Annotated in this window: 106 protein-coding genes and 2 tRNA genes (1 of these 108 cut by a window edge); 35 read left to right on the top strand and 73 right to left on the bottom strand. The window is 64.8% G+C overall.

What is annotated here, in order from left to right:
* Positions 1-1,370, top strand: the 3' portion of a protein-coding gene (locus C4S71_RS00540; RefSeq protein WP_160113337.1) for a sensor domain-containing diguanylate cyclase. 121 nt of this gene lie to the left of the window's left edge; 1,370 of the gene's 1,491 nt are visible here — the last part of the coding sequence; its start codon lies beyond the left edge, outside the window; it ends in the stop codon at positions 1,368-1,370.
* 98 nt (positions 1,371-1,468) lie between these two features.
* Here C4S71_RS00540 and trhP read toward each other — a convergent pair whose 3' ends face one another.
* Positions 1,469-2,884, bottom strand: coding sequence for a prephenate-dependent tRNA uridine(34) hydroxylase TrhP (gene trhP, locus C4S71_RS00535; RefSeq protein ID WP_103967839.1), 1,416 nt, complete (start codon positions 2,882-2,884; stop codon positions 1,469-1,471).
* 208 nt (positions 2,885-3,092) lie between these two features.
* On the opposite strand from trhP, the gene queC reads away from it, so the two are divergent.
* Genes queC through C4S71_RS00515 form a run of 4 tightly spaced genes read left to right on the top strand, consistent with a single transcriptional unit; the run spans position 3,093 to position 5,594 of the window.
* Positions 3,093-3,803, top strand: a complete 711-nt coding sequence (queC, locus tag C4S71_RS00530; RefSeq protein WP_103967838.1) for a 7-cyano-7-deazaguanine synthase QueC — start codon at positions 3,093-3,095, stop codon at positions 3,801-3,803.
* Positions 3,803-4,447, top strand: a complete 645-nt coding sequence (queE, locus tag C4S71_RS00525) for a 7-carboxy-7-deazaguanine synthase (protein WP_103967837.1) — start codon at positions 3,803-3,805, stop codon at positions 4,445-4,447. The genes queC and queE overlap by 1 nt, the downstream gene beginning before the upstream one ends.
* Positions 4,447-5,304 carry a 6-carboxytetrahydropterin synthase gene (locus tag C4S71_RS00520; protein WP_103967836.1) on the top strand — a complete coding sequence of 286 codons (858 nt, stop codon included), beginning with the start codon at positions 4,447-4,449 and terminating at the stop codon, positions 5,302-5,304. The genes queE and C4S71_RS00520 overlap by 1 nt, the downstream gene beginning before the upstream one ends.
* On the top strand, positions 5,301-5,594 hold the full coding sequence (locus C4S71_RS00515) for a YkgJ family cysteine cluster protein (RefSeq protein ID WP_103967835.1): 294 nt from the start codon (positions 5,301-5,303) through the stop codon (positions 5,592-5,594). The genes C4S71_RS00520 and C4S71_RS00515 overlap by 4 nt, the downstream gene beginning before the upstream one ends.
* Here C4S71_RS00515 and C4S71_RS00510 read toward each other — a convergent pair.
* The 3 genes from C4S71_RS00510 to C4S71_RS00500 are packed head-to-tail and all read right to left on the bottom strand — an operon-like array spanning position 5,591 to position 10,672.
* Positions 5,591-9,526 carry an ATP-binding protein gene (locus tag C4S71_RS00510; RefSeq protein WP_103967834.1) on the bottom strand — a complete coding sequence of 1,312 codons (3,936 nt, stop codon included), beginning with the start codon at positions 9,524-9,526 and terminating at the stop codon, positions 5,591-5,593. The genes C4S71_RS00515 and C4S71_RS00510 overlap by 4 nt on opposite strands.
* Positions 9,527-9,556: 30 nt before the next feature.
* Entirely contained in the window at positions 9,557-10,189 is a 633-nt protein-coding gene (locus C4S71_RS00505) for a MiaE family protein (RefSeq protein WP_086509648.1), read from the bottom strand.
* A 3-nt stretch (positions 10,190-10,192) separates the two neighbouring features.
* On the bottom strand, positions 10,193-10,672 hold the full coding sequence (locus C4S71_RS00500; RefSeq protein ID WP_086509647.1) for a DUF1289 domain-containing protein: 480 nt from the start codon (positions 10,670-10,672) through the stop codon (positions 10,193-10,195).
* A gap of 251 nt (positions 10,673-10,923) precedes the next feature.
* On the opposite strand from C4S71_RS00500, the gene acnB reads away from it, so the two are divergent.
* The 4 genes from acnB (at position 10,924) to C4S71_RS00480 (ending at position 16,994) form a co-directional block, all read left to right on the top strand.
* Complete coding sequence (acnB, locus tag C4S71_RS00495) at positions 10,924-13,527, top strand: bifunctional aconitate hydratase 2/2-methylisocitrate dehydratase (RefSeq protein ID WP_103967833.1); 2,604 nt, start codon at positions 10,924-10,926, stop codon at positions 13,525-13,527.
* Between the two features lie 277 nt (positions 13,528-13,804).
* Positions 13,805-14,416 (top strand): porin family protein, encoded by a 612-nt coding sequence (locus C4S71_RS00490; protein WP_086509645.1) that lies wholly within the window; start codon positions 13,805-13,807, stop codon positions 14,414-14,416.
* Between the two features lie 129 nt (positions 14,417-14,545).
* The gene (gene rraA, locus C4S71_RS00485) at positions 14,546-15,034 is read left to right on the top strand and encodes a ribonuclease E activity regulator RraA (RefSeq protein WP_086509644.1); all 489 of its coding nucleotides are present in this window, start codon (positions 14,546-14,548) and stop codon (positions 15,032-15,034) included.
* 88 nt (positions 15,035-15,122) lie between these two features.
* Positions 15,123-16,994, top strand: coding sequence for a glycerophosphodiester phosphodiesterase family protein (locus C4S71_RS00480; RefSeq protein ID WP_103967832.1), 1,872 nt, complete (start codon positions 15,123-15,125; stop codon positions 16,992-16,994).
* Positions 16,995-17,037: 43 nt separating this feature from the next.
* Here the strand turns inward: C4S71_RS00480 and ggt are convergent, their stop codons facing one another.
* A complete protein-coding gene (gene ggt, locus C4S71_RS00475) occupies positions 17,038-18,867 on the bottom strand; it encodes a gamma-glutamyltransferase (protein WP_103967831.1) in 1,830 nt (609 codons plus the stop codon).
* A 106-nt stretch (positions 18,868-18,973) separates the two neighbouring features.
* Positions 18,974-21,346, bottom strand: coding sequence for a phosphoenolpyruvate synthase (gene ppsA, locus C4S71_RS00470; RefSeq protein ID WP_103967830.1), 2,373 nt, complete (start codon positions 21,344-21,346; stop codon positions 18,974-18,976).
* Between the two features lie 259 nt (positions 21,347-21,605).
* Between ppsA and ppsR the strand changes: the two genes are divergently transcribed.
* Entirely contained in the window at positions 21,606-22,439 is an 834-nt protein-coding gene (gene ppsR, locus C4S71_RS00465; protein ID WP_010628352.1) for a posphoenolpyruvate synthetase regulatory kinase/phosphorylase PpsR, read from the top strand.
* 13 nt (positions 22,440-22,452) lie between these two features.
* Entirely contained in the window at positions 22,453-23,235 is a 783-nt protein-coding gene (locus C4S71_RS00460; RefSeq protein WP_103967829.1) for a DUF3750 domain-containing protein, read from the top strand.
* Positions 23,236-23,244: 9 nt separating this feature from the next.
* Here the strand turns inward: C4S71_RS00460 and C4S71_RS00455 are convergent, their stop codons facing one another.
* The 6 genes from C4S71_RS00455 to C4S71_RS00430 all read right to left on the bottom strand — a co-directional run bounded on the left by C4S71_RS00455 (position 23,245) and on the right by C4S71_RS00430 (position 30,549).
* Positions 23,245-24,450, bottom strand: coding sequence for a CaiB/BaiF CoA transferase family protein (locus tag C4S71_RS00455; RefSeq protein WP_103967828.1), 1,206 nt, complete (start codon positions 24,448-24,450; stop codon positions 23,245-23,247).
* A 23-nt stretch (positions 24,451-24,473) separates the two neighbouring features.
* Positions 24,474-25,655 carry an acyl-CoA dehydrogenase gene (locus tag C4S71_RS00450; protein ID WP_103967827.1) on the bottom strand — a complete coding sequence of 394 codons (1,182 nt, stop codon included), beginning with the start codon at positions 25,653-25,655 and terminating at the stop codon, positions 24,474-24,476.
* Positions 25,656-25,740: 85 nt separating this feature from the next.
* The gene (locus C4S71_RS00445) at positions 25,741-27,153 is read right to left on the bottom strand and encodes an MATE family efflux transporter (protein ID WP_235014111.1); all 1,413 of its coding nucleotides are present in this window, start codon (positions 27,151-27,153) and stop codon (positions 25,741-25,743) included.
* Between the two features lie 99 nt (positions 27,154-27,252).
* A complete protein-coding gene (gene mmsB, locus C4S71_RS00440; protein WP_086509634.1) occupies positions 27,253-28,149 on the bottom strand; it encodes a 3-hydroxyisobutyrate dehydrogenase in 897 nt (298 codons plus the stop codon).
* A gap of 59 nt (positions 28,150-28,208) precedes the next feature.
* Positions 28,209-29,363 carry an enoyl-CoA hydratase/isomerase family protein gene (locus C4S71_RS00435; protein ID WP_103967825.1) on the bottom strand — a complete coding sequence of 385 codons (1,155 nt, stop codon included), beginning with the start codon at positions 29,361-29,363 and terminating at the stop codon, positions 28,209-28,211.
* 16 nt (positions 29,364-29,379) lie between these two features.
* Positions 29,380-30,549: an acyl-CoA dehydrogenase family protein gene (locus C4S71_RS00430; RefSeq protein ID WP_010628345.1), complete on the bottom strand. Its 1,170-nt coding sequence runs from the start codon at positions 30,547-30,549 to the stop codon at positions 29,380-29,382.
* 220 nt (positions 30,550-30,769) lie between these two features.
* Between C4S71_RS00430 and C4S71_RS00425 the strand changes: the two genes are divergently transcribed.
* Complete coding sequence (locus C4S71_RS00425; protein WP_010628344.1) at positions 30,770-31,210, top strand: MerR family transcriptional regulator; 441 nt, start codon at positions 30,770-30,772, stop codon at positions 31,208-31,210.
* A gap of 113 nt (positions 31,211-31,323) precedes the next feature.
* Positions 31,324-33,027 carry an AMP-binding protein gene (locus tag C4S71_RS00420; RefSeq protein WP_103967824.1) on the top strand — a complete coding sequence of 568 codons (1,704 nt, stop codon included), beginning with the start codon at positions 31,324-31,326 and terminating at the stop codon, positions 33,025-33,027.
* Positions 33,028-33,107: 80 nt separating this feature from the next.
* Here the strand turns inward: C4S71_RS00420 and gcvA are convergent, their stop codons facing one another.
* Positions 33,108-33,995, bottom strand: coding sequence for a transcriptional regulator GcvA (gene gcvA / locus C4S71_RS00415; RefSeq protein WP_086509631.1), 888 nt, complete (start codon positions 33,993-33,995; stop codon positions 33,108-33,110).
* Between the two features lie 121 nt (positions 33,996-34,116).
* On the opposite strand from gcvA, the gene amaB reads away from it, so the two are divergent.
* Positions 34,117-35,610 (top strand): L-piperidine-6-carboxylate dehydrogenase, encoded by a 1,494-nt coding sequence (gene amaB / locus C4S71_RS00410; protein ID WP_103967823.1) that lies wholly within the window; start codon positions 34,117-34,119, stop codon positions 35,608-35,610.
* A gap of 73 nt (positions 35,611-35,683) precedes the next feature.
* Positions 35,684-36,964 carry an L-pipecolate oxidase gene (gene amaA / locus C4S71_RS00405; protein WP_103967822.1) on the top strand — a complete coding sequence of 427 codons (1,281 nt, stop codon included), beginning with the start codon at positions 35,684-35,686 and terminating at the stop codon, positions 36,962-36,964.
* A gap of 5 nt (positions 36,965-36,969) precedes the next feature.
* Here the strand turns inward: amaA and C4S71_RS00400 are convergent, their stop codons facing one another.
* Complete coding sequence (locus C4S71_RS00400; protein ID WP_086509628.1) at positions 36,970-37,458, bottom strand: Lrp/AsnC family transcriptional regulator; 489 nt, start codon at positions 37,456-37,458, stop codon at positions 36,970-36,972.
* Positions 37,459-37,757: 299 nt separating this feature from the next.
* Here C4S71_RS00400 and nhaC point away from each other — a divergent pair, with 299 nt between their 5' ends.
* Positions 37,758-39,281, top strand: coding sequence for a Na+/H+ antiporter NhaC (nhaC, locus tag C4S71_RS00395; protein WP_086509627.1), 1,524 nt, complete (start codon positions 37,758-37,760; stop codon positions 39,279-39,281).
* Between the two features lie 66 nt (positions 39,282-39,347).
* On the opposite strand, the gene C4S71_RS00390 is transcribed toward nhaC, so the two are convergent.
* On the bottom strand, positions 39,348-40,268 hold the full coding sequence (locus C4S71_RS00390) for a LysR family transcriptional regulator (protein ID WP_086509626.1): 921 nt from the start codon (positions 40,266-40,268) through the stop codon (positions 39,348-39,350).
* Between the two features lie 171 nt (positions 40,269-40,439).
* On the opposite strand from C4S71_RS00390, the gene aptA reads away from it, so the two are divergent.
* Positions 40,440-41,780, top strand: coding sequence for an omega-aminotransferase AptA (aptA, locus tag C4S71_RS00385; RefSeq protein ID WP_103967821.1), 1,341 nt, complete (start codon positions 40,440-40,442; stop codon positions 41,778-41,780).
* A gap of 108 nt (positions 41,781-41,888) precedes the next feature.
* On the opposite strand, the gene C4S71_RS00380 is transcribed toward aptA, so the two are convergent.
* The 4 genes from C4S71_RS00380 to C4S71_RS00365 form a co-directional block, all read right to left on the bottom strand.
* Entirely contained in the window at positions 41,889-42,467 is a 579-nt protein-coding gene (locus tag C4S71_RS00380) for a hypoxanthine-guanine phosphoribosyltransferase (protein ID WP_086509624.1), read from the bottom strand.
* 40 nt (positions 42,468-42,507) lie between these two features.
* On the bottom strand, positions 42,508-43,521 hold the full coding sequence (gene nagZ / locus C4S71_RS00375) for a beta-N-acetylhexosaminidase (RefSeq protein ID WP_103967820.1): 1,014 nt from the start codon (positions 43,519-43,521) through the stop codon (positions 42,508-42,510).
* 101 nt (positions 43,522-43,622) lie between these two features.
* Positions 43,623-44,141 carry a L,D-transpeptidase gene (locus tag C4S71_RS00370; protein WP_086509622.1) on the bottom strand — a complete coding sequence of 173 codons (519 nt, stop codon included), beginning with the start codon at positions 44,139-44,141 and terminating at the stop codon, positions 43,623-43,625.
* Position 44,142: 1 nt separating this feature from the next.
* Positions 44,143-44,811, bottom strand: a complete 669-nt coding sequence (locus C4S71_RS00365) for a TetR/AcrR family transcriptional regulator (protein WP_103967819.1) — start codon at positions 44,809-44,811, stop codon at positions 44,143-44,145.
* 196 nt (positions 44,812-45,007) lie between these two features.
* On the opposite strand from C4S71_RS00365, the gene lexA reads away from it, so the two are divergent.
* Together lexA and dinB are read left to right on the top strand one after the other, a co-directional pair.
* Complete coding sequence (gene lexA / locus C4S71_RS00360) at positions 45,008-45,655, top strand: transcriptional repressor LexA (RefSeq protein WP_086509620.1); 648 nt, start codon at positions 45,008-45,010, stop codon at positions 45,653-45,655.
* A 142-nt stretch (positions 45,656-45,797) separates the two neighbouring features.
* Entirely contained in the window at positions 45,798-46,847 is a 1,050-nt protein-coding gene (gene dinB, locus C4S71_RS00355) for a DNA polymerase IV (RefSeq protein WP_086509619.1), read from the top strand.
* A 32-nt stretch (positions 46,848-46,879) separates the two neighbouring features.
* On the opposite strand, the gene C4S71_RS00350 is transcribed toward dinB, so the two are convergent.
* The gene (locus tag C4S71_RS00350; RefSeq protein WP_086509618.1) at positions 46,880-47,551 is read right to left on the bottom strand and encodes an energy-coupling factor ABC transporter permease; all 672 of its coding nucleotides are present in this window, start codon (positions 47,549-47,551) and stop codon (positions 46,880-46,882) included.
* A 19-nt stretch (positions 47,552-47,570) separates the two neighbouring features.
* Positions 47,571-48,425 (bottom strand): formyltetrahydrofolate deformylase, encoded by an 855-nt coding sequence (purU, locus tag C4S71_RS00345; protein ID WP_103968078.1) that lies wholly within the window; start codon positions 48,423-48,425, stop codon positions 47,571-47,573.
* A 241-nt stretch (positions 48,426-48,666) separates the two neighbouring features.
* Here purU and C4S71_RS00340 point away from each other — a divergent pair, with 241 nt between their 5' ends.
* Positions 48,667-50,250 (top strand): ribonuclease J, encoded by a 1,584-nt coding sequence (locus tag C4S71_RS00340; RefSeq protein ID WP_103967818.1) that lies wholly within the window; start codon positions 48,667-48,669, stop codon positions 50,248-50,250.
* 128 nt (positions 50,251-50,378) lie between these two features.
* Here C4S71_RS00340 and C4S71_RS00335 read toward each other — a convergent pair whose 3' ends face one another.
* From C4S71_RS00335 to mobA, 6 genes are all read right to left on the bottom strand, one after another.
* Positions 50,379-50,669: an H-NS family histone-like protein gene (locus C4S71_RS00335; RefSeq protein WP_086509616.1), complete on the bottom strand. Its 291-nt coding sequence runs from the start codon at positions 50,667-50,669 to the stop codon at positions 50,379-50,381.
* A gap of 153 nt (positions 50,670-50,822) precedes the next feature.
* Complete coding sequence (moaA, locus tag C4S71_RS00330) at positions 50,823-51,815, bottom strand: GTP 3',8-cyclase MoaA (protein WP_086509615.1); 993 nt, start codon at positions 51,813-51,815, stop codon at positions 50,823-50,825.
* A gap of 4 nt (positions 51,816-51,819) precedes the next feature.
* Positions 51,820-52,287 carry a molybdopterin synthase catalytic subunit MoaE gene (moaE, locus tag C4S71_RS00325; protein WP_103967817.1) on the bottom strand — a complete coding sequence of 156 codons (468 nt, stop codon included), beginning with the start codon at positions 52,285-52,287 and terminating at the stop codon, positions 51,820-51,822.
* Between the two features lie 4 nt (positions 52,288-52,291).
* The gene (gene moaC, locus C4S71_RS00320; RefSeq protein WP_103967816.1) at positions 52,292-53,101 is read right to left on the bottom strand and encodes a cyclic pyranopterin monophosphate synthase MoaC; all 810 of its coding nucleotides are present in this window, start codon (positions 53,099-53,101) and stop codon (positions 52,292-52,294) included.
* Positions 53,102-53,146: 45 nt separating this feature from the next.
* Positions 53,147-53,728, bottom strand: coding sequence for a molybdopterin-guanine dinucleotide biosynthesis protein B (mobB, locus tag C4S71_RS00315; protein WP_086509639.1), 582 nt, complete (start codon positions 53,726-53,728; stop codon positions 53,147-53,149).
* Positions 53,729-53,733: 5 nt separating this feature from the next.
* Positions 53,734-54,357 (bottom strand): molybdenum cofactor guanylyltransferase MobA, encoded by a 624-nt coding sequence (mobA, locus tag C4S71_RS00310; protein ID WP_103967815.1) that lies wholly within the window; start codon positions 54,355-54,357, stop codon positions 53,734-53,736.
* Between the two features lie 139 nt (positions 54,358-54,496).
* Here mobA and C4S71_RS00305 point away from each other — a divergent pair, with 139 nt between their 5' ends.
* Positions 54,497-55,078 (top strand): cupin domain-containing protein, encoded by a 582-nt coding sequence (locus tag C4S71_RS00305; RefSeq protein WP_103967814.1) that lies wholly within the window; start codon positions 54,497-54,499, stop codon positions 55,076-55,078.
* A gap of 3 nt (positions 55,079-55,081) precedes the next feature.
* Here C4S71_RS00305 and C4S71_RS00300 read toward each other — a convergent pair whose 3' ends face one another.
* The 7 genes from C4S71_RS00300 to C4S71_RS00270 all read right to left on the bottom strand — a co-directional run bounded on the left by C4S71_RS00300 (position 55,082) and on the right by C4S71_RS00270 (position 61,074).
* The gene (locus tag C4S71_RS00300; protein WP_103967813.1) at positions 55,082-56,323 is read right to left on the bottom strand and encodes a uracil-xanthine permease family protein; all 1,242 of its coding nucleotides are present in this window, start codon (positions 56,321-56,323) and stop codon (positions 55,082-55,084) included.
* Positions 56,324-56,441: 118 nt separating this feature from the next.
* A complete protein-coding gene (gene upp, locus C4S71_RS00295) occupies positions 56,442-57,071 on the bottom strand; it encodes a uracil phosphoribosyltransferase (protein WP_010628316.1) in 630 nt (209 codons plus the stop codon).
* Between the two features lie 111 nt (positions 57,072-57,182).
* Positions 57,183-57,866 carry a uracil-DNA glycosylase gene (ung, locus tag C4S71_RS00290; RefSeq protein ID WP_103967812.1) on the bottom strand — a complete coding sequence of 228 codons (684 nt, stop codon included), beginning with the start codon at positions 57,864-57,866 and terminating at the stop codon, positions 57,183-57,185.
* Between the two features lie 21 nt (positions 57,867-57,887).
* Positions 57,888-58,367, bottom strand: coding sequence for a xanthine phosphoribosyltransferase (gene gpt / locus C4S71_RS00285; protein ID WP_086509608.1), 480 nt, complete (start codon positions 58,365-58,367; stop codon positions 57,888-57,890).
* A gap of 4 nt (positions 58,368-58,371) precedes the next feature.
* The gene (locus C4S71_RS00280; RefSeq protein WP_086509607.1) at positions 58,372-58,917 is read right to left on the bottom strand and encodes an adenine phosphoribosyltransferase; all 546 of its coding nucleotides are present in this window, start codon (positions 58,915-58,917) and stop codon (positions 58,372-58,374) included.
* 22 nt (positions 58,918-58,939) lie between these two features.
* A complete protein-coding gene (locus C4S71_RS00275; RefSeq protein ID WP_086509638.1) occupies positions 58,940-60,232 on the bottom strand; it encodes an NCS2 family permease in 1,293 nt (430 codons plus the stop codon).
* A 212-nt stretch (positions 60,233-60,444) separates the two neighbouring features.
* Positions 60,445-61,074: a riboflavin synthase subunit alpha gene (locus C4S71_RS00270; RefSeq protein WP_086509606.1), complete on the bottom strand. Its 630-nt coding sequence runs from the start codon at positions 61,072-61,074 to the stop codon at positions 60,445-60,447.
* A 443-nt stretch (positions 61,075-61,517) separates the two neighbouring features.
* On the opposite strand from C4S71_RS00270, the gene C4S71_RS00265 reads away from it, so the two are divergent.
* The 3 genes from C4S71_RS00265 to C4S71_RS00255 are packed head-to-tail and all read left to right on the top strand — an operon-like array spanning position 61,518 to position 64,084.
* Positions 61,518-62,609, top strand: a complete 1,092-nt coding sequence (locus C4S71_RS00265) for a methionine ABC transporter ATP-binding protein (RefSeq protein ID WP_103967811.1) — start codon at positions 61,518-61,520, stop codon at positions 62,607-62,609.
* Positions 62,590-63,243, top strand: a complete 654-nt coding sequence (locus tag C4S71_RS00260) for a methionine ABC transporter permease (protein WP_086509601.1) — start codon at positions 62,590-62,592, stop codon at positions 63,241-63,243. Before C4S71_RS00265 ends, C4S71_RS00260 begins: the two co-directional genes overlap by 20 nt.
* Before the next feature lie 25 nt (positions 63,244-63,268).
* Positions 63,269-64,084: a MetQ/NlpA family ABC transporter substrate-binding protein gene (locus tag C4S71_RS00255; protein ID WP_103967810.1), complete on the top strand. Its 816-nt coding sequence runs from the start codon at positions 63,269-63,271 to the stop codon at positions 64,082-64,084.
* Positions 64,085-64,159: 75 nt separating this feature from the next.
* On the opposite strand, the gene C4S71_RS00250 is transcribed toward C4S71_RS00255, so the two are convergent.
* The gene (locus tag C4S71_RS00250) at positions 64,160-64,459 is read right to left on the bottom strand and encodes an MTH1187 family thiamine-binding protein (protein ID WP_103967809.1); all 300 of its coding nucleotides are present in this window, start codon (positions 64,457-64,459) and stop codon (positions 64,160-64,162) included.
* Positions 64,460-64,589: 130 nt separating this feature from the next.
* Here C4S71_RS00250 and C4S71_RS00245 point away from each other — a divergent pair, with 130 nt between their 5' ends.
* Positions 64,590-65,084, top strand: a complete 495-nt coding sequence (locus tag C4S71_RS00245) for a GAF domain-containing protein (RefSeq protein WP_103968077.1) — start codon at positions 64,590-64,592, stop codon at positions 65,082-65,084.
* Between the two features lie 65 nt (positions 65,085-65,149).
* Here C4S71_RS00245 and C4S71_RS00240 read toward each other — a convergent pair.
* The 3 genes from C4S71_RS00240 to glpK all read right to left on the bottom strand — a co-directional run bounded on the left by C4S71_RS00240 (position 65,150) and on the right by glpK (position 66,952).
* A tRNA-Val gene (locus C4S71_RS00240) sits at positions 65,150-65,226 on the bottom strand.
* A 56-nt stretch (positions 65,227-65,282) separates the two neighbouring features.
* Positions 65,283-65,359 (bottom strand) — tRNA-Val (locus C4S71_RS00235).
* A 111-nt stretch (positions 65,360-65,470) separates the two neighbouring features.
* Complete coding sequence (glpK, locus tag C4S71_RS00230; protein ID WP_103967808.1) at positions 65,471-66,952, bottom strand: glycerol kinase GlpK; 1,482 nt, start codon at positions 66,950-66,952, stop codon at positions 65,471-65,473.
* Positions 66,953-67,101: 149 nt separating this feature from the next.
* Between glpK and C4S71_RS00225 the strand changes: the two genes are divergently transcribed.
* Together C4S71_RS00225 and glpD are read left to right on the top strand one after the other, a co-directional pair.
* Positions 67,102-67,860: a DeoR/GlpR family transcriptional regulator gene (locus C4S71_RS00225; RefSeq protein WP_086509597.1), complete on the top strand. Its 759-nt coding sequence runs from the start codon at positions 67,102-67,104 to the stop codon at positions 67,858-67,860.
* 167 nt (positions 67,861-68,027) lie between these two features.
* Complete coding sequence (gene glpD / locus C4S71_RS00220) at positions 68,028-69,530, top strand: glycerol-3-phosphate dehydrogenase (protein WP_103967807.1); 1,503 nt, start codon at positions 68,028-68,030, stop codon at positions 69,528-69,530.
* A gap of 6 nt (positions 69,531-69,536) precedes the next feature.
* Here glpD and C4S71_RS00215 read toward each other — a convergent pair whose 3' ends face one another.
* Positions 69,537-70,916, bottom strand: a complete 1,380-nt coding sequence (locus C4S71_RS00215) for a class II fumarate hydratase (protein WP_086509595.1) — start codon at positions 70,914-70,916, stop codon at positions 69,537-69,539.
* Positions 70,917-71,184: 268 nt separating this feature from the next.
* Here C4S71_RS00215 and C4S71_RS00210 point away from each other — a divergent pair, with 268 nt between their 5' ends.
* Positions 71,185-71,676: a hypothetical protein gene (locus C4S71_RS00210; RefSeq protein ID WP_086509594.1), complete on the top strand. Its 492-nt coding sequence runs from the start codon at positions 71,185-71,187 to the stop codon at positions 71,674-71,676.
* A gap of 11 nt (positions 71,677-71,687) precedes the next feature.
* On the opposite strand, the gene C4S71_RS00205 is transcribed toward C4S71_RS00210, so the two are convergent.
* Positions 71,688-72,503, bottom strand: coding sequence for a helix-turn-helix domain-containing protein (locus C4S71_RS00205; protein WP_103967806.1), 816 nt, complete (start codon positions 72,501-72,503; stop codon positions 71,688-71,690).
* Between the two features lie 169 nt (positions 72,504-72,672).
* Here C4S71_RS00205 and C4S71_RS00200 point away from each other — a divergent pair, with 169 nt between their 5' ends.
* The 3 genes from C4S71_RS00200 (at position 72,673) to C4S71_RS00190 (ending at position 74,925) form a co-directional block, all read left to right on the top strand.
* Positions 72,673-73,677 carry a sensor domain-containing diguanylate cyclase gene (locus C4S71_RS00200; RefSeq protein WP_160113336.1) on the top strand — a complete coding sequence of 335 codons (1,005 nt, stop codon included), beginning with the start codon at positions 72,673-72,675 and terminating at the stop codon, positions 73,675-73,677.
* Positions 73,678-73,820: 143 nt separating this feature from the next.
* Positions 73,821-74,192 (top strand): phasin family protein, encoded by a 372-nt coding sequence (locus C4S71_RS00195; RefSeq protein ID WP_086509591.1) that lies wholly within the window; start codon positions 73,821-73,823, stop codon positions 74,190-74,192.
* Between the two features lie 178 nt (positions 74,193-74,370).
* Positions 74,371-74,925 (top strand): carboxypeptidase-like regulatory domain-containing protein, encoded by a 555-nt coding sequence (locus tag C4S71_RS00190; RefSeq protein ID WP_103967804.1) that lies wholly within the window; start codon positions 74,371-74,373, stop codon positions 74,923-74,925.
* A 9-nt stretch (positions 74,926-74,934) separates the two neighbouring features.
* Here the strand turns inward: C4S71_RS00190 and hda are convergent, their stop codons facing one another.
* Together hda and C4S71_RS00180 are read right to left on the bottom strand one after the other, a co-directional pair.
* Positions 74,935-75,636, bottom strand: a complete 702-nt coding sequence (gene hda, locus C4S71_RS00185; RefSeq protein ID WP_103967803.1) for a DnaA regulatory inactivator Hda — start codon at positions 75,634-75,636, stop codon at positions 74,935-74,937.
* A complete protein-coding gene (locus C4S71_RS00180) occupies positions 75,633-76,709 on the bottom strand; it encodes an AI-2E family transporter (RefSeq protein WP_103967802.1) in 1,077 nt (358 codons plus the stop codon). Before C4S71_RS00180 ends, hda begins: the two co-directional genes overlap by 4 nt.
* 166 nt (positions 76,710-76,875) lie before the next feature.
* Here C4S71_RS00180 and purM point away from each other — a divergent pair, with 166 nt between their 5' ends.
* Complete coding sequence (purM, locus tag C4S71_RS00175) at positions 76,876-77,952, top strand: phosphoribosylformylglycinamidine cyclo-ligase (protein WP_103967801.1); 1,077 nt, start codon at positions 76,876-76,878, stop codon at positions 77,950-77,952.
* The gene (gene purN, locus C4S71_RS00170; RefSeq protein WP_103967800.1) at positions 77,949-78,677 is read left to right on the top strand and encodes a phosphoribosylglycinamide formyltransferase; all 729 of its coding nucleotides are present in this window, start codon (positions 77,949-77,951) and stop codon (positions 78,675-78,677) included. Before purM ends, purN begins: the two co-directional genes overlap by 4 nt.
* A 166-nt stretch (positions 78,678-78,843) precedes the next feature.
* Here the strand turns inward: purN and dcd are convergent, their stop codons facing one another.
* The 4 genes from dcd to C4S71_RS00150 all read right to left on the bottom strand — a co-directional run bounded on the left by dcd (position 78,844) and on the right by C4S71_RS00150 (position 82,402).
* Entirely contained in the window at positions 78,844-79,410 is a 567-nt protein-coding gene (gene dcd, locus C4S71_RS00165; RefSeq protein WP_010628292.1) for a dCTP deaminase, read from the bottom strand.
* Positions 79,411-79,537: 127 nt separating this feature from the next.
* Positions 79,538-80,368, bottom strand: coding sequence for an iron-sulfur cluster carrier protein ApbC (gene apbC, locus C4S71_RS00160; RefSeq protein ID WP_103967799.1), 831 nt, complete (start codon positions 80,366-80,368; stop codon positions 79,538-79,540).
* Between the two features lie 142 nt (positions 80,369-80,510).
* Positions 80,511-81,608 (bottom strand): coiled-coil domain-containing protein, encoded by a 1,098-nt coding sequence (locus C4S71_RS00155; protein WP_103967798.1) that lies wholly within the window; start codon positions 81,606-81,608, stop codon positions 80,511-80,513.
* Positions 81,609-81,760: 152 nt separating this feature from the next.
* Positions 81,761-82,402, bottom strand: coding sequence for a hypothetical protein (locus C4S71_RS00150; RefSeq protein WP_103967797.1), 642 nt, complete (start codon positions 82,400-82,402; stop codon positions 81,761-81,763).
* Positions 82,403-82,466: 64 nt separating this feature from the next.
* On the opposite strand from C4S71_RS00150, the gene C4S71_RS00145 reads away from it, so the two are divergent.
* Both C4S71_RS00145 and C4S71_RS00140 read left to right on the top strand, forming a co-directional pair.
* The gene (locus C4S71_RS00145) at positions 82,467-83,525 is read left to right on the top strand and encodes a serine hydrolase domain-containing protein (RefSeq protein ID WP_234249928.1); all 1,059 of its coding nucleotides are present in this window, start codon (positions 82,467-82,469) and stop codon (positions 83,523-83,525) included.
* 293 nt (positions 83,526-83,818) lie between these two features.
* Positions 83,819-84,742 carry a YihY/virulence factor BrkB family protein gene (locus C4S71_RS00140; RefSeq protein ID WP_086509582.1) on the top strand — a complete coding sequence of 308 codons (924 nt, stop codon included), beginning with the start codon at positions 83,819-83,821 and terminating at the stop codon, positions 84,740-84,742.
* A gap of 4 nt (positions 84,743-84,746) precedes the next feature.
* On the opposite strand, the gene C4S71_RS00135 is transcribed toward C4S71_RS00140, so the two are convergent.
* The 27 genes from C4S71_RS00135 to C4S71_RS00005 all read right to left on the bottom strand — a co-directional run.
* Entirely contained in the window at positions 84,747-86,147 is a 1,401-nt protein-coding gene (locus tag C4S71_RS00135) for a glycosyltransferase family 2 protein (RefSeq protein WP_103967796.1), read from the bottom strand.
* Positions 86,148-86,157: 10 nt separating this feature from the next.
* Entirely contained in the window at positions 86,158-87,288 is a 1,131-nt protein-coding gene (locus C4S71_RS00130) for a HEAT repeat domain-containing protein (RefSeq protein ID WP_103967795.1), read from the bottom strand.
* Positions 87,278-88,066 (bottom strand): YaiO family outer membrane beta-barrel protein, encoded by a 789-nt coding sequence (locus tag C4S71_RS00125; RefSeq protein WP_103967794.1) that lies wholly within the window; start codon positions 88,064-88,066, stop codon positions 87,278-87,280. The genes C4S71_RS00130 and C4S71_RS00125 overlap by 11 nt, the downstream gene beginning before the upstream one ends.
* Positions 88,066-88,455, bottom strand: coding sequence for a response regulator (locus C4S71_RS00120; RefSeq protein ID WP_103967793.1), 390 nt, complete (start codon positions 88,453-88,455; stop codon positions 88,066-88,068). Before C4S71_RS00120 ends, C4S71_RS00125 begins: the two co-directional genes overlap by 1 nt.
* Positions 88,456-88,457: 2 nt before the next feature.
* Positions 88,458-90,524, bottom strand: coding sequence for a sensor histidine kinase (locus C4S71_RS00115; RefSeq protein WP_160113335.1), 2,067 nt, complete (start codon positions 90,522-90,524; stop codon positions 88,458-88,460).
* Between the two features lie 5 nt (positions 90,525-90,529).
* A complete protein-coding gene (locus tag C4S71_RS00110; RefSeq protein WP_103967791.1) occupies positions 90,530-90,754 on the bottom strand; it encodes a LapA family protein in 225 nt (74 codons plus the stop codon).
* A 122-nt stretch (positions 90,755-90,876) separates the two neighbouring features.
* Positions 90,877-91,479 (bottom strand): HupE/UreJ family protein, encoded by a 603-nt coding sequence (locus tag C4S71_RS00105; protein ID WP_103967790.1) that lies wholly within the window; start codon positions 91,477-91,479, stop codon positions 90,877-90,879.
* A gap of 37 nt (positions 91,480-91,516) precedes the next feature.
* Positions 91,517-92,155 (bottom strand): urease accessory protein UreG, encoded by a 639-nt coding sequence (gene ureG / locus C4S71_RS00100; RefSeq protein ID WP_086509579.1) that lies wholly within the window; start codon positions 92,153-92,155, stop codon positions 91,517-91,519.
* 249 nt (positions 92,156-92,404) lie between these two features.
* Positions 92,405-93,139: an urease accessory protein UreF gene (locus C4S71_RS00095; RefSeq protein WP_103967789.1), complete on the bottom strand. Its 735-nt coding sequence runs from the start codon at positions 93,137-93,139 to the stop codon at positions 92,405-92,407.
* Positions 93,117-93,656 carry an urease accessory protein UreE gene (gene ureE / locus C4S71_RS00090; protein WP_103967788.1) on the bottom strand — a complete coding sequence of 180 codons (540 nt, stop codon included), beginning with the start codon at positions 93,654-93,656 and terminating at the stop codon, positions 93,117-93,119. Before ureE ends, C4S71_RS00095 begins: the two co-directional genes overlap by 23 nt.
* 249 nt (positions 93,657-93,905) lie before the next feature.
* Positions 93,906-95,621 carry an urease subunit alpha gene (ureC, locus tag C4S71_RS00085; RefSeq protein ID WP_103967787.1) on the bottom strand — a complete coding sequence of 572 codons (1,716 nt, stop codon included), beginning with the start codon at positions 95,619-95,621 and terminating at the stop codon, positions 93,906-93,908.
* Positions 95,618-95,986 (bottom strand): urease subunit beta, encoded by a 369-nt coding sequence (locus tag C4S71_RS00080; protein WP_103967786.1) that lies wholly within the window; start codon positions 95,984-95,986, stop codon positions 95,618-95,620. The genes ureC and C4S71_RS00080 overlap by 4 nt, the downstream gene beginning before the upstream one ends.
* 10 nt (positions 95,987-95,996) lie before the next feature.
* Positions 95,997-96,299 carry an urease subunit gamma gene (locus C4S71_RS00075; protein WP_103967785.1) on the bottom strand — a complete coding sequence of 101 codons (303 nt, stop codon included), beginning with the start codon at positions 96,297-96,299 and terminating at the stop codon, positions 95,997-95,999.
* A gap of 17 nt (positions 96,300-96,316) precedes the next feature.
* Entirely contained in the window at positions 96,317-97,210 is an 894-nt protein-coding gene (locus C4S71_RS00070; protein ID WP_086509573.1) for an urease accessory protein UreD, read from the bottom strand.
* 225 nt (positions 97,211-97,435) lie between these two features.
* The gene (gene urtE, locus C4S71_RS00065) at positions 97,436-98,134 is read right to left on the bottom strand and encodes an urea ABC transporter ATP-binding subunit UrtE (RefSeq protein ID WP_086509572.1); all 699 of its coding nucleotides are present in this window, start codon (positions 98,132-98,134) and stop codon (positions 97,436-97,438) included.
* A complete protein-coding gene (gene urtD / locus C4S71_RS00060) occupies positions 98,134-98,973 on the bottom strand; it encodes an urea ABC transporter ATP-binding protein UrtD (protein ID WP_103967784.1) in 840 nt (279 codons plus the stop codon). The genes urtE and urtD overlap by 1 nt, the downstream gene beginning before the upstream one ends.
* Positions 98,970-100,112 (bottom strand): urea ABC transporter permease subunit UrtC, encoded by a 1,143-nt coding sequence (urtC, locus tag C4S71_RS00055; RefSeq protein ID WP_103967783.1) that lies wholly within the window; start codon positions 100,110-100,112, stop codon positions 98,970-98,972. The genes urtD and urtC overlap by 4 nt, the downstream gene beginning before the upstream one ends.
* A 3-nt stretch (positions 100,113-100,115) precedes the next feature.
* A complete protein-coding gene (gene urtB, locus C4S71_RS00050) occupies positions 100,116-101,690 on the bottom strand; it encodes an urea ABC transporter permease subunit UrtB (protein ID WP_103968075.1) in 1,575 nt (524 codons plus the stop codon).
* Positions 101,691-101,892: 202 nt separating this feature from the next.
* Positions 101,893-103,182, bottom strand: a complete 1,290-nt coding sequence (gene urtA, locus C4S71_RS00045; RefSeq protein ID WP_371832013.1) for an urea ABC transporter substrate-binding protein — start codon at positions 103,180-103,182, stop codon at positions 101,893-101,895.
* A 397-nt stretch (positions 103,183-103,579) separates the two neighbouring features.
* Positions 103,580-105,070, bottom strand: a complete 1,491-nt coding sequence (locus tag C4S71_RS00040) for a tripartite tricarboxylate transporter permease (RefSeq protein ID WP_086509569.1) — start codon at positions 105,068-105,070, stop codon at positions 103,580-103,582.
* Positions 105,071-105,089: 19 nt separating this feature from the next.
* Positions 105,090-105,572: a tripartite tricarboxylate transporter TctB family protein gene (locus C4S71_RS00035; RefSeq protein ID WP_086509568.1), complete on the bottom strand. Its 483-nt coding sequence runs from the start codon at positions 105,570-105,572 to the stop codon at positions 105,090-105,092.
* Between the two features lie 121 nt (positions 105,573-105,693).
* The gene (locus tag C4S71_RS00030; protein WP_086509567.1) at positions 105,694-106,695 is read right to left on the bottom strand and encodes a Bug family tripartite tricarboxylate transporter substrate binding protein; all 1,002 of its coding nucleotides are present in this window, start codon (positions 106,693-106,695) and stop codon (positions 105,694-105,696) included.
* Between the two features lie 164 nt (positions 106,696-106,859).
* A complete protein-coding gene (locus C4S71_RS00025; RefSeq protein WP_086509566.1) occupies positions 106,860-107,606 on the bottom strand; it encodes a response regulator in 747 nt (248 codons plus the stop codon).
* A gap of 23 nt (positions 107,607-107,629) precedes the next feature.
* Positions 107,630-109,327 carry an ATP-binding protein gene (locus C4S71_RS00020; RefSeq protein ID WP_086509565.1) on the bottom strand — a complete coding sequence of 566 codons (1,698 nt, stop codon included), beginning with the start codon at positions 109,325-109,327 and terminating at the stop codon, positions 107,630-107,632.
* A 75-nt stretch (positions 109,328-109,402) separates the two neighbouring features.
* On the bottom strand, positions 109,403-109,792 hold the full coding sequence (locus C4S71_RS00015) for a septal ring lytic transglycosylase RlpA family protein (protein WP_086509564.1): 390 nt from the start codon (positions 109,790-109,792) through the stop codon (positions 109,403-109,405).
* A gap of 73 nt (positions 109,793-109,865) precedes the next feature.
* Positions 109,866-111,326, bottom strand: a complete 1,461-nt coding sequence (locus C4S71_RS00010; RefSeq protein ID WP_103967782.1) for a sodium-dependent transporter — start codon at positions 111,324-111,326, stop codon at positions 109,866-109,868.
* Between the two features lie 190 nt (positions 111,327-111,516).
* Positions 111,517-111,796: group II intron maturase-specific domain-containing protein (locus C4S71_RS00005; RefSeq protein WP_304481819.1), on the bottom strand; the 280-nt coding region annotated here is incomplete at its 5' end.

The raw sequence follows: 111,796 nt of genomic DNA, 5'->3' as shown, positions 1-111,796 counted from the left end.
GAGTCATCGAGCAGGATCCGGCGCTGACTCTGCGGCTGCTGTCCATGGCCAACAGCGCCTTCTACTCGCGCGGCGGCAATCCGGTCTCCAACTGTCTCGACGCCGTTTCGCGCATCGGTCTGGACGCCACCCTGTCGATCGCGCTGAGCTTCGGCCTGCCCAGGCACAGAAGCGCCACCGAGCTGGATCACGAATACCTGTGTCAGCGCGCCATCATTGCAGCCACTGCCGCCCAGGAGCTGGCCGAACACCTGTGCCCCCACGAGGCACCGCAACTGTTCACCACGGCACTGCTGCAGGATATCGGCATCCTCGCTTTCGCCGCTCTGGATGGCGAGGCCTACACCGCCCACATTCCCGATCTGCGCCAGCATCAGCGTCTGGCCGAGGTCGAGCTGGAGCGCTACGGCTGCGATCACGCTCTGGTCGGCGCCTGGCTTGCCGCCAGTTGGGGCGTGCCGGGAACGATCGCCAAAGGCCTCATCGACAGCCACGGCCCGCTGGTCGATGGCGATGCGCGCAAGCTCTGCCTGCGGCTCTCCTGTCGCATTGCCGACTGCTGGCTCGCCGCCGATTCCGCCTCTGCCTTCAGCGCCCTGTTGCGCCAGCTCGCCTCGCTCGCCTCGCTGGACATCGTCATGCTGATGACGGTGATGCAGGAGCTGCAGCACCGCCTGCCTTCGCTGGCACGGTTGTTCGAGATCACCTGCCCGCCGGCCATCGACAGCACGCATCTGCTGGCCGAGGCCAAGGAGCTGCTGTTCGAGCAGAACCTGCGCATGACCATTCGCCTGGCCGAGCAGCAGCGCGAGCTGGAGGCGCTGCATGCCAGCCACGTGGTGCTGGACGAGCAGCACCGCACCGATCATCTCACGCAGCTGGCCAACCGCCCGTGGCTGGAGAAACGCCTCGAGCAGCATTTCGAGCTGGCCAAGCACGCTCATCAGCCGCTCTCGGTGATGTTCATCGACCTGGACCACTTCAAGCGCATCAACGACCGCTTCGGGCATCGCTTCGGCGACGAAGTGCTGATCCACTTCGCCGCGGCGTTGAGCAACATGGTGCGCGAGAGCGATGTCGCCGGGCGTTACGGCGGCGAGGAGTTCCTGGTGATCATGCCCAATACGCGCCGGCAGCAGGCCGGGATACTGGCCGAGCGCATTCGCGAATACCTGGCCAGTCAGCCGTTGACCCAGGCCGAGGGCGAGCCGCTGCACGTCACCGCCTCGATCGGCATCGTCGACCTGGAAGACGGCGAGTTCGAAAGTGCCGCCGCTCTCGTCGATGCCGCCGATCAGGCCATGTACGGGGTCAAGCATGACGGCCGTGACGGTGTGGGTCACTACGAGGAGCCGGAGCCCGACACCTGAGTGACCGACACTCGCCTGGCAGGCTCGATGCTTGCGACATGCGATACGAAGAGGGCGGCCATCGGGCCGCCCTCTTCCGTCTACGGGGAGATCCGCAGCTACCCTTTCAGGTCACGCATCAGCAGCGCGAACTCGATGCGCTCCGGCGCGATGGCCTCGCCCGGAACGGGAATGCGCACCACATGGCCCGAACCGGGGGCAGCCTGGACCGATTCGCCATGCTTGTTCTCGATGTGCTCGAGAACGAAGCGACGGTTGCCACCAGGCAGCATCAGCTCCATGCCGTCGCCCACCTCGAAGCGGTTCTTTACCTCGACCTCCAGCAGGCCACGATCCGGATCGTAGCCGGTCACCTCGCCGACGAACTGCTGGTGCACCCCGACCGAGTTGCCACGCTCGTAGTTCTGGTACTCGTCGTGGACATGGCGGCGATAGAACCCTTCGGTGTAACCGCGGTTGGCCAGATTGTCGAGCTCGTCCATCAGGCGCATGTCGAAGGGCCGGCCGGCCACGGCGTCGTCGATGGCACGGCGGTAGACCTGAGCGGTGCGCGCCACGTAGTAGTGCGACTTGGTGCGGCCCTCGATCTTCAGCGAGGTGACGCCCATCTCGGTGAGCCTGGGCACGTGCTGCACCGCGCGCAGGTCCTTCGAGTTCATGATGTAGGTGCCGTGCTCGTCCTCGAAGATCGGCATCAGCTCGCCGGGGCGAGTGGCGTCCTCGATCAGGGCCGAAAGCTCGTCCTGGCCTTCCACACCGCCGGCCGTGGCCGTGCTGTAGTTGGCGCTGCCGCTGCCCGAAGCGATCAACCCGCCCTGGCCGGGGGTCCACACGCCGCTTGCCGCATGGGCCGCCGCGGAGTTGGCCGGTACCAGATCGCCGGTCTCGTCCTGGGCCGCGGCCACGGTGTTGTACTTCCAGCGGCAGGCATTGGTGCAGGTGCCCTGGTTGGGATCGCGATGATTGAAGTAACCGGAAAGCAGGCAGCGCCCCGAATAGGCGATGCACAGCGCACCGTGGACGAAGGTCTCGATCTCCAGCTCCGGGCACTCGGCACGGATCTCGGCGATCTCCTCCAGCGAGAGTTCGCGCGACAGGATGATGCGGCTGATACCCTGCTTGTACCAGAACTTGGCTGCCGCCCAGTTGACCACGTTGGACTGCACCGAAAGGTGGATCACCTGCTCCGGCCAGCGCTCGCGGATCATCATGATCAGCCCCGGGTCGGACATGATCAGCGCATCGGGGCCGGCTTCGATCACCGGCTCCATGTCACGCAGGTAGGTCTTCAGCTTGCTGTTGTGCGGCGCGATGTTGGAGGCCACGTAGAACTGCTTGCCCCGCTCGTGGGCGTAGGCGATCCCGCGATGCAGGTTCTCGAGCTTGAAATCGTTGTTGCGCACGCGCAGCGAGTAGCGCGGCTGGCCGGCATAGACGGCATCGGCGCCATAGGCAAAGGCATAGCGCATGTTCTTGAACGTCCCCGCCGGGGAGAGCAGTTCGGGAGCTTTCATTGGAGTCACCGTTTTCAGGACGATGCAGCCCCGTACGATTTTCGCTGTCGGCGAAACACAGGGCTGAGACAGAGGGGCAGGAAGTCTAGCAAGTGGGTGGGGCTCTGGCCAGCGTTCGCTCCAACCGGTAGACTGACCCGCGCCGGACCGGATCCCGGTGCCCTGCCGCAGGCGGGGAGCGACAAATTCTCCGATACAGAGCCTTACCATGACCCAAGCGACCCCACGCGCCACCGTCGTGATCTACTCCGGCGGCATGGACTCCTATACCGTACTCCACCGTGCCCTGCGCGAAGGCCTGAACGTCACGGCCCTCTCCTTCGACTATGGCCAGCGCCACGGCCGTGAGCTGGAGGTGGCGGCACGCGTCTGTGCCGAGCTTGGCGTACCGCATCAGGTGGTCGACATTCGCGCCATTCACGGCCTGATCGACAACTCGGCGTTGACCGATGCCAGCCGCGACATGCCCGAGGGCGACTACGGCGAGGAGAATCTCGCCGCCACGGTGGTGCCCAACCGCAACATGATCCTGCTCTCGCTGGCCATCGCCAAGGCGGTCAACGTTGGCGCCGAGCGTGTCGACTATGGCGCCCACGGTGGCGATCACGTGCTCTATCCCGACTGTCGGCCCGCGTTCGTCGAAGCCATGAACGCGGTGGCCGCTATCGCCAATTTCTCGCCGGTCGAGATCCATGCGCCCTACCTGCGCGCCAGCAAGGCGGAGATCCTGGCCGACGGCCTGGCCATGGGCCTCGACTACGCCAAGACCTGGACCTGCTACCGCGGCGAAGCCCTGGCCTGCGGGCGCTGCGGCAGCTGCCGAGAACGTCTGGCGGCCTTTGCCGCCAATGGCCAGACGGACCCGCTCGAGTATGCTGTCGATGCGCCACGACCCGACCTTGCCAGGGGAGGCGTCTGATGTATCACGTCAAGGAGGCGTTCTATTCGCTGCAGGGGGAAGGCGCGCGGGCCGGACGTGCCAGCGTGTTCTGCCGCTTCAGCGGCTGCAACCTGTGGTCGGGACGCGAGCAGGACCGGTCGAGCGCGGCGTGCAGTTTCTGCGATACCGACTTCGTCGGCACCGACGGCCAGAACGGCGGACGCTTCGCCAGCGCCGAGGCCCTGGCCGACCATTTGGCGGCGCTCTGGCCCGACACGGCCGGCGTGGCGACCCCCTATGTGGTCTTCACCGGCGGCGAGCCGCTGCTGCAGCTCGATGCCGCCTTGATCGCCGCCATGCATGCCCACGGCTTCGAGGTCGCGGTCGAGACCAACGGCACCCTGCCCGCCCCGGCAGGCATCGACTGGCTGTGCGTGAGTCCCAAGGGCACCACGCCCCTGGCGCTCACGGCAGGCGACGAGCTCAAGCTGGTCTACCCCCAACCGGAGGCACCGCCCGAACGTTTTGCCGAGCTCGCATTCCGGTACCACTTCCTGCAGCCCATGGACACTACGGCGCTGTCTGCCAACGAAGAGCATGTGAGCGCCACCGTGGCCTACTGCCTGGCCCACCCGCTGTGGCGACTGTCGCTGCAGACACACAAGATCACGGGGATCGACTGATGACGCTGTTCGTCAACCGCCTGACTCAACTCGACTCTTCGCTGTGGTGCCCGCAGCGGGGCCTGATCGGCGTCAGCTGGTTCGTCGATGCGGAGCTCGACGGCGAACTCGGCGAAGACGGCATGCTGTTCGACTTCGGTCACGTCAAGCCGTGGATCAAGTCGCGTCTGGATGCCAGCGCCGACCATACGCTGCTGGTGCCGACCCGCGCCCCCGGCGTCGAGGTCAGCGAGTGCAGCGAAGGCATCTGCGTACGCGCCTCGCTACCCTACGCCATGGAGGTTCGCGCGCCGCGCCAGGCTTTCACCCTGCTGCCCTGGCAGCAGGTCGACCCCGAGCGGCTTGCCGATCACCTTGCCCGTGAGCTGATGAAGCGTCCGCCGCCGCGGGTCAGCGCCATCCGCCTGCGGCTGCGTCCGGAGGCGATCGAAGGCGCCGCCTATACGTACAGCCACGGCCTCAGGCACCACAGCGGCAACTGTCAGCGTATCGCCCACGGCCATCGTTCACGCCTGCACATCTGGCAACGCGGCCAGCGCTGCCCGGCGCTGGAGGCACACTGGGCAGAGCGTCTGAACGACTGCTACCTGGTGGACAAGGCCGATATCGTCGCTCACCCCGAACCGGAGCTCCGCCGCAGCCTGACCAGCCGCTACCGTGCCGAACAGGGCCGTTTCCAGCTGCGCCTGCCGCTGGAGCGCTGCTTCGTGCTAGACGTGCCCACCACCATCGAACACATCGCCGTCTGGCTGGCACGACAGATCGCCGCGGAAACGGGAATCACCACCCGGGTACAGGCCTTCGAGGGGATCGACAAGGGTGCGATAGCCGAGGCCAAGCCCGAGGCCAAGCCGTGAGCCAAAGCAGCGAAGCCCCGGCGGCAAGCCGGGAGTCGGGGTGCCGCCCCGGCTGTGGCGCCTGCTGCATCGCGCCTTCGATCAGCTCGCCGATACCCGGCATGCCCCACGGCAAACCGGCCCAGGTACGCTGCATTCAGCTCGACGACGACAACCTGTGCCGCCTGTTCGGCGACCCGCGCCGCCCCCGGGTATGCGAGAGCTTCGCCTTCGACCGCGAGCTGTGTGGCGAGAACCGCACTCAAGCGTTGCAGCGCATCGCCCTGCTGGAGTGCGGCACCACCGCCTAACCGTTACCCGCGACCACCCGGTCCTTGACGCCACTCACTTGGGGCAGTGGGCGGTCGAGCAAGGTACGCCAGCGAATCAGTACCGGCGCATCGCTGTGACTCACGCTGTCCAGCAGCGAGCGGAACTGCTCGCGCATTGCCTCGTCACGGCAGTCGATGAACGACAGCCACGCTTCCAGCGCACACAGCTCCTGGTGGCGATTTTCATGCTGGCGGGCGTACTCGAGCGCCTGCTCGACCAGCAGCTTCACCTCTTCCTTGGGTCGACCCAACCGGTCGCGCACATGGGCGAGCTGGACCGCCAGCTCGGAAACGAACAGCGTGCTGCGCTCGCGGGCGATCATCAGGCACTGATCGAGATAATCTTCGGCGCGGCTGAGCTCATCGAGCGCCAGGCAGGCATCGCTGTACCACAGATTGGGGCGGTGATAACGGTCGCGACCGGTGATCTCGCCCAGCTCCTCCTGCGCCAGTTCCATCATGGTCAAGCCGTCGCGATCGCCCGACAGCGCCCGGCGCCAGCCGAGGATGCCCTGGGCCGACACCTGCCACAGGTGCAGATCGGGCGTCTCGGTCAGGGCTACGGCCTGCTCGGCGCGGCGAGCCGCCAGATGCACGTGACCGAGCTGGCGGTAGAGCGCCGCAGCGAACAGCAGCGCCATAGCCAGCGAGCCGGGATGCCCGATGCGCTCGGCCAGGCGGATCGCCGCTTCGACCTGCTGCTCGGCCCGGCGGTAGTCGCCGCGCAGACAGATGGCCCAGCCCTGGAAACAGGCAGCGGCCACCTGGGGGTGTTCGGAGAACGGCAGCCACTCGATCATCATCGGCTGCTCGAGCGGGGCGATCTCGTCGAGATGCTCGAAGGCCTGACGCACGCGCCCTGCCCAATACTCGCAGTTGGCCCGGGCATAATCGGCCAGGCGCCGGTAGCGCGGGTCCTCCAGGCGTCCGGCAATGGTCGCCAGGCTGGCCGCCAGGGAGAAGGCGTCGGCATGGGCGTGGCGCTGACTGCAGCCCACCCACAGCCCCCACTTGACCAGGAAGGCCTGCTCCAGATCCTCGGCGTCCTCGGCGTGGCAGCCCTCATGCTGCACCAGTAGCTCACGGGCACGCACGAAACTTTCATGGGCGGTCGGCGAGCCGTGGCCCTCCAGGGCAAAGGCGGCCTGCCCGCGCACGGTCAACAGGCTGATCTCGCGCTCGGCCTGGTTCTCCACGTGACGCAGGCTGGCCAGGCCGAAATCGGCCATCTTCAGCGCGGTGCGGTTGGCGCTGACCTTGAGCGCTTCGCGCGCCGCCAGTTCAAAGTAGCGCGCACCGCGGGCGTAGTGGCCGCTGCGGCGCAGGTGGGTGGCGAAATCGCCCGGGTGGCGACCGATCCACATCGGGAAGCGTTCCTCGATGAGGCTGACCACCTGACGATGGATACGCACCCGCACGTCACGCGGACAGGAGAGGTAGGCGGCTTCCTGCAGCAGCTGGTGGCTGAACTGGTATTCGCGACCGCCGCCCTCGCCGCCCGCCGGCTCGATGATCTCCAGCCGACGCATCTGCTCCAGGGCACGGTTGAGCTGGGTCATGTCCCAGCCGCTGCATTCAGCGAGGAAATCGAGCCGGAAACGACGCCCCAGTACCGCGGCGACGTGCGCCACCTCGCGGTCGCCGTCGAGCTGGTCGATACGCCCGGCGAGCAGCCCAAGCAGGCCGCGCGGCAGCTCGTCGAGATGCACCATGCGCCCCTCGCGGCGATCCATCTCCAGGCGCCGGCAGATCTCCTGCATGTAGAGCGGCACGCCGTCGCAGCGCTCGATGATCTGTCCGCGCAGGCGCGGGCTGAGGTGCAGCCGGTAGCGCCGGGCCAGCTGCGACAGCAGCCGCGACGACTGCATGGCGTCGAGATGTCCCAGGGTGATCTGCTGGTCCCAGTGCAGCCGGGTCGGCAGCGCCTCGCGGCCATGATGGCTGGCCACCAGCAGGAAAGCGCAGTTGATCGGCAGACGTGCCTGCAACCCTGCCAGGACACGGAAGGAGGGCTCGTCGAGCCACTGCAGGTCGTCGACCATCAACACCTGGGTACGCTCGATGGCCTGCCGCTCGATGACCCGGCACAGCAGGGCCACCACCAGGTCCGCTGCCTCGCCGCTCTTGGCCAGCTGCGCCACCTCGGGCGATTCGCGTACGCCCAGCGCTTCCTCGAGCAGACCCAACTGCTCGGCGCTCAACGACAAGTCGACCTTAGCGACCAGGGCTTCGAGTGACGGCTCGTCGAGCTTGCCGTCGAGGTGCCAGCGCAGCAGCGTGCGTGCCACGCCGTAGGGCTCCAGCACGGAAAGCCGCGTGGTGGGCTGCCAGCAGATGGCGGCATCGCGGCTCAGCTCGAGCTGGCGGAAGCCGACCATCAGGGCCGACTTGCCCATGCCGGAGGCGCCGCGTACCAGCACGCTCTGGCGCAGACCGATGCCGGCCCGGGCCAGGGCGTCGCGCAGTACGCGCAGCGACGACTCGCGCCCCACCAGGCTGGGCGGCATGGCATCACGGCCGCCCTCGTTATGACCCAGCACCAGCGCCCGCAGGCGCACGCGGCCGTCGCTCGCCACCAGCCGCGAAGAGAGACGCGGCTGCAGGTCCAGCGCAGGCGGCATGTGCTGACTGGCCTCCTGGGAGATCACCAGTTCGCTGCCCTCGGCGGCGCTCATCAGCTCCAGCGAGCCCTGAGTCACCTGCCCCAGCGGATCGACCAGCTGGCGCTCGGGCAGGTAGACCACGCGCCCGCTATTGAGGCCGGCGGCAAGCTCGATGCGCGGCGGCTCGTCCTCGCCGCTCCAGTGCCGGCTCACCTCGTCGGGCAGCACACGACGGCAGTGTTCGTAGAGCGCCACCAGCTCGGCAAGCTGATGGGCCGGGCCATGGGTGCCGAAACAGGCCAGCCCCAGCCCGCCGGTAGCCCCGGGCAGCCAGAAACCGCCCAGATGGTGGCACTGTTGCTCCAGCCAGCGCATGAGCTCGATCTGCAGCGCCAGGCAGGCGCGCGTCTCGTCACGGGCGGAGAACTCGCCCTTCACCCGCAGCCGGATGGCCATCACCGACAGCTGGCGCTGTTCGATCTCGTCTTCCCGCAGCGGAGAACTGCCGTGGGCCAGGGTGCGCGAGAAGGCCCCCTGGGGTGAGAGGCTCTTCAGGTCGGGCGTGCCGTCCGACCAGTAACGCGCCAGCTGCAGAAAATTGGGTTCGGGCTGCTGACCGGAGAGCGCCAACAGTTGCAGGTAGGCGTTGTACTGCTCATGGGCGGCGGCCAGTTGGCCCTGCTCAGCAAGCTGGCGTACCAGCCGCTCATGGAAGGGGCCGTAGCCGGAGAAGCGGCTGACGAGGGTCTGCAGCAGGGTGTCGGGCACTTCGTCGTGGCGCTCGAGCACGCCTTCGGCGAAGCGAATCACGCGCTGGCGCCACTCGTTGCGCAACTGCACCAACCAGCGTTGGAACTCGGTGCAGGCCGGCAGCTGCAGCTCCTCCACCAGATCGCCGCGGTAGCGGCGCAGCAAGCATTGGAGCGTATCCACGTCCTGCTCGCCCTCCAGCAGTTGCTGTAGCTCGTGCAGATCGAAGCGCCAGCTGTCCGGCCGCCGGAAGGCGATGGTCTGGCGCGACACGACCAGCACGCGCTCCGCTTCCTCGCCCAGGGATTGCCGCAGGCAGTGGAGTGCGTGACGCAGGTTGGTACGACCGGATGAGAGCCCCTGGTCGGGCCACAGCAGTTCGGCCAGACTGGCCCGGTTGACCGGCTGATGATGGAGCAGAAGATAGACCAGCAGCGCCTTGACCTTGTCGTAGCTGAACTGGGTCAGTACGTCATCACCCAGTGCCAGCGAGAACTGGCCGAACAACGCCAGGTGATCACACTCACTGTTCTGCACGATATCTGAAGCGTCCTGCATGACGGAACCCTGCATGGCAAAGTGGCGGCGTCAGGCCGGCACGCCACTATGGAAACGAAACGCCGTGTCCGGCGTGACTATTAGTTGTGCTTCGCATTCGGCAAAGAAATCCACCCGCTTGTCAATGGGATCTTTCGCAAGATGCCGGGCCAGCATCAGATAATCCTCGAAATGCCGGCCCTCGGACTTGACCAGCGAGCGATAGAATCGGGCCAGCTCGGCGTCGAGATGGGGTATCAGCCTGGCGAAACGTTCGCAGCTTCGCGCCTCGATGAATGCCCCGATGATAAGGATATCGACAAGTCGCTCCGGTTCTTGAGGGCGAACGTGGCGACGCAGCCCTTCGGCGTAGCGTGAAGCGCTCAAATGTCGGTATTCGATGCCACGCGCTTCCATCAGCTTGACCACTTGCTCGAAGTGCAGCAGCTCCTCGCGGGCGAGCTGGGACATCTTGGTCAGCAAGAGAGGATGATCGACATAGCGGTAGAGCAGGCTCATCGCCGTGGAAGCGGCCTTCTTCTCGCACTGGGCATGGTCGATGAGCAGCAGGTCGGGGTTCTTGAGCGCCCAGTCGACCCACGCATCGGGCGTGGGGCAGGCGAGAAAGGCAAGCAGGCTCGGCGGCAGCTCGACGTCATGGGACGCTTCGAGGGTCTCGGACATGGTTCAGGCTCGGTATTCCAGGTCGTGCGAATCTGGGTCGGGAGTCGGCGCACGGTTTGCGGCCTCACGCTCGCCGGCGGCCTCGAGCAGGCGCTCGCCCAGGCGGGCATACAGCTCCGCCGCGCTGAGTTCGGCGCCCCCCTCCAGAGGCCTCAGGCCGTAGCGCGACAGATCGCGGATACGATCGCGGCCGACCCGCAACAGTTCCACCGCCCGCGATAGGGGCGGCTGCTCCGGGCGGAAGCGAATGCGGTAGCGGCGCAGCTGCGCTTCCAGCAGGGCCTCGTCCTCGATCTGCAGGAAGCACCCGGCCACCCGCTCGCGCAGGGTATCCAGTTGCGCCATGCGCTGGCTGCGCTGCTCGGCCGTGAGGGCCATCCATTCGCCGATCTCGCTATCCGTTCGCTGACAGCCTCGACATATCGGGTCGCCCAGCGTCGTCGAGCAGAGCCCCACACAAGGCGAGGCGATACGCGCGCACATCACCGCTCTCCCATCGTTGAACGGCCCCATGGTAACGCGCCCCGTCGCGCGTGGCACGTTGTAGTTCGACAACATCGCGGCGACCAAAGTCTAGCGCCCGGCTCAGCGGGCCAACTTAACATTGTCGACAGTTTCCCGTAGAATCGCGGCACCCAGTGACTACGGTTGTTTCCCCGCCAAGGCAGGCATTTCGTCGAGGGTCATCGACGTATCGACCAGCCTTGGGCAACACACCAGATGAGGGCCCCAACGTGCTTGAAGCCTATCGCCAACATGTCGAAGAACGCGCCGCCGAGGGCGTCCCGCCGAAGCCCCTGAATGCCGAACAGGCCGCTGCGCTGGTCGAGCTGCTGAAGAACCCGCCGGCTGGCGAAGAGGAGTTCGTCCTCGACCTGCTGACCAACCGCATTCCGCCGGGCGTCGACGAGGCCGCCTACGTCAAGGCCGGTTTCCTGACCGCCATCACCAAGGGCGAGGCGCAGTCTCCGCTGGTCGACAAGGTTCATGCCGTCAAGCTGCTGGGCACCATGCAGGGCGGCTACAACATCGCCACCCTGGTCGAGCTGCTGGACGATGCCGAGCTCGCCAAGGAGGCCGGCGAACAGCTCAAGCACACCCTGCTGATGTTCGATGCCTTCCACGACGTGGAAGAGCGCGCCAAGGCCGGCAACGCGGTGGCCAAGGACGTCATGCAGTCCTGGGCCGAGGCCGAGTGGTTCCTGTCTAAGCCGGCACTGGCCGAGAAGATCACCCTCACCGTGTTCAAGGTGCCGGGCGAGACCAACACCGACGACCTCTCCCCCGCGCCGGACGCCTGGTCGCGCCCCGACATTCCGCTGCACGCCAACGCCATGCTCAAGAACGAGCGCGAAGGCATCGTGCCTGAAGTGCCCGGCACCACCGGCCCGCTCAAGCAGATCGAAGAGGTCAAGGCCAAGGGCTACCCGGTCGCCTACGTGGGCGACGTGGTCGGCACCGGCTCCTCGCGCAAGTCGGCCACCAACTCCGTGCTGTGGTTCTTCGGCGACGACATCCCCAACGTGCCCAACAAGCGCGCCGGCGGTTTCTGCTTCGGCGGCAAGATCGCCCCGATCTTCTTCAACACCATGGAAGACGCCGGTGCCCTGCCCGTCGAGATGGATGTCTCCAAGCTCGAGATGGGCGACGTGATCGACGTCTACCCCTATGAAGGCAAGGTGTGCAAGCACGGCACCGACGAGGTGCTGACCACCTTCGAACTCAAGACCCAGGTGATCCTCGACGAGGTGCGCGCCGGCGGCCGTATCCCGCTGATCATCGGTCGTGGCCTGACCGGCAAGGCACGCGAGTCGCTGGGCATGGCGCCTTCCGACGTGTTCCGTCTGCCCGAGCAGCCCAAGGACACCGGCAAGGGCTTCACCCTGGCCCAGAAGATGGTCGGCAAGGCCTGCGGCATGGCGGGCGTACGCCCGGGCATGTACTGCGAGCCGAAGATGACCACCGTGGGCTCCCAGGACACCACCGGCCCGATGACCCGCGACGAGCTCAAGGACCTCGCCTGCCTCGGCTTCCAGGCCGATCTGGTGATGCAGTCGTTCTGCCACACCGCGGCCTACCCGAAGCCGGTCGACGTGGAAACCCACCACACCCTGCCCGACTTCATCATGAACCGCGGCGGCGTCTCGCTGCGTCCGGGCGACGGCATCATCCACAGCTGGCTGAACCGCATGCTGCTGCCCGACACCGTCGGCACCGGCGGCGACTCCCACACCCGTTTCCCGCTGGGCATCTCGTTCCCGGCCGGCTCGGGCCTGGTCGCCTTCGCCGCCGCCACCGGCGTGATGCCGCTGGACATGCCGGAATCGGTGCTGGTGCGCTTCAAGGGCAAGCGTCAGCCTGGCGTCACCCTGCGTGACCTGGTCCACGCCATCCCCTACTACGCCATCAAGCAGGGGCTGCTGACCGTGGCCAAGGCGGGCAAGAAGAACGCCTTCTCCGGCCGCGTGCTGGAAATCGAAGGTCTCGAGGACCTTACCGTCGAGCAGGCCTTCGAGCTCTCCGACGCCTCCGCCGAGCGCAGCGCCGCCGGCTGTACCATCACCCTGGGTGAAGCGAGCGTCACCGAGTACCTGAAGTCCAACATCACCTTGCTCAAGTGGATGATCGCCAACGGCTATGGCGACAAGCGCACCATCGAGCGCCGCATCCTGGCCATGGAAGAGTGGCTGGCCAACCCCAGCCTGATGCGCGCCGACAAGGATGCCGAGTACGCCGAGGTCATCGAGATCGACCTCGACGAGCTCAAGGAGCCGGTTCTCTGCGCGCCGAACGACCCCGACGATGCCCGCCTGCTCTCCGAAGTGGCCGGCGAGAAGATCGACGAGGTGTTCATCGGCTCGTGCATGACCAACATCGGCCACTTCCGCGCCGCGGGCAAGCTGCTCGAGAAGCAGCCGGCCGGCAGCCTGAAGACCCGCCTGTGGCTGGCGCCGCCGACCAAGATGGACCAGCACCAGCTCACCGAAGAGGGCTACTACGGCATCTACGGCCGTGCCGGTGCGCGCATGGAAATGCCGGGCTGCTCGCTGTGCATGGGCAACCAGGCGCGTGTCGCCGCCAAGAGCACCGTGGTCTCGACCTCTACCCGTAACTTCCCCAACCGTCTGGGCGACGGCGCCAACGTCTACCTGGCGTCGGCGGAACTGGCGGCGGTGGCCGCGGTGGAAGGTCGCCTGCCCAGCGTCGAAGAATACCAGCGTTACATGGGAGAATTCGACGCCATGGCCGGCGAGATCTATCGTTACATGAACTTCCATGAGATCGAGGAGTATCAGAACGCCGCTTCCAACGTGATTCCGGTCGCTCAGGAAGCCTGATACCTTCGGGTTCTGATAGAATCAGGTTCGACTCCGATGCTCGCAACATCGATGGCATCTGAAAGCCGATGCCGGAGCCGATGAACGAAGCGCCCTCTCACGAGGGCGCTTTTTTATTTGCGTCGGTTCGCTACGTTTCTTTACCCGCACTGCCTTGAGCGACGCTATCGGCGTGTCTAATTTTAATAGGTCTATGTGCGGATCTGTCGGCCAGGAAGTCGGCTCGCACATAAAGAACGAGGGATGGACACCAAAAGGGACATTCAAGGAGTAGAACATGTCGAACAGAACGCTCCTCTGCATATCATTGACGGCTGCGACGCTGGTCGTCGCCAACGGGACTCAGGCACAGACTTATCACGAGCCGCATCAGCAGTATGCCTACCTGGGGCTGGGCACCGGTTTCAGCTCGCTGGAAAACGACCGCGACGAAGTCGACAACTTCATCGAAAGCGGTGGCCGCAACTTCAGCATCGACGACGACGACAACGTGTGGAAGGTCTTCGCCGGCTATCAATTCAACCGTTACCTGGCGGTCGAGGCCTTCTATGCCGACTTGGGTCGCGTGCGCTTGCGCGGCACCGACGGTGCCAGCACCGATCTGGAATCTACGGCCTATGGTGCCAGCGTGGTGGGCCAGCTCCCCGTCACCCACTGGTTCACTCCCTTCGCCAAGATCGGCGCCGCCAGCTGGGAAACCGAGGTGCGCGGCAATCTGGGCGATGCCGAGCTGAACCTGCAGGACAACGACGGCTTCGATCCGGTCTATGGCCTGGGCGCCCAGTTCAACTTCAACCCCGTCCTGATCCGGGCCGAGTACGAACGCTACGACCTCGACAGCGACTACACCATCGATACCTTCACTGCCTCAGTGGGCTTTCGCTTCTAGCCCGTCACGCCTCACGCTACCGACGCCGGGCACTACCGGCGTCGGCCGTCTTGCGACGAATCGATGAAGGCTGAGCAACGGGCGTTATGGCATCATCCCGTGACACATCACTCAGGCAAGGAGCCCTCGATGAGCGCCATCATCACGCCCGATATCTGCGATGCCCATCCGGAAGTCCAGGTACTCGACCCCATCTTCGTCAGCTACGGTGGCCGCGAGGCCTTCTGCGGTCCGATTCGTACGGTCAAATGCTTCGAAGACAACTCGCTGGTCAAGCAGGCGGTGAGCGAACCCGGCGAAGGCGCCGTGCTGGTGGTCGACGCCGGTGGCTCGCATCGCTGCGCCATGCTGGGCGACATGCTGGCCGAACAGGCCGTGGACAACGGCTGGTCCGGTGTCGTGATGTACGGCTGCGTGCGCGATGTCGACGTGCTCGCCGAGACGGACCTGGGCGTGCATGCCCTGGGCGCCCATCCGCGCAAGAGCGAGAAGCGCGGCGAGGGCAGCCGCGACGTTGCAGTCACCTTTGCCGGCGTCACCCTGCGCCCCGGGCAGTGGCTGTACGCCGACAACAACGGCATCGTGGTCGCCGAGGAGCGGCTGCCGCTGGAGAGCTGAGTCTCACGTCGTGGCACACGGGCTTGCCCTGCCGGCAACCTCGATGCCACGCTATGGGCATGAGTCTTGAGCGGGAGCAGGAGAGCGGATGAAGTCACTCGGCGTGGATGTGCTGCGCAGCCTGCGAGAGCACCTGCGACCGCTGGTGGCGTATCATCTCTTCTTCACCCTGCTGGCCTCGAGCCTGCTGCTGCCGACGGTAGCATGGACGCTGACGGGCCTGCTCGGCCGCTTCGACCGACCGGTGATCACCAATGCCGGGCTGCTGGATCTGTTGCTCAGCCCGGCCGGCATGCTGTGGCTGCTGGCGGCCATCGGCCTGACCTTCCTGATCCTCTACCTGCAGCAGGCCGGCATGATCCTGGTGGCGGTCAAGCGCCGCGACAATCACTTCCGGCTCGCTTTCATCGCGCTGTGGCAGACGCTACGCCGCCTGCCCACCCTCGCCGGCCTGGTGGTGCTGCAGGTCGGTGCTCACCTGCTGTTGCTGCTGCCCGTGGCCCTGCTGCTGGGCTGGCTCTACGACGTCATCATAGGGGGCCTCGATCCCTATTACGTGCTGCGCATGCGTCCTCCGGCCTACTGGACGTATCTCAGCGTGGCGGTTCCCCTGGGGAGCGGTTGGGCGGTGATCGCGGCATCGCTCTACGTGCGCTGGATACTCGCGCTGCCAGTCGCCGTACTGGAAGGCCTTTCGCCACTGGCGGCACTCAGGCGCAGCCGCGATCTGACCCGCGGCCATCGGGCCGAGGTGGCCTTCGTCGTCATATCCGTCCTGCTCATCATCGTGGCCCTGCCCTTCGTCGCCACTACCCTCTTCGACCGGGTCTTCACCCCGATGCTGTGGTGGTTGCCCGAGCGCAACGCGGTGCTCATCCCCGCCATGCTGACCTACGTGACCGGCTACGTGCTGGTGACGCTGGCCATCACTTTTCTGGGTATCGCCGCCAATGCGCTGCTGTCGGCCTGCCTTTACCTGCGTCTCGCGCATCGTGAGCCGCGCCCCGCCCCGCCGCCGCCCGATGCCCATCCCGGACGCCTGGCCTGGGGTGTGGAAGCGGGCGTGCTGGTGTTCGCCCTGTTTCAAGCCTGGTGGATCGTCAACAGCTTCGAGCTGCGTGACGATGTCACCGTCATCGCCCATCGCGGCAGCTCGATGGCGGCCCCGGAAAACACCCTCGCCGCCATCGAACGCGCCGTAGAGGACCGCTCCCACTACGTGGAGATCGACGTGAGGCTCAGCGCCGACGGCGAGGTGGTGCTCTATCACGATCGCAGCCTGCAGCGCCTCACCGGTGACCCGCGCAACGTGCGCGACCTCACCCTCGAAGAGCTGCGTCAGTTCGATGTCGGCAGCTGGTTCGGCGACGCCTTCGTCGGCGAGCGTATCCCCACCCTGGACGAAGCCTTCGCCGCGGTACGCGGTCGCAGCGCCCTGATGATCGACATGAAGCCCGATCCGGGTTTGGAAGAAGCGCTGGTGGAAGCCGTGATCGACTCGTTGCACCGGGAGAACGAGACCCGGCGTGAGTGTCTGGCCCGGGCCAGCGCGGCCGAAGCCGCCCGCTGCGGCACGCCGGATGCCGCGGAAGAGACACGCCTGGCGGTAATGTCCAGCGGCGTTCTGGAGATGGTAAAGGAGCGGGAGCCGGAGCTACGCGTGACGTTGCTGGCTCAATTGGTGATGCCGGGAACGCTGGACCGTCGCAGCTTCGATGCTCTGGGCCTGCGCCACAACAGGATCACACCCAACGAGATCCGCCTGGCGCGAGAACTCGGCTACGAAGTGCATGCCTGGACCGTCAACGACCGGGCCAGGATGTCGCAGATGATCGATCTCGGTGTCGACGCCATCATCACCGACTACCCGGATCGGCTCGTGGAGCTCGTGGACGACCGTCGCGAGCTCGGCGACGGCGCCATACTGCTGGTCAAGCTGCGCAACTGGCTGCGGCGCTGAGGGCAGGCGCCCGCGGTGTACGGACGCCTGCTCCGTAGCGGCCTCAGTCGCCCATCACCACGCCTTCACGGCGCGGGTCGGCCCCGCCGAAGTAACCGTCTTCGGTACGCTGAATGGCCTGCAGGCCGCTGACCAGCTCGCGCTCGCTGGCCTCATGGCCAAGCTCGTTGAGCGCTTCGAGCACCTCGGCGGGGAAGCGGCCCTCTTCGAGGTAGGCCGGCCCACCGAGCGTGATGGCATGGGGCAGGTTGAGCGCCTCCTGGGCATCGAGCCCCCAGTCGAGCATGGCCACTAGCGCCTTGGCCGTGTAGTGAATGATGGCGGCACCGCCGGGCGAGCCCAGGCTCGCCACCAGCTCGTCGGTTTCGCGGTCGAACACCAGCGTGGGGCTCATGCTGGAGCGCGGCCGCTTACCGGGCTCGACCCGGTTGGCGATGGGCGTGCCATCGGCCCCCAGCGGACGAAACGAGAAGTCGGTCAGTTCGTTGTTGAGCAGGTAGCCACCCGGCAGGCCGGTGCCGCCGTCCGCCAGAATGCGCGAGCCGAAGGCGGCCTCGATGGTGGTTGTCATGGCCAGGGCGTTGCCCTCTTCGTCGATGATGCTGATGTGGCTGGTGCCGTACTCCGGCTGAGGGAGCTGCATGGACCAGGCCATTTCCACCTCGCCCGGGTTGCCGGCTTCGGCGCCGTCGGGGCCCACGCTGCGCTCGCCGATCAGCTCGGCACGTTCTGCCAGGTACTCCTCATCCAGCATGCTGTTCCAGTCGCCCCCGGGCGGGTTGACGAAATCCGGGTCGGCGATGAACTTGCCGCGATCGGCGAAGGCCAGTCGCGAGGCCTCGAGAAAGCGATGCAGCCACTCGGTGCTGGGACGATCCTCCTCCATCGGCTCCTCGATGTCGGGCAACTGCTCCATGACGCCCAGGATCTGCATGATGGTCAGGTGGCCGGACGAGGGCGGCGGGAAGCCGCACACCCGATAGGCCTGCCAATCGGTGCACAGCGGCTCGCGCTCCTTGGCCACGTAGGTGGCCATGTCCTCCAGGCTGATCGCACCGGGGCGGCCGGGGTGTCCCTGAACCCGCGACACCAGGTCTTCGGCAATCGGGCCGGTATGCAGCGCCTTGCTGCCCTCCTCGGCGATCTTGCGCAGGATTTCCGCCAGGGCGGGGTTCTGCAGGCGGTGCCCCTGAGGCAAGGGCTCGCCCTCTTCGGTGTAATAGAAAGTGCCGCCGAGAGCGTCGTCGCGCAGCCGCTCCTCCGCGGCCAGGCTGGTATGCAGTCGGGGGCTGACCTCGAAGCCCTCCTCGGCCAGGGTGATGGCCGGGGCAAGCAGCTCCGCCCAGGGCAGCTTGCCATGGCGTTCGTGAGCCATTTCGAGCATGCGCACGGTGCCCGGCACGCCGACCGATAGCCCGCTGGCCGCCGCCTCCATGAACTCCAGCGGCTCACCTTCGCCATTCAGGAACAGCGATTCGCTGGCCGCTCGCGGGGCCGTCTCGCGACCGTCGTAGGCTTTCACTTCGCTGCCGTCGTAGTGCATCAGGAAGGCGCCGCCGCCGATGCCGCTCGACTGCGGTTCCACCAGAGTCAGCACCATCTGCACGGCGATGGCGGCATCCACTGCCGAGCCCCCTGCCCTGAGTACCTGATAGCCGGCATCGGTGGCCAGAGGATTGGCTGCCGCCACGGCAAAACGCTCGGTGGCCCAGCCGGGCTTCTCGCTGTAGCCGGACGCCGACTCCGGTGCGATGGCGGGTGCCTCGTACTGAAATGCTGTCTCGGCGGATGCCAGCAACGGCAGACCCAACGCGCAGGATGAAACGACGCAGGCCAGCCAGCGTCGGGGGAAGAAGGCAGAGCGCATGTCCATGAAAAAAGCCCCTCGGTAACTCCATGTAAGAGGAGTAAGCATAGGCGAAAAAAGACCCGATTGAGAGTGCTCAATCGGGTCAGTTTGTAACCTAATTTCGCTTTGCCTAGGCCAGGGTTTCTCCTGCCAGCATGAACCAGGTTTCCAGCACCGCATCGGGGTTGAGAGACACGGAATCGATGCCCTGCTCCATCAGCCATTTGGCCAGATCGGGGTGGTCGGAGGGGCCCTGGCCGCAGATGCCGACGTACTTGCCCTGGGCCTTGCAGGCCTGGATGGCCATGGCCAGCAGCCGCTTGACCGCCGGGTTTCGCTCGTCGAACAGGTGGGCCACGATACCGGAATCGCGATCCAGGCCGAGGGTGAGCTGAGTCAGGTCGTTGGAGCCGATCGAGAAGCCGTCGAAGTGCTCGAGGAACTCCTCGGCCAGCAGGGCGTTAGCTGGCAGCTCACACATCATGATCACCTTGAGCCCGTTCTCGCCACGCTTGAGCCCATTGGCCGCCATCAGCTCGACGACCTCACGCGCCTCTTCAGTGGTGCGCACAAAGGGCACCATGATCTCGATGTTGTCGAGCCCCATCTCGTCGCGTACGCGCTTGAGGGCTTTGCACTCGAGCTCGAAGCAGGGACGGAAGGCATCGGAAACGTAGCGCGAGGCGCCGCGGAAACCGAGCATGGGGTTTTCTTCGCCCGGCTCGTAGAGCTTGCCGCCGATCAGGTTCTCGTACTCGTTCGACTTGAAGTCGGAAAGCCGCACGATCACCCGCTGCGGATGGAACGCCGCCGCCAGGGTCGAGATGCCTTCCACCAGCTTGTCGACGTAGAAGTCCACGGGGCTGGCATAACCGGCGGTACGCAGGTTGATGGTCTGCTGCAGCTCCAGCGGCAGGGTGTCGTATTCGAGCAGCGCCTTGGGGTGCACGCCGATCATGCGATTGATGATGAACTCCAGGCGCGCCAGGCCGACACCGGCATGGGGAAGGCTGGCGAAGCTGAAGGCGCGGTCCGGGTTACCCACGTTCATCATGATCTTGAACGGGATCTCGGGCATCGCGTCGACGCTGGTGACGCGGCGGTCGTAGTCCAGCAGGCCTTCGTAAACGTGGCCGGTATCGCCCTCGGCGCAGGAAACCGTGACGTCGCGGCCATCCTCGAGCACCTCGGTGGCGTCGCCACAGCCGACCACGGCAGGAATACCGAGCTCACGGGCGATGATCGCCGCGTGGCAGGTACGGCCGCCGCGATTGGTGACGATGGCCGAGGCGCGCTTCATGATCGGCTCCCAGTCGGGATCGGTCATGTCGGTGACCAGCACGTCGCCGGCGTTGACCTTGTCCATCTCCTCCGGGGTGAACACGATCTTGACCGTGCCACGGCCGATGCGCTGGCCGATGGCACGACCGCTGACCAGGGTGCGCCCCTTCTCCTTGAGGTGGAAGCGCTCGAGCTTTCCGCCCTCCTGCTGGGAGACCACGGTTTCAGGACGCGCCTGGACGATGTAGAGCTCACCGTCATCGCCGTCCAGCGCCCACTCGATGTCCATCGGACGCTGGTAATGCTCCTCGATGGTGACCGCCTGACGCGCCAGGGCCATGACCTGCTCGTCACTGATACAGAAGCGGGCACGGTCCTTGAGCGGCACGTCGACGGTGGAAACCGACTTGCCGGCGCTGGCGTCTTCGCCGTAGACCATCTTGATCAGCTTGGAGCCGAGGTTACGGCGCAGCACCGCGGGGCGTCCGGCCGCCAGCGTGGGCTTGTGCACGTAGAACTCGTCGGGGTTGACCGAGCCCTGCACCACCGTCTCGCCCAGGCCCCAGGAGGCGGTGACGAACACCGCGTCGCGATAACCGGATTCGGTATCGAGGGTGAACATGACGCCGGAAGCGCCAGTCTCGGAGCGCACCATCTTCTGGATACCGGCCGACAGCGCCACGTTCTCGTGGGCATAGCCGCGATGCACGCGGTAGGAGATGGCACGGTCGTTGAACAGCGAGGCGAACACCTCGTGCACGGCGCGCTTGACGTTGTCGAAGCCTTCGATGTTGAGGAAGGTTTCCTGCTGGCCGGCGAAGGAGGCGTCGGGCAGGTCTTCGGCGGTGGCCGAGCTGCGCACCGCCACCTTGAGATTGGGGTGCTGGCTGGCCAGCTTGTCGTAGGCCGTGCGCAGATGCGTCTCGAAGGTGGGCGGCAGCGGGGTGTCGATCACCCACTGGCGGATCTCGGCGCCGACCCGGGCCAGCTCGTTGACGTCGTCGACGTCGAGCCGCGCCAGAGCCTTGTTGATGCGCTCATTGAGCCCTTCGTGAGCAAGGAATTCGCGATAGGCGTGTGCCGTGGTGGCAAAGCCCCCAGGGACGGTGACGCCGGCCCCCGACAGGTTCGAGATCATCTCGCCCAGCGAGGCGTTCTTGCCGCCTACGCGTTCGACGTCGTCCATGCCGAGCTGATCGAACCACAGGATGTAATCTTCCACGTAACCCCCTTGAATCTTCGTTGCCAAGGCTTTCGCACCCGCTGTTCAGGCGAAAAGCGCAATGCTGCCCACCTTAAACGCAAGCGGCCATATTCGCCATTGGTCTAACATCGAAGTCACTGGAGGTTTTTTACAACAACGGCTCGATTTGACCGATTCCTGTAGTCAAGCCGCACTCTGGGGCGCGAAGCGGTACCTTGCCGCCACGCTCGGTAGCCCGGACAATGGAGTTCCCTACACAACGAATAGCGCCGACGACATGCCTCGCACCGCCTTCTTCATTTCCGACGGCACCGGCATCACCGCCGAGAGCCTGGGCCGCAGCCTGCTGGCACAGTTCGAGAACGTCGAGCTGCGCATGCTGACCAAGCCCTATATCGACTCCCTCGACAAGGCACGCACCCTGGTCGACATCATCGAAGCCACGGCGGTACGCGACGGTGAGGAGCCGATCATCATCGACACCATCGTCGACGAGTCGATTCGCGAGGTGATTCGCCGCGCTCCGGGCTTCAAGGTGGATATCTTCTCGACCTTCCTCAAACCGCTGGAACAGGAGCTCGGCACCCATTCGAGCTACACCGTGGGGCGCACCCACTCCATCGGCAAGGACGAAGTCTACATGGACCGCATCCACTCGGTTCACTTCGCCCTGGACAACGACGACGGCGCCCGCACCCACCAGTACGACCAGGCCGACGTGATCCTGGTCGGCGTGTCGCGCTGCGGCAAGACGCCAACCTCGCTCTACCTGGCACTGCAGTTCGGCATTCGTGCCGCCAACTATCCCCTCACCGAGGACGACCAGGACGAGGACGGCAACCTCAAACTGCCTCCCGCCCTCGCCAAGCACCGCCACAAGCTGTTCGGGCTGACCATCGACCCGCGCCGACTGGCTGCCATTCGTCATGAGCGCCGGCCCAACAGCCGCTACAGCTCGCTGGACCAGTGCGTACAGGAAGTGGAGCAGGCGGAAGGGCTCTACCGCCAGATGCACATTCCCTTCATCGACACCACACGCTTCTCGGTGGAGGAGATTTCCACCCGCATGATCGCCGAGACGGGACTCACTCGGCGCTTCTCGCCGCGCTGAGACCCAACTCACCATGCGCAAGCTGTCTCTGGGGCTGCTGCTCCTGACGTTGCTGCTGATCGGTGGGCCACTCTACATGTGGCAGTTCGGTGGTATCGATACCCGCGGTGACTGGCGCAGCGCCGACCGCACCATCGCAGGACTGGCCCCAGTACCAAGCGAGACCCCCGCTGCCGTGGTGCAGGTCTACTCGGCTCGCGCCTTCAACTGGCGCGGCATCTTTGCCGTGCACGCCTGGGTGGCTACCAAGCCGGCGAACGCCGACAGCTATACCCTGCACCAGGTGACCGGCTGGGGCCGCCCCGCCCTCACCTCGCGCGCCGGCACGCCCGACCGTGCCTGGTTCGGCAGCGCACCGACGCTGCACGCCACCCTGTGCGGCAGCGAAGCCGAAAGCGCCATCGCGCGGATCGAGGCGCTGCTGCCCGAGTACCCCTATCGCGAGCACTATCGCGCCTGGCCGGGACCCAACAGCAATACCTTCGTGGCCTGGCTGATTCGCGAAGTGCCGGAGCTGGATGTGGCGCTGCCCTCCAGCGCGATCGGCAAGGACTACCTGGGTGGGAGCGTACTGGCAGCCACCCCCAGCGGTACCGGCGTGCAACTGTCGCTGGCCGGCATGCTCGGCGCCGCGGCAGGGCTGAGAGAGGGGCTTGAACTCAACATCGGCGGGCTGGTGCTCGGCATCGATCCGGCAGCGCTCGGCGTCAAGCTGCCCGGCGTCGGCACCCTGGGATTGCGAGACGGCGGCCGGTCGCGGGGAGAGTGTCCACCACTGCCGACCGTCGCCAGCTGACTCAGCCGATCAGCGCACGATGCCTTCGCGGCGCAAACGGGCGATGTCGTCCTCGGTCAGGCCCATCTCGGCGAGTATCGCGTCGCTGTCCTGGCCCAGCCGGGGCGGCGCCACCTCGCTCAGTGCGGGCTCGCTGTCGAAGCGCAGCGGACAGGCCACCTGGGGCACCTCGAGCTCGCCGCGCGCGAGGGTACGCTGCATGCCGCGGTGCTTCACCTGGGGATCGTCGAACACCTCACTGATGGTGTTGATGGGCCCGGCGGGGATGCCCCGCGCCTCCAGCTCGGCCAGCCATTCATCGCGACCACGAGTCAGGAAGATCGACTGGATCAACGGCACCAGCACCTCACGGTTGCCCACTCGGGCGGCATTGGTGGCATAGGCCGGGTCCTGGGCCCACTCAGGATGGCCCAGCAGTTCGGCAAGACGCGAGAACTGGGCGTCGTTGCCCACGGTGAGCACCAGATGCCCGTCGGCACAGGCAAAGGCCTGATAAGGCACGATGTTGGGGTGGGCGTTGCCGTGACGCTCGGGCGAGACCCCACTGACCAGGGCATTGAGCGCCTGGTTGGCGAGCGTGGCCACCTGCACGTCGAGCAGCGCCACGTCCACGTGCCGCCCCTGGCCGGTGCGCTCGCGCTCGTGCAGCGCGGAAAGCACGCCAATGGTGGCGTAGAGCCCGGTCATCACGTCGGTGATGGCCACGCCGGTCTTCATCGGCATGCCGTCCGGCTCGCCGCCGATGCTCATCAACCCGCCCATGGCCTGGATCATGAAGTCGTAGCCGGCGCGGTGCGCATAGGGGCCATCCTGGCCGAAGCCGGTGATGGAGCAGCCGATCAGGCGTGGATTGAGCGCCTTGAGGCTGGCGTAGTCGAGGCCGTACTTGGCCAGGCCGCCGACCTTGAAGTTCTCGAGCATGACGTCGGCGCCGGCGGCGAGCTGGCGGATCAGCGCCTGCCCCCGCTCACTGGCGACGTCCACCGCCAGCGACTGCTTGCCGCGATTGGCGCACAGGAAATAGGCCGCCACCCGCTCGGCCTCGTCATCCTCGGCCAGCCACGGCGGCCCCCAGCCGCGGGTGTCGTCGCCGCGCTCGGGATGCTCGATCTTGATCACCCGCGCCCCGAGATCGGCGAGCAGCTGACCGGCCCAGGGGCCGGCCAGTACCCGCGACATGTCGAGCACCGTGATGCCTTCCAGCGGTCGACTCATGCTTGCACTCCCTTGGCCCCAGCTCAATTGGCGAAGGCTTGAATGCCGGTCTGAGCGCGACCCAGTATCAGCGCGTGCACGTCGTGAGTGCCCTCGTAGGTGTTGACCGCCTCGAGGTTCATCATGTGGCGAATCACGTGATATTCGTCGGCGATGCCGTTGCCTCCGTGCATGTCGCGCGCCACCCGGGCGATGTCCAGCGCCTTGCCGCAGTTGTTGCGCTTGATCAGCGAGATCGCTTCAGGCACCAGTTGGCCTGCGTCGATCATGCGGCCGACCCGCAGCGCCGCCTGCAGGCCCAGGGCGATCTCGGTCTGCATGTCGGCGAGCTTCTTCTGGATCAACTGATTGGCGGCCAGCGGCCGGCCGAACTGCTTGCGATCCAGAGTGTACTGACGAGCGGCGTGCCAGCATGCCTCGGCGGCACCCATGCTGCCCCAGGCGATGCCGAAGCGGGCGCGGTTCAGGCACGAGAATGGCCCCTTGAGGCCGGTCACGCCCGGCAGGCGCTGCTCGTCGGAGACTTCCACGTCCTGCATGGCGATCTGGCCGGTGATGGAGGCGCGCAGGCTGAACTTGCCCTCGATCTTGGGCGCCGAGAGCCCCTTCATGCCCTTCTCGAGGATGAAGCCGTTGATCACGCCCTCTTCGTCACGCGCCCACACCACGAACACGTCGGCGATGGGCGAGTTGGTGATCCAGGTCTTGGTGCCGTTGAGGCGCCAGCCGTTCTCGGTGCGGGTGGCACGGGTGGACATGCCGCCCGGGTCAGAGCCATGGTCGGGCTCGGTAAGACCGAAGCAGCCGACCCACTCGCCGGTGGCCAGCTTGGGCAGGTACTTCTCGCGCTGGGCTTCACTGCCGAAGGCGTGAATGGGGTACATCACCAGGCTCGACTGCACGCTCATGGCGCTGCGGTAGCCGGAGTCGACGCGCTCCACTTCACGGGCGATCAGGCCGTAGCTGACGTAGTTCATGCCGGCACAGCCGTAGCCGTCGATGGTGGCGCCGAGCAGGCCAAGCTCACCCATCTCGTTCATGATCTCGCGGTCGAAGCGCTCGTGGCGGTTGGCCTCGAGCACCCGCGGCATCAGCTTGTCCTGGCAGTAGTCGTGGGCGGTCTGATGCACCATGCGCTCGTCTTCGTCGAGCTGATCGATCAGGCGGAACGGGTCTTCCCAGGTCATGGGGGTAATGTTGCTCATGGCGGCTCTCCTGGAGAAATATCTACATTTTCATCGAATGTAGAGCAAAACAGCCGGAAAGCCAAGTCCCTTTTCGCTCGATTCCTTACACTTTTGGCCGCACTGAACCGGCCTCGTGTGCCTCCATGGACAAGCCGTCGAGGCGCCGACGCAGCGCACCCCAGGCCACCAGGCCCACCGCCACATTGGCCAGGAAGAGCCCGATGAAGATGCCCTCGACGCCACCCAGCACGCCACCCAGCCACGCCAGCGGCACCGTCAGCAGGAACAGTCGAACCACCGAGAGACGCATGGCGCGAGCCGGCTCGTGCAGCGCATTGAACGATGACACCGCCAGGATCACGACGCCCTGGGCGCCCAGCCCCAGCGGCACCCACCACAGAAAGCTGCGCAGCACCTCGCTCATCTCGCCGCCCGGGGTATAGCTGGCGACGAGCCAGGGAGCCAGCAGCTGCAGTAGCAGCCAGATACCGAACTGCCACACCAGCACGAAGACGAAGCAGCCGAAGATGGCCCGCCGTACGCGCTCGTGCTGCCCTGCCCCGGCGTTCTGGCTGACCAGCGGCGGCAGCGTCATCGACAGCGCCAGTACGCCGATCTGAGCGATGGCCTCGATGCGCGTGCCCACGCCGTAGCCCGCTACCGCATGGTGGCCGTGCCCGGCGACGATGCGGGTCACCAGCGCCAGGGCCAACGGCGTGAACACGCTGGTGATCGCCGCCGGTACGGCAATGCGGCCCAGCTCGCGCCACGACGCCAGCAGCCCGCTCGGTGTGAGATGGCGCAGGTCGAGGCACTCGCGCAGCTCGCGCTGCCAGAACAGCGCCGCGGTCATGGCGCTCCAGCTCAGCACCGTGGCCAAGGCCGCGCCCTGCACGCCGAGCGCCGGCAGCGGCCCCACGCCGAAGATCAGCAGCCAGTCGAGCAGGCCGTTGAGCAGTGCCGCCAGCGCCATCATCAGCCCGGGGATCAGGGTGTTGCCCTGGGCTCGCAGCACGCTGTTGAGCACCCGCGGCACGATCAGCGCCGCCGCGCCCAGGTACCAGATGCCCATGTAGTCATGGATGTGCGGCATGAGAGTGGCGTCTGCCCCCAGCAGCCGGAACAGCGGCTCCAGCGTGGCCAGGCCGAGCAGGCTCAACACTACGCCGACCGCCAGCGCCAGCAGCGCGGCATCGGTGGCCCTGCGCCGCACCGTGTCGTGATCGCCCCGTCCCAGCAGGCGCGCCACCACCGCCGAGGTACCGATGCCCAGGCCGATGGCGAGGCTGATCACTGCGAACACCACCGGAAAGGTGAACGACACCGCCGCCAGCGGCTCCGCTCCCAGCCGCGCGATGAACCAGGTGTCCACCAGGTTGAAGCTCATCATGGCAAGCATGCCGCCCACCACGGGCAGACACTTGCGCAGCAGGGTCAGGGCAATGGGACCTTCGAGCAGCTCACGGCGCATGGGGCGGCGTTCGCCGGAGCCGGAACGTGGGGAAGTGGATGTCATGAAGCCTCGGAAACCAGAAGCGGGCACAAGATTGTGCCCGCTTCCAGGGTAAGTGCCAAAACGGATTCGACTCTATTCGCTAGCCCCTATCGCTAGCCCCTATTCGCCCGCGCGGTAAAGCTTCTGGATACTGGAGAAGTCGAGGCCGCCGTTGCCCTGGGCCGCATGCAGCGCGAACAGGTTGCGTGCCTGGGAGCCCATCGGCACCGTAGCCTTGCAGCCCAGCGCCAGCTCCCACGCCAGCCCGAGATCCTTGGCCATCAGGTCGGTGAGGAAGCCGCCCTGGTAGTCGCGAGAGGCGGCGGAGCCTTGCATCACCCCGGGCCATGGGTTGTAGACGTTGAGCGCCCAGTTGCCGCCGCTGCTCTGCTTCATGATCTCCGAGAGCACTGCCGGGTCGAGGCCGTTCTTGACCCCCAGCGCCAGCGCTTCGGCGGTGCCGCTCATGAGAATGCCGAGCAGCATGTTGTTGCAGATCTTGGCGACCTGACCGGCCCCCACCTCGCCGGCATGGAAGATGTTCTTGCCCATCGCTTCCAGCACCGGCCTGGCCTGCTCGAAGCCGGCCTCGCTGCCACCGACGATGAAGGTCAGAGTGCCGGCCTGGGCGCCACCGACACCGCCGGAAACCGGCGCATCGAGGTAGGTCAGGCCACGCTGCTCGGCGCCCGCACCCACCGCGCGGGCGTCTTCCGGCGAGATGGTGGAGGCGTCGATGATCAGCGGCTTGCCCTCCAGGGCATCGAACAGTCCCGGGGAGTCGTCACGGCCGAGATAGAGACGACGCACGTGCTGGCCGGCCGGCAGCATGGAGATGACGACCTCGGCGCCGCTGGCCGCACTCTGTGCGCTGGCGCAGGCACGCGCCCCGGCGCTCTCAAGGTGCTTCATGGCGGCCTCGACGAGATCGAAGACACTGACCTCATGGCCGGCCTTGACCAGGTTATGGGCCATCGGGGCACCCATGTTGCCCAGGCCGATGAAGGCGATTTTCATGCGAGCTGCTCCTGATTGTCGTTATGGCGTTATGTCATGGTCGGGAATGCGGATATCGTTCAGCGTACCCGCTCGCCGCAGTCGAGATCGCGCAGCGGATGCTCCTCCGCGCTCCACAACGGCTCGAGCAGCGCCTGAAGGTCCGCTTCGGGCACGTCGTCGACGCTAGCGTGCTGCCACTTGGGATTCCTGTCCTTGTCGATCAACAGCGCGCGAACCCCCTCGGCGACGTCTCCACGACGACAGCACTGCACCGAGAGGTTCAGCTCGTCGCGGAAGGCGTCGGCCAGGCTGGTATGCCTGTGGCGTTCCAGCATGCGCCACACCAGGTGAGCGCTCAGCGGGCTACCCGCTTCGAGGCGCTTGCGGTTGGCCGCCAGCCAGGCGTCGTCACGGGCGTCCGCGAGGATGCGACGCACGGCCGCTGGCGCATCGATCTGGGCCGTCAATGCCTGAACGTGATCGAGCAGCGGCCACACCTGAGCGGCAGGTGCCTGCCGGCGCGCCTCGAACTCGTCGAGCACACTCTGCACGCCGGCCTGCAGGTCGCGCCGGCTGCGCGTGCCGTAGTCGGCCGCCCCCAGCGCCTCGAGCAATTCGCTACGCCGCTCCCGCGGCACGAAGTGATCGGCCAGGCCCAGGTCGAGCGCATCGCGGGCGTTGAGCTGAGCGCCGGTAAGGCCGAGATAGGCCCCCACGCCCGGCGGCATGCGGTTGAGAAACCAGCTTGCGCCGATGTCCGGGTAGAGGCCGATGGTGATCTCGGGCATGGCGATCAGCGTGGTCTCGGTCACCAGACGACGAGAAGCGCCGGCCATGAGACCCAGGCCGCCGCCCATGACGATGCCGTCGCCCCACACCAGGATCGGCTTGGGGTAGCGATGGATGCGGTAGTCGAGGCGATATTCCGTGGTGAAGTAGGTTTCGGCAAAGAGGCTGTCGCGGCCGGCACCGCGATTTTCCCCCTCTTCGGTCATCGAGCGGTACAGCGCCACCACGTCGCCACCGGCACAGAACGCCTTCTCGCCGCTGCCCTCGAGCCATACCGCCACGATGCTGCGATCCACCGCCCAGGCCTGCAGCTTGGCATCCAGCTGGCGGGCCATATCCAGCGACAGGGCATTGAGCGACTTCGGTGCATTGAGGGTAGCGATGCCGACTCTCCCTCCATCCCGGGTCGGCAGTTCATCGAAGATGACCGCAAGGTCCGTCATGCCTGCTTTCTCCTTGTCATTGCTGAAGCGCTTCGATCGTGCCGTCCGTCAGCAGACGACGGGCCACGATGACACGCATGATCTCGTTGGTACCCTCGAGGATCTGATGCACGCGGGTGTCGCGCACCATGCGCTCCAGGGGGAACTCTCTCAGGTAACCATATCCGCCATGCAGCTGCAGCGCTTCGTTGCAGACGTTGAAGCCCATGTCGGTGGCAAAGCGCTTGGCCATGGCGCAGTATGCGGTGGCCTCCGGATCGCCCTGATCGAGCCGCCAGGCGGCATGTCGCACCATCAACCGGGCCGCCGTCAGCTCGGTGGCCATGTCGGCCAGCTTGAACTGTAGCGCCTGGAAGTGGGCCAGCTCGCGGCCGAACTGCTTGCGCTCCTGCAGGTAGTTGCGCGCCAGGGTCAAGGCGTGCTGCGCGGCCCCCAGCGAACAGCTGGCAATATTGAGCCGACCGCCGTCAAGCCCCTTCATGGCCAACTTGAAGCCCTGGCCTTCCTCGCCCAGCAGGTTGCCGACCGGCACGCGCACGCCGTCGAAGCTGATCAGCCGGGTGGGCTGGCTCTTCCAGCCCATCTTCTCTTCGTTCTTGCCGTATTCGATACCCGCAGCGTCCGCCGGCACCAGAATCGCCGACACGCCACCGGCACCGCTGTCGGGCGCGCCCGTGCGCGCCATGACCACCAGCATGTCGTTGGCGCCGGCGCCGGAGATGAACATCTTGGAGCCGGAGATCACATACTCATCGCCCTCGCGCACGGCCTTGGTACGCAGGCTGGCGGCATCCGACCCGGAACCCGGCTCGGTCAGGCAGTAGCAACCCAGGCACTCGCCGCTGATCAGGCGCTCGACCCAGGTTTCCCGAAGTTCGTCGCTGCCCCAGCTGGCCACCATCCAGGCCACCATGTTGTGAATGGTAAGATAGGCGGTGGTGGCGATGCAGCCCTGGGAGAGCTGCTCGAAGATCAGCGAGGCATCCAGGCGCGACAAACCAAGCCCGCCGCGCTCTTCGGGGATGTAGATGCCGAGGAAACCCGCCTCGCCGGCCCGGCGTATGACGTCGACAGGAAAATGCGAGGTAGCGTCCCATTCGGCGGCGTGGTCGGCCAGCTCTGCCTGCGAAAAATCGGCGGCGGCCTGGACCAGCGCCCTCTGATCGTCGGTTAGGGAGAATTCCATTGCGGTTCCTCAAGATATTTGGCGTAGCGCACTTCCAGCAGCAGCTGGCTTGCACGGCCTTCAAGGCCGAGCTTATGCCAACCAACCTAGCACTTGCTAGGTTTTATCGCATACATCCCTTGGTCGACAACCACTTTACGTTAACGTCAACGTCGTCTAGTGTTGCGGTTATGTGGAGGGACACTGCAAGACGGCCCGCCCAACTCATAGGAAAACAACGATGAACATATCCAAAGCGGAAGTCAGTTCCCCGGCCAACGGCAGCCTGACGCGACAGCGTCGTACCTATTCCATCGGCGAGCTGGCCCGGATGTTCGAGGTGACGCCGCGCACCATCCGTTTCTATGAGCAGGAAGGGTTGCTGGCGCCGGAGCGTCGCGGCCAGACCCGTATCTACCACGAGAAGGACCGCGTTCGTCTCAAGCTCACCCTACGCGGCAAGCGCCTGGGCTTCTCGCTGGCCGAGATTCGTGAAGTCATCGAGATGTACGACGCCATGCCCGACGGCAACGCCAGGCAGCTCAAGCGGCTGCTGGAGATCCTCGCCGACAAGCGCAGCAACATGGAGCGCCAGCTCGAGGACATCCGCCTGATGCAGCGTGAACTCGACGACGTCGAGATGCGGGCCAGGGAAGTGCTGGAACGCCTCGACCAGAGCTAGCACGCCCGACTGCCCTCTTGCGCCCAAGCCACGTCGAATTCAGGGCGGGCTGACATGTCAGTACCCGCCCATCGTCAACCGACTCCAACTGCCACAACAAGACGGGTAACACGATGACACGCCAAGCACTTCAACAACGCGCCTCGAACAGCTACGTCAGCGGCATCAGCGATACCCCGCTGAAAGGCGAGACCATTGGCGACTGCTTCGACGCAACGGTGGCACGCTTCCCCGACGGCGAGGCCCTGCTGAGCCTGCATCAGGGGCTGCGCTACACCTGGAAGGAGCTGCAGCAGGCGGTGAATCAGGCGGCACGAGCCATGCTCGCGCTGGGCGTGAAGAAAGGCGACCGGGTCGGCATCTGGTCTCCCAACTGTGCCGAGTGGACCATCACCCAGTTCGCCACGGCCAAGATCGGCGCCATTCTGGTCAACATCAACCCCAGCTACCGTACCCATGAGCTCGAATACGCACTCAAGCAGTCCGGCACCTCGACGCTGATCCTGCAGGGCAAGTTCAAGACCTCCGACTACGTGGCCACGCTGGCAGAGCTGGCACCGGAGTTGCGCGAAGGTGCTCCGTCCACCTTCTCGGCCGCCAAGCTGCCCGAACTCAAACGCGTGGTGTGTCTCGACGCCGACCGCGCCCTGACCGGCATGTTCAGCTGGCAGAGCATGCTGGCCCACGCCGACGAGGTCTCCGAGGAGCACCTGGCCGAGATCCAGGCCACGCTGCAGTTCGACGAGCCGATCAACATCCAGTACACCTCGGGCACCACCGGCGCACCCAAGGGCGCCACCCTCTCCCACCACAACATCCTCAACAACGGCTTTTTCGTCGCTCGTACCATGGACTTCTCCGAGAAGGACCGCCTGGTGATCCCGGTACCGCTCTATCACTGCTTCGGCATGGTGATGGGCAACCTGGGCTGTGTGACCCACGGCGCCACCATGATCTATCCGGGCGATGGCTTCGACCCGGAGGCCACGCTCAAGGCGGTATCCGACGAGAAGGCCACGGCACTCTACGGCGTGCCGACCATGTTCATTGCCGAGCTGGAGCACCCCGACTTCGCCCAGTACGACCTCTCCACCCTGCGCACCGGCATCATGGCGGGCTCGATCTGCCCCATCGAGGTGATGCGCAAGGTCATCGACAAGATGCACATGGAAGACGTCACCATCTGCTACGGCATGACCGAAACCAGCCCGGTCAGCACCCAGACCAAGACCGACGCCCCGCTGGAGAAGCGCGTGACCACGGTGGGCACCATCCATCCCCACCTGGAGGTCAAGCTGGTCAGCCCCGAAACCGGCGCGGTGGTGCCGCGCGGCGAGACCGGCGAGCTGTGTACCCGCGGCTACAGCGTGATGCTGGGTTACTGGAACAACGAGGAGGCCACCGCCAAGTCCATCGACAGCGCCGGCTGGATGCACACCGGTGACCTGGCGACCATGGACGAGGAGGGCTACATCGCCATCGTCGGTCGCATCAAGGACATGATCATCCGCGGCGGCGAGAACATCTACCCGCGCGAGATCGAGGACTTCCTCTACACCCACCCGGCCATCTCCGACGTACAGGTGATCGGCGTGCCAGACGAGAAGTACGGCGAGGAGGTGATGGCCTGGGTCAAGCTCGCGGAAGGCCGGAAGCTCAACGCCGACGAGCTCAAGGAGTTCTGCAAGGGCAAGATCGCCCACTACAAGATCCCGCGCTACGTGAAGTTCGTCGACGAGTTCCCGATGACCGTCACCGGCAAGATCCAGAAGTTCAAGATGCGCGAGGAAGCCACCCACGAGCTGGGCCTGGCCTGATCCTCAGCAAAGCCGTAATGTGGCGACCATAGCACCCCTGCCCCGGCAGGGGTGCTTGCGTTGGTACCGCAGATGCCGTTTCAGTCGATGCGCTCGCGTATCCAGTCGATGAAGGCGCGCACCTTGTAGAGCTCGGCCATGTGCTCCGGGTAAGCCATGTAATAGGCATCCCGGCTCTTCAGGCTGAACGGCCAGGGCACCACCAGCTTGCCCTCGTCGATCTCCTCGTCGACCAGGAAGCGCGGCACCAGCGCCACGCCGCAGCCGGCCTGCGCCGCCCGCAGCGCCATGTAGAAGGTGTCGAAACGCGGCCCATGGTAGCTGTGCTCGGTGTACTGGCCCTGGGCATCGAACCAGTCGTGCCACGCCTCGGGCCGGGTGGCGCTCTGCAGCAGCACCAGCCGGGTCAGCGCCAGCGGCTCCTCCACCTTCATGCCTGCCAGCGCCTGGGGCGAGCAGACCGGCACCATCTCCTCCTCGAGCAACTTGATGCACTCGGCCTTGGGCCAGGCCCCGTGGCCGAAGAAGAACGCCACCTCCACCCGCTCCTGCTGCATGTCGAACGGCTCGACACGGTTGCTGATGTTGAGGTTGATGTTGGGATGGCGAAAGCGGAACCCGTTGAGCCGCGGGATCAGCCAGCGCGCGCCGAAGGTAGGCAGGGTAGCCACGTTGAGCACGTCCGCCTCTCCGCCGTAGGACTGCATGTAGCGCGTCGACATCTCCACCTGGGCCAGAATCTTGCGAGCCTCGCCCAAGTAGATCGCCCCCTCGGGGGTAAGGTGCAGGCGCCGACGGATGCGCCGGAACAACGGGTGCTCCAGGATCGACTCCAGCTGTGCGACCTGCTTGCTCACGGCGCTCTGGGTCAGGCTCAGCTCGTCCGCCGCGCGGGTGAAGCTCAGATGGCGGGCCGCCGCCTCGAAGCACTGCAGCCCGGCCAGGGAAGGAAGGTGCCGACGACTCATTCAGCCCGCCTGGTATGAAATTAAGGAATGATGTGTGTCGTAATCGTCGCTTGTTGCCGCTCGACAGCTGTAGCAATACTGGGTGCCATGACATTCTCGCATGATAACGATAGGAGAAAGAATGATCGACTCCCTGATGCAGCGCCTCGGCGTGGCGCTCGAGCAGTACCGGAACGGCGATATCGCGGTCGTCACCCCCATCGACGGTAGCGAGATCGGTCGGGTTCGAACGGCCACCCCGGCAGAGGTCGACACGGCCATCGCCAACGCGCAACGCGCTTTCGAAGCCTGGCGCCAGGTACCCGCCCCGCGTCGCGGCGAACTGGTGCGCCTGTTCGGCGATCAGCTGCGCCGCCACAAGGAGGACCTGAGCGCAGTGGTCACCTGGGAGTGCGGCAAGATCCTCCAGGAAGGGCTCGGTGAAGTGCAGGAGATGATCGACATCTGCGATCTCGCCGTTGGCCAGTCCCGTCAGCTCTATGGCCTGACCATCGCCTCCGAGCGCCCCGGGCACCACATGCGCGAGAGCTGGCACCCGCTCGGCCCGGTCGGATTGATCACCGCCTTCAATTTTCCCGTCGCCCCCTGGGCCTGGAATGCGGCACTGGCCCTGGTGTGCGGCGACAGCCTGCTGTGGAAGCCCTCCGAGAAGACCCCTCTCACCGCCCTGGCCTGTCAGGCATTGCTCGAGCGCGCCATGGCCGAGTTCGGCGATGACGCGCCCCAGCACCTCAGCCAAGTGATCATCGGCGAGCGTGCCGCGGGCGAGCAGTTGACCGACGACCCCAGGGTTCCGCTGATCAGCGCCACCGGCAGCACGCGCATGGGCCGCGAAGTGGGTCCGCGGGTGGCCGCTCGCTTCGGTCGCAGCATCCTCGAACTGGGAGGCAACAATGCCATGATCCTGACGCCCAGCGCCGATCTGGACATGGCCGTGCGCGCCATCCTCTTCTCGGCGGTGGGCACCGCCGGCCAGCGCTGCACCACGCTGCGCCGTCTGATCGTGCATCGCTCCATCCAGGCAGAGGTCGTCGCCCGGCTCAAGCAGAGCTATGCCGGCATCAGCATCGGCGACCCGCTTGCCGGCAACCTGATCGGCCCGCTGATCGACCGCCAGGCCTTCGACACCATGCAGACGGTGCTGACCCAGGCCCGCGAGCAGGGTGCCGAGGTATTCGGCGGCCAGCGCCAGCTCGCCGAACGCTATCCCGAGGGCTACTACGTGGCACCGGCCATCGTCGAGATCGCAGGTCAGAACGACCTGGTACGCCACGAAACCTTCGCGCCGATCCTCTACGTGATCGGCTACGGGACCCTCGACGAGGCCATCGCGCTCAACAACGACGTGCCCCAGGGCCTCTCCTCCTGCATCTTCACCACCGACGTGCGCGAGGCGGAAACCTTCGTCTCCGCGGTGGGCAGCGACTGCGGTATCGCCAACGTCAACATCGGCCCCAGCGGCGCCGAGATCGGCGGTGCCTTCGGCGGCGAGAAGGAGACCGGCGGCGGTCGCGAATCGGGCTCCGACGTATGGAAGAGCTACATGCGCCGCCAGACCAACACCGTCAACTACTCCAGAGAGCTGCCGCTCGCCCAGGGCATCAAGTTCGACTGATCGGCAGGGCACCCTCGGCCTCGGCGCAGCGGTTTGCCGAGGCCTTCCCCACCCTCCACGTACGGGAGGCACAATGAAGGAACGCTGTCTCTGGCACGACACCTCTCCGGAGCCGCCCCTGGCGCTGACCATGCTGCAGGGCGAACACCGCACCGATGTGCTGGTGATCGGTGGTGGAATCACCGGTCTCAGCACTGCTCTGCACCTGGCCGAGGCTGGCGTCGACGTGACCCTGATCGAAGCGGGCGACGTTCCCAGCGGCGCGTCGGGACGCAACGTCGGGCTCGTCAATGCGGGGATGTGGATACCGCCGGATGATATCCGTGAGGTGCTGGGCGAGGAGATCGGCGAGCGCGCCAACACGATTCTCGGCGGTGCGCCTGCGGTCGTCTTCTCGCTGATCGAGCGGCACGGCATCGCCTGCCAGGCGACCCGTACCGGCACCCTTCACCTGGCACACAACGGTAAAGGCGAGCAGGAACTGGCGCGGCGAGCGGAGCAGTTGCAACGACGCGGTGCCCCCGTGGAACTGCTCGAGGCAGCGGCCTGCCAGGAACACCTGGGCACCCGGCGCATCCACCGCGCCCTGCTCGACCACCGTGCCGGCACCCTGAACCCCAGCGCCTACACCCGCGGCCTGGCACGTGCCGCCAAGGCGGCCGGCGCACGCCTGCACACCCATAGCGCCGCCACCGGCGTCGCACGGGCGGGAGACGGCTGGCGGGTCACCACCGCTCACGGCAGCGTCCAGGCCCAGCGCCTGGTGCTTGCCACCAATGCCTACACCGAGGATCGCTGGAACGAGGTCCGCCGCCATTTCTTCGTCGGCCACTTCTACCAAGTCGCCTCCCGGCCGCTATCCGGCGAGGCTGCCGATGAAATCCTGCCGGGGCATCAGGGCGCCTGGGATACCCGCATGGTGCTGAGCAGCATCCGCCGCGATGCAGAAGGCCGGCTGATTCTCGGAAGCCTCGGCAAGGGAGAAGGCAAGCCCGCCGCCTTCCTGCGCTGCTGGGCCAACCGCATCCAGCGTCACTATTTTCCCCAGTTGGGCAGCGTCGAGTGGGAATGCAGTTGGACGGGACGCATCGGCTTCACGCCCGATCACACGCTGCGTCTCTTCGAACTCGCCCCGGGCGTGCTGGGCGTTTCGGGCTACAACGGTCGCGGCATCACCACCGGCACCGTAGTGGGCAAGGGGTTTGCCCGATACCTGATCAGCGGCGAAGACGACGCCCTGCCCCTGCCGATTCGCACACCCCGGCCGATACGGGCCAGAGCGTTACGCAGCTCCGGCTACGAAAGCGGCTTCACGCTCTACCACACGGGGCAATGCCTGAGAGTGCTGAGTTGAGAAGCTTACGGCTGGAAGTAGTTATCGATGGGAACCGGCACCGTCACTTCGTCTTTCACCAGCTCCATCACCACGAAGGAGTGCGTTTGATGGACATTCGGCAACCGACCGATCTGCTGGACCAGCACGGCCCGGTAATGGGAGATATCGTGAGTTCTCACCTTGAGCATGTAGTCGAAGTTTCCCGCCACCATGTAGCAGCCCTGCACTTCGGGGATGAGACGCACGGCCTCGTTGAAACGATCCAGGGCGTCTTCGCTGGTCTTTTCCATCGTCACCAGTACTACCAGCACGTGGCCCGCCCCCAGTTGCTCAGGATCGAGGTCGGCACGGTAACCACGAATGATACCGGCCTGCTCGAGCCGGCGTACCCGCTGAGCGCAAGGCGTCTTGGTCAGATTGACCCGGCTGGCGAGTTCCACGATGGAAAGACGCCCGTTCTCCTGCAGCTGGTTCAGGATACGGCGATCTATGCGGTCCAGTTTGTTAGCCATATTGCCTACCAATATTTATTTTTAAGGACAAAGGTAAAACAATTTAGCGTTATTTGGAGCCAATTCCTATCAAGATTGGCCAACAATTAGGCCTGAAGGACGGTACTCATGACAACAAGCGACAACGACCCGAGGAGGTGAGCCCAAGACGACTCCAGGAGCGAACCCAGTGATCGGCCCTGCCGCCTGCCCATGGCGATGAGGGTTGGGAAGCTGCGTAATGCTTATCGATTAAGTCGTGCTTATCGATAAATAAGCAAACCAAGAACAACGCACATTTGTCCCAAGGTAAAGTTAATATGAAAAGTTCAACGCCTATCCAGTATCAGCAGCCAAGTCTGCCGCTGGCGCTGACTCCCGTCGTCCTGACACTGCTGGTATTGGCAGTGCAGCTGTTCTATTTCGGCGACTTCACGCCCCATATTCCCCTGGCGATCGGCCTGGCCATCACGGCGCTGGTGGGGGTCAAGCTCGGCTTCCGCTGGAAGCAGATCGAGGAGGGAATCTTCCACGTCATACACGTGTCGCTGCCCTCCGTCTCGGTACTGATCTGCGTCGGCATGATCATCGGCGTATGGATCGCCAGCGGCACGGTGCCAACCCTGATCTACTACGGCCTGACGATCCTCTCGCCGACCATCTTCCTGGCCGCGGCCATGCTGCTATGCTCGATCGTGTCGCTGGCGCTGGGTACCTCCTGGGGCACCGTCGGCACGGTGGGCCTGGCCCTGATGGGCATCGGCGCCGGCTTCGACATCCCGATGTACTGGACCGCCGGCGCGGTAGTCTCCGGCGCATTCTTCGGCGACAAGGTCTCGCCGCTGTCGGACACCACCAATCTCGCCCCGGCGGTCACCGGTACGGACGTCTTCTCCCACATCAAGAACATGATGCCGACCACCATTCCGGCAATGCTGATCGCCTTCGCCATCTATCTCGGTGCCGGTTTCGCCCTGATCGACGACAACTCCGCCTCCTTCGAGCGGATCGAGGCCATTACATCGGCACTGCAGGCGAACTTCACCATCTCCGCCTGGCTGCTGCTGCCGGCGGTACTGGTCATCGTGCTCGCGGTCAAGCGCATGCCACCCATCCCGTCGCTGTTCGCTGGCGCCCTGGCCGGTGCGGTCACTGCGATGCTCGTGCAGGGAGTCGGTGTGCATGACGTGCTGACCTATGCCAACAGCGGTTACTCGATCGATACCGGCATCGCCGCCATGGACAGCCTGCTCAACCGCGGCGGCATCCAGTCGATGATGTGGACCATCTCGCTGGTGCTCATCGCGCTGGGCTTCGGCGGCGCGCTGGAGAAGACCGGCTGCCTGGAGGCGATCATCCGCGCCATCATGACCAAGGTGCGTAGCTTCGCCGGACTGCAGACCTCGGCCGTGCTGACCTCGGTTTCCACCAACCTGGTCGCCGGCGACCCCTACCTCTCGATCGCCCTGCCCGGCCGCATGTATGCCCCCACCTATCGCGGCATGGGCTATTCGACCCTGAACCTGTCGCGCGCCATCGAGGAAGGCGGCACGCTCATTTCGCCCCTGATTCCATGGAATGCCGGCGGCGCCTTCGTGATCAGCGCCCTGGCACTCGGCATTGCCGACGGCAACGTCGAGAACCTGCTGTACATCCCGCTGGCCTTCGCCTGCTGGCTCTCTCCCGTCATCGGCCTGATCTACGCCCAGACCGGGATGTTCTCACCGCGCGCCAGCGTAGAAGAGCGCCAGCTGTGGGAGGAACAGGGCGAGGCCATCGCCACCGATCTCGGCGCCGCTGGCGAGGCTTCCGTAAGCGCCACCCCGGCGACGCGAACCGGCTGACCCCGCTGCTCTGATCCCAGGCAGGTCACATCACCCCCCCAGCAGGCTTGGCCTGCTGGGGGGGGTTCATTCGCCGATCATGCGCTGCAGCTCTTCGAGATAGGTCTCCAGCACCGGGTTGGGCGGAGCCCCCTTGCGGGTAATGGCGCTGTAGTGGGTGAGGTAGTGCCAGCGTTCCGGATTCAGCGCGCGCATCCGGCCGCCGGCCACCCAACGCTCGGCGTAGTGGGTCGGCAGGTAGCCGATATAACGGTCGGAGAGAATCAGAAAGGCGATACCCTCCCGGTCGGTTGCCGAGGCCGAAGCCCTGAGCGGTTCATGCAGCGCCTTGACTTCCGGCGTCTGGGCGTAGGCCGGCACCACCGCGTCGCACTCGCCGAGATGCTGCTCGGTCACCTCATCCACCTCGAACAGAGGATGGCCCGAGGCGCAGTACAGCTGCGAGGTTTCTGCATAGAGCAAGAGGTAGTGCAAGCCGGGAAGAGTCTTCAGCGCCGGTATCACACCGGTATGCAGGCGACCGTCGAGCACCGCCAGCTCGATCTCGTTGGGCGGAATCATCCGAATGTTGATGCGCACTTCCGGCCCACGCTCCTTGAGTGCGCTCAGAGCGTTGGTGATATGCATCTGCGGCATGGTCACCAGATTGTCGGTAATACCGATGTTCAGCTCGCCCTTGAGCCAGGCATGCAGGCCGTTGACCCGGGTGCGGAACCCTTCCACGGCGGCCAGCAGTTGCAGGGTCGCCTGGTAGACTTCCGCGCCGTCGTCGGTCAGCGCGAAACCGCTGCGACCGCGCTGACACAGGCGTAGCCCGAGGCGCGTCTCGAGATCGTTCATTGCCATGCTGATGGCAGCACGGCTGATGTTCAGCTCCACCTCGGCAGCGGAGAAACCGCCGCACTCGACCACCTTGCGATAGATCTTCAGCAGGCGTAGATCGGCATCGCCGGGCTGGGCCGAAAGGGCTTCCTTACGGCGCGACATGGCCTGATCCCTCGTTCAAGACTCTCGGCTACGAGGATATGCCCACTCATGCATAAAGTTAAGCCATGGCTTACGTGAACTTAAAAATATCTGGATTTAACTTATCTTCATCTCGACCTAGCCTGCAACTGAAAGGCCGACGACCACGGCCATGCCAACAGAGGTGCTCAGATGTCAGTTCATCAATCGCTGCACGGCGGCCTGAGCCAGGAGCAACTGGACGCCTACTGGATGCCCTATACCGGCAATCGCCAGTTCAAGCGCGATCCACGCATCATCGTGGGCGCCGAGGGCAGCTACTTCACCGACGCCGACGGCCGGCGCATTTTCGACGGCCTCTCGGGACTGTGGACCTGCGGTGCCGGCCACTGCCGCCCGGAGATCACCGAGGCCGTGACGCGCCAGCTCCAGCAGCTGGATTATTCACCGGCGTTCCAGTTCGGCCATCCCAAGGCCTTCGAGCTGGCCCACCGGATTCGCGGACTGATGCCCCAGGGGCTCGATCACGTGTTCTACACCGGCTCCGGCTCGGAGAGTGCCGACACGGCGCTGAAGATCGCCCGCGCCTACTGGCGCAAGAAGGGCAAGCCGACCAAGACCAAGCTGATCGGCCGCGCCAAGGGCTATCACGGGGTCAACTTCGGCGGCATCAGTCTGGGCGGCATCGGCGCCAACCGTGTGCTGTTCGGCCAGGGTATCGACGCCGACCACCTGCCCCATACCCTGCTTGCCGAGAACGCCTTCACCAAGGGCATGCCCGAGCGCGGCGCCGAGAAGGCCGAGGAACTGCTGGAGCTGATCGCCTTGCACGACGCCTCGAACATCGCCGCGGTGATCGTCGAGCCGCTGGCCGGCTCGGCCGGGGTGATTCCGCCGCCCAAGGGCTACCTGCAGCGGCTGCGCGAGATATGCGATCAGCACGACATCCTGCTGATCTTCGACGAGGTCATCACCGGCTTCGGCCGCATGGGTTCCATGACCGGCGCCGAGGAGTTCGGCGTGGTGCCGGATATCCTCAACGTGGCCAAGCAGTTGACCAATGGCGCGGTGCCCATGGGCGCGGTGATCGTGCAGGGCGAGATCTATCACACCTTCATGGAGCACGGCGGCCCGGACTACATGCTCGAACTGCCCCACGGCTACACCTACTCCGGCCACCCGGTGGCCTGTGCCGCGGCGCTGGCCGCACTCGACGTGCTCGAGAACGACCGCCTGATCCAACGCGTGCGCGAGATGAGCCCGGTCTTCGAGGAGGCCCTGCATGGGCTCAAGGGTACCCGCTATATCAGCGACATCCGCAACTACGGCCTTGCCGGGGCGCTGCAGATCGAGCCCTATCCCGGCGAGCCGGCCCGCCGCCCCTTCGAGATCGCCATGAAGTGCTGGAACAAGGGCTTCTACGTGCGCTACGGCGGCGACACCATCCAGCTCGGCCTGCCCTTCATCGTCGAGCGCGACGAGATCGACCGCCTGGTCAACGCGCTGGGCGAGGCCATCGGCGAACTGGACTGAACGCCGCGTTGAGCGAAAAGCAAAGCAACGAGCCAGGCGTTAACCGCCTGGCTCGTTCAGTCGTAGCAACCCATTCCGTTAGTGCAAGGCTGCACGAATCGAGAGCTCTTAGAGACCTTTGGGCGCAAAGATCCCCGGCGCATTGCGCCAATAGCCCTTGTAATCCATGCCGAAGCCGAATACGTAGCGATCGACCACTTCGAGGCTGCAGTAGTCGGCCTTGAGGCCCGGCACTGCCTTGCGGTCGTGACGCTTGTCCACCAGTACGGCGGTGGAGATGCTCGCCGCGCCGGCCTCCTGGCAATAGTCGAGAATGGCGGCCAGGGTCGCGCCCTCGTCGAGGATGTCGTCGACGATCACCACATGGCGGCCGGCCATGGGGATCTCCGGCGACACTCGCCAGAACAGCTCGCCGCCGCGAATGCCGCCGCGGTAGCGGGTGGCATGCAGGTAGTCGACTTCCAGCGGGAAGCCAAGCCGAGTGAGCAGGTGCCCCGTGGTGATCAGGCCACCGTTCATCACGCAGTAGAAGACCGGCAGCTTGTCGCCCAGATCGGCCGTGATCTGCTCGGCCATGCGATCCAGCGCGCGCTCGACCTCCTCATGGCTGATCAGACAGTCGGCGTTGTCCATGACGTCGCGCATGGTGGCCAGGGATTGATGAAAGTCGGCTTCGAGTTTGGGCATGTATGACTCATTTCAACGCAGGTAAACGGGAAGAGAAGACTTACAGCGAGGCCATGGCCTCGAGACGGGCATGCACCCGGCGCCAGCGACCCAGCGCTTCCAATGCATCGATGTCGGGACGTGCACGACCGTAGCGCAGCCGCGAGCCCAGCCGTACGCTGCGTCCCTGGCAGGCATCCAGCGCTTCGAGCGCGGCGGCGCGGTCGTTGCAGACCAGCACCATGTCGCAGCCGGCGTCCAGCGCAGCCAAGGCGCGCTCGCCAGGCGAGCCGGCAAAACCGGCGCCTGCCATGCCGAGGTCGTCGGAGAAGATGGTGCCCTTGAAGCCCAGCGACTCGCGCAGCAGACCCAGCCAGCTCGCCGAAAAGCCCGCCGGGCGCGCATCGAAAGCGGAGTAGACGACGTGCGCCGGCATCACACCGTCGAGTCGTCCAGCCAGTTCGGCGAAGGGAATCAGATCGTGTTGACGCAGCTGTTCCAGCGGACGGTCGTCGACGGGCAGCTCCAGGTGGGAATCGGCCGCCACGCTGCCGTGGCCGGGAAAATGCTTGCCCACCGCTGCCATGCCGGCTTCGTGCAGGCCGCCAATGAAGGCCCCCGCCATGGCCGCCACGGCATGGGGGTCGGAAGAGAAGCTGCGATCGCCAATCACTGTGGAGATGCCGCTATCGACATCGAGTACCGGGGCGAAGCTGAGGTCGAGTCCGCAGGCGGCCATCTCCATGCCCAGCAGCCAGCCGGCATCGAGACACAGGCGCAGCGTCACCTCGGGGTTCGCCGCGTAGTCACGACCGATCTTGCCCATGGCGGGCAGACGCGTCACGCCGTCACGCAGGCGCTGAACGCGCCCCCCTTCCTGATCGATGGCCAGCAGCAGTCCGGGGCGTACGCTGCGAATGGCATTGCACAGCTCGCGCACCTGTCGCGCATGTTCGACGTTGCGCGCGAACAGAATGACACCACCGACCTCCTGGCGCATGAGTAGTTCGCGCTCTTCGCTACGCAGCTCGGTCCCTTCCAGGTCGAGCATCACCGGACCTAGGGTCTGGGTCATGAGCGGAGTCCTTTGGCCATGAAAGGGAGCTGATTCTAGACGAAAGCCGTGCCTGGCGACAGCCACCCCCTAGCACGATCCGGCGCAGCTCGATCCGCGCTCTATTCGTGGAGCCAGACCGGCGTTCCCGGCGGCGCCAGCGCGAAGACCTCGAGCAGATCCGCATCGCGCATGCGGATGCAGCCGTGCGAACGCGGCACCCCCATCGGCTGATCGGGCGGCGTACCATGCAGGTAAATGTAGCGTCTTTGGGAGTCGACGGCGCCCCCGCGGTTGAACCCCCGCTCGAGCCCGCACAGCCAGAGGATTCGCGTCAGTATCCAATCGCGCTCCGGATGGGCCTCGGCCAGCGATTGACTGAACGTCTCACCGGTATGGCGTCGTCCGCGAAACACGCTACCGGGCGGCAAGCCGTCGCCGATGGCGGCCCGCACGTAATGCCAGCCGAGCGGCGTACGGCCGCTGCCTTCACGTTGGCCGGTGCCGGCAAGTCCGGTGGAGACGGACCACTCCCCCTGCCGTTGCTCACCCTGCCAGTGCACGAGACACTGGCGGCCGATGTCGACCTCGAGCCACGCCCCTTCACTGGGTGGCAACGCATCGAGCCTCGGCGTTCGCATCTCAGCTCGCCTTGGCCGGCTGCACGGCGGGCGGCGGCGGCAGAGGCGCATTCATGGCAGCCACCACGACCGGCCGCAGGCGGCGGATCAGGTCGCGTACCGACACGTGCTCGTGGTAGTCCTTCTCGGCAATGTCTCGCAGTGCGTCGAGACCGGAGAGCGTGAAGATCACCGTGCCCAGCACGAAGTGCAGGCGCCAGAAGCGTTCGGCATCGGGCAGTTCGGGCGTGGCGCGACGCACCAGGTCGGTGAAACGGGTGAAGACGCTGCCGTACTCCTCCTGGATGTACCGCCGCAGATGCCCCTGGGCCTGGCTGTAGGCCAACCCCAGCAGCTTCATGAATACCTTGAGGCTATGTTTTTCCGCCGGCACCTCGAGTACGGTACGCGCCATGGTCTCGAGCAGCTCTTCCAACGGGATGACGCCCCCGGCATGTTGCGCCTCGAGTTCATCGAGGGCGTGATGGAAACGCACCGTGAAAGGATCGAGATAGCGGGAGAATACCGCCTGAATCAGCGCCTTCTTGGAGCCGAAGTGATAGTTCACCGCCGCCAGATTGACGCGCGCCTTGCTGGTAATGGTGCGCAGTGAGGTCTCGGCAAAGCCGCGTTCGGCAAAAAGCACCTCGGCGGTATCGAGAATGCGCGTGACGGTATCGGTCTGGGCCATGATCAATTTCCGCTGGAAACGCCTGTTTTAAACATTACAAAAGTCTACGTCATTCGCTGCCTTCACACAATGCATAGCGTTGCCTCAGCGTTTTAAACGGCACTGTGAAACGCTGCCTAATGAACTTCACTTTTACTGGATAGACTTCCATGCTGTATACTTGCACAATAGAGCAAGACAGCCATCGGAGTTCGCCATGAGCCGCCCTCTCACCTCGCGCCAGCAGAACGTGTACGACTTCATCGTCAAGACCATGCAAGAGCTCGGCTACCCCCCCACTCGGGCCGAGATCGCCCGGGCCCTGGGTTTCCGCTCGCCGAATGCCGCCGAAGAGCACCTGCGTGCGCTGGAGCGCAAGGGCGTGATCCGGGTGATACGCGGCACTTCGCGCGGCATACGCCTGCCGGCTCAGGAGAACGATACCGCCGCTCTGGAGCCCAGCAGCGAGGGATTGCCGGTGATCGGTGAGGTCGCCGCCGGCAGCCCGATCCTCGCCGCCGAGCATATCGACCGCTACTGCCCGCTGCCGCCGGACTACTTCACGCCCCGCGCCGACTACCTGCTCAAGGTTCGCGGCCTGTCGATGAAGGATATCGGCATCCTCGAAGGCGACCTGCTGGCGGTCCATCGCACCGAGCGTGTGCGCGACGGCCAGATCGTGGTGGCACGCCTCGAAGACGAGGTGACAGTCAAGCGCTTTCATCGCCAGGGGCACCGCGTCGTGCTGGAAGCGGAGAATCCCGAGTTCGCTCCCATCGAGGTCGACCTGCGCCATCAGGAACTCGAGATCGAGGGGATTGGGGTGGGGGTCATACGCGGCGGCAACGGCCAAGCCTTGGGTTGATCGCTTCCTGAACTCGACCATACGGCGTTGGAGCTCTCCTCGGAATGCTCATTGACTACAACAGTCAACTCCGCTTCCTCGTCGAGCTCCGCCTAGTCTGGTCATCGCTCAGAAAGCGCTCCAGCTGAGCGGAACGACACTGATGAGTCGCAAGATTCTGCATGCCGACTGCGACTGCTTCTATGCCGCAGTGGAGATGCGCGACAACCCGGCGCTGCGTGAGGTGCCGCTGGCCATCGGCGGCAGCGCCGAGGGTCGCGGGGTGATCGCCACCTGCAACTATCCGGCGCGGGCCTATGGCATCCGCTCTGCCATGCCGACTGCCAGGGCTCTGCGCCTGTGCCCCCACCTGACCCTGCTCAAGGGTGACTTCGATCGCTACCGCGAAGCCTCGCAGCAGCTGCTGGCCATCTTCCACGAGCTGACTCCGCTGGTGGAACCGCTCTCGCTGGACGAGGCCTTCCTTGATGTTACCGACGTCACCCGCTTTTCTGGCAGCGCCACCTGGATGGCGCGCTGGTTGAAGGAGGAGTGCTTCAAACGCGTCGGGATCACCGTCTCGGTGGGCGCGGCCCCAGCGAAATTTCTGGCCAAGATCGCCAGCGACTGGGAGAAGCCGGACGGCCTCACCGTCATCGCCCCGGACCAGGTAGACGAGTTCCTGCGCCAGTTGCCCGTGACCAAGCTGCACGGGGTCGGCCCGGCCACGGCCAAGCGTCTCGAGACGCTCGAGATCGTCACCTGCGAAGATCTGCAGCAGGTTCCGCTGGAACGCCTGCTGCAGGAGTTCGGCAAGTTCGGTCGCCGACTGTTCGAACTGTCGCGGGGCATCGACGAGCGGCCGGTGCGTATCGAGCGCGAGCGCAAGTCGGTGAGCGTGGAGACCACCTTTGCCAGCGATCTGCCCGATCTGGCCCAGTGCTACGAACAGTTGATCCCGCTCTGCGAGCGGCTGGAGGCGCGTCTGGCTCGCCACGGCCACCCGCCCGTGTCGGGCGCCTTCGTGAAGGTACGCTTCGACGACTTTTCTTTGACCACGCTGGACTCCCGCGGCGCTTCACCCAGCGCGGAGACCTTCGCCTCGCTGATGGAACAGGCCTGGGCCAGACAACGGCGACCGGTGCGCCTGCTCGGCGTGGGCGTGAGGCTGGTGTCGGACGATGCCAGGCGCCAGCTCAGCCTGCCCTTCTGATCCCTCTTCGCATGCCACTCACTGCCGCCCGATCACTTGGTATCGATATAGCGGTGGCTGTCGAAGGTAGCCACCCAATGGGGGTGATAGACCATCAGGATGCTGAGCAGCATGCCGGTGATGAAGGCTTCAGACGGCATCAGCAGTGGCAGGAACAGTGCATATTCCCTGGCCAGGTACACGGCCTCGGGATCCACCGCCCCCAGCATGACCAGCCCCAGCCCAGCGAGCCCCGCTCCCAGCGCTGCCAGCGCCGCGCCGAAGAAGCCGCACACGAATACGAAAACGAACAGATTATCGGGCAGATAGCGATCCACGATGCGCCATATCGACACCGTGATCACGACGGGGATCACCCCGGTGATCAGCACGTTGACGCCCAGCAGGGGCCAGGCGACCTTGCCCAACAGCACCAGGGAGAGGTTGGCGATCAGATTGGTCATGAGAGCCAAAGGCGCCTTGAAGATCAGGGTCAGCAAAGCCGTGAGCATCAAGTGCAGACTCAGCCAGTCCACCGACTGCGCCCTGAGCTGCCACATCAGCACGACCGCCAGGCTGGCCGCCAGCCAGCGGTGCTGCAGGGCACGGTCGCTCAGCAGCGCCTGCCAGGAGTGGTGCACCACCGACAGCCCCAGCACCGACATGGATACCGCCCCGCAGGCGAGCAGTATCCATGTCGGCAGTATCAGTTCGGATATGGTCATGCCGAACCCCCGTTCGGATTCAGGCGAAGACGACCGTCTTGTTGCCGTGAATCAGTACCCGATCTTCCAGATGCCAGCGCAGCCCGCGGGCCAATACCGCCTTCTCCACGTCGCGGCCGAAACGCACCAGGTCCTGCGGCGTATGGCAGTGACTCACCCGGTGTATGTCCTGTTCGATGATCGGCCCGGCATCCAGTTCCTCGGTGACATAGTGGCAGGTGGCGCCGATCAGCTTCACCCCCCGTGAGTGGGCCTGATGATAGGGACGCGCGCCGGCAAAGGAGGGCAGGAAGCTGTGATGGATGTTGATCACCCGACCGGCATAGCGTTGGCAAAGCCGCGGCGGCAGTATCTGCATGTAGCGGGCCAGCACCACGACGTCGGCTTTCAGAGCTTCGACCCGGCGCTCCACTTCGGCAAAGGCCGCGTCCTTGTCGTCGGCCTGCACCGGAACGTGGAAATACGGCAACTCGTGCCACTCCACCAGGCCGCGCATGTCGTCGTGATTGGAGATGACACCGACGATATCGCCATCGAGCTCCCCCGCCGTCCAACGATAGAGTAGATCCACCAGACAGTGGGACTCTCGCGAGACCATGATCACCACCCTGGGGCGACGGCGAGTGTCGCGCAGGGCCCACTCCATGTCGAACTCACGGGCGACCGGATCGAAGGCTTCGGTCAACTCGCTTGCGCTCATGCCGATGGAATCGGCGAGAATTTCGTAGCGCATGAAGAAACGTCCGGCCTCCAGATCGGAGTGCTGGCTCGCCTCGGTGATGGAGCCCCCATGGCCTGCAATGAACCCGGATACGCGGGCCACGATGCCGCGACGGTCGGGACAGGAGACGACGAGTCGATAATAGTGAGACATGAAAAACCCGCTGCAGAACGGAATCAGGAAGCCGGCATTGTAGCGAAATCGCCATATCACGACACGCCCAACCGCTGCCGCCCGCGGGCATCGCATTGTGAAGGGTCGCGACGATCCCGTATAGTGAAGACTCAATTGCCTGGTCCCTGTCTTGCCGATGCCTTCTACCCGCGTCACCATTCGCCCCCGCCGCCGCTGCCCGCTTCACTTCCTGCCACTGGGGGGCTGTGGTGAGATCGGCATGAACATGACGCTTTACGGGTACGAGGATGCATGGATAGCGGTCGATTGCGGCATGATGATCCGTCAGGATCTGCCCGACTCACCGTTGCAGGTTCCCAGCCTGGAAACGCCCGAGGCCCTTGGCATTCGCCCTCAGGCGCTGCTCATCACCCACGGCCATGAAGACCACATCGGTGCCGTCGCCTGGCTGTGGCCCAAATGGCAATGCCCGATTCATGCCACCCCGCTGGCGGCCGGCCTGCTACGCGCCAAATTCCATGAGCGCGGCCTGGCCGTCGATGCCATTCAGGTAATCGAGCCGGGCGAGGCCCTGGAAAGCGGCCCATTCACCCTGCGCTATCTGCCCTTGACCCACTCGATACCGGAGAGCTGTGCGCTGCTGATCGTCGCCGGCGATTACCGGGTGCTGCATACCGGCGATTGGAAACTCGACCCCGAGCCGCTCATCGGCCCGCCAATCAAAGGAGCGACCTTTCGCGCCCTGGCGCCGCTCGACCTGCTGGTGGGCGACTCGACCAATGCCCCCATGCCGGGCCACTCGCGTAGCGAAGGCGAGGTCGCCAGAGCCCTGGAGCAGCGCCTGGCCCAGTGCACGGGACGGGTCGTGGTGACCTGCTTTGCCAGCAACCTGGCTCGCGTGCTGGCCGTGGCCAGAGCCGCCGAGCGCTGTGGGCGCCGGGTGAGTCTGATGGGTCGCGCCATGGAGCGCATGGTAGCCGTGGCCCGGGGGCTGGGTTACCTGGAAGACATGCCGGCGCTGGTTCCGGTCAGTGATCTGGGTTATCTGCCAGCCGAAGAGGTTCTGGTGATCGCCACCGGCAGCCAGGGGGAACCGCGAGCGGCATTGAGCCGCCTCGCCCACCGCCGGCACCACAGCTTCGAGCTGATGGCAGGCGACACCGTGCTGTTCTCGGCCAAGGCGATTCCCGGCAACGAGTATCAGATCGAGCGCCTCAAACACGCACTCAAACGCCTCGACGTGACGATCTGGGACGAATTCAACCATCCGGAACTGCACGCCTCCGGCCACCCGGCCCAGGACGAGCTGCGTACCTTCTACGGTTGGGTAAGGCCGCATCATCTGCTGCCGGTGCACGGCGAACGTCGTCACCAGCAGGCCCATCAGGAGCTGGCGCACTCGATGGGCATCCAGGCGCCCCTCTTGCCGGTCAATGGCGATCTGATCCGGCTGGATGCGGATGGCTTGCACGTCGACTCTCGCCATCCGCAAAGCCCCTGCATCGTCAGCCAGAACGCCGTCGCTCCCCTGCCCGGTCTTGCCGCGGAACAGGGTTCCTCGCGCCACGGCATCCTCTACCTGGCGCTTTCCGTGGCCTACACGGGCACGGGCTGGACCCGCATTGGCAGGCTGATGATGGATGCCCACCGCGTCAGTGCCATGGACGAGGACAGTTTCACCGAATGGCTGGACGAAAGGCTGGAAGAGATCGATGTGTCGACGCTGGCCGAACTACGCTCAGCCCTGCAGCCGCAGATCACCTATTGGCTGGGCCAACATCTGCGTCAGTTACCCGACATTCATCTCCAGCTCTTGGCCGTAGAGGCACCGGCCTTTCGCTGACGACTGGCACTGACCGCTGCATGATGCCGAAGAGATTGGCTTGAAGTATCGCGCAGCGGAAGGGAGCCAAGGCCCCCGCCTTGCCCCCTTCCGAGGTACTGCAAGCAGACGATTCGTTCCCTGCCGGGTCACGAACCGCTGGCATTCTTGGGTGGCCGACCGCGCCGACGGCGTGGCTGTTCACCCACGAGATCTTCCACGGAGAGACCAGCATCGTTCATGGCCTCACGGATCTCAGCCAGTTTTCTTTCCTTGTCCGCTTCTTCCTGTTTGCGGAGCTTCTCTTCCTCATTTTTCTGTTCGATGACCTCGCCGATAACATCGGAGAGCTTGTGCAGCTGCTCCATGCTCAACTGGCGAGCCGCGGCCCGAGCCACGTTCTTGTTACGGGCGATGCGCTCCAAGGTTTCGCTGGACATTGGCCTCCTCCATGCAAGAAAACGACGAGTCAGCCGTAAAGGCCCACTCGTCGAAAGTATATGCCGATTTGCCATTTTGGCAAGAAAAGGCCCAACCAACGATGCACGGAATAGCGTCAAAGAGTTCCGGCTTATGTTGGCATCTTCCCTCTCTTATCCCCCCGTCATGTTCATGAAGCGAACGATCTGAACATCGCCATCGGTGGTGAAATGGTGGCGCTCGGGCTTGAGAGGAAGTGCCTTGACGATGGCATGCTTGAGGGCATCGAGATCCCCCGGGTGCTGGCGAAGTACGGCACGCAGATCGACAGAATGCTCGTTGCCAAGGCAGAGCAGAAGCCGCCCTTCCGCCGTCACACGAACCCGATTGCAGCTGGAGCAGAAGTTGTGGCTATGAGGGGAAATGAAGCCGATACGGCTGTCGCTGTCGCTCATGCGGAAGTAACGCGAAGGGCCCAGCGTCGACTCGGTGGTCGGAATCAGCTCGTGACGCTGCTCTATCGCCGCCTTCACCTCATCACTGGAGCAAAAGGTCTCGGCCCGCGAATGGTCGGAGACGTCGCCGAGAGGCATCTCCTCGATGAAGCTCAAGTCGACTCGCTGGGCGCGGGCGAACTCGACGAGATCGAGCACTTCGTCGTCGTTGCGTCCCTTCAGAATCACGGCATTGAGCTTGATGCGCGTAAAGCCCGCTTCGCGCGCGGCGTGCAAGCCCTCCAGCACGCGAGACAAATCACCGGTACGGGTCAGCTTGCGAAAGCGCTCGGGATCCAGGGTATCGAGGCTGATGTTGAGCCTGCCCAGCCCCGCTTCACGCAGGCGGCGCGCATGTTTGACCAGCCCTGCCCCATTGGTGGTCATGGCCAGATCGCGCAGCCCAGGCAACGCACTCGTTGCCTCGATGAGCTGATCGATGCCGCGCCGCACCAGGGGTTCGCCGCCGGTCAGCCGAATCTTCTCGACCCCCATCTCGACGAATGCCCGCGCCACCAGACTCAACTCTTCCAGCGTCAATATCTGCGCCCGAGGAAGGAACGTCATCTCCTCACTCATGCAGTAGACGCAGCGGAAATCGCAGCGATCCGTCACGGAGATTCGCACGTAGCGAACACGCCTGCCGAAGTCGTCGATCAACTCGGCAGGCAATGTCTCAGGGGATTTCGTCATTCTCGCTCTCCCAGCGGCTGGCATCACGGTAATCCGACTCACGCTCGGCAACCCAGTAGTCACCCGTGATGCTGTGTTCCTTTTTCCAGAAAGGGGCTCGCGTCTTGAGATAGTCCATGATGAAGTCGCAGGCTTCGAAAGCGGCACGTCGATGTGCACTGGCGACCACCACCAGTACGATAGGGTCTCCCGGCGTCAGTCGTCCAACCCGGTGGATGACCCGCACCCCCTGCAGCGGCCAGCGAGCTTCGGCCTGCGTCACGATCTCGCCCAGCGCCGCCTCGGTCATGCCCGGATAATGCTCGAGCGTCAGTGCCGTGACATCGGGCCGCTCGTTGAAGTCGCGCACCAGTCCGGTGAAGCTCACCACGGCGCCGATGTCGGAGCGCCCGGCAAGCAGCTGCTGCTGTTCATCGCCCGCATCGAAAGGCGCGTCCTGAACCCGAATCATCGCCTCAGCCTCCCGTCACCGGCGGAAAGAACGCCACTTCATCGTCGTTGGTGATGGGAGTCGCGTCCAGCGCCATGACCTGATTGACCGCACACAGCACACGTCCTTCGCTGAGACGGGCAAAGCGGGAGTCGCGCTTCACCAGCGCGCTCTTCAGGCCGCCGACGTCGGTACTCGGCAGGCTGTCCAGCGGCAGGGTGACATCGCTGATGCCCAGTCGCTCACGCAGTTCGGCCAGGAACTTCACCCGCACGCAGGGCGAGTCGATGTCGCAACGGCTGCCCACCGAGACCTGCCCGGCTGCACCCTCGCCCGTTACGATGGGAGCCGTTGCCGGTACTACTTGGCGGCGGTAGTCGCCCGACTTGCCGCCCTGTTTGGCATCCAGGTGGATGGCGCCGATCTCCATGTCCTTATCGACCGCCTTGCACATGTCGTAGAGCGTCAGACAGGCCACCGAGACGGCCGTCAGCGCCTCCATTTCCACACCGGTGCGACCATTGAGCCGACAGGTGGCGACGACCTCGACGCGGCTGTTCTGCTCGTCCAGGTGAAAATCCACCGACACCTTGGAGAGCGGCAAGGCGTGGCAGAGCGGGATCAGCTCGTGGGTGCGCTTGGCCGCCTGAATGCCGGCGATACGCGCCGTGGCCAGCACGTCCCCTTTGGGGAGCCCACCCTCGCTCAGCAGCGCCAGGGTCTCGGGCTTCATCTGGATATGACCTGAAGCGGTCGCCTCACGGCGGCTTTCCGGTTTGTCGGCAACGTCGACCATATGGGCCTCGCCGCGCGTATTGAGATGGGTCAGACTCATGGGTTGCAGCCTCGGGATCAATTGTCTGGTCAAGTTAAGCGGTCGTCAGCGAGCGATATCGCGAGGCACGCACTCGGCCGGCCAGCGTGCCGGCCAGGCCGCCACCCAGGCGGCAATGGCATTCAGGTCGTCGAGGTCGAGCCATTCGACCCCCGGCGGAACCTCCACTCGGGGCTGGCTCGCCACGGCCTTTATCCATGGGTCTTCGGCCACTCGCAGCGTCTTGCCGACGGCCTCGCGGTAGAGCTCGAGCTTCGGCAAGGGCCAGGCCTTGAAGCCTTCCACCAGCACCAGATCGGGCTGCTGGCTGCGCACGACGTCGATCAGCTGCGCAAGATCGGCCTCCCGATTGTCGGGCGTTTCCATCATCATGGCCCACCTGGCCCGTGACGCAACCAGCATCGGGGCCGCGCCCGCCTGGCGCAGGCGATGGCTGTCCTTGCCCGGCTGGTCGACATCGAATTCATGATGCGCATGCTTGATCACGGCGGTACGCACGCCAAGCGCCGCGAGGCGCGGCAGCAACGCTTCCAGCAAAGTGGTCTTGCCGGTGCCGCTCCAGGCGGCGATACCCAGCAGCGGCAGTTCATCGTCGAAGCCAAGCGCGGCTGGCTGCGTTTGGGACATCAGGGTCAACTCTCCTCGTTCGGGCGCATCTCCAGGCGCCGCTTGTCATCTTCGCTGTTCAGGTTTATGAAGGCGTCCGGACAGTCACTGAAATCGATGGCGGTCCAGGCGTGGCGCTCGACCCAGCGACCGACCTTGCGCTCTCCTGCCTGCAGAGCGGCGTGCAGGTCCTCGGCCAGCGAGCGCTCGAGCAGCATGACCACGGGGTGCAGCCGCTCGCCGTCATGGGCCACGGCGATTCGATGATCGCCGATCCCGGCGACCATTCTCGCCACCAGATCGTCCGGCAGAGCCGGCGTGTCGCAGGGTACCACCAGCACCCAGGGCGTATCGGCAGCGAGCAGGCCGCTGTAGATACCCATCAGCGGCCCCTGGAAGCCCCCCTGGGCATCGGGCACCACCCGCCCGGCCAACTGGCGATAGTCGTCCAGGTGACGGTTGGCACTGATCAGCACTTCGGCCACCCTACCGGCGAATCGCGCCTGCACGTGGCTTACCAGCGCGGCGCCGCGAAACGGCTCGAGCCCCTTGTCTCGCCCGCCCATCCGCCGACCCTCACCGCCGGCCAGGATCAGGCCTGTCACGTCGGTGAGCGGGTTGGGTATCGCGTTTTCTGATCGATCGGTCATACCCCATCATGCCTCAGCCCGCGCGCCGCTTCCACGACGCTGAGCCAAACCCGGACAATGCAATGATCAAGGTCATCTTATCCAAGGCGCAGCTAACGGGTATCATGTGTCAAACAAATCGAACGTTCTGGACCTGACAATGGAAGGATTTGATGTAGGGACACGTCTGCGCGAGTTGCGCAAGGCACGCAAGCTGTCCCAGCGTGAACTGGCCAAGCGAGCCGGTGTCACCAACAGCACCATCTCGCTGATCGAGCAGAACAGCGTCAGCCCGTCGGTGAGCTCGCTGAAGAAGATTCTCGATGCGCTGCCGGTGTCGATCAGCGCGTTCTTCGCCGGCGACGAACCCTCCCCGCCGCAGGCCTTCTACCCCGCCGAGGATCTCACCGAGATCGGCGACGGCCATCTTTCATGGCGGCTGGTGGCGGCGCGTCGGCCGGATCGCAGCATGTCGATCATTCATGAGCGCTACCCGCCCGGAGCGGATACCGGCGCCGACATGCTCGAGCACGACGGCGAGGAGGGCGGCGTGGTGGTGGCCGGCGAGATAGAACTCACCGTAGCCGGCGAGGCTCGCCTGCTGCGCGCAGGCGATGCCTACTACTTCGACTCGCGCCTGCCCCACCGCTTCCGCAACGTCGGCGAGGAAGAGTGCGTGATCGTCAGCGCCAACTCCCCGCCGACCTTTTCCGAGGGCGGCAAGGAGCTGCACCATACCTGAGGATCACTCGTCGTCGGCGGTGGGCAACACCCAGTTGAGGACGATGCCCACCAGCGCGGCCAGGCTCACGCCCTGCAGGGTGAACTGACCGCCCCCGAACTGCATGCCGCCGATACCGAACACCAGAATCAACGACACCACCACCAGGTTGCGCGGCGCGGTAAGGGAATGCCCGGCGCGCACCAGGGTGTTCATGCCGACCACGGCAATGGAGCCGAACAGCAGGGTCATGATGCCGCCCATCACCGGGCCGGGGATGGTCTGCAGCAGTGCGCCCAGCTTGGCCACGAAAGCCAGACCGATGGCGATACAGGCAGCTACCACCATGATCTTGGGGTTGAAGGCACGAGTCAGAGTCACCGCGCCGGTCACTTCGGAATAGGTGGTGTTGGGCGGACCGCCGAACAGCGCCGCGGTGGTGGTCGCCAGACCGTCACCCAGCAAGGTACGGTGCAGACCGGGTTTCTCCAGGTAGTTCTTGCGCGTGACCGAGCCGATGGCCACCATGTCGCCGATATGCTCCACCGCAGGCGCAATGGCCACGGGAATCATGAACAGGATCGCCGCCCAGTGGAAGCTCGGCGCCGTGAACGACGGCATGGCCAGCCAGGCGGCTTCCCGCACCGGCGTGAAGTCGACCACCCCCATCAACAGAGCCATGACGTAGCCGGTGACGATACCGCCCATGATCGGCACCAGCCGCAGCAGGCCGCGGCCGAATACGGCCAGCACCAGGGTCACCAGCAGGCTCGCCATCGACAGCACGATGGCCGCCCCGTAGCCGATATGATCGCTGGTCTCGCCGGTGGCCATGCTGACTGCCACCGGCGCCAGGGCCAGGCCGATCACCATGATCACCGGCCCCACTACCACCGGCGGCAGCAGGCGATGCAACCAGGCCGTGCCCTTCAGGCGTACCGCCTGCGAAATCGCCACGTAGACCAGGCCCGCCGCCATCAGCCCGCCCATGGTGGCCGGCACGCCGAAATTGACCACCGAGCCCTGGATCGGGGCGATGAAGGCGAACGATGATGCCAGGAAGACCGGCACGGTCACCTTGGTCACGCCGTGGAACACCAGGGTACCCACGCCGGCGGTGAACAGCGCCACGCTGGGGTCGAGTCCGGTCAAGAGCGGCACCAGCACCAGCGCGCCGAAAGCGACGAAGAGCATCTGTGCCCCGGTCAGCAGCACCCTGGGCAGGGATTCGGCAGGCGCCTGCGCAGCCGCCACATGTTCGTTCATGGGGTGTTTTCCTTCTTTTGTCGTGTCGTTGAGTCGAAGGCGTCCTGCCCAGAAAAACGCCCCTGGATTGCGATCTCAGGGGCAGCATCTTGCGTTTTTTGCCAATGAACTTAAAAAATCACCTGGTGCCGAAGATCTTGTCCCCTGCGTCGCCGAGACCCGGCACGATATAGCCGTTCTCGTCGAGATGATCATCCACCGCAGCGGTGTAGATCTCTATGTCGGGATAGGCGTCCTGCACCCGTTTGATCCCTTCGGGAGCCGCCACCAGCACGATGACCTTCATCTGCTGGCAGCCGCGGTCCCTCAGCATGTCCAGCGTTGCCACCATGGTGCCGCCGGTCGCCAGCATAGGGTCGATGACGATGGCCATGCGCTCGTCGAGGTCATTGGCAAACTTGGCGAAGTACGGTACCGGCTCCAGCGTCTCTTCATCGCGATACAGCCCCACCACGCTGATCCGGGCGCTGGGGATCAGGTCGGTCACGCCATCCAGCATACCCAGCCCGGCCCGCAGAATCGGTACGATGGTCACCTTCTTGCCCTTCAGCAGCTTCACCGGAATCGGCTTGCCGCTCCAGCCGTCGATGTCCTGCTCTTCCAGCTCGAGATCCTGGGTCGCCTCATAGGTCAGCAGCTTGGCCAGCTCGCCGGCCAGCTCGCGAAAGCTCTTGGTGCTGATGCCGGCTTCGCGCATCAGACCGAGCTTGTGCTGGACCAGCGGATGTTGAATGGCGTGGACGCTCATGACGGACCTCTTGGCGTGGTGTGGAAGTGGCGACCTTCGTCGCATGGACGAGTCGCGCGCATTTTACTCTCATCCTGCCGAGAGTTTAAGGCAGAGCCTGCCGGCCGGCTTTCAGGGCTCTGCCGGCAGCTGCCAATCGATCGGTTCGCGGCCGTTCGCTTGCAGGAAGGCGTTGGCACGGGAAAAGTGCCGGTTGCCGAAGAACCCCCGGTGCGCCGAGAGCGGCGACGGATGCGGCGACTCCAGCACCAGATGCCGCGAGGTGTCGACCAGCGCCTTCTTCTGCCGGGCGTGGCTACCCCACAGCAGGAACACCGAGGGTTCGGCGTGGGCGTTGACCGTCTCGATGGCGCGATCGGTGAAGTGCTCCCAGCCCCTGCCCCGATGCGAGCCGGCGTTGCCCTGCTCCACCGTCAGCGAGGTGTTGAGCAGCAGCACGCCCTGTCGCGCCCAGTGCTCGAGGTTGCCGTGGTCCACCGGCTGGAAGCCGACATCGGCGACCAGCTCCTTGTAGATGTTGACCAGCGAGGGCGGCGCCGGAACCCCCGGGCGAACCGAGAAACACAAGCCATGCGCCTGATTGGGTCCGTGGTACGGGTCCTGCCCCAGGATCACCACCTTGACCCGCTCCAGCGGCGTCAGCTCGAAGGCGCGGAACCAGTTCGAGGAGTGCGGGTAGATCACCTTCCTGGCGGCCTTCTCCGCCGCCAGGAAGTCACGCAGCGTCTGCATGTAGGGAGCCTGGAACTCGCCTCCCAGCCAGCGCTCCCAACTCTCGGGTAATGGACAGCTCATGTTCGCTCGACTCTATGTCGCCTAACGCTTGACCTGGTCGACCAACGGCTCGACGTAGGCCACCCCCATGTCCCAAGGAAACTGAATCCAGCAGTCCTGGGCCACTTCGGTCAGATACTGATCCACCAGCGGGCGCCCTTCGGGCTTGGCATAGACGGTGACGAAGTGCGCCTTGGGCAGCATCTCGCGTACCTTGCGTGCCGTCTTGCCGGTATCGACCAGGTCGTCGACCAGCAGCCAGCCGTCGCCGTCATGATCGACGCCCTTCATGACGTCCAGGCCACCCTGCTCCATGTGCTCGTAGCTGCTGATGCAGACCGTATCGATCAGCCGCACGTTGAGCTCACGGGCAATCAGCGCCGCCGGAATCAACCCGCCACGGGTGATCGCCACGATACCCTTGAAGTCGCGCTCGACCAGACGATGACACAGCTCGCGCACGTCACGGTGGAGTTGGTCCCAGGAGACGGTGAAGTGCTGGTGATAGCGGGCATTGCTCATGGCGTCACTCATCCTCATTGAAGGAGCAGACCGCAAAGACGCCGAAGCCTGCCTCACGGATCCTTGCCGACCCGCCGATCTCGGGCAGATCGATGATGGTGGCGGTTTCCACCACCTGTCCGCCCGAACGGGTGATGAGCTTGGCGGCCGCCAGCATGGTGCCGCCGGTGGCGATCAAGTCGTCCATGATCAGGATCCGATCCCCCTGACGGAATGCATCGGAGTGCAGCTCCACCTCGGCCTGACCGTACTCCAGCGTGTAGGTCTCGCTGATGGTGCGGAACGGCAGCTTGCCCTTCTTGCGTACCGGCACGAAGCTGCAGCCGAGCTCATAGGCGACGGGCGCCCCGATGATGAAGCCGCGTGCGTCGATGGCCGCGATGGCATCCAGCTCCATCTCCTGATAGCGATGCACGAAGCTGTCGATCAGCTTGCGAAAGGCAGAGCTGTTCTGCAGCAGCGGTGTGATATCGCGGAAGTTGACCCCCTGCTGCGGCCAGTCGGGGACGGTTCGGATCACGGACTTGATGTAGTCGCCGTAAATGCTCATCGCGGGTCTCGGTGAGGGAATGTCAGTCTAGGAACAGGAACTTCAATACGAACAGGATCGCCAGCACGACCACCGCCGGATTGAGGTCGCGGAAGCGGCCGGAAAGGGTCTTGATAGCAGCGTAGCTGATGAAGCCCAGCGCGATGCCTTCGGCGATGGAGAAGGTCAGCGGCATGGCCAGTGCGGCGATCAGTACCGGCGCGGCGTCGGTCGGGTCGTCCCAGTTGGCATGGGCCAGGCTGCCGGCCATCAGCACCGCCACATAGAGCAGCGCGCCGGCGGTGGCATAAGCCGGGATGGAACCCGCCAGCGGCGCGAAGAACAGGCTGATCAGGAACAGCCCGGCCACGACGACCGCCGTCAGGCCGGTGCGCCCACCTGCGGCGATACCGGCGGTGGACTCGATGTAGCTGGTCGTGGTCGAGGTACCCAGCACCGCACCGGCCATGGAGGCGCTACTGTCGGAGATCATGGCACGATTCAGACGCGGCAGTTTGCCGTCCTTGTCGAGCAGACCGCCCTTGTGCGCCACGCCCACCAGGGTGCCGGAGGTGTCGAACAGATCGACGAACAGGAAGGCGAAGATGACGCTGAGCATGGCCACGTCGAGGGCGCCCATGAGATCCATGGCCATGAAGGTCGGCGCAATGGAGGGCGGCATCGACATCAGGCCACCGTATTGGTTGTGGCCCAGGATCATGGCCAGCACCGTCACCCCGAGAATACCGATCATCACGGCGCCGGTGATCTTCAGATAGGCCATGGCGGTAATGGCGAAGAAGCCCAGCAGCGCGTAGATGGCAGCCGGTTGGGAAAGATCTCCGAGTGCCACGTAGGTGGCCGGATTGGACACTACGATGCCGGCATTTTTCAGTGCGATCATGGCCAGGAAGAGGCCGATACCCGCGGCAATACCGAGGCGCAGGGAGAGCGGAATGGAATGAATGATCCACTCGCGCACCTTGAAGATGCTGAGCAGCAGGAAACAGAAGCCGGACAGGAACACTGCTCCCAGCGCCGCTTCCCAGCTGTAGCCCATGCCCAGCACGACACCGTAGGTGAAGAAGGCGTTGAGCCCCATGCCCGGCGCCTGGGCGATGGGATAGTTGGCCCACAGCCCCATGACCAGACAGCCGACGGCGGCCGCCAGACAGGTGGCGACGAACACCGCGCCATAGTCCATGCCGGTTTCGGAAAGAATGCTGGGGTTGACGAAGATGATGTAGGCCATGGTCAGGAAGGTGGTGACCCCGGCAATGACCTCTGTCTTCACGCTGGTGTTGTGTTCCGTCAGCTTGAAGTGTCTATCGAGCATGTTCTTCATTTTTGGCATTCCTGCGCACGAGTGCTTGTTTAGCAACCAGGGGGCGAGAAAAGCCGCACATGGTACCCAAAGCCCCCTTTAGATGCGAGGCCGAGATTGCTTACCTTGTGCGGCACGATTCGCTCTGTATAAGCAAACTCTGCGCCATTCGCCAGCACGGCTACCAACGCAATCTTGACGAAACGGTCATTTGAATGGAGTTCTCACACCCCGCGGGCGGCCAATACCCTTTCCACGGTTTCCACGATAGCCTGGGTCTGAGGGTCGATCTCGATGTTGACCCTATCGCCCGGCACGCGGTCCACCAGAATGGTGCGCTCCAGGGTCTCGGGAATCAGGTCGACGCAGAAGCGCGGCCCGTGAGCAGCCGTGGCGGGCCTCGTGGCACCGATCGTCAGGCTGATGCCATCGACGCCGATGTAGCCCTTGTCGAACAGGAAGCGGCCCAGCGCATGGGGCACCTCGAACCACAGCCGTCGATTGTTCGGCGCCTGATCCAGCTCCACCAGCTCGGCCATGGCCATGACATGACCGGACATGGCGTGGCCGCCGATCTCGTCGCCGAAGCGCGCTGCCCGCTCGATATTGACGCGATCGCCCTCGCCCAGCGCACCAAGGTTGGTCACGCGCAGCGTCTCGCGCATCAGATCGAAGCTGACCCGGTCGCCGTCGATGGCCGTCACCGTCAGACAGACACCGTTGTGGGCCACCGAAGCGCCGAGCTCCAGCCCCTCGCGCAGAGGTTGCGGCAAGCTCACGACATGAGTGCGGAATGCCTCGGCTTCCTTGATGGCGACGATCTCGGCCGTGCCTTGGACGATGCCTGTGAACATGGCGTCTCCTGCGCGCTCCCGCTCAAGGGAGGATGAAGTGGGTGGGGCTCGCAGTGTAAGAATTCGCGCCACGAACGTCCATCCGTCAACGGGCGCTACCCCAAGAGCGTGACATTCACCAGGGCAAGGCAACAGGAATCCACGTATCGAGGTCATTTTTTAGTGAATTTCACCACGCGTTCGCCTGGCGAACCGAAGCATCTTTCGCTTCGGTTGACATGTTACGTCTTTAGTCTTACCATTCCGCCTCACATTTCAGGCGCCGATTTGTACCCGGCTTGCGGGCGCCCACGATGCAGACGGCTTCCGCCTGCATCGTGAAGTGCAGCTAAAAGGGTGTGTCCAGCGTTGATGGCCACCCGCCAGGGTGGCCTTTTTTTCGTTCGGTTATACCCTGGCCCACGCTGCGCCCGCCCCACCGGCACGGCCTCTCAGGAAGCCAGATGATCACGCTAAGCAACGTTTCCAAGACCTACCACCTCACCCCGCCCAGGCGCCGACTGCCGTTCGCCTCACGCCCCAGCGAGAGAGCCGCCAGAACCATCGAGGCGCTGAAGAACGTCGACCTTCACGTTCCGGCGGGCAGTATCCATGGCGTCATCGGCCTTTCCGGTGCCGGCAAGTCGACTCTGATTCGCTGCGTCAATCTGCTCGAGCGCCCTTCCAGTGGCAGCGTCGTCGTCGACGGCCAGGAGATGACCACCCTCTCCAACAGCCAGCTCAATCAGGCGCGCCATCGCATCGGCATGATCTTTCAGCACTTCAACCTGCTGACGACGCGCAATGTCTTTGCCAACGTCGCCCTGCCCCTGGAACTGATGGGCATGAAGCGCGCGGCCATCCGCGAGCGCGTGCTGCCGCTGCTCGAGCTCACCGGCCTTGCCGACAAGGCACGCCAGTATCCGGCCCAGCTCTCCGGCGGTCAGAAGCAGCGCGTGGCCATCGCCCGGGCGCTGGCCAGCGAACCCCGCGTGCTGCTGTGCGACGAGGCAACCTCGGCGCTGGACCCGCAGACCACCGGCTCGATCCTGACTCTGCTGCGCGACATCAACCAGAAGCTGGGTCTGACCATCCTGCTGATCACCCACGAGATGGAAGTGGTCAAGTCGATCTGCCATCGGGTCAGCCTGATCTCCGACGGCGAGCTGGTGGAAGAGGCCGAGGTCGGCGACTTCTTCACCGCCCCGCGCACCCGCCTGGGCCGCGAGTTCCTCAACGACTTCCTCCAGTTGGAGCCGCCCAAGGCGCTGATCGAGCGCCTCGAAGAGGCCCCCGGCGAGCACACCCATCCGGTGGTGCGTCTGGCGTTCTCCGGCGATACGGTTTCCACGCCGCTGATCTCGCGCCTGGCGCGCGAATGCGGGGTCGACGTCAGCATTCTTCAGGCCAAGGTGGAGTCGATTCAGGAGCGCACGCTGGGGCTGATGATCGCCGAGCTCCTCGGCTCCCCCGAGCAGACCCGCCGCGCCATCGACTATCTCGAAGACCACGACCTGCATGTGGAGGTGCTCGGCCATGTCCAGCGCGATGATTGATCTGATCCTCCAGGCGACCCTGGATACGCTCTACATGGTTGCGGTATCGGGCATCATCTCGGCGCTGCTCGGCGTGCCGCTGGGCGTGCTGCTCTACGTCACCCGCCCACGCCAGATCCTGGCCCGCCCGGTGCTCAACCAGGTGCTGGGCATGGTGACCAACATCGGCCGCTCGATCCCCTTCATCATCCTGATGGTGGCGATCATCCCCTTCACGCGGATGATCGTGGGCACCTCGATCGGCACCAATGCCGCCATCGTGCCGCTGACCATCGCCGCCATCCCTTTCGTCGCCCGGCTGGTGGAAGGTGCGCTCAACGAGATCCCGCCCGGCCTGGTGGAAGCCGCCCAGTCGATGGGCGCCACGCCGCACCAGGTGATCACCAAGGTGCTGCTGCCGGAGGCTCGCGGCGGCATCATCACCGGACTGACGATCACCGTCGTCACCCTGGTGAGCTACTCGGCCATGGCCGGCGCCGTAGGCGGCGGCGGCCTGGGCGACCTGGGCATTCGTTATGGCTACAACCGCTTCAACCCCACCGTCATGCTGATCACCGTGGCCATTCTGGTGGTCATGGTGCAGGGCTTCCAGAGCCTCGGGGATTATCTGGTACGCAAATCGGATCGCAAGTGACGCCACACCCAAGGAGAACGACCCCATGCAAGTGACTCTGACCCGACTGTTCGGCGCCGCCACCCTGGCCAGCGCCATCCTGGTTGCCGGCTGCGGCAACGACGACGGCGCGACCGAAACGCGCTCGATCAAGGTAGGCACCATGTCCGGCCCCGAGTCGGAGGTGATGGAAGTGGCCGTCCAGATCGCCCGCGAGCGCTACGACCTCGAAGTCGAGATTATCGAGTTCACCGACTACGTCTCGCCCAACGCTGCACTGGCAGACGGCAGCCTGGATGCCAACGCCTTCCAGCACGAGCCCTACCTGCGCAGCATGATCGAAGACCGCGGCTACGACCTGGCCGTTGCCGGCTACACTTTCGTGTATCCGATCGGCGCCTACTCCGAGCGCCACGACAGCATCGAAGAGCTGCCCGAGCGTGCCATCGTCGCCCTGCCCAACGACCCCACCAACGGCGGCCGCGCGATGATTCTGATGCACAACGCCGACCTGATCGAACTCGATGACCCCGAGAACCTCGAGGCCACCCCGATCAACGTGGTCGAGAACCCGCTCGGCCTGCGCTTCCGCGAGATCGAGGCAGCTCAGCTGCCGCGCGTGCTGACCGACGTGGACCTCGCCTTCATCAACAACACCTTCGCTCAGCCCGCCGGACTGCGCCTGGACGATGCGCTGATTCAGGAGGGTGCCGAGTCGCCCTACGTCAACCTGATCGCGGTGCGTGCCGGCGACGAGGAGCGTGAAGAGATCCAGCAGCTGGTTTCCGCCTACCAGAGCGAAGAGGTGGCCGCCAAGGCTGCGGAGCTGTTCGACGGTGGCGCCGTGCCCGGCTGGCAGTGATGCCGTGCTGCGCTTCTAACGCATGACAACGGGCCGACGCCATGCGTCGGCCCGTTCGTTTGGCAGGTACCGGACTCAGCCCATCTTGCGTTCGACCTTGTCGATCCGCTCCTCGAGGCTCTGATCCTTGTCGGTAGCCGTGGCGATGCGAATCGCGCTGTCCACCCGCGGCGCACCGCGTTCGTGCAGCACGTCATGGCAGCGCTGGATTACGCGCATCACCTCTTCCCAGGAACCCTCGATATTGGTCCCGTGGGCGTGCAGGCGATACTTGAGCCCAGCCGCTTCTATCACCTCTTCGCAGGCGGCGATATGAGACGACAGCGAGGCTCCCGCCCCGATCGGCGTCACGTTGACATCGGCAACTACATGCATACTCAATCCTCCTGATCGACCTACGGATATCCTTACTACCCGAAAGCTAGTGTCGACCAGACCATTCTTCAAACCCCAGCCCGAATACCAGTGGGCACTAGAGAGGACCGGAGATTCCATGGCATCGAACATGCCCGACTACACGCTGCTGGCCCGCCAGCTCGAGGCCCTGCTGGACGCCCGCAACTGGCTGACCAACAGCGCCCAGACCTGCGCCTTCATCATGCAGCAGGTGCCGGACCTCAACTGGGTCGGTTTCTACCTGCAGCGCCAGCCCGAGCTGCTCACACTCGGCCCCTTCCAGGGCAAGCCGGCCTGCAACCCCATCCCCTTCAGCAAGGGCGTGTGCGGCGCCGCCGCCAGGAGCCGTGAGACCCAGCGTATCGACGACGTGCATGCCATCGCCGATCACATCGCCTGCGATGCGGCGTCGAACGCGGAGCTGGTGGTACCGATTTTGTGCGGCGCTACACTGTGGGGGGTGCTGGACCTCGACAGCCCACGACGCGGGCGCTTCAGCCCAGCCGACCAAGAGGGTCTGGAAGCCCTGGTCGAGGTATTCGTCAGACGCAGCGAGCTGCCCGACTTCTCACTCGCCTGGCAAGGAAAACCGTCGGCCTGGTGAAGAGCAGTCGCAGGCACCTGAAAGCAAAACGCCCCCTGGCAATGCCAGGGGGCGTTTCGGAATGCTGGTAGGACCAAGCGGATTTGAACCGCTGACCTCCACGATGTCAACGTGGCGCTCTAACCAACTGAGCTATGGTCCTGAAACTATGTGAAACCGAAACCATGTGAAACCGTGTCGAAAAAGCCGATAGAAAGCTGGTAGGACCAGGCGGATTTGAACCGCCGACCTCCACGATGTCAACGTGGCGCTCTAACCAACTGAGCTATGGTCCTGTGTTCGGCTTTCTCGTCTTTCGTTCTTTCTCGTTTACCCGTTACCCGCCAATTCAGCTGCGGCAACGGATGCATATCTTACCGATATCGCTGGATTTTGCAAGCCTCGCACTAGCTTTTTACCCGCTCCACCGCCTCGAGCCAGCCGTGATAGAGTCGCTCCCTTTCGGTTTCCGGCATGCTGGGCATGAAGCTGCGCTCGCAGCGCCACAGCTCGGCGATCTCTTCCAGGTCGCGGTACCAACCGAAGCGCAGCCCGGCCATGTAGGCGGCTCCCAATGCGGTCGTTTCGAGCACCGTCGGCCGGTCGACCTGCACCCCCAGCATATCGGCGAGGAACTGAACCAGCCAGGAGTTGGCCACCATGCCGCCGTCGACACGCAGCGTACCCGGTGGCACGCCCATGTCGTCGCTCATGCAGGCCTGCAAATCGCGGGTCTGATAGCAGACCGCCTGCAGGCCGGCAGCGACGATTTCGGCAATCCCGGTGTCGCGCGTCAGGCCGAAGATCGCCCCTCTCGCCTTGGGGTCCCAGTGGGGCGCTCCCAGCCCGGTGAAGGCCGGCACCAGATAGACGCTGTGTCCGGCGCGGGTCTGCTTGGCCAGCGCCTCCGTCTCGGCGGCATCCTTGAACAGCTTCAAGCCGTCGCGCAGCCACTGCACCGCAGCACCGGCGACGAAGATGCTGCCCTCCATGGCATAGGTGGTCTTGCCGTTCAGGCGATAGGCCACGGTAGAGAGCAGGCGGTTGCGCGATCTGGCCGGCCTGTCGCCGGTGTTGACGATCATGAAGCAACCGGTGCCGTAGGTGCTCTTGCCCATGCCGGGCTCGAAGCACGCCTGGCCGACCAGGGCCGCCTGCTGGTCGCCCACCACCCCGCCGATGGGCAACTCCGCCCCCAGCCAGCGGGCCTCGACGGTGCCGAAGTCGGCGCTGCTGTCGCGCACTTCTGGAAGCAAGCCAGACGGGATCTCGAATAGCTTGAGCAGCTCGTCGTCCCACTGCTGGGCATTGATGTCGAACAGCATGGTGCGCGAGGCGTTGGTGGCATCCGTGGCGTGAACCCGCCCCCCGGTGAGGCGCCACAGCAGGAAGGTGTCCACCGTGCCGAAGGCCAGCTCGCCGCGTTCGGCACGCTCACGCGCCCCTTCCACGTTGTCCAGCAGCCAGGCCAGCTTGGTTGCCGAGAAGTAGGGATCGATCAGCAGCCCCGTGTGCGATTGCACCAGCTCGGCATGCCCTCTTTCCTGCAGCTCGCGACAGAAGTCGGCGGTGCGTCGATCCTGCCAGACGATGGCATTGTAAAGCGGCTTGCCAGTCGCGCGATCCCACAGCAGCGTGGTTTCGCGCTGATTGGTGATGCCGACCCCGGCGATCTCGTCGAGTGCGACGCCCGATGTCTCGACCGCCTCGCGACAGGTCGAAAGCACCGTGTCCCAGATGTCTTCGGGGTCGTGCTCGACCCAGCCATCGTGGGGGAAGTGCTGGGGGAATTCACGCTGCGCAACACGAATCACATGGCCGTCACGGTCGAAGAGAATGGCGCGCGAACTGGTAGTGCCCTGATCGATGGCAAGGAGATAGTCGGCCATGAGTCATCCTGTCATTGTATGTTCGTTTATGATCACCAAGAGTACCCGAGTATGTTCGCAATGCTTTACGACTTTCGTATAAATGCCCCTCGAATACCTGCGCAAGCGTACCGAATCGCTTACACTCGCGTGATCGATAGGGAGCCGTCATGAACCAGCAACAGCGACAAGATGCCATCGTTGAACTGGTACGCCGCCAGGGCTACGCCAGTATCGAACAACTGACCGAACATTTTTCGGTTACGCCACAAACCATACGCCGCGACCTCAACTCCCTGGCGGAAGAGGGCATGATCCGGCGCGTGCACGGCGGCGCCGGGCTCGAATCGAGCACCGTCAACACCGCCTACAGCACGCGCAAGAATCTCAACCTAGAGGCCAAGCGACGCATCGCCGCCCTCGTGGCCAGCCATATTCCCGATCACGCCTCGCTGTTCATCAACATCGGCACCAGCAACGAGGTCGTCGCCGAGGCACTGCTCGATCATCAAGGGCTCGAGGTGATCACCAACAACCTCAACGTGGCGGCCATCCTCCAGCACAAGGAGGACTTCAACGTCATCATCGCCGGCGGCCAGGTACGCTCACGGGATGGCGGCATCATCGGCGAGGCAACCATCGATTTCATCAATCAGTTCAAGGTGGACTTCGGCATCATCGGCATCAGCGGTATCGACGAGGATGGCTCCCTGCTCGAGTTCGATTACCAGGAAGCTCGCGTGGCCCAGGCCATCATCCGCAACTCCCGCCAGGTCTACCTGACCGCGGACCATTCGAAGTTCCATCGCAACCCCGTCGTGAGACAGGGCAACATCGCCCAGCTGGATGCGCTGTTCACCGACCGCCAGCCCCCCGAGCGCATCGTTCACCTGATGCAGGTCAACGACGTCGCCCTGCATATCGCCTGACTTCCTCTTTCGACCGCCCTCTTGCGACTTGCACCGCGCCGACCGAAACGTCGGCGCGTTTTCCTCCAGGCCTTGATGTTCGATTTCGATTGATCTATGTTCGCTTTCAAACATACACTGTTTGAAAGCCAGCTCATTGCTGACGCGAGATCGGAGCCTTTCAGTCCATGGCGCACACGTCGCACCACCTACTCGACCTCTTCATCATCGGCGGCGGCATCAACGGCACCGGTATTGCCAACGATGCTGCCGGGCGCGGGCTGTCGGTCAGCCTGTGCGAACAGGGGGATCTGGCCGGCGCCACGTCCTCGGCCAGCAGCAAATTGATCCATGGTGGATTGCGCTATCTCGAACATCATGAATTCCGCCTGGTGGGAGAAGCGTTGCGCGAGCGCGAAGTGCTGCTGCGCAAGGCACCGCACATCATCTGGCCGCTGCGTTTCATTCTCCCGCACCGCTCTCACCTGCGCCCCGCCTGGATGATTCGGGCCGGCCTGTTCCTCTACGACCACCTGGGCAAGCGCAAGATGCTGCCCGGTTCACGCAGCGTTCGTTTCGCTGCGGATTCGCCCCTGCAGGAAGGCATCAAGCGCGGATTCGAATATTCCGATTGTTGGGTCGACGATGCTCGCCTGGTGGTGCTCAACGCGCTACAGGCACGCGAAGGTGGCGCGGAGATTCTGGTGCGCACCCGCTGCATCGGAGCGAAGGAGGAGAACGGCATCTGGCGCATCGAGCTGGAGGACGTCCGCAGCGGCGAGCGCTTCGAGCGCCAGGCGCGCACCCTGGTCAATGCGGCCGGTCCATGGGTCGAGCGGGTGGTTCGCGAACAGGCGGCACGCAGTTCCCGTTACAGCATTCGCATGATTCAGGGCAGCCATCTGATCGTGCCGCGACTGAACGGCGACGACCGCGCCTACATCCTGCAGAACAGCGACCGGCGCATCGTGTTCGTTCTCCCCTACGAGGACGACTTCAGCCTGATCGGCACGACCGATCGCCGCTATCAGGGCGACCCGACCCAAGCTGCCATCAGCGAAGAAGAGATCGATTACCTGCTTGGCGTCGTCAATGCCCACTTCCGCCGTCAGCTCCAGCGCAGCGACGTCATCTCGAGCTTCTCCGGCGTACGCCCCCTGTGCGACGACGAATCGGCCGAGCCTTCGGCCATGACCCGGGATTACACCCTGGCGTTCGACGATCAGGGCGCCCCGCTGCTCTCCGTATTCGGCGGCAAGATCACCACCTATCGAAAACTGGCGGAAGCTGCCTTGAAACAACTCAAGCCTGTCCTGCCAGCCATGGGGCCAAGCTGGACCGCAGAGGCCGCCCTGCCCGGCGGCGAGATCGGCAATCAGGAAAATTTCATGGCGCGGCTGCTGCACGACTACCCCTGGCTCGGGGAGGCGCGGGCACGACGTTTCGCGCGGAGTTACGGCAGCCTGTGCCTGCGCTTCCTCGCAGGTACTCAATGTGCAGAGGACCTGGGCGAGCATTTCGGCGCCGGCCTCACCGCCGCCGAAGCCGACTACCTGGTCGACCATGAATGGGCGACCACCGTCGAGGACATCCTGTGGCGGCGCACCAAGCTGGGCCTGCGGCTGACGCCACGTCAGGTGGAACGACTCCAGGCCCACGTGGAAGCCCATCGCCAGGCCCTGGCCGCCTGAGCCGCGTTACTCCGGTATGCCGCCGTAGGTCAGGCTGGCCGGATCGAGCAGCCGTTCGAGCTCCTCACGGCCAAGATCGGTCTGCTCTTCAGCCACATCGATGATCGGCCGCCCCGCCTGGTAGGCCTGCTTGGCAATGGCTGCCGCCGCGTCGTAGCCAATGACCCCGTTCAGGGCCGTGACCAGGATCGGGTTGCGCGCCAGCGGCTCCGCCAACCGATCCTCGCGCACCCGGAACGTGGCAATGGCCCGCTCGCCCAGCAGGCGTGCCGTATTGCTCATCAGCCGAATCGAGGTCAACAGGTTGTAGCCGATCAGCGGCAGCATCACGTTGAGCTGAAAATTGCCGCTCTGCCCCGCCACGGTTATCGCCGCATCCAGACCGATCACCTGGGCAGCGGCCTGTGCCGCCGATTCCGGAATTACCGGATTGACCTTGCCCGGCATGATCGAGCTGCCGGGCTGCAGCGCCTCGAGCTCGATTTCGCCCAGGCCGGCCAACGGCCCCGAGTTCATCCAGCGCAGGTCGTTGGCGATCTTCATCACCACGCAGGCCAGGCCCTTGAGCTGCCCGGAGAGCTCCACCGCCGCGTCCTGGGAGCCGAGGCTGGCGAAGAAACTGTCGTTGGGCGACAGGGCGAGCCCGGTCTGCTCGCTCAGTTCACGTGCCATGCGCTCGGCGAACTCGGGGTGGGCGTTGATGCCGGTGCCTACCGCCGTACCGCCCTGAGCCAGCCGTGCCAGCCGTACCATGGCGCTGTCGATACGCTCGATGGCCTGGCCGACCTGGCTCGACCAACCGCCAAGCTCCTGTCCCAGGCGCAGCGGCATGGCGTCCATCAGATGGGTGCGCCCCGTCTTCACCACGCGGTCCAGTTCCAGCGCCCGCTCGTCGATGGTGGCACGCAGTGCCACCAGCGCGGGACGCAGCTGCGTGGTCACTTCCAGCGCCGCGGAAAGGTGGATGGCAGTGGGAATGACGTCGTTGCTCGACTGCCCCATATTGACATGGTCGTTGGGCCCCACCTTGAGCCCATGGCGGCTGGCCAGATGGGCTATCACCTCGTTGACGTTCATGTTGCTCGAGGTGCCCGAACCGGTCTGGAACACGTCCACCGGGAACTGGTCGTCGTGCTTGCCGTCGACGATCTCCTGAGCCGCCGCGACGATGGCTTCGGCTCGCTCGCCGTCGAGCAGGCCCAGTTCACGGTTGACCTTGGCAGCGGCCAGTTTGATGCGGGCGATGGCATGGATGAAGCCAGCCGGCATCGGCTGGCCCGACACCGGAAAATTCTCCACCGCACGCTGGGTCTGGGCGCCATAGAGCGCCGAGGCCGGCACCCGCAGCTCACCCATGCTGTCTCGTTCGATACGATGATCGCTCATGTCACTCCCTCGCTAGACGATCGCTCCCTTTACCATGGTGCCGGGAATCGAGGCTTGCAAGCCTTTCAGACCGTGAGAGGCACCGGATAGCGCTGCCAATGAGCGAATTGACAACTGTCAGGTTTCTTTCCTATTCGCTCGTTATCGGACGTCAACATGATAACTGTCATTGCGACGCAAAAAGGTCCTTCCTAAGATCGCTTAGCCAGCTACTCAGGGCACCTAAAAAAGCTTCGATCACAAAAGCACAATCTGGAAGAACCGACTCATGGACATGACCCATACCTTGCTCTTGTTGCCGCACGAACAGCTCACTCTCGCTTACGAGCACGAAGCTGCCGAACTTCAGCGCTACCGCCGTCTGACGCTGCGGTTTCTGCCCAAGGCCCCGCAGACGAGCAGACTGCTGGCGACACTGGGCCTGCAGTGCGAAAAGCGTCTCGGCCAGTTGCACCAGGTAGCCGTCTGCCTGGAACTCGAAGCCTGCATCATCAGAGCGCCAGGCAACGTTGCGCCCTTTCCGATTGCGGAACCTCACTTCTTCATCGTCGACGAGATCACGGGTGAGCAGGTCATCGAGCATGCCATCCGCGCAGCCATGGAGTCGAAGCACTTCTTCGAGTGGATGCTGAATACCAATGCCACACCGGAACTCCATCGGCCGCTGCTCAATTTCGTCAGCGAGAAGGAGGGCGAGTGCAGGGTCCTGCTCGAGTTCTGGGAGCAGCACAGAGCGCCTGCGGTGGCTCAGCGAGCCTGACCCTCGACCCGTCACGGCCTCTTTTGCCGCCTGCCGGTGGAAGAGGCCAAGCGCTCGAGTTGCGCAAGATCGAGCAGCTGGTACTCACGCCCATTGACACGCAGCAGCCGTTGCGACTGATAGGTGGCAAGCGTCCTGCCGACCGTCTCCTGGGTCAGCCCCAGATAACTGCCGATATCGTTGCGCGATACGGGCAAGCGAAAGTGGGTAGGGGAATAGCCACGGCGATGAAAGCAGTCCGATACGACCAGCAGAAAGCAGGCCAGGCGCGCCTCGGCGGTACGGCTCAACAGTTGGTGCAGGATGATCCGCTCTTCATGTCTGGCACGACTGGTGGTGCACTGCAGTTGCCTCCGCAGTCTTGGCAGCCTTTGCGTCAGCGCTTCGAGTCGCGCGAAAGGCAGCCTGCACACCGTGGCGGTTTCAAGCGCACTGACGGTGGCTGGATAGCGTCCCAGGCCGATGGCATCGCAGCCGATGAGATCGCCGGGCAACCAAAAGGACGTAAGCAGGGTCTCGGTTTCATTGACAGCCGTTTCCTGCTTGAGGCATCCGGTGCATACGGCATAGAGACTATCGAACGGCGCCTCTTGCTCGTAGAGAACGGCTCGTTTCTCCAACCTGAGGGGCGAAGACACGATCTCGTCAAGCAACGCTGCTTCTTCGGAAGCCAGACCCTGAGAGCTGCACAGCGCATTCAAACAGCACCACAGGCTACCGGAAGCGCCCTTGACTCCGCCATGCCCGTCCTTGCAATGGCTCGTCATGCAGTGACCCTCCTCTCCATGAGTCACATTGTTCAGTATAGAAGCGAGTCGATATTCCATAGTTTGAGTTGCCTCATACCCAAACTCGGGGAAAGTGATAACCCACCCCACGTTGTCATGACGAAAACCATGCTGCACGAAAAAATACAGCCGCCTAGTGTTAATGCTGCATCGCACAGGATCGGTGTACCTCTCGGTACAGGGAGGGCATCTTCAAGGGAGCAGAACCATGCAACAGCAGACCCCCTGGTTGACGTCAGACATACTCAACCGTCTCAATGCCAATACCTGCCTGCTACTGGTGCGCAGCCTGTGGGAGTACTGTCCGGAACACATGTTCATCGTTCGCGTCGAAGGCCCAGGCGAGTTCGTGATCGAGGACATGAACTCCACCCGCCAGGCTCTGAGCACAGAGAACAGCGCCGTCATCGGCAAGCGTTTCGAGCAGTCGCTCCCCCCACCGCTGTGTCATGGTGTACTGGCCAATCTATGTCGTTGCGTAGAGTCCGGGGCACCGGTCCGGTATGAGGAGAATGACGACTATCTCGACCGGGATGGCATTTATCAGCACGTGCATCGGCAGACACTGCTGGTTCCCATCACCAATACCGAGGGCATGGTGACCCATCTGTTCGGGATATCCCGCGATCTGGCGTTCCCGCCCGAGCATCACGTGCCCACCCCTGGAACCACGGGCGAGCTGGAGCGCCGCGTCTGCGAGCGCACGGCCGAACTGGTCGCGGCCAATGAAAAATTGGCCTACCTGGCCACTCACGATCATCTGACCGGCACCTACAACCGGCGCTATCTGATGGAACTGGCCGAGCAGGAGCTGAGACGCGCCACCCGCTACGAGCTGCCGCTTTGCCTGCTGATGCTCGATATCGACCATTTCAAGACGCTCAACGATGCACGCGGCCATTTGGTGGGCGACGAGGCGCTGCGCTGCGTGGCACGTACGATCCTGGCTACCGTGCGCGAGTGCGACCTGGTGGGTCGATACGGCGGAGACGAGTTCCTGATCCTGATGCCGGAGACCACGGCCAGTGGCGCCCAGGAGTTGGCCGAACGTCTGCGCAACACCCTCACCCAGACGAGCCGCCTCACGCTGAGCATCGGGATCGCCAGCCTGGCGCCAGGCGACGACGTCGTGATCGATCTGATCGATCGTGCCGACACGCTGCTGCTTCAGGCCAAGCGTAACGGGCGCAATCGCATCGAGTGCGCTGCCTGACCGCCAGTATCAAGTGTGTAAGGACCAGGTACATATTGGTACCAGGCACATATTGCAATGCAGCAAGCAGTTTTGCTATGCTGCATTGCAATAGAGCGGACATCCGTTCGAAATTACACAACACATCCGGAGATACCTTACTCATGATGAAGTCATTCAGCTTCGACACCAAACCCTTCGAAGCCATGCTGCTTGGCCCGGCGCGTGCCTATGCCGCTCTGAGCATCGACTATTCCGAAAAGCTGGTCGGCGCCCAGCTCGAGGCCGTCAAGGCCTATACCGACACCAGCCTGGCGCAAGCCCGCAAGCTGCTCGAAGTCCGCGATGCCGACGGTCTGCGTAGCTACCTCGAAGATCAGCAGCAGTTTGCCAAGAACGTGACCGAGCGTCTCAAGGGCGATGCCGAGAAGGCCGTCTCCCTGCACCAGGACTTCTTCCAGCAGAGCCAGAAGCTTGCTGAAAGCAGCCTGCAGGAAGTCCAAAAGGCCTCCTCGAGCCAGACCGCCAAGGCCTGAAGCTCTCTGCACAGTTCCGTTGCAAAGGTCTAGCACACGGCACTGATACGAGACCCGCCGAACCTCGTTCGGCGGGTCTTCGTTTTTCTCTCCAGTTTCATCTTTCCATCTGTCGCCTGTCGGCTCCCATCGTTTATGCTCGACCTGCACGGGCATGTCGCAATGAGGAAGCAAACGAATGAAAGCCTGGTTACCCGTAGCCTTGGTGAGTCTCACCCTTGTCGGCTGCCAGATGATGGAACCGGGGCCGCCACCCGAGCGTATCGAGGTGATCGATATCGGCGACCCGCAACGCCCTGACGTCGAACGCCCCGACGCCGAGCGCCCTGCCCCCACCCCGGGACGCATCGCTCGTCAGGTGGCCTTCCCGGCGAGCGAGTATGCCGCGCTGCCGAAGAGCGGCACCGCCGCCATTTCGGGCAGGCTCAGTCTGAACGGCACTCCCGGCGCCGGGGAAACGATTTCCGTCGCGCCGGTCACCACCTACTCGGCCGAAGCCGCCGAGTACGCCCTGGCAGGACGAGCGGTCGAGCCGGCCGACCCGCGAGCGCGTGAATACACCCACACCACGCGTACCGACGGCAACGGCAATTTCTCCCTGCAGGGTCTCCCGCCTGGTGAGTTCTACGTCTCGGGCAGCGTGGTCAACCCCGGCAATGGCCAGCGCCAGGTAATACTGCGTCAGGTGTCACTGCGCAACGGCCAGCGCCTCGAGGTCAATCTGAGCCGCTGACGCACTGCGTTACCAGCCCAGCGCCTGCTTGACGAAGGGAATCGTCAGCTTGCGCTGGGCCGATAGCGAAGCACGGTCGAGAACGGCCAGCTCGTCGAACAGCTCGTCCAGACGTCGCGGTCCGCGGTGAAGAATATAGCGGGCCACCTCCTCGGAAAGCTGCATGCCACGTATGCGTGCGCGTAGCTGCAGGGCCTGCAGCCTCTCGCCGTCATCCAGCCGCTGCAGTTGAAAGGTGACGCCCCAGGTAAGACGCGATGCCAAGTCCGGCAGAGCGACAGGAAGCTGGCGGGGAGCTGCAGACGCCGACATCACCAGCCGCTTGCCGGCATCGCGCAAGCGGTTGAACGCATGAAACAACCCTTCCTCCCAGCGGCGCCGGCCGATGACCACATCCACGTCGTCGATGGCCACCAGGTCGAGGCGCTCCACGTCCTCGAGCATCAGCGGCGGGAAATGTCCCAGGTCGTGCAACGGCAGGTAGAGCGCACGGAGGTCGCGGTCGGAAGCCGCGTGACAGGCCGCCTGTAGCAGATGACTGCGCCCACTGCCGGGAGCACCCCACAGGAACAGGAACGGCTCGCCGTCGGCATCGAGCTGGTGCGAGAGGCGATCCAGCAAGGCGGCATTGGCCGCCGGCAGAAAACTCTCGAAAGTGGCATCGTCACGCAGCCCCACCCCCAGAGGCAGCTGCGCAGGCGCTCGACTCATGGTGAATCCTCGCTGCGACGCTCTTTTTTATCGGCGTCGTAAAGGCTGCTGCGCTTGTAGCGTTCGTTGAGTTCCCGCAAGAGTACCATGATCACCGCCGCCGCCGGCAGCGCCAGCAGCACCCCGGTGAAACCGAACAGGTTGCCGCCCGCCAGCACGGCGAAGATCACCGCCACCGGATGCAGCCCGATACGGTCGCCCAGCAGCTTGGGTTGCAGCACCACGCTTTCGATGATCTGACCGATGGTGAACACGATGACCACGCCGAGCAGCGCCACCCAGCTGCCGAACTGGAAGAACGCCACGATCAACGCCACGCTGATACCGACGATGAAGCCGAGGAACGGCACGATGCTGGCCAGCCCCGCCAGCATGCCAATCAGCAGCCCGAAGCGAAGCCCCATGACGGTTAACCCGATGGCGTAGATGGCCCCCAGGGTCAGCATGACCAGCAGTTGGCCACGCAGGAAGGCCGAAAGCACTTCGTCGCAGCGCAGGCTGAGACGCACCGCATCCGGCTCCAGGCGCCGCGGGATGAGATTGCGCAGATTGACGATCAGGCGATCCCAGTCCAGCAGTAGATAGAAAGTGACCACCGGAATCAGCGCGAAATAGGTCACCCAGGCCAGGAATGCCGCCCCCGAGCGCCCGATCTGACCCAGAAACTGGGCCAGGTAGCCGCCGGCGTCCTGCCAGTGCTCGGCCAGCGTCTCCTGCACGTTATCGAGATCCGCCGCCACGTCCAGCCCCGTCCAGCCGCGGATCTGCGGTGCCAGCACCGTTTCCACCCACTCGAATATTCCCGGAATCATCAGCCCGAACTGGCGCACCTGCTGCACGGCCAGAGGGATCAGCACCAGCAGTGCCACCCCCAGCACCAGCGTCAGGATGAAGAACACGCCGCACACCGCCAAGGCGCGCGAAAGCCCCAGGCGCTGCAGTCGATTGGCCAGCGGATCGCTCAGATACGCCAGGATCATCCCGGCGATGAACGGCATCAGCATCGTTTCCAGTTGGAACAGCAGCCACACCACGGCGACCGCGCCAATCAGCACCCACCATTCTTTACGCATCACAGCTCCACACCTCCCTGCGTTCTCCATCCACGGCGATGCGAGCCGTGCGTCGTGATGCTACAATTCCGGCCCGATCTTGCCCACTGCTTCGGCCATCAGGCGTTGCGTCGCCTCGCGCCGCTCGCCGGGCCACATAACCGCGCTACTTCGTACAGGACAGGCCATGACCGATTCCACCTCCCCCGACAACGCCAAGGCATCCCTGAGCTACAAGGACGCCGGCGTCGACATCGATGCCGGCAACGCCCTGGTCGACCGCATCAAGGGCGTCGCCAAGCGCACCATGCGCCCCGAGGTGATGGGCGGACTGGGCGGCTTCGGCGCCCTGTGCCAGCTGCCTTCCGGCTATCGCGAGCCGGTGCTGGTCTCGGGCACCGACGGCGTAGGCACCAAGCTGCGCCTGGCCATGGACCTGGGTCGACACGACTCCATCGGCATCGATCTGGTGGCCATGTGCGTCAACGACCTGGTGGTGGCCGGCGCCGAACCGCTGTTCTTCCTCGACTACTATGCCACGGGCAAACTCGATGTGGACATCGCCGCCGACGTCGTCGCCGGCATCGGCGAGGGTTGCGAACAGGCCGGCTGCGCCCTGGTAGGCGGCGAAACCGCCGAAATGCCCGGCATGTACGAAGGCAGCGACTACGATCTGGCCGGCTTCTGTGTCGGCGTGGTGGAGAAATCCGAGATCCTCGACGGCAGCAAGGTCGGCGAAGGCGACGTGCTGCTGGGTATCGCTTCCAGCGGCGCCCACTCCAACGGCTATTCGCTGATCCGCAAGATCCTCGAAGTGAGCGGCGCCTCGCTGGACACCGCCATCGACGGCCGGCCACTGGGCGACGCCCTGCTCGCCCCCACGCGGATCTACGTCAAGCCGCTGCTGTCGCTGATCAAGGAGAGCGGCGTCGCCGTTCACGCCCTGTCGCACATCACCGGCGGCGGGCTGCTGGAGAACATTCCTAGGGTACTGCCCGACTCCCTGGCGGCACGCATCGACGTGAAGAGCTGGACGCGCCCGGCGCTGTTCGACTGGCTGCAGCAGCAGGGCAACGTGGCGGAACACGAAATGTACCGCGTGCTCAACTGCGGTATCGGCATGGTCGTGGTCGTACCCGCCGAGAAGGCCGATCAGGCCCGCGCCCACCTGCAGGCCCAGGGCGAGACGGTCTATCGCATCGGCGAGATCATCGCCCGCGGCGAAGGCGAAGAAGCGGTTGTGCTGGAGAACCTCGAGGCATGAGCGAAGCGTACGACGGCGACACCATGACGGACTTCACCCCCGAGCCCACCGGCACACGCCGGGTGGTGGTGCTGATCTCGGGTAACGGCAGCAACCTGCAGGCGCTGATCGACGAGCAGACCCACGACCGCCTGGGCGGCGAGATCGTGGCGGTGATCTCCAACGTTGCCGACGCCTACGGCCTGCAGCGTGCCCGTGATGCCGGCATCGATGCGGTAGTGCTGCCCCACGGCGAGTACGAGAATCGTGAAGCCTACGATGGTGCCCTGATCAAGGTGATCGAGCGCCACGAACCCGACCTGGTGGTGCTGGCCGGCTTCATGCGCATCCTGAGTTCACGCTTCGTGCAGCGCTTCCTCGGCCGCATGCTCAACATCCACCCATCCCTGCTGCCCGCCTACCGTGGCCTCAACACCCATGCCAAGGCGTTGGCCGACGGCGTGACCGAACACGGCTGCAGCGTGCACTTCGTCACCGAGGAGCTCGACGGCGGCCCGGTCGCCATCCAGGCCGTGGTGCAGGTAAGCGATGGCGAGACCGAAGCCAGCCTGAAGGAGAAGGTGCACGCCCGCGAGCACCTGATCTACCCCATCGCGGTGAAGTGGTTCCTCGAGGGGCGCCTGCGCCTCGAGGGCGAAGCCGCCATGCTCGACGGCACTCCGCTGCCGCCCCAGGGCCTGCGCCTCTCCCACGCCGACGCCGCCGAAGAGCTGGACGAAGATTAGCGTCAAGCTCGACGCAAAGTGGATGCCCCAAGACGCTAGCGGCGCCGGGGACAGTTCAGAGTGGAAGTCATTCTTTCATGGATGAAGAATGTAGCGCCCAGGGAAGGGTTTACAGCGCCTCCACGAGAACTGTCGACGGATAAGCCGCGGGTTACGTCAGTTGGACTCAGGTGCGGGGCAAAGTCACTCCCCTCTGCCCCATATACTTGCCGCCGCGATCCTTGTAGGAGGTCGCGCACACCTCGTCCGACTCCAGGAACAGCATCTGCGCCACGCCCTCGTTGGCGTAGATCTTGGCCGGCAGGTTGGTGGTGTTGGAGAACTCCAGGGTCACGTGCCCTTCCCACTCCGGCTCCAGCGGCGTCACGTTGACGATGATGCCGCAACGAGCGTAGGTAGACTTGCCCAGACAGATGGTCAGCACGCTGCGCGGAATGCGGAAATACTCCACGGTGCGCGCCAGGGCGAAGGAGTTGGGCGGGATGATGCAGACGTCGCCCTTGATGTCGACGAAGCTCTTCTCATCGAAGTTCTTGGGATCGACCACCGCCGAGTGAATGTTGGTGAACACCTTGAACTCATCGGCACAGCGGACGTCGTAGCCGTAGCTGGAGGTGCCGTAGGAGATCACCCGCTGATCGTTGACGTAACGCACCTGATCGGCTTCGAAGGGTTCGATCATGCCTTCCCGCTCGGCCATGCGGCGGATCCAACTGTCGGGCTTGATGCTCATGGGACGTCCTGAGAGAAGTTGTGCGGAGGATGAAGAAGTAGGCTTTGGCTGAAAAGTCGCCTAGGGCCGCTATCATAGCGGCCCTGGATGCACTCGTCACGGCCCGTCGCCAACGGGCCGAAGGCCGTCAATCACTGAACGAGATGCTCGGCCCTTCGCTCGGCGACTGGCCGCCCAGTTCAGCGGCAATCTGCCGCGCCATGTCGCGGAAGGTTGCCGTCACCTCGCCTTCCGGCTCGGCAACAACGGTGGGTCGGCCGCCGTCCACCTGCTCGCGGATCGACAGCGCCAGCGGCAGCCTGCCCAGAACCTTGGTCTCGTACTCACCAGCGATACGCTCGCCGCCGCCTTCGCCGAAGATCGGCTCGGCGTGACCGCACTGGGAACAGACGTGCAGGCTCATGTTCTCCACCACACCCAGCACCGGCACGTTGACCTTGCGGAACATCTCGATACCCTTGCGGGCATCGAGCAGCGCGATGTCCTGGGGTGTGGTCACGATGACCGCACCGTCCACCGGCACCTTCTGCGCCAGCGTCAGCTGGATGTCGCCGGTGCCCGGCGGCATGTCGATGAACAGCACATCGAGGTTGTCCCAGGCCGTTTGCGTCAACAGCTGCTGGAAGGCCCCCGCCACCATCGGGCCGCGCCACACCATGGGCTCCCGGGTGTCGACCATGAAGGCCATCGACATGGCCTGTACGCCATGAGTCTCCAGCGGCCGGAACTTGTTCTCGCCGGCCTGCTGAGGCCGCACGCCTTCCGGAACACCCAGCATCTGCGCCTGACTGGGGCCGTGGATGTCGGCATCGAGAATGCCGACACGATACCCTTCGGCAACCATGGCCAGCGCCAGATTGACGGTAACGGTGGATTTGCCCACCCCACCCTTGCCGGATGCAACGGCCACGATATGCTTGACCCCTTCGATCACGACTGACTCCTTATTCCTGCAAATGAGTGTCCTGCGAATGGCAATTGTCTGACACGCTCAGTATAACGCGACAGCTCCCGAGACGAGCGCGACCGAGCGACATCGAAATCTCCATAAAGACATGCGGCGGGCCAAGGCCCGCCGCATCGTTTCGCCCTCACGGCGCTCAGTTGCTCTCGGCCTCTTCGGCCTCTTCCTCTTCTTGCGGCGTCTGCTGAGTGGCCTGCTGGCCTTGAGGCTGGCCCTGCTGGTGATCTTGCTGCTGCCCTTGTTGAGTGCGCAGCTCGAGGTCCCCCAGCGCATCGCGCCACTGGGCAAGCTGCTCCTCGACCTGCTCGAGCTGCTGCTGACGACGCTGAACCTGGGCCTCCAGCTCCTCGAGTTCACCACGGGCCGATTCGATCTCTTCGTTGGTTTCATCGCGCTCCTGGCGAATCGCCTCGAGTTCTGACGTGGCCGCCTCGCGCTCGTCGCGGATTTCGCCCACTTCGCCCTCGACCTCGCTACGCCAGGCCTCCAGCGCCTCGATGTCGTTCTCCAGCGCTTCGACCGTCTGCTGGCGCTCCTCGATGGCCTGATTCAGCGTATCGAGCTGCTCCTGGCCAGCTGCGGCCTCCTCTCGCATGCGCTCCAGCTCACTGGATATCTGCTCGAGTTCCTCTTCAGCCTGGCGGCGCGCTGCTTCTGCCTCCTGGCGCTCCTCTTCGGCGGTCTGGCGCGCGGCCTCGGCTTCCTGGCGTGCGCTTTCCGCATCCTGACGGGCTTCATCGGCATCGGCACGTGCTTCGTCTACCGCCTGGAAGTCATCGCGCAACGCCGTCACGCTCTCCTCCATTTCGGCCTGCTCGCCACGGCGTGCCTCGAGATCGCCCTCCAGTGCCTCGCGCTCCTCCTGCAACTCGCCGATACGGGCAGAAGCCTCAGCCGCCTCGGCTTCGAGACGCTCGATCTCGCCGCGAGCGGCTTCCTGCTCGTCGCGCAGGGCGGCTTCCGCCGACTGCCGCTCCTCTTCGAGTTCGGCCAGCCGCCGTTCCAGCGCCTCGATGTTCTCCCCTGCCTCATTACGCTCGTTGAGTTCCCTGACCAACTCCTGGTGCTCACCTTCCAGCGCGGCCAGCTGCTCCTCGAGCGCGGCGCTGCGTTCACGCTGGTTGCCAGCGCTGTTATGGGCAAGAATCGCCCAGAGGATGGCCAGCACGGCGATGGCCACCAGTGCAATGACGCGTCTGTCCTTGTAGAGTGGACTTTCGGGTGTTTCCGACATGGGCAAGACCCTCCAGATGGTCCATGTTGATCGTCACGCCTGGCGTGACGCTCGCGTAGGTTCCTTCCTCAGCATACATAGGCAACCAAGGCGGCGAAAGGAAGCCTCCGGCAAACCGTTCGTCAAGCTTGGCGTATGAAGACCGCGTGACCTCAGCGCGGAGTGACCCGCCAATTCGACAGCCAGGGCGAACCGCGAACCTCGAAGTCGAGTTCGCGCAGCCATTGGGCAACCACCAGATTCGACTGATGAGCGGCGGAATAACCGCGTGGATAGGGCACGAACTCCAACCCGTACTGCTCACTCGGCACCGGTTCCATATCGGCCCGCTCGAAGTGGGCATCGAGCCGCCGTTTCAAGGCCAGCACACGTCCCATGTCGGCTTCCAGGGGGTAGACGTCGGTCAGCCCCTCCGGGGCCAGTCGGTGAAACTGTTCGGGAGTGGCTATATCGGGGTGTACGGCTCGCCCGATGCCCGCATCGGTGGGCCACAGCATGGCTGCGGCACCGCTCAGCGCGTGCTGACGCTCCTCGACGTACCAGCGCCAGTCGCCATAGCTGTAGCGCACCACGCCCCCCGATTCGCGCGGCAGCACCAGACTGGCATGCCGGCCATGGTCGAGCAGATAGATATCGACCGGCCGTTCGATCAAGCGCGGTTCGGGCGGCACGACGCGGCCGGCACAGCCGGTCAACAGCAGCACGGCCAGTGCGATACCCAGCCAGCGTAGCAGCCGCTCGAAACGCGCCTGATGCCGTCTTCCGGAGGATGGGGTTGCCAACGAGCCAAACATGTTCACGGCCTCCAACGGTATGCTGTCTAGAATAGGGAAACAGGCACACGACCGGAGAGCAAGCATGTCGAAGCCCCTACCATCTCTGGCCTGGCATGCTCGTCCTCGCTGGCTTCCCGCCATGCTGCTGGCGCTGCTTTGCCTACTGTTCGGGCCACTCATGCAGTCAGGCATGGCAGAGGCGAACACGGCGACGAGTGAACGAGCGCTGAGCCGTTTCGCCGCCGAAGCAGGCGAGATCCCACGCCTGCATGCCGTGGTCGTTGCCGAGCATGGCGATATCGTCCTCGACCATCGCCTGCAAGGACCCGACACCGATCAGCCGGTCAACATCAAGTCGTTGTCCAAGACCGTTCTGGCCGCCTTGGTGGGTGCCGCCATCGAAGCGGGCCTGATCGAGAGCGTCGACCAGCCCATCGTCGAGCTGCTGGGACCCAGGGTTCCCGCCGGGGTCGATCCCCGCGTCAGCGAGATCACCGTGGAACATCTGCTGACACTGCAGGCGGGGCTCGAGCGTACTTCCGGCAACAACTACGGTGCCTGGGTGGCCAGCCGCGACTGGGTGGCCGATGCGCTGAACCGCCCGTTCGTCGACCGTCCCGGCGGTGCCATGCTCTACTCTACCGGCAGCTCTCACCTGCTTTCGGCAGCACTGACCGAAGCGACCGGCGAGAGCACCCTGGCACTCGCCCGCCGTCTGCTTGGCGAACCGCTGGACATCGCGATCCCTGCCTGGCCCCAGGACCCTCAGGGCATCTATTTCGGCGGCAACGACATGTCGCTCTCGCCCAGGGCGCTGATTCGGATTGGCGAACTCTATCGCCTGCAAGGCGAGATCGACGGTACCCGCGTGCTGCCGCAAGATTGGGTGGAAGCTTCTTGGCAGTCGCGCGGTACGTCGCGCTGGACGAATGACGGTTACGGATACGGTTGGTTCATCACCACCCTGGCGGGTGAGCAAGTCTATTACGGGCGTGGTTTCGGTGGGCAAGGCCTGTACGTGATTCCCTCGCGGGCTCTTACTATCGCCATTACGGCCGACCCCGCACCCAGCTCCGATGGCTCCCGGTTTCGGCAGGAGCTCCTGCATGGGCTGATCGAAAGGCTGCTCAGAGAAGCCTGAGGCAGCCTTCCATACCCCGCTCGGTCATGACGCCAAGCCTAGCGCAGCCCCAGCATCGACAGGATGAAAAGCACCACCACGATCAGGCCGATGATATAGATGATATTTCGCATACAGCTCTCCTTGCCGTCGGGTTCAAAGTAGTCGACGTGGTGACAACCAGGCCACCGTCAGCCCCAGTGTAGCGGACCAATGAAATCCAGCCAGCGAAGCAACCGACTTGTGGTCGCCTACCGAGGCGAATACCTTACGAGGCAGGATCCCGCATAACGGCACAAGGAGCGACGCTCGCCATGTCCCAGGTACGCAAGTCGCAGCGTGTCATGTTCGTGCTGTTGCCACGTACGGGCGCCTTTCTCTGGCGCGTGCTGACGAACTTCCTGCGCAACCGCGGCATCCTGCTTGCCGGCGGCGTCGGTTACAACATCCTGCTCTCCATCGTTCCCCTCTTTGCCCTGCTCGCCGTGCTGCTGACCCAGATCGTCGATGAAGCCGTGATGCTCGAGGTGCTTAGTGTTCAAGTGGTTCATCTTGCCCCCGCCCACGCCGAGGGCCTGATGGAAGCCGTACGCACTCTGCTGGCATCGCGTGACATGATCGGGCTGTTCGGCATCCTGGTACTGCTGGTCTTCAGCTCCTTTGCCTTTCGTATGCTGGAGGATGCCTTGGCGATCATCTTCCATACGCCGGAAGCCCACCCGAAGCGCAGCGTCTGGGTCTCGGTACTACTGCCCTATCTGTTCATGCTGGTGCTGGGTGCCGGATTGCTGGCACTCACTCTGATGGTGGCTCTGGCCGAGGCGATCGGCACCCTATGGCGTCTGGTCGCCGGTCGCGAGATGCCACTGGCCGGACTCTCCGACCCCCTGCTCAACCTGTTCAGTTTTTTCGGCGTCTTCTTGCTCTTCAGTGCCATCTACAAGGTTCTACCGGTGGTAAAAATCGCTCTGAAACGAGCCTTGGTAGGCGGCTTCGTCGCGGCGTTGCTGTGGGAGGGAGTACGTTTCCTATTGATGTTCTACTTTCTCAACATCTCGCTGGTCAACGTGGTCTATGGCTCGCTTGCCACCATCGTCGTGGTGCTGCTTACCTTGGAAGTGGGTGCCATGATCCTGCTGCTCGGCGCTCAGGTGATCGCCGAACTCGAGTACAACGCCCGCCGCGGTCTGCCGTGGTACGTGGACCCTCGCCGCGAACCAGTCACTCACGTGGACTAGCGCTTCACTGCCCCCACTGTCCGCTGCGCTTCATCACGCCCCACTGGTGCTTGCGCCGGGCGAACCACTGCCACAGGCCGCGACAGCGCCATACCGTATTGAGCTGCCGATAGCCGAAGTTCTCCAGCACCGCGACGAGGAACAGCCGCAGCATGTCGCGGCGACGCTGATAGACGCGAAACGACAGGGTCTCCAATAGCAGGCCGTTCACTGACAGCAGTATGCCCATGCCGATGGCCACCAGCAGGAACACGGTGAGGGCGACCGGTGAGATGATGCCCATGGCGAACCCGCCGATCATGAAGGCGTAGCCGGCCAGCTCGACCAGCGGCCCCAGCCATTCGAACAGGGTCATGAAGGGCCAGGCCAGATGGCCGGGCGCCCCGCCTCGCCGACCGAACGCCAGGCGCACATGACGGCTCAGGCTTTCCGCCAACCCGCGCTGCCATCGGCTGCGCTGGCGGCCCAGCGTCCCCAGGTCCTCCGGTGCCTCGGTCCAGCAGATCGGATCGGGCAGGTAGCGTATGCGATAGGGGATCTTGCGCTCGCGATGATAGCGGTGCAGGCGCACCACCAACTCCATGTCTTCCCCCACCGTGGTGGTGCTGTAGCCGCCCACCTCGGCCACACGCTCGCGGTCGAACAGGCCGAAGGCCCCGGAGATGATCAGCACCGCGTTGAGCGGCGACCAACCCAGGCGGCCGAACAGGAATGCCCTCAGGTACTCGACGATCTGAAAGCGCGCCAGCAGGCTGCCCGGTATTCCCGCCTCGAGGAGAAAACCGCCGCGCACCTTGGAGCCGTTGGCGATGCGCACCGTGCCGCCCGCAGCCACGGTGCGCTCGTCCTCGAGAAACGGCTGCACCACGCGCAGCAGGCTGTCGCGCTGCAAGATGGAGTCGGCATCCACGGCGCAGAACAGTGCATGGCGGGCAGCATTGATGCCAGCGTTAAGCGCATCGGCCTTGCCGCCGTTGGCCTTGTCGATCACCTTCAGGTTGGCGTGCCGACGCGAGCGGTAGATGCCTCTCACCTCCTGGTGCGGCACGCTGCGACGCAGCGGCTCCGGGTGCAGCTCGAGTTCGAACGCCTCGATCAGCACCTCGAGGGTCTCGTCCTTGGAGCCATCGTTGATCACGACCAGCTCGAATTCGGGGTACTGCAGTTGGAGCAGCGAGAGCAGCGAGGTGCGTATCGTGGCTGCCTCGTTGTAAGCCGGCACCAGTATCGATACGGCAGGCTCGATCCCGAGATAGGGGGCGAACTCCCCCAGTTCGGCACGCTGGCGCATATAGCGTCGCAGGCTGACCATGGAGAGCAGGTTGAGTGTCAGATAGCCGCCATTGAGCAGCACGAAATAGCCGATGAAACCGATCTGTCCCCACCATACCCAGTCGATGCCCATTCTCCTCTCCTCAGCGACGCCGCTCGGCGATGGCGCGCGTCAAGGCATCACGCCCGTAGCGATCCGTCAGCGCCTGCTGCCAGGCCGCGATGTCGGCGTCGCTGACCCCGGGCAGCTCGACCAGCGCATCGGCCGCGGCCTGGCGCACCCACCAGCTGCTATCGGTCAGCCGTTCGAGCAGGAAGGGAGCATCCTCGGGGCCTGCCTGGCGCCGCAGGGCCTGTACCGCCACCAGGCGGACCTGGGGAGACTCGGCCTCGAGCCAGCGCAGCAGCAGCGGTCTGTCGCGGGGGTCGTGCTGCTGCCCCAGACAGCTCAACGCGGCGCAAAGCGAGACGTCCGTACCTTCTTGCTCGTCGATTCGACCGGTGAGAAAGCGTCTGGCCCAAGGCGCCACACGATTCGGTTCGGCCCAGGTCAGCAGCGCCACCAGGCGTATGGGGGGCGCTTCCCCTTCGACCAGGCGCGCCAGCAGCGGGCCGCTCACCGCCGTCGGGCCGGCCTGACGGCACAGCGCTTCGAGACGAGGAATGGCCCAGTCGCGGCGCAGCTCGACCAGCGGGATCACGCGCTGCATGGCTCGTTCGGGATCCATCGCCACCAGGGTTTGCGCGGCCGTTAGCGCCATTACCGGGTTGGGGTCGTCCAACAAAGGCAGCACGTCAGACCAGTAGCGATCGTTGCCGAGATACTGCAGGCAACTCAGCGACAGCAGGCGGCGGTGCACGCCCCGTCCGCGCAGCAGCCGAACCACACGACCGCTCATGCCGATACCTTCGAAGAGCGCGTTCAGACGCTGTTGCGACTGACCCCGCACCTGCCGCCGCAGGCGCAGCCACAGCAACATGAACCAGACCTCTTCATGCTTGCCGCGCGGCGGCCAGGGCAGCGCATCGCCATGCTCCACGCTCCATGCCGCCAGCCGCGGGCGCCAGTCGCCGGTGAAGGCCAGACGGCGTCGCTCGCGGCGGCTGGCCAGCTCCGTCAACACCAGCACCTGCAGCATGATCAGCAGCGTCAGCCCGGCCAGGGCGATGGCACTGTAGACGGCAAATCGCAGCACCGGGTCGTCCGGCGGTGTGGTCAGTACCTGCAACGCCTGGGACAGCAGCCGCTGCAGGTCCACCAGCTCAGAACGCATATCTCAAGCCCAGCTGAATGCCGTATCGATCATACAGATCGCCTTGACTGAGAGCGCCCAGCTCCCAGCTCAGCGCCCAGTCGTCACGGAACCAGTGCCGCCCGTGCAAGGCCACGGATGCCACGTCCGTCGTCACCACCTCGCCGCCGGGCAGCCCCTCCTCCTCGCGACCGAGCGCCCCGCGCACCCCCACCAGGCTGCGCTCGCCGTAGTAGTAGTCCAGCGCCACGGCATGTCCCACCGGGGTACCGGCAACATCCACATCGCTGACGTTGAGCGTGTAGGCGGCGCGCCAGTTGCCCCAGTAGCGCTCCATGCCCAGCGCCAGCCTGTCGACCTGGGAGCCCTCGTAGCGGGTGCGTCGCAGGCTGGCGCTGCCCACATAGCCGCCGCCCAGCACGTGCTGTACGCCGAGATCGGCATGCCAGCGGGCCAGGAAATCGGCCGAGAAGGTGCGTCCGACCTCGGGTTGCACGATCCAGGCATCGCCCAGCGGCACGGCAGCCCCCGCCAGCAGCGCTTCGTCCCAGGTGCCATAGCGGCGCTCCCGGTGCAGCGCGCCATACCAGGTAGGCTCTCCGCGGCGGCTCGACTGCACGTCGAGACGCTGGGTCAGCCAGTCGTCGAAGCCGCTGTCCAGCGCATCGTAACGCAGCGAAGCCTCCACTTCGGTGCGCCGCTCCTGGGCCTGCCCAGCCGAAGCCATTCCCAGCCCCAGTACCATCGTGCCGATGGCGGCGCCGAGCGCGGCATGCCGGGCATCAACCATCCATTGCATCAACGCCTCCTCATGAAACGCCGCAGCCGGGCCAGCAGCTCCTCCGGCTGGAACGGCTTGGTCACGTAATCGTCGGCCCCCAGCTCTAGCGCCCGCACCACATCGGCCTCGCGTGCCTTGGCCGTGAGCATGATGACGGGCACGTCCTGCCAGGCCGGAAGGCCACGCAGCCGTTCGAGGATCTCAAGCCCGTCGTGGTAGGGCAGCATGATGTCGAGCAGCGCCAGGTTCACCGGCGCTATGTCCGTCAGCAGTTCCAGCGCCCGGCGACCGTCCGGCGCATGCACTACCTCGAATCCCTGCCGCTCGAGCAGGAAGCGAATCAAGAAAGCGATGTCCTCCTCGTCCTCCACCATCAGGATGCGGGGCTTGGTTTCGCTCGTCGTCATGATCAACCCTCTTCTTGGTTCGCGATTTCGTCGGGCGCCGGCAAGGCAGGGAAACGGACTCGAAACTCGCTGCCATTCCCGGGCACCGAGGTGAAGTCGATCTCGCCGCCCATGGCGTGAACCAGACCGCGGGTGATCGACAACCCGAGCCCGGTGCCGCCGATGCGTCGCCGGTCGGAACTGTCGGCCTGGGCAAAGCGTTCGAAGACGCGCGCCTGAAACTCCAGCGGTATGCCCTCGCCCCGGTCCCGCACCGATACCTGCCACCACTGCGCCGCTGCGTCCCGCACCGGGCCGACGGATAGCGTGACGGCCGCATTGGCCGGCGAATGTTTACAGGCATTGGAAATCAGGTTGGCGAGCACCTGAGCGAAGCGATGCGGGTCCAGCTCCAGCTCGGCCTGCCGCTGCGGCTGGAGCCGCTCCAGTTGCAGCGTCACCCCGAAGCTCTCCGCGTAGGGGGCGTTGTCGACCAGCGCCTGCTCCACCAGCGCCGTCAATTCGACGCGCTGTAGCCGGACCTCCAACTGACCTGCCTCGAGCTTCTCGATGTCGAGAATGTCATCGATGAGATGCACCAGGCGCTGACCGTTCTTCTCCGCCACCTGAACCAGCGTCCGGGCATCGCCGGGCAGATCGCCGCCATAACCCTGCTGCAGCATGCTCAGCGCCCCTTTCACCGCGGTCAGCGGGGTGCGCAGCTCATGGCTGACGGTGGCGATGAATTCCGCCTTCATGCGCTCCATCTCGCGCCGCTGGGTAATGTCCACGGCCACGGCCAGCAAGTGCTGACTGCCGTCGGATAGCGTCAGCGGGCGCTTGAGCATCTGCAGCCAGTGCTCATTGCCCTCGCTGTCGCGTAAGCGCAGTTCCGGGACACGTAGCTCGTCGCGTCCGGCCAGCAACTCATTGTCACCGACGCTCAGCGGGCGCAGCAGCGAACCCTGATCCAGCTCCGACGGCCGGCGCCCCTCGACCTCGCTCGGGCGCAGCCCGAAGAATCCGGCAAACGACTGATTGCACAGCAGGAAGCGTCCATCTGCATCGCGCGAGAAGATCAGGTTCTCGTCGGCATCCACCACCCGTCGCAGGTACATTTGCTGGTCGCGCAGCCGGCGCCGACTGCGCAACCGGTCGGTGATGTCACGGGCGATGACGAGGTGCTCGCCGTCCCGCGTCGGCAGCATGCGCACCTCGTATTCGATATCGTCGGGGTCGTGCCAGACGAAGCTGTGCATCAGCCCTTCGCTACCGCTCTCTGCCAGGCGTTCATGCAGCTCGCGGGCGAAGGGCTCGGACACCGGCGTCTCCCCCACCAGGCGATGAATGCGCCGCTCGGCATCGATGACATAGAGTTCGTCGGGCACGGTGTGCAGCAGGGCCTGCAACCTCGCCTCACGATGCTCGGCGTCCTCGAGCAGCTGGCGACGAATGGTGAGTACGCGGTTCAGCGCGCCGTAGGCCGCCACGAAGAGGATCACCACGAACGCCACACCGATGATACCCACCTGTCTGGCACGGCCGGCCTGCTCGGCGGCACGCTCGCTCTGCATTGCGAGCAGCTCGCGTTCGTCGCTCTTGAGGGGATCGAGGATGTCGCGGATACGCACCATGGTCTGGCGACCTCCGGCCGCCAAGAGACGCAGCGTTGCGGCCTCGAGCCCATCGCTCTCGCGTACGGCGATGTTGCTTTCGGCGATGCTCACCCGCTGGTCGATCAAGGTCTCGAGAGTCGCAAGCTGCTCGGCAGACATGCGCTCTCCGGATTCGAGTCGTTCGCGCAGCAAGCGACGCTCGGCATCGAGACGCTCCCGAGCGCTGCGGTAAGGAACCAGGTAGTCGCTGCGCCCGGTGATCACGAAGCCGCGCTCACCGGTTTCCACTTCGAGCAGGGACAACTGGAGATCCTGGATCGACGAGATCAGCGCCAGGCCGTCATCGACGGCCTCATTGGCAACGAGAAGTGCCTGCTGGACCCGCCCTGCCTGAAGGGCAAGGCCGATCAACAGCAGAAAGGCAAGCAACGAAGCGAGACGATGCAAGGCAACGGCAGAGGGTCTCGTCAGCAACTGACTCACCTCATTGGCCGCTTGCGATCATTCCGTAGCCGACCCAACAGGTGAAACAGCGACTTGCCACTGACCATGCCCAGCACATAGATCACCAGCAGCAGTAGCGCCAACGGCATCCGCATTCCCCAAGTAAGGAAGCGCACCTCGACCAGGGTGATGTTCTGCACGAAGAGAATCGCGACCAGCAGAGTCACGACGATCTTGATCGCCAGCAGTAGCGTATCCATGCGCTCTCCTTTCCCCAAGCATCCCCTTAAAGCTGGGTGGCGGCGCGTTTTCTGTCAACTTTTGCTAATACGGCGCGCCCGGCCGAAGCCGGGCGCGACAAAACCAGGATTGCGAGTAAGGATCAGCCCAGGGCGAACAGCGCCCCGGCAGCGGCGATCGCAACGCCCAGCGCCCGCAGGATACGGTTCTCACGCGCCATCAGGAACGCCCCCGCCGCACGCCCTGCGTAGGTGATGGCCAGCGTCGCCAGGGTGAAGCCGGCCAGATAGGCCAGCATGGAGGCACCGTGGGGCATCTCGCTGCCATGGGCATGGCCGTGGAACAGCATGAACAGCACGACCACACCAGCCCCCACTAGCGTGGGTACCTTGACCAGCGCCGCGATCAGCACCCCTGCCAGCAGTACCGACATGGCGATGCCGAACTCCACGCCCGGCAATACCATGCCGGCCCAGGCCAGCCCCGCTCCCAACAACATGCCGCCCGCGGCCAGAGCCGGCGCAGCAAGGCTGAAGGCCCGGCTCTGACGCAGGCTCCACAGCCCCACCGCCAGCATCGCCAGCAGGTGGTCGAGCCCCAGCAGCGGGTGAGCCAGGCCGGCGGCAAAACCACCGCCGTGGACATGGTCGTGCCCTGGGTGGGCCACGGCCAGACCGGCGAGGAGGAGAAGCATCGGTGCCGCGAGCAGAGCCAGCTGTGTGGATGATGAACAGGTCGTTTTCATGATGGCGATCTCCTAGCCGAAGGTAGTCGAATGGTCGTCAGGCACTGGCCGGCTGAGCCTGGGGCCGGCGCTCCGGCAGCATGCCGCGGTCAAGAATGAAACGGATGATCTCCTCGAGGCCGACGCCATCGTAGAGATTGGTGAAGACGAACGGGCGCTCGCCGCGCATCTTCTTCGAATCGCGCTCCATCACCTCGAGCGAGGCGTGAACCTGCTCGGCGATGTCGATCTTGTTGATGATCAGCAGATCCGACTTGGTGATACCGGGGCCGCCCTTGCGCGGGATCTTGTCGCCGGCGGAGACGTCGATCACGTAGAGGGTCAGGTCGGAAAGCTCGGGGCTGAAGGTGGCCGAGAGGTTGTCGCCACCGGACTCCACCAGCACCAGCTCCAGGCCTGGATGCCGCTCCTGCAGTTCGTCGATGGCGGCGAGGTTCATCGAGGCATCCTCGCGGATCGCCGTGTGCGGGCAGCCTCCGGTCTCCACGCCGAGAATGCGGTCGGCCGGCAGCGCCTCGTGGCGCAGCAGGAAGTCGGCATCCTCGCGGGTGTAGATGTCGTTGGTCACCACGGCGATGTCGTAGTGGTCGCGCAGCGCCAGGCACAGCTGCTTGAGCAGGGCCGTCTTGCCGGACCCCACCGGGCCACCGACGCCGACGCGTAGGCAATGTGTCATCTTTGTCTCCTTGGCCACCTTAGCGGCACTGTGTATGTCGACAGGCACCAGACCAGTTGCTGCCGAATCCACCTCACGCGATCGCTGGGGCGATGGCCGAGACGACGCGGGCGATCTTCATGGATGAAGATCGAGGAAAGCCGGCACAGGGATGTGCCGTCTTTCCGACCGCGGGAGTCCGGCCGGAGCGCCAGGGTTTCGAGCGCGTGGTGTGGTGAGCGCAGCGGACTGGCTGGCTGACCATCGCAATCAACTCCGAAAAAGCCTCGAGTACTGCGTTTCGTGCAACGCGCTGGCCAGCGCCAGGCCGGGCAGCGCAGGGCCGAGTTCGTCGTCCTCGAGCACGAGCGCCTCGTCTACCGCGGCGACCAACGCCGGGCGCAGCCGCTCGACCAGGCGCTGAGCGGCGGTATGCCCCAGCGGCAACGCCTTGCAGGCCACCGCCAGCTGGTTCTCGAGCCAAGCCCAGGCAAAGCCGAGCATGGCCTGGCGCGGCGCCACCCCACGTACCTGGGCGGCCCAGGCAAACACCGTCACGTAGCCCGCCCCTGCCGGCAGCGCGGGCGACTCGACCGAACGATCAACGGGCAGCAACCCCAGGCTGCCCAGCAGCCGCGCCAGCGAGGCACCCAGGCGCGAATCCTCGGCGGCCAGCTCGGCGGTTTCGCGGTTGGCGGCAAGCCAGCCATCCCATTGAGCGATCGCCTCGGTGTCCCGCTCTGCCCAGGCCCGCTGCAGGCGCGCCAGCACCGGCAGCTCGCAGCGGGTCAGGCCGTCATCAAGCACGCCGGTCAGCCAGTCGCCGAGGCTCGCCTCGTCCTTTACCCAGCCCAGCTCGAAGGCGCTCTCAAGGCCCTGGGAGAAGGCGAAGGCGCCGATCGGCAGCGCCGGGCTGACCAGTTGCAACAGCCCCAGCAGCGCCAGGTCGTCGCCCTGGGCCGTGACCGCCGCGGACGCTGCCTCACGGGGCATGGTGATGCCCATGGCTGTGGTCGTGGCTATGGTCGTGGCTGTGATCATGAGCATGGTCGTGGTCATGACCATGAGCATGTGAATGGCCCAGCTGGTTGTAGGCGCCCGGCTCGGGGTCGAAAGGCGCCTCGTGCCGCTCCAGGCTCGCCCCCAGCAGCTCGGCCAGCTCCTCCAGGACGTGATCCGGCGGGAAGCGTACGTAACCACCCCGCCAGTCCTCACCCAGTGCCAGTTGCACGTGGCGATTGCCAAGGTGGTAGGCGAGCCGTGCCAGGGGCAAGCCCGCTTCGACCCGCGCGGTCACCACCGGCTCGTCGGCAGCCCTGACCCGCACGATCTCGCCACTCTCGGCGCGCAGCCCCTCGCCATGGCGCAACACCGGGCCACGGTCGAGAAACAACCCCAGATCGCGACCGGAGTCGCTGACCGCCTTGAGCCGACCGCGAATACGCAGCTCATAGGGCAGCGTGAGGGTGTCGCTGGCCTGGCGCCCCTCGATGGGTCCCAGACGTTCGATCAGTTTCAGCATTGCGATTGCCTCGTTGAATTCAGGCCCTGGGCCATGCCGGTGACAGACCGCACCCCGCCGAACCACCTCGCGCGACCGCTGGCAGTCCGGGCGAGACGATGCGGGCGATCTTCATGGATGAAGATCGAGGAAAGCCGGCACAGGGATGTGCCGTCTTTCCGACCGCAGGAGTCCGACCGGAATGCCAGGGTTTCGGGCGCGTGGCGTGGTGAGTGCGGGGTTGCGAGCATGGCACCATCCTCGAAGGCTTCAGAACAGGTGGTAGCGCTGCGCCAATGGCAGCTCGGTAGCCGGCTCGCAGGTCAGCAGCTCGCCGTCACAGCGCACCTCATAGGTCTGCGGATCGACGCTGAGCTCGGGGCAGGCGTCGTTGAGCTTCATGTCGCTCTTGCGCACCCCGCGCACGCTCTTGCACGCCACCAGTGGGCTCGCGAGCCCCAGCCGCTCGCCGACGCCGGCGTCCAGCGCCGCCTGGCTGACGAAGCTCACGCGGCTCTGGCTCGCCGCCCGGCCGAAGGCACCGAACATGGGACGGTAGTGCACCGGCTGCGGCGTGGGGATAGACGCGTTGGGGTCGCCCATCGGCGCCGCCGCAATCATGCCGGCCTTGAGGATCAGCGCCGGCTTGACGCCGAAGAAGGCGGGGCTCCACAGCACCAGGTCGGCCAGCTTGCCCACCTCGATGGAGCCCACCTCATGGGCGATGCCATGGGTGATCGCCGGGTTGATGGTGTACTTGGCGATGTAGCGCCGGGCGCGAAAGTTGTCGGCGCCGAGCGCCTCGTCCTCCGGCAGCAGGCCGCGCTGCACCTTCATCTTGTGAGCGGTCTGCCAGGTGCGGCACACCACCTCCCCCACCCGCCCCATGGCCTGGGAGTCCGAGGCGATCATCGAGATCACCCCCATGTCCTGCAGGATGTCCTCGGCAGCGATGGTCTCGCGGCGAATGCGCGAGTCGGCGAAGGCCACGTCCTCGGGAATGTTGGGATCGAGGTGGTGACACACCATCAGCATGTCGAGATGCTCGTCGATGGTGTTGATCGTGTAGGGTCGCGTCGGGTTGGTCGACGACGGCAGCACGTAGGGCTTGGAGCAGGCGATGAGAATATCCGGCGCGTGACCGCCACCGGCGCCCTCGGTGTGGTAGGTGTGGATGCCACGCTCCTTGAAGGCAGCCAGGGTGTCCTCGACGAAGCCCGACTCGTTGAGCGTGTCGGTATGGATGGCGATCTGCACGTCGTAGCGCTCGGCCACGCTCAGGCAGGTGTCGATGGAGGCCGGCGTGGTGCCCCAGTCCTCGTGCAGCTTGAGGCCGATGACGCCCGCCTCGATCTGCGCTTCCAGCGCCTCGGGCAGGCTGGCGTTGCCCTTGCCGAGCAGGCCGATGTTCATCGGCAGCTCGTCCACCGCCTGCAGCATTCTGCCGATGTGCCAGGCGCCCGGCGTGCAGGTGGTGGCATTACTGCCGGTGGCAGGTCCGGTGCCGCCGCCGAGCATGGTGGTGATGCCGCTCATCAGCGCCTCCTCCACCTGCTGGGGGCAGATGAAGTGGATGTGAGCATCGATTCCGCCGGCGGTGAGGATCTTGCCCTCGCCGGCGATGATCTCGGTGCCGGGGCCGATGACGATCTCCACGTCGGGCTGGGTGTCCGGGTTGCCCGCCTTGCCGATGGCCGCGATTCGGCCCGCCTGGATGCCGACATCGGCCTTGATGATGCCCCACCAGTCGAGGATCAGGGCGTTGGTGATCACCGTGTCCATCACCGTGGCGTCGGCGCGCTGGCTCTGGCCCATGCCGTCGCGGATCACCTTGCCGCCGCCGAACTTCACCTCCTCGCCGTAGTGGGTGGCGTCGCGCTCCACCTCGATCCACAGCTCGGTGTCGCCCAGACGCACTCGGTCGCCCACGGTGGGGCCGTACATGTCGGCATAGGCCTGCCGGCTGATCTTGTTAGGCGTGCTCATGACGGGTCTCCATTCGCTGCGTCGCCGGATGACGATTTGCGCGCGGGGGCGGGCGCGATAGAGAGCGGGCCCATCACCTCACCGCGGAAGCCGTAGATGTGACGGCTGCCGGCAAAGGGGATCAGCGTGACTTCACGGGTCTGGCCCGGCTCGAAGCGAATCGCCGTTCCCGCCGCCACGTCCAGGCGAAAGCCGCGCGCCTTGGCACGGTCGAAGACCAGCGCCGGGTTGGTTTCGGCGAAGTGATAGTGGGAGCCGACCTGGATCGGCCGGTCGCCGGTATTGGCCACCTCCAGCGTGATCCGCTCGCGCCCGGCGCAAAGCTCGATCTCGCCGTCCTTCAGCTGATACTCACCAGGAATCATGGATGGCTCCTTACACAATGGGTGAGTGGACAGTCACTAATTTGGTGCCGTCGGGAAAGGTGGCCTCGACCTGCACCTCGTGCACCATCTCGGCTACCCCCTCCATCACATCGTCGCGGCCGAGGATCTCGCGGCCGTAGCTCATCAGCTCGGCCACGCTGCGCCCGTCGCGCGCGCCTTCCATGATCTCGAAGCTGATCAGCGCCACGGCCTCTGGATAGTTGAGCTTGAGGCCGCGGGCCCGGCGTCGTTCGGCCAGCTGGGCGGCGGAGAACAGCAGCAGCTTGTCCTTGTCTCTCGGGGTCAGTTCCATGCGTCTCTCCTGGTGAGTCAGGTGAACCAGATACGGGGCGGATGAGCGGGCACACCGATGAGCAGCGGCCTCAGGCAGGCCCAGGCCTGCCGGCAGATCTCCCAGGCTTCGTTGCGTTCATGGCCCAGGTAACGCAGCAGCAGTACGCCGTGGCGCACGGTCACCGCCCAGCGCGGGCTCGCCGCGAGCGCCTCACGCAGTGCCTCGATGGCGGCGGTTTCGTCACTGAGACCCACGGCCCATAAAGTGGCCTGTACGCTGGCGCCGCCCTGCCCCCAGCGGCCGGTGAAGCGCGGGTGAGCCGGATCGAGCGGTTGGCGCTCCAGCCACAGTGGCTTGCCGTCGCGATACAGCCGAAAGCGCTGATCGATGCGCCCCGACACATAAGGCAGTCGGCTCGCCGGCCGGCCCAGCGCCAGTACTTCCCAGCCCAGGCAGCGCGCCCCCGCATCGAGTTCGATGAGCGTCTCCTGCACGCCCCGCGAGCCATCGAAGGCGATGGTCTCCTGGGGCAGCCATTCGAGAATGCCGTGCTGCGATACCTTAAGACTGGTGCGCTGTTCCCAGGCCACGCCGTGGCTGTCGGCCCGGTAGAGCTTGTTGGCGGCAGGCGTGGTCAGCAGCGCATGGGCTTGCGGCTCGACCCGCGCGGCGATGCTCAAGGCATCGCCGCTGACCAACCCGCCGGGTGGATGCAGCAAGTAGACGTGGCAGGCGCCATCTCGCCCTTCCGGGTAGAAAGGCCGCTGCACCCGTAGCGGGCCGCGGTGGCGCGCCTCGACCATACGCGTATGCCCATCGCGGCAGTCGAAGCCGAGCGTCAGCGACGCCGCCCAGTGACGCTCGGCATCGAAGCGATGGCCGGAGTGCGTCGCTGGCTTGGCGAAAGCGGAGTTGGCGAAAGCGGTCATTGGCGGCTCGTGGCATACATATCTGACCAACCCTTCAGCAAGGGTCGTACCAGCTTGGTGAATCGCCCCAACTCGCTTTTATAAACAACACCTTATAAAAAATCGGCGAGCCGCAGCCACGACTCACCGACTCCTTTTGGTGCGCCAGTTCGGCGCTTTTGCACCAACCTAATGCACCATTTTCGTTCGCAGCACCCTTCTGGTGCGGGCATCGCCACAGTCGCCCTATACCGTCAGGTGTTCCTTGATCAGCGCATCGGAGAGTTCTGCGATCTCACCCTTGGCTACCGGCCTGCCGCGATCCATGATCACGAAACGGTCGGCGTACTTGCGTGCGAAGGGCAGCTTCTGCTCCACCAGCAGCACGGTGAGACCGTCCTCCTCGATCAGCTTACGAATCACCTCGCCGATCAGGGTGACGATATTGGGCTGAATGCCCTCGCCCGGTTCATCGAGGATCAACAGGCGAGGCTCGATCACCAGGGCACGGCCGATGGCCAGCTGCTGCTGCTGGCCGCCGGAGAGATCCCCGCCACGGCGGTGCTTCATCTCCTTGAGCACCGGAAAGAGCTCATAGATGCGCTCCGGAATGGTGCGCCTGCCGTCGCCGCGAGCCGCCAGACCGGTGCGCAGGTTCTCTTCCACGGTGAGCAAGGGGAAGATCTGCCGCCCCTGGGGCACGTAGCCGATTCCCAAACGCGAGCGATCCTCCACCCGCCGCTTGGTCAGCTCGACATCGTCGGCATAGCGAATGCTGCCGGAGGAGACCTTCACCTCGCCCATGACGGCCTTCATCAGGGTGGTCTTGCCCACCCCGTTGCGGCCCATCACGCAGGTACACTTCCCGGCTGGCACGGCCAGGTCGAGATCCCACAGAGTGTGGCTCTCGCCATAGAACTGGTTGAGCTTGTCGATCGCCAGCATCAGAGCGTCTCCTCTTCGGCTTCGGCACCCAGGTAGACTTCGATCACCCGTGGGTCGCTGGAGACCTGATCCATGCTGCCCTCCGCCAGTACGCTGCCCTGATGCAGCACCGTCACCTTGCGCGCGATGGAACGCACGAAGCCCATGTCGTGCTCCACCACGACAACGGATTGCTTGCCGGCAAGCCCGGTGAGCAGTTCGGCGGTACGCTCCATCTCCTGCTCGGTCATGCCCGCCACCGGCTCGTCCACCAGCAGCAGCCGCGGCCGCTGCATCAGCAGCATGCCGATCTCCAGCCACTGCTTCTGACCATGGGAGAGAATGCCCGCCGGGCGGGCGTGCAGTGCCTTCAGGCCGATGATCTCCAGGATCTCGTCGATGCGATCGCGAATCTCGCCGTTGATGCGGGCGGTGAGCGTGGGCAGGATGCGCTTGTCGGCGGCCATCGCCAGCTCCAGGTTCTCGAACACCGTGAGCGCTTCGAACACCGTGGGCTTCTGGAACTTGCGGCCGATGCCGAGACTGGCGATCTCCGGCTCGTTCATGGTCAGCAGGTCGTGACGGCTGCCGAACCAGACCTGGCCGCTGTCGGGCCGGGTCTTGCCGGTGATGATGTCCATCATGGTGGTCTTGCCGGCACCGTTGGGCCCGATGATGCAGCGCAGCTCGCCGTCGTCGATGGTCAGGTTGAGTGCGTTGATCGCCTTGAAGCCATCGAAGCTGACCGTCACGTCCTCCAGGTAGAGGATCGGCCCGTGCCGCACGTCGACCGGCGACTCCACGGGTACCAGGAAATCGAAGACCCGGTCACGGCTGGCCAGGGAACGCAGAATGCTCATGCCGATGCCTCCTTGCCGGAAAACGAACCGTCACCGTCTCGGCGGCGGCGCAGCCTGAGCGCCAGCAGCCCTGCCACACCCTTGGGCAGGAACACCGTGACCAGCACGAAGAGTCCGCCCAGGGCGAACAGCCAGGCGTCCGGCATTGCCCCGGTGAAGACCGTCTTGGCATAGTTGACCAGTATCGCCCCGATCACCGCCCCGTAGAGCGTCGCCCGGCCGCCCAGCGCCACCCACAGCACGATCTCGATGGAGAACAGCGGCGAAAACTCGCTGGGGTTGATGATGCCGACCTGGGGCACGTAGAGCGCCCCGGCAAGCCCCGCCAGCATGGCCGAGACCGTGAACACGAACAGCTGGAAGCGCTCGACCCGGTAGCCGAGAAAGCGCGTGCGCGCCTCGGCGTCGCGGGTCGCCACGCACACCCGGCCCAGCTTGCTGGTGACGATGGCCCGGCACAGCACGTAACCCAGCGCCAGGGCCACGCCGGTGGCCAGGAAAAGGCCCAGCCGGGTCTCGCTGCTGCGCAGGTTGAAGCCGAGAATCTCGCGGAAGTCGGTCAGTCCGTTGTTGCCGCCGAAGCCCATCTCGTTGCGGAAGAAGGCCAGCATCAGGGCGAAGGTGAGCGCCTGGGTGATGATCGACAGATAGACCCCGGTGACCCGCGAGCGGAACGCCAGGAAGCCGAACACCAGCGCCAGCGCCCCCGGCACCAGCAACACCATCAGAAAGGCGAACCAGGCCATGTCGAAGCCGTACCAGTACCACGGCAGGCTGTCCCAGTTGAGGAACACCATGAAATCGGGCAGCTCCGGGTGGCCGTAGACGCCGCGGTCGCCGATCTGGCGCATCAGGTACATGCCCATGGCGTAGCCGCCCAGGGCGAAGAAAGCGCCGTGCCCGAGGCTGAGGATACCGAGATAGCCCCACACCAGATCCACTGCCACCGCCAGCAGCGCATAGCTCAGGTACTTGCCGAACAAGTTAACGGTATAAGCGCTGACGTAGAGCGGGTGACCAGGCGGTACCGCCACGTGCAGCAGCGTCACCAGCGTCATGGCCGCCAGCAGTACGCCAAGAAAGATCAGCGTCGAGCGCTCGCCGAACGGCCGCAGCAGCCAGAGTCGAGAAGAATCCATGGATCAGCCCTCCGCCGCCCGGCCCTTCTGCGGGAAGAGTCCGCGGGGGCGCTTTTGAATGAACAGGATGATGAACACCAGCACGATGATCTTGGCCATCACGGCACCGGCCCAGGGCTCCAGCACCTGATTGATCACACCCAGCGAAAGGCCTGCCACCAGGGTGCCCCACAGGTTGCCCACACCGCCGAACACCACCACCATGAAGGAGTCGATGATGTAGTTCTGGCCCAGGTTGGGGCCGACGTTGGTGAGCTGGCTGAGGGCCACGCCGGCCAGCCCCGCCACCCCGGAGCCCAGGGCGAAGGTCATGATGTCGACTCGGGTGGCGCGAATGCCCATGGAGCGCGCCATGGCGCGGTTCTGGGTCACCGCCCGCACCTCGAGCCCTAGCCGGGTGCGGCGCATGATCAGCATCAGTACGGCGAACACCACCAGGGCAAAGCCGAGCACGTACATTCGATTGAGGGTGAGGGAGAGCGCATCGTTGACGGCAATGGAGCCGCTCATCCACTCCGGCGTGATCACGGTGCGGTTGAGCGGCGAAATGCCGGTGCGCACCAGCTGCTGCAGGATCAGGCTGATGCCGAAGGTGGCCAGCAGCGTTTCCAGCGGCCGCCCTTTCAAGAACTGAATGACGCCACGCTCGATGGCGATACCCGCCAGAGCTGCCACCAGGAAGCCGGCCGGGATCGCCAGGATCAAGGCCAACCCCGGCTGACCGGGCAGCAGTTGCTGCATGGCCCAGGTGGTATAGGCACCGAGCATGATCAGCTCGCCGTGAGCCATGTTGATCACGCCCATCACGCCGAAGGTGATGGCCAGGCCGATGGCGGCGAGTACCAGCACCGAGCCGAGCGAAAGACCGAAGTAGAGCGTCTCGGCGGCGCGGTTGAGCTTGAGCATCTGCTCGATGCCGTTCAATGCCTCACGGGCGGCGTCGGCCACGATCGGATCGTCGCCGTTGGCGGCACGGTTGAGGGCGACGCGTACCCGGGGGTGCAGGCTACCCTGCAAGTCATCTATGGCCTCGAGTTCACCCTGCTCGAGACGGTAGATGGCCAGGGCCTGGACCAGCCGTTCGCGCACCCTGGCGTCCGGCTCTTCTTCGATCACCTCGGCCAGCGGTCCGGCCAGATCGCCATCGACTTCGCCCAGCAGACGCTCGGCAGAAGCGCGGCGCAGCCCGACATCGGCGGCGTAGAGATCGACCACGGCAATGGCGCTGCGCAGCTGGTTGCGCAGCGCATTGTTGATGCCGATACGATCCAGCTCACGGCGCGACATCTGGCCCAGCGGCTCGCCGCTCAGCGCATCCTGTACCGGCCAGTCGCGACCGGTATTGTCGAGCACCACCACGAAGCGGCCGTCGCCGGCGCGCTGCAGGCGCCCGTCGAGCAGCGCCTGCAGCCAGTCGCGGGCGCGGGGATCGTCGCTGTGCACGATGGCCTCGATGGCCCTGCCCTTGGCGGGAAACGAATCGACATCCAGCGCCTCGAGCAGCGTCATGGCGGCAACATCGTCGGCCGGCGCGGCATCCTGCGCCGCTGCGGGGGTCGTCATGGAGAGACCGAGCATCAGCAGGAGGCTCAGAGCGAGAACCAGCAGCCACGAGCCCCGGCTCTGGGAGGTACGTTCATCCTCGGCGGCATCGGTGCCGGCCCTCGCCCCGGCCGTCGCTGGCCCAAGCATGGGGGGGTATCTCATCGGAGCGTTCCTCGGAAACGATAGAGAAGGCGTGCTCCCCCGCTGCACTTGGGCAGCGGGGGCGGGGTACCACTTACTCGGCGAGTGCTGCTTCGGCCTCTTCGGCCGCCGTGCTGCCACCGCAGCGACCGGTGGCGACATTGAAGTTGCCGCAGCGCATCGGCGCCTGCCAGTCGGCCATCAGATCGCGGGAACCCGGCAGGTAATCGGACCAGGCATCGCCGGCAACCGTGGAGGGCGTCTGCCATACGATGTCGAACTGGCCGTTGTCCTGGATCTCACCGATCAGCACCGGCTTGGTGATGTGGTGGTTGGGCATCATCGCCGCATAGCTGCCGGAAAGATTGGGTACCACCACGCCGATGATGGCGTCCTTGATGGCATCGGGATCGGTGGTGCCTGCCTTGCGTACCGCCTCGGCCCACATGTTGAAGCCGATGTAATGGGCCTCCATCGGGTCGTTGGTTACCGCCTCTTCGTCGCCGGTCCACTCGATCCAGGCGTCGATGAAGTCGTAGTTGGCATCGGTGTCAACGCTCATGAAGTAGTTCCAGGCGGCCAGATGACCGACCAGCGGGGCGGTATCGACACCGGTCAGCTCCTGCTCGCCCACCGAGAAGGCGATGACCGGAATGTCACCGGCGTCCACGCCCTGGTTGCCCAGTTCACGGTAGAACGGCACGTTGGCGTCGCCGTTGATGGTCGAGACCACCGCAGTAGGCTTGCCTTCGCTGCCGAAGCGGCGCACCTCGGCAACGATGTTCTGCCAGTCGCTGTGGCCGAAGGGGGTGTAGTTGATCATGATGTCGTCGTCCGCCACACCGTGCTCTTCCTTGAGGTAGGCCTCGAGGATGCGGTTGGTGGTACGCGGATAGACGTAATCGGTGCCGAGCAGCGCGAAGCGCTCGATGCCCATCTCGTTGATCAGGTAGTCCACGGCGGGAATGGCCTGCTGGTTGGGGGCCGCCCCGGTGTAGAAGACGTTCTCGGAAGACTCCTCGCCCTCGTACTGGACCGGATAGAACAGCAGACCGTTGAGCTCCTCGAACACCGGCAGCACCGCCTTGCGCGATACCGAGGTCCAGTTGCCGAATACCACGTCCACCTGGTGCTGTTCGAGCAGCTCACGCGCCCGCTCGGCGAACAGCGGCCAGTTCGAAGCCGGATCGACCACCACCGCTTCGAGCTGACGTCCCAGCAGACCGCCCTGCTCGTTCTGCTGGGCAATCAGCATCTCCACTGTGTCTTTCAGGGTCGATTCACTGATGGCCATGGTGCCGGACAGCGAGTGCAGGATTCCCACCTTGATGGGGTCCTCCTGGGCCAGTGCCTGACTGGCAGAGCCGAGGGAAACCGCTGCCATCAGGGCCAGGGTGGTGGAACGAAGCGGGAAAGACATGATGCGTCGGGAAGCGTTCAAGCGAACCTCCTTGCGCCCTCTGAGAGAGGGACTTGTTGTGAAGGTCATGTGCAGCCGACATTGGCCACACAGCACTAGGCCTCCTGTCTCTGCAAAGCGTGCGCCATCATGCGGCAAGTGCTGAAAAGTCTTTGGATAACGGATGGTTAAGTAAAGCAAGAAAAGAATAATTTACCGTTTACGCACCTCAGACGTGCAGCTTTGGGCGCCATGAACGCGCCGCGACGGAGCGGCTGCACCACCACGAAGCACCATGGCAGTGCAACGGGAAAAAGCGGAAACGAAAGCGGGGGCGCCGATCGCTCGGCACCCCCGTTTCAAGGCAGGAAGGTTCAGGTTATCAAACGCTGCGGCGTGCCATTACGCGCTTGATCAGCGGCAGAGTCAGTGACAGCGCGGCAATGATCAACAGCCACATGGAGATCGGCTTGTCGATGAAGATCGACCAGTCTCCTCCGGAGATCTGCAGCGCCCGGCGCATGGACTCCTCCATGATGTCGCCGAGAATCAGCGCCAGGATCAGCGGCGCAGCCGGGAAGCCGAACAAGCGCATGCCCAGCCCCAACAGGCCGAAGCCGAGCAGCAGCAGCAGATCGAAGACGCTGAAGCTCATGCCGTACACCCCGATCATGCAGAAGATCAGGATCAGTGACAGCAGCAGCGGCCGCGGCAGGTCGAGGATCTTGGCGATCAGCGGAATCAGCGGCAGGTTGAGCACCAGCAGGAAGATGTTGCCCAAGTACATGCTCGCCACCACGCCCCAGAAGACGTCGGGACGATCCACCAGCATCGCCGGGCCGGGCGACACGCCCATTACCAGCAGCGCGCCGAGCAGCACCGCAGTAGAACCGGAACCGGGCACGCCCAGGGTCAGCAGCGGCACGAAGGAACCGGTACAGGCGGCGTTGTTGGCCGACTCCGGCGCCGCCACGCCCTTGATGTTGCCCTTGCCGAAGGTGTCACCGTCCTTGGCCAGACGCTTCTCCATGCTGTAGCCGAGGAAGGAGCCGATGGTGGCACCGGCACCCGGCAGCACGCCGGTGAAGAAGCCCAGGATGGAGCTGCGGCCAATGGGCGGGGCGATCTGCTTGATCTCCTGCTTGGAGAGCTTGAGCGAACCGATGGCGTTACGCGGCTGCTCCTTGCCGCCACCGCCCTTGAGCAGCATGTAGAACACCTCGGCCAGAGCGAAGATACCCAGCGCCACGACCAGGAACTCGATGCCGTCGAGCAGATGCACCGTGCCGAAGGTGAAGCGCTCGGTGCCGGTCTGCAGATCGATGCCCATGATTGAGATCATCACCCCGACCACGGCGGCGATCAGCCCCTTGACCAGCGACTTGTCGGACAGCGATACCACTGCAGTAAGACCCAGTACCATCAGCGAGAAGTACTCGGCCGGGCCGAAGCTCACCGCCACCCGCCCGAGCAAAGGCGCCACCATCATCAGGAAGATGATCGAGACGGTGCCGCCGATGAAGGAGGCGTAGGCGGCAATGGCCAGCGCCTTGCCCGCCATGCCCTGCTTGGCCATCGGGTAGCCATCGAAGGAAGTCGCTACCGTACCTGCCACACCAGGGGCATTGAGCAGGATCGACGAGGTAGAGCCGCCAAAGATCGCGCCGTAGTACACCCCCGCCATCAGAATCAGGCCCGAGGACGGCTCCATGCCGAAGGTCAGCGGAATCATCAGGGCCAGGGCGCTGATCGGCCCCAGTCCCGGCAGCATGCCGATGATGGTCCCGGCAAAGACACCGGCAAAGACGTAGAGGATATTGATCGGCTCCAGCGCGATGCTGAAGCCGTACATCAGATTGTTGAAAGCTTCCATGGGCTCACTCTCCGGCCAGTCAGATCGGCAGCACGCCGGTGGGTAGGTAAACGCCCATGATGCGCGTCATGGTCAGATAGAGCCCCAGCACCACGCCCAACGCAGTGGCCAGGTTGACCCAGTGGCGGCGATAGCCGTAGTAGGCGGCCAGGCCGAAGACCAGGGCCACGGAGCTGAGCACGAAGCCCACCGGCACCAGGATCAGGGCATAGACCGCCAGCGCCACCGCCGTGACCGCCACGCGGGACCAGGGCCGCAGCAGCAGCGGCAGCCGCTGCTCTTCGGGATCGAGCTCATCCGGTACGTCCTGAGCCTTGGGTTTCTCGAGAAACAGCAGCACCGAAAGCCCCAGCAACGTGAAGCCAAGCACCTTGGGGAAGAGGTCGGAATCGATCGGGCGCGGCAACGGAAATGAGGGAATCTGCCAGGCCATGGCCAGATAGCCTACCGACAGCAGCGCCAGCAAGAGAGCAATGACCTGGTTGGAGTTGAGTCGTGTCATGGGATTCGGTCCCGGGCTACCGCCGCGTGAGCAGCGCCCAAGTTCTTGGCGTTCGAGAATGCCCGGACCTCGCTAGGCGAGGCCCGGACCCGGGAAGCGAAAATCGCAGAAGCGTGGTGGGTTATTCGCCCAGCAGACCGAGGTCGCCCAGAATGGTGCTGAACTGCTCTTTCTGCTCATCGAGGAAAGCGCCAAACTCCTCGCTGTCCTGATAGGCATCGATCCAGCCCAGCTGCTCGCGGGCCTGCTGCCAGCCGTCGGTCTCGAGCATCTGAGCGAACAGATCCTCGTAGTAGGCCACCGCCTCCGCCGGCATGTCCGGGGTGCCCATCACACCGCGCCAGATATCGAAGGTGTAATCAATATCCTGCTCCTGGTAGGTCGGCACCTCCGCCAGAGCACCACCCAGACGCTCGGGGGCAGACACGCCCAGGGCGCGGATCTGGCTGTTCTCGCCAAGCTGACCGGAAGCCTCGCCGGCGCCGGTGATCACCGCTTCCACGTGACCGCCCATCAGGCTGGTCATGGCTTCACCACCACCGGAGAACGGGATGTAGTTGACGTCTGAGGCGTTCAGACCCGCCGCCGCTGCCAGACCGGCCATGGAGATGTGGTCCATGGAGCCCGGGGCGCTACCGCCACCGACGCTGAGCTGGGGATTCTGCTCCATGGCTTCGATCAGCGACGGCAGATCCTCGTAGGGCGAGTCGTTGCGTACCAGCACGATGGAGTAATCGGTGATCAGCCTGGCAATCGGCGTGAAGCTGGTGTGGTCGTAGCGGGATGCGCCGGCCAGCGGCACCAGAATGATCGGCGGGCTGGTGGCGAACAGCTTGTGCGGGTTGCCGCTGTCACGGGCGATCTGAGCCCAGGCCACCGCACCTCCGCCGCCCGGTACGTTGATGGCACCGAAGCTGCGCTCGGCCAGACCCTCTTCCTGGATGACGCGGGAGGTGGTGCGCACCAGGGTGTCCCAGCCGCCGCCGGGGTTGGCCGGGGCGATGAACTCGATGTTGCGGGTCGGGGTCCACTCGTCGGCCTGAGCCGCACTGCTCATGCCCACCACCGCAGCGAGCGGCAGCACGATGGCACTGAAACGGGTGAGGTGTTGCTTGGCAGTCATGGCGTTCTCCTGGATAGGATCTTGTTGTGACAGCGGGTCTCATGCCCACGTACAGGTTGAACGTTAGAAGAACCAGATACGAAGCGGCAAGTTTATGGGCATAAACGATAAACTGTTCGTTGTGTGCATTTTGTTCATTTTGCTCACGGGCCGCTCTGACACCCTCAACTCTCTTCGCACCAGGCCGCCGCATCACCCACGAGGCGGTAGCGTCTTTCAGGTCTCCCTACATCACCGTAGCCCAGTTCGGCGCCAACTACCTGCACCGACACCAGAAATTCCAGATAGCGCCGTGCCGTGGAGCGACTCGCTCCCATGGCGCGCGCCACGTCCATGGCCGCCAGAGGCTTGCCAGCACTGTCCAACGCCGCCACCACGGCACGCAACGTCAGACGATCGATGCCCTTGGGCAGGCTGCGCGCGGCACTGCCCGGCGCTCCCTCCGGGCGCAGCCGCGACAGCACCCGATCGAGCTCCTCCTGGCTGAGCTCGTGGCGTGCCGCCAAGGCTTCGCGTTCGCGACGAAAACGCGCCAGCATCTGCGCCATGCGCGCCGCCTCCACGGGCTTGATCAGGTAGTCGAAGATTCCCCCGCGCAGCGCCTCGGAAATGGTATCGACCTCCCTTGCCGCAGTGATCATGACGATGTCCACGTGCACATGATCCCGGCGCAGCGCCCACAGCAGCTCCAGCCCTTCGACATCGGGCAGGTAGGCATCCAGCAGCACCAGATGGACCTCTGCCGCATGTTGCGCCATCAGCTCACGCGCCTCTGCCCCACTGCGAGCCATCCCCACGACTCGAAAGCCTTGGCTCTGCTCGATGAAGGCGCGATGTATCTCGGCGATGCGGAAATCGTCCTCGATGATCAGGATGCCGTATTCTTCAGGCGTCGAGCCTGCCTCGTACATTCTTTCCCCCACGGATATTGGCATTATGGTAATGGGTTCTCGGCTTGCGCCGGTTGCACGGTGCGACACAAGGAGCGAGAGAGCACCACCGTGAAACAGGCGCCGCCCAGCTCGCTCTCCTCCAGCGTGATCGCTCCACCATGTTCGCGACACAGGCGACTGACCAGCGCCAGGCCGATACCGCGGTGCTTGCCGGGCTTGGTGGAAAAACCTTCCTTGAAGATGGCCTCGACGTGTTCGGGCGGCACGCCGGGGCCGTTGTCCTCCACTTCGATCAGCATCTGCTCACCGAGATCGGTGAAGAACAGCCGCACCTGCCCTTTTGCCCCACCCTGACGTACCGCATGGAAAGCGTTGTCGATCAGGTTGCCGATCACCGTCATGACGACCTCCTGGCCGGTGAGGGTCAGCGGAGTGGAAAGCGAGCTCTGCTCGTCGATCTCGAGATGCACGTCGAGCTCTCGCGCTCGGGTCAGCTTGCCCAATAGCGTACCGCTCACCACCGGGTCGGCCACGTGCTTCATGAGGAAGGTCATCTGGGCCTGCTGGCGCTCGCTCTCCTGATGGATCAGCGCCAGAGCGTCTTCGACTCTATCGAGCTGGAGCATGCCCGAGATGGTGTAAAGCTTGTTGGAATACTCGTGAGCCTGGGCACGCAGCATGTCCACGTCGCGGCTCGCAGCGCTCAGCGCATCGGAGAGTTCGACGATCTCGCGGCGACTGCGGAACGTCGCCACCGCCCCTTCCACTTCGCCGGCGTCGACGATCGGCACCCGGTTGACCACCACGGGGTGATCGCCCAGCCACATCTCCTGATCGAACTGCCGCTCGCCCCGCTCCAGCACCTCGGAGAGACGCGAGTTGGGCACCAGTTCCTGGATCGGCCGCCCCAGCACCTCTTCCTCAGGTGGCAGGCCGAGGAAACGCCGGCCCTGCTGGTTCACCAGGGTGATCTGTCCTTCGCGGTTCACCGCCAGGATGCCCTCGTGAATCGACTGCAGAATGGCCTCCTTCTCCATCGCCAGCCGGGCGATCTCATAAGGCTCGAGACCGAGGATCACCTTTTTCAGATGACGTGAGAGCAGATAGGCACCGGCGAAGCCGAGCACGATCATCAGCGCCACCAGCCACCAGCCCAGGCTGGTGTGCTCGACCACGTCCATGGCCACGCGGTCGAGCATGAAGCCCACCGAGACGATGCCGATGATGTTGCCCTCGGCATCGAATACCGGGGTCTTGCCGCGCATCGCCTTGCCCAGTGAACCGACCGCCTCGGAGACGTAGGACTCGCCGTGCAGCAGCGCGCGGTCGTTGTCGCCGCCGACCATGGACTCGCCCAGGCGCTCCGGCAGGGGGTGGGAATAGCGCAGGCTCTCGGTATTGCCCACCACCACGTAGCGAGCCCCGGTCTCGCGACGGATGCGTTCGGCGATGGGCTGGATGGTGGCGCTCGGATCGGGGTCGTCGAAGGCGGCGATCAGCTCGGGGATGCTGGCCACGCTGAGCGCCACGGCCAGCGCGCGCTCGCCCATCTGGTGGCTGATGATCTCGCCCTTGCGATGATTGAGATAGGCGCCTTGAGCCAGCAACATGGCAGCCAGCAGCACACCTACCAGCAACATCACCTGCAGGCGGAAACTGCGCGTCAGCCAGCTGCGCCGCGCACGTCCGCGGCGCAGACTCTGAAGCTCGGCAATGGATTCACTGCGCGGGGATGACATGAGCGAAGCCCGACGTGAACGAAAGCGTCATTGTCGCATGGCTGGACGGCCGAGGCATCCGCCGGCCGGGCTCGCTCACTCCGGCGTCAGGCGCACGTTCACCACACCGGGCCCGATCATGTCGAGTTCCTCAGCCGCGCGGCGCGAGACGTCGATGACCCTGCCGCGTACGAAGGGGCCGCGGTCGTTGATGCGCACCACCGTCTCACGACCGTTGTCCAGCCGCGTGACGCGCACATGGGTACCGAACGGCAGGCTGCGGTGAGCCGCCGTCAGCGCGTTGCGGTCGTGGCGCTCGCCGCTGGCGGTCTGGCGGCCGTGATAGCGGTCGGCATAGAACGAAGCCTGGCCCTGCTCACCGTTCCAGCCGGACGGTGCCGAGACGCGCTCGCCCTGTCCGCCGCCGCGTCCGGCGCAGCCGGCGATCAGCACGGCCATGAACAACACGAGCGCGACTCTGATCATCTCTCTTCACCTCGAAGGACGTTCCCAACGAACCGGCCCGACATTAGCTTCAAGTGCAACGACAGACAAGTGCTCAGCCGGCCAGGGTACGCCGCAGCCGCGGGCTCACCAGCTCGCCGAGCAGGGTGATCAGCGCCAGCACGCCCAGCAGCCAGGGCCAGTGCATGCCGAATTCCAGGCGCGCGATACCCAGCGCATCGACGAAGATCACCAGGATGCCCAGCGGGCTCACGTAGCGCACCATGAACAGCCACAGCGCATGCCACTGCGCCGAGAGGCCCAGCTCCTCACGGAAGCTCTCGCTCTTCAACACGAAGCCGGCCAGCAGCGCCATGCCCAGGCCGCCCAGCGGCATCATCCAGCGCGAGGTGAGGTAGTCCAGCCAGTCGAAGAAGTGACGGCCGGCCAGGGTCCAGTCGGTCCCCAGATTGAACGACAACATCGCCAGGGTGCTCACCAGCCACAGCACGATGCCGGTACCCCAGGCCGCGGTGCGTCGGCTGATGCCCTTGTTGTCCACCAGCCAGGAGACGGTGGCCTCGACCATGGAGATCGACGAGGTCAGCGCCGCCATGGAGAGCATGACGAAGAACAGGATGCCGAACAGCGTGCCCAGCGGCATGGCCTGGAACGCCAGCGGCAAGCTCATGAAGATCAGACCCGGCCCCTCGCCGGGGTTCATGCCGTTGGCGAAGATGATGGGGAAGATCGCCAGCCCCGCCATCAGCGCCACCAGGGTATCGGCAATCGCCACGCTGAAGGTGGTGCGCGCAATGGACGTGCGTGACGGCAGGTAGCTGCCATAAGTGAGGATGGCCCCCGAGGCCAGCGACAGGGTAAAGAAGGCATGACCCAGGGCAGCCAGCATGCCGTCGCTGGTCAGGCTGCCGGCATTGAACGAGAACAGGAAACGCCACGCCTCGCCGAAGCCGCCGGAGAACACGCCGTAGCCGATCAGTATGAGCAGCATGATGACCATGCCCGGCATCATCCAACTGACGCTGCGCTCGATGCCCGCTTGCACACCCTTGCCCACGATCAGCATGGTCAGAAGCGTCACCAGGGTGCTCCAGAAGCCCAGGTTGAAGGGGTTCTCGTTGTTGGCGACGAAGATCGCCACCATGTCGTCCACGCCGCTGCCGGCGAGCTGACCGGTCAACATCTTCCACAGATAGGAGAACGACCAGCCGGCCACCACCACGTAGAAGGAGAGGATCATGAAGCCGGCCAGCATCGCCATCCAGCCCAGCAGCGACCACAGCGGCGACCGCCCCGATTCCGTCACCACGCGGCGTACCGCATCGATGGGGCTGCCGCGGCCGCGCCGGCCAAAGGCGATCTCGGTCATCATCACCGGCACACCCACCGCCAGGATGCAGGCCAGATAGACCAGCACGAAGGCGCCGCCGCCGTGCTCGCCGGTGATATAGGGAAACTTCCAGATATTGCCCAGGCCGACGGCAGAACCGGTCGCCGCCAGCACGAAGCCCCAGCGGCCCAGCCACTGAGCGCGAGGTTGTTGGGTAGTCGTCATCGTGTCACCAGGGGGAGTTGTTATCGCGCGGACGCAGCAATATGCCCGCCATATTGTGAGGTTTGCAACGTCATTTATTGTCTAGCATTGTAATTTCATGACATCTGCCTGAGGACAAAATCGGGTAGGGGCCGGGGTCACCCCCGGCGCCCTCCCACACCACCGTACGTACCGTTCGGTATACGGCGGTTCATGAAGAACGGCTAAGCCCTCTTACCGTATCGAGTACCGAGATCAGGCCCAGTCCATCAAACCACTTCCTTGGCAGGGCCTGATTCATGTGCGAGGCCCCGGCGTTCCACCAGGCGCCTCGCCCATTTCCCGCTGACTTCCACGCCCGATAGTCGTCCAGCCCCAGCGCCAAGAGCTTACGACGCCGGGTCCGCGGGCGCTTCCACTGCCGCCAGATCACGCAGCGCAGTCGGCGACGTATCCAACCATCCAGCGCTTCCAGTGGACGCTTCACGTCG

This window comes from Billgrantia desiderata, assembly GCF_900108215.1.
GTDB classification, from domain to species: Bacteria; Pseudomonadota; Gammaproteobacteria; order Pseudomonadales; family Halomonadaceae; genus Halomonas; species Halomonas desiderata.
The sequence above is the reverse complement of the archived record's forward strand: the minus strand, read 5'-3'. Positions and strand labels throughout refer to the sequence as shown.

What these genes read in the sequence shown, in the direction of transcription:
- trhP (WP_103967839.1), bottom strand. Translation starts at nt 2,884, where the DNA reads ATGAAAGCTCCCGAACTGCTCTCCCCGGCGGGGACGTTCAAGAACATG.
- queC (WP_103967838.1), top strand. Translation starts at nt 3,093, where the DNA reads ATGACCCAAGCGACCCCACGCGCCACCGTCGTGATCTACTCCGGCGGC.
- queE (WP_103967837.1), top strand. Translation starts at nt 3,803, where the DNA reads ATGTATCACGTCAAGGAGGCGTTCTATTCGCTGCAGGGGGAAGGCGCG.
- C4S71_RS00520 (WP_103967836.1), top strand. Translation starts at nt 4,447, where the DNA reads ATGACGCTGTTCGTCAACCGCCTGACTCAACTCGACTCTTCGCTGTGG.
- C4S71_RS00510 (WP_103967834.1), bottom strand. Translation starts at nt 9,526, where the DNA reads ATGCAGGACGCTTCAGATATCGTGCAGAACAGTGAGTGTGATCACCTG.
- C4S71_RS00505 (WP_086509648.1), bottom strand. Translation starts at nt 10,189, where the DNA reads ATGTCCGAGACCCTCGAAGCGTCCCATGACGTCGAGCTGCCGCCGAGC.
- C4S71_RS00500 (WP_086509647.1), bottom strand. Translation starts at nt 10,672, where the DNA reads ATGTGCGCGCGTATCGCCTCGCCTTGTGTGGGGCTCTGCTCGACGACG.
- C4S71_RS00490 (WP_086509645.1), top strand. Translation starts at nt 13,805, where the DNA reads ATGTCGAACAGAACGCTCCTCTGCATATCATTGACGGCTGCGACGCTG.
- rraA (WP_086509644.1), top strand. Translation starts at nt 14,546, where the DNA reads ATGAGCGCCATCATCACGCCCGATATCTGCGATGCCCATCCGGAAGTC.
- C4S71_RS00480 (WP_103967832.1), top strand. Translation starts at nt 15,123, where the DNA reads ATGAAGTCACTCGGCGTGGATGTGCTGCGCAGCCTGCGAGAGCACCTG.
- ggt (WP_103967831.1), bottom strand. Translation starts at nt 18,867, where the DNA reads ATGGACATGCGCTCTGCCTTCTTCCCCCGACGCTGGCTGGCCTGCGTC.
- ppsR (WP_010628352.1), top strand. Translation starts at nt 21,606, where the DNA reads ATGCCTCGCACCGCCTTCTTCATTTCCGACGGCACCGGCATCACCGCC.
- C4S71_RS00460 (WP_103967829.1), top strand. Translation starts at nt 22,453, where the DNA reads ATGCGCAAGCTGTCTCTGGGGCTGCTGCTCCTGACGTTGCTGCTGATC.
- C4S71_RS00455 (WP_103967828.1), bottom strand. Translation starts at nt 24,450, where the DNA reads ATGAGTCGACCGCTGGAAGGCATCACGGTGCTCGACATGTCGCGGGTA.
- C4S71_RS00450 (WP_103967827.1), bottom strand. Translation starts at nt 25,655, where the DNA reads ATGAGCAACATTACCCCCATGACCTGGGAAGACCCGTTCCGCCTGATC.
- C4S71_RS00445 (WP_235014111.1), bottom strand. Translation starts at nt 27,153, where the DNA reads ATGACATCCACTTCCCCACGTTCCGGCTCCGGCGAACGCCGCCCCATG.
- mmsB (WP_086509634.1), bottom strand. Translation starts at nt 28,149, where the DNA reads ATGAAAATCGCCTTCATCGGCCTGGGCAACATGGGTGCCCCGATGGCC.
- C4S71_RS00435 (WP_103967825.1), bottom strand. Translation starts at nt 29,363, where the DNA reads ATGACGGACCTTGCGGTCATCTTCGATGAACTGCCGACCCGGGATGGA.
- C4S71_RS00430 (WP_010628345.1), bottom strand. Translation starts at nt 30,549, where the DNA reads ATGGAATTCTCCCTAACCGACGATCAGAGGGCGCTGGTCCAGGCCGCC.
- C4S71_RS00425 (WP_010628344.1), top strand. Translation starts at nt 30,770, where the DNA reads ATGAACATATCCAAAGCGGAAGTCAGTTCCCCGGCCAACGGCAGCCTG.
- C4S71_RS00420 (WP_103967824.1), top strand. Translation starts at nt 31,324, where the DNA reads ATGACACGCCAAGCACTTCAACAACGCGCCTCGAACAGCTACGTCAGC.
- gcvA (WP_086509631.1), bottom strand. Translation starts at nt 33,995, where the DNA reads ATGAGTCGTCGGCACCTTCCTTCCCTGGCCGGGCTGCAGTGCTTCGAG.
- amaB (WP_103967823.1), top strand. Translation starts at nt 34,117, where the DNA reads ATGATCGACTCCCTGATGCAGCGCCTCGGCGTGGCGCTCGAGCAGTAC.
- amaA (WP_103967822.1), top strand. Translation starts at nt 35,684, where the DNA reads ATGAAGGAACGCTGTCTCTGGCACGACACCTCTCCGGAGCCGCCCCTG.
- C4S71_RS00400 (WP_086509628.1), bottom strand. Translation starts at nt 37,458, where the DNA reads ATGGCTAACAAACTGGACCGCATAGATCGCCGTATCCTGAACCAGCTG.
- nhaC (WP_086509627.1), top strand. Translation starts at nt 37,758, where the DNA reads ATGAAAAGTTCAACGCCTATCCAGTATCAGCAGCCAAGTCTGCCGCTG.
- C4S71_RS00390 (WP_086509626.1), bottom strand. Translation starts at nt 40,268, where the DNA reads ATGTCGCGCCGTAAGGAAGCCCTTTCGGCCCAGCCCGGCGATGCCGAT.
- aptA (WP_103967821.1), top strand. Translation starts at nt 40,440, where the DNA reads ATGTCAGTTCATCAATCGCTGCACGGCGGCCTGAGCCAGGAGCAACTG.
- C4S71_RS00380 (WP_086509624.1), bottom strand. Translation starts at nt 42,467, where the DNA reads ATGCCCAAACTCGAAGCCGACTTTCATCAATCCCTGGCCACCATGCGC.
- nagZ (WP_103967820.1), bottom strand. Translation starts at nt 43,521, where the DNA reads ATGACCCAGACCCTAGGTCCGGTGATGCTCGACCTGGAAGGGACCGAG.
- C4S71_RS00370 (WP_086509622.1), bottom strand. Translation starts at nt 44,141, where the DNA reads ATGCGAACGCCGAGGCTCGATGCGTTGCCACCCAGTGAAGGGGCGTGG.
- C4S71_RS00365 (WP_103967819.1), bottom strand. Translation starts at nt 44,811, where the DNA reads ATGGCCCAGACCGATACCGTCACGCGCATTCTCGATACCGCCGAGGTG.
- lexA (WP_086509620.1), top strand. Translation starts at nt 45,008, where the DNA reads ATGAGCCGCCCTCTCACCTCGCGCCAGCAGAACGTGTACGACTTCATC.
- dinB (WP_086509619.1), top strand. Translation starts at nt 45,798, where the DNA reads ATGAGTCGCAAGATTCTGCATGCCGACTGCGACTGCTTCTATGCCGCA.
- C4S71_RS00350 (WP_086509618.1), bottom strand. Translation starts at nt 47,551, where the DNA reads ATGACCATATCCGAACTGATACTGCCGACATGGATACTGCTCGCCTGC.
- purU (WP_103968078.1), bottom strand. Translation starts at nt 48,425, where the DNA reads ATGTCTCACTATTATCGACTCGTCGTCTCCTGTCCCGACCGTCGCGGC.
- C4S71_RS00340 (WP_103967818.1), top strand. Translation starts at nt 48,667, where the DNA reads ATGAACATGACGCTTTACGGGTACGAGGATGCATGGATAGCGGTCGAT.
- C4S71_RS00335 (WP_086509616.1), bottom strand. Translation starts at nt 50,669, where the DNA reads ATGTCCAGCGAAACCTTGGAGCGCATCGCCCGTAACAAGAACGTGGCT.
- moaE (WP_103967817.1), bottom strand. Translation starts at nt 52,287, where the DNA reads ATGATTCGGGTTCAGGACGCGCCTTTCGATGCGGGCGATGAACAGCAG.
- moaC (WP_103967816.1), bottom strand. Translation starts at nt 53,101, where the DNA reads ATGAGTCTGACCCATCTCAATACGCGCGGCGAGGCCCATATGGTCGAC.
- mobB (WP_086509639.1), bottom strand. Translation starts at nt 53,728, where the DNA reads ATGTCCCAAACGCAGCCAGCCGCGCTTGGCTTCGACGATGAACTGCCG.
- mobA (WP_103967815.1), bottom strand. Translation starts at nt 54,357, where the DNA reads ATGACCGATCGATCAGAAAACGCGATACCCAACCCGCTCACCGACGTG.
- C4S71_RS00305 (WP_103967814.1), top strand. Translation starts at nt 54,497, where the DNA reads ATGGAAGGATTTGATGTAGGGACACGTCTGCGCGAGTTGCGCAAGGCA.
- C4S71_RS00300 (WP_103967813.1), bottom strand. Translation starts at nt 56,323, where the DNA reads ATGAACGAACATGTGGCGGCTGCGCAGGCGCCTGCCGAATCCCTGCCC.
- upp (WP_010628316.1), bottom strand. Translation starts at nt 57,071, where the DNA reads ATGAGCGTCCACGCCATTCAACATCCGCTGGTCCAGCACAAGCTCGGT.
- ung (WP_103967812.1), bottom strand. Translation starts at nt 57,866, where the DNA reads ATGAGCTGTCCATTACCCGAGAGTTGGGAGCGCTGGCTGGGAGGCGAG.
- gpt (WP_086509608.1), bottom strand. Translation starts at nt 58,367, where the DNA reads ATGAGCAATGCCCGCTATCACCAGCACTTCACCGTCTCCTGGGACCAA.
- C4S71_RS00280 (WP_086509607.1), bottom strand. Translation starts at nt 58,917, where the DNA reads ATGAGCATTTACGGCGACTACATCAAGTCCGTGATCCGAACCGTCCCC.
- C4S71_RS00275 (WP_086509638.1), bottom strand. Translation starts at nt 60,232, where the DNA reads ATGCTCGATAGACACTTCAAGCTGACGGAACACAACACCAGCGTGAAG.
- C4S71_RS00270 (WP_086509606.1), bottom strand. Translation starts at nt 61,074, where the DNA reads ATGTTCACAGGCATCGTCCAAGGCACGGCCGAGATCGTCGCCATCAAG.
- C4S71_RS00265 (WP_103967811.1), top strand. Translation starts at nt 61,518, where the DNA reads ATGATCACGCTAAGCAACGTTTCCAAGACCTACCACCTCACCCCGCCC.
- C4S71_RS00260 (WP_086509601.1), top strand. Translation starts at nt 62,590, where the DNA reads ATGTCCAGCGCGATGATTGATCTGATCCTCCAGGCGACCCTGGATACG.
- C4S71_RS00255 (WP_103967810.1), top strand. Translation starts at nt 63,269, where the DNA reads ATGCAAGTGACTCTGACCCGACTGTTCGGCGCCGCCACCCTGGCCAGC.
- C4S71_RS00250 (WP_103967809.1), bottom strand. Translation starts at nt 64,459, where the DNA reads ATGCATGTAGTTGCCGATGTCAACGTGACGCCGATCGGGGCGGGAGCC.
- C4S71_RS00245 (WP_103968077.1), top strand. Translation starts at nt 64,590, where the DNA reads ATGCCCGACTACACGCTGCTGGCCCGCCAGCTCGAGGCCCTGCTGGAC.
- glpK (WP_103967808.1), bottom strand. Translation starts at nt 66,952, where the DNA reads ATGGCCGACTATCTCCTTGCCATCGATCAGGGCACTACCAGTTCGCGC.
- C4S71_RS00225 (WP_086509597.1), top strand. Translation starts at nt 67,102, where the DNA reads ATGAACCAGCAACAGCGACAAGATGCCATCGTTGAACTGGTACGCCGC.
- glpD (WP_103967807.1), top strand. Translation starts at nt 68,028, where the DNA reads ATGGCGCACACGTCGCACCACCTACTCGACCTCTTCATCATCGGCGGC.
- C4S71_RS00215 (WP_086509595.1), bottom strand. Translation starts at nt 70,916, where the DNA reads ATGAGCGATCATCGTATCGAACGAGACAGCATGGGTGAGCTGCGGGTG.
- C4S71_RS00210 (WP_086509594.1), top strand. Translation starts at nt 71,185, where the DNA reads ATGGACATGACCCATACCTTGCTCTTGTTGCCGCACGAACAGCTCACT.
- C4S71_RS00205 (WP_103967806.1), bottom strand. Translation starts at nt 72,503, where the DNA reads ATGGAATATCGACTCGCTTCTATACTGAACAATGTGACTCATGGAGAG.
- C4S71_RS00200 (WP_160113336.1), top strand. Translation starts at nt 72,673, where the DNA reads ATGCAACAGCAGACCCCCTGGTTGACGTCAGACATACTCAACCGTCTC.
- C4S71_RS00195 (WP_086509591.1), top strand. Translation starts at nt 73,821, where the DNA reads ATGATGAAGTCATTCAGCTTCGACACCAAACCCTTCGAAGCCATGCTG.
- C4S71_RS00190 (WP_103967804.1), top strand. Translation starts at nt 74,371, where the DNA reads ATGAAAGCCTGGTTACCCGTAGCCTTGGTGAGTCTCACCCTTGTCGGC.
- hda (WP_103967803.1), bottom strand. Translation starts at nt 75,636, where the DNA reads ATGAGTCGAGCGCCTGCGCAGCTGCCTCTGGGGGTGGGGCTGCGTGAC.
- C4S71_RS00180 (WP_103967802.1), bottom strand. Translation starts at nt 76,709, where the DNA reads ATGCGTAAAGAATGGTGGGTGCTGATTGGCGCGGTCGCCGTGGTGTGG.
- purM (WP_103967801.1), top strand. Translation starts at nt 76,876, where the DNA reads ATGACCGATTCCACCTCCCCCGACAACGCCAAGGCATCCCTGAGCTAC.
- purN (WP_103967800.1), top strand. Translation starts at nt 77,949, where the DNA reads ATGAGCGAAGCGTACGACGGCGACACCATGACGGACTTCACCCCCGAG.
- dcd (WP_010628292.1), bottom strand. Translation starts at nt 79,410, where the DNA reads ATGAGCATCAAGCCCGACAGTTGGATCCGCCGCATGGCCGAGCGGGAA.
- C4S71_RS00155 (WP_103967798.1), bottom strand. Translation starts at nt 81,608, where the DNA reads ATGTCGGAAACACCCGAAAGTCCACTCTACAAGGACAGACGCGTCATT.
- C4S71_RS00150 (WP_103967797.1), bottom strand. Translation starts at nt 82,402, where the DNA reads ATGTTTGGCTCGTTGGCAACCCCATCCTCCGGAAGACGGCATCAGGCG.
- C4S71_RS00145 (WP_234249928.1), top strand. Translation starts at nt 82,467, where the DNA reads ATGTCGAAGCCCCTACCATCTCTGGCCTGGCATGCTCGTCCTCGCTGG.
- C4S71_RS00140 (WP_086509582.1), top strand. Translation starts at nt 83,819, where the DNA reads ATGTCCCAGGTACGCAAGTCGCAGCGTGTCATGTTCGTGCTGTTGCCA.
- C4S71_RS00135 (WP_103967796.1), bottom strand. Translation starts at nt 86,147, where the DNA reads ATGGGCATCGACTGGGTATGGTGGGGACAGATCGGTTTCATCGGCTAT.
- C4S71_RS00130 (WP_103967795.1), bottom strand. Translation starts at nt 87,288, where the DNA reads ATGCGTTCTGAGCTGGTGGACCTGCAGCGGCTGCTGTCCCAGGCGTTG.
- C4S71_RS00125 (WP_103967794.1), bottom strand. Translation starts at nt 88,066, where the DNA reads ATGCAATGGATGGTTGATGCCCGGCATGCCGCGCTCGGCGCCGCCATC.
- C4S71_RS00120 (WP_103967793.1), bottom strand. Translation starts at nt 88,455, where the DNA reads ATGACGACGAGCGAAACCAAGCCCCGCATCCTGATGGTGGAGGACGAG.
- C4S71_RS00110 (WP_103967791.1), bottom strand. Translation starts at nt 90,754, where the DNA reads ATGGATACGCTACTGCTGGCGATCAAGATCGTCGTGACTCTGCTGGTC.
- C4S71_RS00105 (WP_103967790.1), bottom strand. Translation starts at nt 91,479, where the DNA reads ATGAAAACGACCTGTTCATCATCCACACAGCTGGCTCTGCTCGCGGCA.
- ureG (WP_086509579.1), bottom strand. Translation starts at nt 92,155, where the DNA reads ATGACACATTGCCTACGCGTCGGCGTCGGTGGCCCGGTGGGGTCCGGC.
- C4S71_RS00095 (WP_103967789.1), bottom strand. Translation starts at nt 93,139, where the DNA reads ATGGGCATCACCATGCCCCGTGAGGCAGCGTCCGCGGCGGTCACGGCC.
- ureE (WP_103967788.1), bottom strand. Translation starts at nt 93,656, where the DNA reads ATGCTGAAACTGATCGAACGTCTGGGACCCATCGAGGGGCGCCAGGCC.
- ureC (WP_103967787.1), bottom strand. Translation starts at nt 95,621, where the DNA reads ATGAGCACGCCTAACAAGATCAGCCGGCAGGCCTATGCCGACATGTAC.
- C4S71_RS00080 (WP_103967786.1), bottom strand. Translation starts at nt 95,986, where the DNA reads ATGATTCCTGGTGAGTATCAGCTGAAGGACGGCGAGATCGAGCTTTGC.
- C4S71_RS00075 (WP_103967785.1), bottom strand. Translation starts at nt 96,299, where the DNA reads ATGGAACTGACCCCGAGAGACAAGGACAAGCTGCTGCTGTTCTCCGCC.
- C4S71_RS00070 (WP_086509573.1), bottom strand. Translation starts at nt 97,210, where the DNA reads ATGACCGCTTTCGCCAACTCCGCTTTCGCCAAGCCAGCGACGCACTCC.
- urtE (WP_086509572.1), bottom strand. Translation starts at nt 98,134, where the DNA reads ATGCTGGCGATCGACAAGCTCAACCAGTTCTATGGCGAGAGCCACACT.
- urtD (WP_103967784.1), bottom strand. Translation starts at nt 98,973, where the DNA reads ATGAGCATTCTGCGTTCCCTGGCCAGCCGTGACCGGGTCTTCGATTTC.
- urtC (WP_103967783.1), bottom strand. Translation starts at nt 100,112, where the DNA reads ATGGATTCTTCTCGACTCTGGCTGCTGCGGCCGTTCGGCGAGCGCTCG.
- urtB (WP_103968075.1), bottom strand. Translation starts at nt 101,690, where the DNA reads ATGCTCGGTCTCTCCATGACGACCCCCGCAGCGGCGCAGGATGCCGCG.
- urtA (WP_371832013.1), bottom strand. Translation starts at nt 103,182, where the DNA reads ATGGCAGCGGTTTCCCTCGGCTCTGCCAGTCAGGCACTGGCCCAGGAG.
- C4S71_RS00040 (WP_086509569.1), bottom strand. Translation starts at nt 105,070, where the DNA reads ATGGAAGCTTTCAACAATCTGATGTACGGCTTCAGCATCGCGCTGGAG.
- C4S71_RS00035 (WP_086509568.1), bottom strand. Translation starts at nt 105,572, where the DNA reads ATGACACGACTCAACTCCAACCAGGTCATTGCTCTCTTGCTGGCGCTG.
- C4S71_RS00030 (WP_086509567.1), bottom strand. Translation starts at nt 106,695, where the DNA reads ATGACTGCCAAGCAACACCTCACCCGTTTCAGTGCCATCGTGCTGCCG.
- C4S71_RS00025 (WP_086509566.1), bottom strand. Translation starts at nt 107,606, where the DNA reads ATGTACGAGGCAGGCTCGACGCCTGAAGAATACGGCATCCTGATCATC.
- C4S71_RS00020 (WP_086509565.1), bottom strand. Translation starts at nt 109,327, where the DNA reads ATGTCATCCCCGCGCAGTGAATCCATTGCCGAGCTTCAGAGTCTGCGC.
- C4S71_RS00015 (WP_086509564.1), bottom strand. Translation starts at nt 109,792, where the DNA reads ATGATCAGAGTCGCGCTCGTGTTGTTCATGGCCGTGCTGATCGCCGGC.
- C4S71_RS00010 (WP_103967782.1), bottom strand. Translation starts at nt 111,326, where the DNA reads ATGACGACTACCCAACAACCTCGCGCTCAGTGGCTGGGCCGCTGGGGC.